The following is a 115343-nucleotide window of genomic DNA, read 5'->3' on the forward strand; positions in this document are numbered from 1 at the left end:
GCAGCAGGCCGCCCAGGCCATACACCAGCATGTTCCGGCGCAGCAGCGCGGCCGCGCCGATCGCGCGGTAGCGCACGCCGCGCAGCGCCAGCGGAATCAGGAACACGATGATCAGGGCATTGAAGATCACGGCCGACATGATCGCGGACGCCGGACTAGCCAGCCCCATGACGTTGAGCGCGTCCAGGCTCGGATAGGTGGCCACGAACATGGCCGGCACGATCGCGAAGTACTTGGCGATGTCGTTCGAGATCGAGAACGTGGTGAGCGCGCCGCGCGTCATCAGCATCTGCTTGCCGATCTCGACGATCTCGAGCAGTTTGGTCGGGTTCGAATCCAGGTCGACCATATTGCCGGCCTCCTTCGCCGCCTGGGTGCCCGAGTTCATCGCCACCGCCACGTCGGCCTGGGCCAGCGCCGGGGCGTCGTTGGTGCCGTCGCCGGTCATCGCCACCAGTTTTCCTTCCGCCTGGTAGCGGCGGATCAGGGCCAGTTTCTCTTCGGGCGTGGCCTCGGCGATGAAATCGTCGACGCCCGCCTCGGCCGCGATCGCCGCCGCCGTCAGCTTGTTGTCGCCGGTGACCATCACGGTCTTGACGCCCATGCGGCGCAGCTCGGCGAAGCGCTCGCGGATGCCGCCCTTGACCACGTCCTTGAGTTCGACCACGCCCATCACGCGCGCGCCGTCGGCCACCACCAGCGGCGTGCTGCCGCGGCGCGAGGCTTCGTCGACGCTGCGCTCGACGTCACCGGGCCAGGCGGCGCCGATGGACTCCATGTGCCGACGAATGGCCGAGGCGGCGCCTTTGCGGATATGGCGCTCCCCCAGGTCGACGCCGCTCATGCGGGTCTGCGCGGTGAACGGCACGAACACCGCGCCCATCGCTTCCATCGCGCGCTCGCGGATATTGAAGCGGTTCTTGGCCAGCACGACGATGCTGCGCCCTTCCGGCGTTTCGTCCGCCAGCGACGCCAGTTGCGCCACGTCGGCCAGTTCCTCCTCCGTCACGCCCGGCGCCGGCAGGAAGGCGGCGGCCTGGCGGTTGCCGAAGGTGATGGTGCCGGTCTTGTCGAGCAGGAGCACGTCGACGTCGCCCGCCGCTTCCACCGCACGGCCCGAGGTCGCGATCACGTTGGCCTGTAACATGCGGCTCATGCCGGCCACGCCGATGGCCGACAGCAGGCCGCCGATGGTGGTCGGGATCAGGCACACCAGCAGCGCCACCAGCGCGGTGATGGTCACCGCCTGGCCGCTGCCCTGGGCCTGCACGGCGAAGATCGAGAACGGCAGCAGGGTCACGGTCACCACCAAAAACACGATCGTCAGGGCTACCAGCAGGATCGTCAGGGCGATCTCGTTCGGCGTCTTCTTGCGCGCCGCGCCTTCGACCATGCCGATCATGCGGTCGAGGAAGGTCTCGCCCGGATTGGCCGACACGCGCACCACCAGCCAGTCGGACAGCACGCGGGTGCCGCCGGTGACGGCGCAGAAGTCGCCGCCCGATTCGCGGATCACGGGCGCCGATTCGCCGGTGATGGCGCTCTCGTCGACCGAGGCGACGCCGTCGACCACTTCGCCGTCCACGGGAATCACGTCGCCCGCCTCGACCAGGAAGAACATCCCCTTGCGCAGCTCGCTGGAGGCGCAGGCCTGCCACGGCGCGCCATGCTCGGGATTGGCCAGTTTTTTGGCGGTCACGGTCTGGCGCAGGCTGCGCAGCGAGGCGGCTTGGGCCTTGCTGCGGCCTTCGGCCAGCGCCTCGGCGAAGTTCGCGAACAGCACCGTGAACCACAGCCAGACGGCGGTGGCCAGGATGAAGCCCGCCTGTGCCTGCTCCTGTGCCTCGCCCTGCCCTGCCAGCGCCTGGAACCAGAGCAGGGTCGTGATGATGCTGCCGATGTAGACCACGAACATCACCGGGCTGCGCAGCTGGGTGCGTGGATGGAGCTTGCGCAGCGCATCGACCATCGCCGGCCAGACGAGTGTGGAATCGAACAGGCTCAGGGAGCCGCGTGGCGCCTGGACGGGATTGTGGGATATCTGTTCCATCTCATTCTCCAAACAGCTGAAGGTGTTCGACCACCGGTCCCAGCGCCAGCGCAGGGACATAGTTGAGGACACCGACCAGCACCACGACAGCGGCCAGCATGCCGACGAACATGGGGCCATGGGTAGGCAGGGTGCCCGGGGTGGCGGGCAGGCGCTGGCGGCCGGCCAGCGAGCCGGCGATCGCCAGCACCGGCACGATCACCGCGAAGCGGCCGAACCACATCGCCACGCCCAGCAGGGTGTTATAGAAAGGCGTGTTGGCGGACAGGCCGGCGAAGGCGCTGCCATTGTTGTTGGCGGCGGACGTGAGCGCGTACAGGATCTCGGAGAAGCCGTGCGCGCCCGGATTGGCCACGCCGGCGGTGCCCGATGCCGAGGTCACCGCCAGCGCGGTGCCCAGCAAGACCAGGCAGGGCGTGACCAGGATGACCAGCGCGGCCATCTTCATCTCGTAGGCCTGGATCTTCTTGCCCAGGTATTCCGGCGTGCGGCCGATCATCAGGCCGGCGATGAACACCGCCAGGATCGCGAACACCAGCATGCCATACAGGCCCGAGCCGACGCCGCCGAAGACCACTTCGCCGAACTGCATCAGCACCATCGGGACCATGCCGCCCAGCGGCATGAAGGAATCGTGCATGGCGTTGACCGCGCCGCACGATGCGGCCGTGGTCACCACCGCGAACAGGCTCGACGCGGCGATGCCGAAGCGCGTTTCCTTGCCTTCCATATTGCCGCCCGCCTGCAGGCTGCTCGCGACCTGGTCGACGCCCAGCGGGGTCAGGAGCGGATTGGCCTGCTGCTCGGCGGCGAAGGCGGCGACGGCGGCGATGAAGAACAGCAGCGTCATCGTCCCCAGCACCGCCCAGCCCTGGCGGATATCGCCCACCATGTGGCCGAAGGTGAAGCACAGCGCGGCCGGGATCAGGAAGATGGCGACCATCTGCGCGAAGTTGGTAAGCGCATTCGGGTTCTCGAACGGGTGCGCGGAATTGGCGTTGAAGTAACCGCCGCCATTCGTGCCCAGCATCTTGATCGCTTCCTGCGAAGCGACGGGGCCCATCGGGATGACCTGGGTGTCCGCACGCGTTTCTGTCGCATCGACCATGTAGGTCACCGGCTCGAGCAGGCGCGCCTCGGTGTGCGCCGACAGGCTCTGCACCACGCCCTGCCCGGCCAGGAACACCGCGAGCATCAGCGACAGCGGCAGCAGCACGTACAGGGTCGAGCGGGTCAGGTCGACCCAGAAGTTGCCGATCGCACCGCTCGATCGCGCGGCGAAGCCGCGGATCAGCGCGAACACGACGGCGATGCCGGTGGCGGCCGAGAAGAAGTTCTGGCCGGCCAGGCCCACCATCTGGGTCAGGATGCTCATGGTCTGCTCGCCGCTATAGCCCTGCCAGTTGGTGTTGGCGACGAAGCTGATGGCGGTATTGAAGCTCGAGTCCGGGCTGACGTTGGCCATGCCCTCGGGGTTGAGCGGCAGCCAGGCCTGGAGGCGCTGCAGCGCGTAGACGAACAGCGCGCCGACGGTGTTGAAAGCGACCAGCGCCAGCGCGTAGGCTTTCCAGTCCTGGGCGCCCGAGGCGGCCGGACCGGCAAGGCGGTACAGCGCGCCTTCGATGCCGGCGGCCCAGCCCAGGCCGGGCACCTTGCCGTCCGCGGCGACGCGGGCGATGAAGCGGCCCAGCGGCCAGGCGAGCAGGAGCAGCACCAGCAGGAAGGCCGCGAGGAGGACGATGAATTCGGTGGTCATCACAATTCCTCCGGCTTGAACAGGGCCACCAGCAGGTAGACCAGCAGCGCGGCAGCGGCCAGGCCGCCGATCACGTAGGACAGATTCATGGCTTGCCTCCCGCTTGTGCGCAACCGGCCACCAGCAGGCAGGTCAGGCGGACGAAGATCAGGAGCGCGCCGAGGTAGATGAGGTCCATGGGCGTTCTCTATCAGAAGGTGCGGCTGACGGTCAGTTGCAAGGCGTCGCGGCCGGTGAATTTTCCGTTGACCGGCGAGGTGTACGCCGACTTGCTGGCATTGGTGCCGAGGTAGGCGAGGCTCACCGTGGCAAGGGAGAACGAGCGGCTCACGCCGATCTTCCAGTCGGTGTAGTCGGATGCCGGGTTGTTCTTCACTTCCTGGCGGCCGGCGTGCAGTTGCAGGGTCAAGCCATGGCCGACGTCGAGGTTGGCGCCGATGTCGAGGTAGCCGCTGTTCTCGCTGTCGACGAAGCCGAACAGGTTGGTGGTGGCATGCGAGTATTTGACGTAGGCCGGGCCATAGCCCAGCTGCGCATAGACCTCGGTGGTGTGGGCATTGACCCAGCCCGGGAGCCGGCCCAGGCCGTTGTCGGGATAAACATAGCGCAGCACGCCGACGTCGTACGACAGGCCCTGCGACAATGCGCCGCGCTTGCCGCCATAGACGTCGATCTCGACTTCACCGTCGCCGCCGGCGTCTTCGACCCACTTGATGGTCGAGGCCCAGACGCCGGCATACCAGCCGTCGGTGTGGACGTAATCGACGCCGCCCTGCAGCGCGGGACGCAGGCGCGTCTGCGAGATGGCGCGGTAGCGGTAGTCGGAGGTGACGGCGACGTTCCAGGCGATGGAAGAAGATGCCGCCGGCGCGGTCTCCAGGGGTTCGGTGACCTGGGCGTGGGCGACGCCGGCGAACGCCAGGGTGGCGGCCAGCGCGTGAATCGATGCTTTCATGTGTTCCTGCTCGTGGTTGTGGTTGAAGCCATGCGGCGTCGCGAGGACGGCGCATGGAACACGAGCAGGTTAGCGATTCAGGCGTAAAAACCGGGTATAAAGGCCGGCGGACGGTGTAAACGCGGTGTAAAAATCAGCGCGCCGGCTGGGCGCGCAGCCAGTCCATGTACTTCGCCACGCCGGTCGCCACGTCGGTGAACGGTTCGTCGTAGCCGGCCGCGCGCAGCGCCGAGATGTCGGCCTGGGTGAAGCTCTGGTACTTGCCCTTCAGCTTGTCGGGGAACGGCAGGTACTCCAGCAGGCCGCCGTCGATGATCTGCTGCAGCGACAGCGCCGGCTTGCCCTCATTGGCCAGCGCGTTGACGGTGGCCACGGCCAGAACATTGAACGGCTGGGCGCGGCCGGTGCCGAGGTTGAAGATGCCGCGCTTGTCCGGGTGATCGAGGAAGAACAGGTTGACCTTGACCACGTCTTCCACGTAGATGAAGTCGCGCATCTGGGCGCCGGCCTCATAGCCTTCGTTGGCGCCGAACAGCCTGACCTTGCCGTCCTTGAGGAATTGCTGGTACTGGTGGAACGGCACCGAGGCCATCGTGCCCTTGTGCCCTTCGAGCGGACCGTAGACGTTGAAGTAGCGCAGGCCGACCACCTGGCTGCCGGCGTCCTGGCCCTTGGCCTGCCAGTAGCGGCGCAGGTACTGGTCGAACAGGAATTTCGAGTAGCCGTAGACGTTGAGCGGACGCTCGAGCGGGCGCTCCTCGCGGAACACCGTGCCGGCGCCGTAGACGGCGGCCGACGAGGCGTAGATGAAGGGAATGCCCTGGCGCTGGCAGAATTCGAACAGGGCGACCGTGTAGTCGTAGTTGTTCTTCATCATGTAGCGGCCGTCGGTCTCCATCGTGTTGGAGCAGGCCCCCTGGTGCAGCACGGCGGTGAACTTGTTGTCGAATTCGCCCGCCTTCAGGCGCACCAGGAAGTCTTCCTTGTCGGCATAGTCGGCGATCTCGGCGTCGACGATGTTGTGGAACTTCTCGGGACGCGACATATTGTCGACGGCGAAGACGCTGAACGGCTCGCGCTGAGACAGCGCGTGCACGAGGTTCGCGCCGATGAAGCCTGCTGCGCCGGTAACCAGAATCATGATAATAGTCCTCTTCAAATTAGCCCGCGCCCTCAGGCGCCGGCAAGCATGGGTTGCAAGGGCTGCCACACGTCGGCCGGAAGAATCTGCTTCATGCAGTTCTGGTGCCCCAGCGGGCATTCGCGCTGCTGGCAGGGCGAGCATTCGATGTGCAGCCACAAAATCTGCGCCAGCTGCGACAGCGGCGGCGTGTGGCGCGGGTCGGTGGGTCCATAGATCGCCACCACCGGCCGCCCCAGGGCGGCGCCGATGTGCATCAGGCCCGAATCGTTGGTCACCACGGCGGCGGCGCGCGAGATCAGCGCGATCGCTTCGCTGAGCGAGGTGGAGCCGGCCAGGTTGTGCGCCTGCGGCACGATGGCCGTGATCTCGTCGCACACCGCGCGGTCCTTGGGAGAGCCGAGCAGCAGGATCTGCGCATCCGGGCGATTGGCCAGGATGGTCCGGGCCAGCTCGGCGAAGTAGGTCGACGGCCAGCGCTTGGCCGGGCCGAATTCGGCGCCCGGCGCGAAGGCGACATACACGCCGGCCGGCAGCTGCAGGCGCGCGATCGCGGCCTCGGCTTCGCCCGCGGCGACCGTCATGACCGGCTCCGGCAAGCGTTCCGGGCGCGGCAGGTTTCGCACCGGCGCGTCGGCCAGCGCCTGGTAGAACTGGGCCATCGGGCGCGGCGCCGCCTTGTCGTCGTGGTGCATCACGTTGACCAGGCCGTAGCGCATCTCGCCCTTGTAGCCGACCCGCTTCGGGATTCCGGCCAGCCAGGGGATCAATGCGAATTTCAGGGTATTCGGCAGCACATAGGAGTCGGCATAGCCGCGCGCCCTGAGCATCTTCGCGAAGGCCTTGCGCTCCTTCCACTGCAGCGCGCCGTGCTTGAACGGCGACTCGATCACGGTGTCGACTTGCGCCATTGCGCGCCAGACCGGCGCCACCCAGGTCGGGGCCAGCACGTCGATCGGCCGCCCCGGCGCGAGCTCCTTGAGCCGGCGCAGCAAGGGCTGGGCCATCACGGCGTCGCCGATCCAGTTCGGGGAAATCACAAGGGTGCGCAACATGGTGTTCTTCGGGTGGTCTGCCAACCCACGATTATAGCAATCGCGGCCGATTCAGCATTCCTCCAGGCGCCAGCCGGTGTCCAGCGCGGCCAGGCGGTGGGTCAGCTTGACGCGCTCCAGGAACACGCGGTCGTGCGACACCACGACCAGCGCGCCCTGGTATCCGTTCAGCATCGTCTCCAGCGCCGCCAGCGACGCCAGGTCCAGGTGGTTGCTTGGTTCGTCCAGCAACAGCAGCGCCGGCGGCGTGTCGGCATACAGCACGCAGGCCAGGGCCGCCTTCAGGCGCTCGCCGCCGCTCAGCAGGCCGGCCGGCCGGGCGATCGCGCGCGCGTCAAGGCCCAGCTGGACCAGCCAGGTGCGCAGCATGTCCTGCCCGGCGCTGCGGTTCACGTCCAGCAGCTGGTCCAGGGTCGGGCGCCGCGGATCGAGGCTGGCCAGCTGCTGGTCCAGGTAGGCGACGTGCGCCGGCAGGCTGCATTCGCCCGCGACCGGATCGAGCCGTCCCGCCAGCACCTTGAGCAGGGTCGACTTGCCGCTGCCGTTCGGGCCGACCAGGCCCACCCGCTGGCGACCCGTCAGGCGCAGGCTGATGCGGTCCAGCGGTGCGGCCACCCAGGGCAGCACGACCTCTTCCAGCCGCGCCACGCGGCGCTGGCCCACGCCGTCAGCCGACACCGCGTGGATGCGCACGGCGGCGTCGGCGGCGACCCGATGAAAGGCGTCGCGCACGCGCCCGGCCTGATCCGCGCGCGCGGCCGCGTGCTGCTGGCGCAGGCGGCCGGCGCTGCCCTCGCTGCGCTCCTTGCCGCGGCCGAGCAGGATGGCGGCCTGGTTGGCTTCTTTCGCATCGCGGTGGCCACGCGCCTGGCGCCGGTCCTGGCGTTCGCGCTGGGCGAGGCGCGCGGCGTCGTCGCGTCGCAATTCCTGGCGCGCATGATCGAGCGCGCACTGCGCCGCTTCCTGCTCGTGGCAGCGCGCTTCTTCGTAGAACGCGTAGTTGCCGCCATAGCTGCGCAGGCCCTCGCTGGACAGCTCGACGATGCAGTCCATCGCGGCCAGCAGTTCGCGGTCGTGGCTGATCACCAGCAGGCCTTTGGACCAGGCCTGCAACTGGCGCTGCAGCGCCGCGCGGCCCGCTGCATCGAGGTGGTTGCTCGGCTCGTCGAGGATCAGGAAGTCGGGATCGAACAGGGTGGCGCCGATCAGCGCCACCCGCATTGCCTCGCCGCCGCTGAGCGCGGCCAGCGGCGTGTCGAGGTCGACGTGCGGCAGGCCATGCGCCTGGCAGGCCTGGCGCAGGCGGGCGGCGATGGCCCAGTGCTCGCCCACCGCATCGAAATCGTGCGGGTCGGCGCTGCCGGCCTCGATGCGCGCCAGGGCCGTCGTGATCGCGCCGATGCCGGCCAGTTCAGCCACCGACGCCGCCCGGCCGCCGCCCGCCTGCTGCGACAGATAGGCAATGCGGCCCGCACGCAGGCAGCGGCCGGCGCTGGGCGCCAGTTCGCCGGCCAGCAGGCGCGCGAGCATCGACTTGCCCACGCCGTTGCGTCCCACCAGGCCGGTGCGGCGCAGGTCGAACTGGTGATGCAGGTTTGAAAACAGGACGCTGCCGTCGGGCAGATGCAGGGACGCGCCGTCGAGCGCTAGAATGGGATGCGTCATATGTACGACTCCAGGGATGCCTGAACGCTTCCGCAGCCATGCTGGGAAGACCGGAAAAATGGCATCGATGAGGTATTACACGTGCGCGCTCCTTGGAAATGACGGTCTATGGTAGCAGGATCGGTCCTGCTGGACAAATTGCCCACCCGTGCGCGCCGCCGCGCCAGCAGGACTATAATTTTCACATGCACAGGCTCCGAACAACCCGAACGCTGTATGGCTGGACCGTCCTCCTGGCGTTCCTGTTCGGCCTGTTCGTGCCTGCAGTTTCCCATGCCGTGGCCCACGCCACCCAGCAGCCGGCAGCGGCCTGGATCACCGAGATCTGCAGCGCCAGCGGCACCCGCCATGTGACGGTGATCGACGATGCGGCGCAGACCGACACGCCGGCGGTGCCGGACATGTCGCACTGCGAGCTGTGCTGCTCGCACCACCACGCGCCACTGGCGCCGCCGGCGCCGATCCCGTCGGTGCTCGCGCTCGACAACGAGCGCGATCCCTACCCGCCCCTGTTCTACCGCTCGCCGCGTCCGCAGCACGCCTGGACGCCCTCGCAATCGCGCGGGCCGCCGTCTTCGCTTTCCTGATCCGCCCCTCACCACGATTCGGGTGACGCAGCCGATGCGTCACCCACCATGCGTGACGCCGCGAGACGCTGCGTCGCGCGCACAGGATTTGCAATGAAGACTCGCTATCGCCTCCGGCCGCGCAGGCTGGCGCTCGCCCTCGGCTGCGCCCTGGCCACCTTGAATGTCCAGGCCCAGACCACGACCATTCCCACCGTCGAGGTCACGGCCGAAGCGCCGCACGCCAACGGATTACTGAACCTCGACGCCCCGAGCGAAACCGCCAGCCGCCTGGGCCTGAGCCCGCGCGAGACGCCGGCCAGCGTCACCGTGGTCGACCACGCCCTGATCGAGGTGCGCGGCGCCCAGGACACGCAGGAAATCCTGCGCGCCATCCCCGGCGTCACCGCCCACGATGCTCCCGGCAATATCGGGGTCAGCTACCGCGGCTTCGGCAGCGGCTCGGTCAGCCAGCTGTTCAACGGCATCAACGTGCAGTATTCGATCGCCGCGCGACCGGTCGACAGCTGGATCGTCGACCGCGTCGAAGCCATTGGAGGGCCATCGAGCTTCCTGTTCGGTTCCGGCGCCGTCGGCGGCACGATCAACACCATCACCAAGCTGGCCGAGACGCGCGAGTTCGCCGAAGGCCGGCTGCGCCTGGGCGCCGACGCGCTGAAGGAAGCCTCGGTCGGCCTGAACCGCCGCGTCGGCGACGGTCACTACGCGCGCATCGACGTCAATCACCGCGACAGCGGCAGCTGGGTCGACGGCGTCGATCGCCGCGCGACCCAGCTGGCGGCGTCGCTGCGTTCCGACTTCGGACGCGGCTTCACGCATACGCTGGCCTATGAATTCCAGCAGGAAGACGTCGACCGGCCTTACTGGGGCACGCCGCTGCTGAATCCCGTCGCCGGCAAGCTGCGCATCGACGAGGCCACCCGCTTCAAGAACTACAACAGCGCCGATGGCGTCTACGACCAGCGCGTGCAGTGGCTGCGCTCGATCGGCGCCTGGAAGGTCAGCGACGCCCTGCAGCTGACCAACACCTTCTACGTCTACGACGCGCTGCGCGACTACCGCAACGTCGAGAATTACCGCTTCGATCCATCGAACACGCAAGTCATCCGCTCGGCCGCCCTGCTCCAGCGCCACGACCAGACCCTGGTGGGCGACCGCATCGACGGCGTCTACCGCGGCCGCATCGGCGAACGCCGCAGCGACTGGGCGTTCGGGCTGGACTTCGGCATCAACCGCCAGACCCGCTATCCGAACAGCCAATCGGCCACGGTGAGCAGCGTCGACCCGTACGACTTCGTCACCGAGCGCTTCTTCGACGTGCCGAACATGACGCCGCTCTACCGCCCCGACCGCGACAATGAGGTCAGGACCACGGCGCTGTATGTCGAGAACCGCACCGAGCTGGTCCCGAACCTCAATCTGGTCACCGCCCTGCGCCACGAGCGCATCGAACTCGACCTGGTCAACCGGCGCGAGATCACGCCGGCGGCGCCGGCCAGCTTCTCGCGCAACTACCAGCCGACCACCGGACGCCTGGGCCTGGTGTGGGACGTCACGCCCGGCATGAACGTCTACGCCCAGTACGCGACGGCCGCCGATCCGCCCTCGGGCGTGCTGTCCACCGCCTCGTTCGCCGACGTGCGGAACAACAGTGAACTGACCACCGGTCGCCAGGCGGAGGCCGGCGCCAAGCTGGATTTCTGGCAAGGCAAAGGCACGGCGACCGTGGCCGCCTATCACATCACGCGCAAGAATATCGCGACCCAGGATCCGGTCGACAGCAGCCTGACGATCCTGGTCGGCGAACAGTCCTCGCAGGGCGTCGAACTGGCGCTGGGACTGCAGCCGACCAGGCGCCTGTCCGTGCAGGGCAACTTCACCTATGCCGATGCCGAGTACGAAACTTACCGCCAGGGCGGCGTCTCGCTGGCCGGGAAGACGCCGACCAATACGCCGAAGACGGTGGCCAACCTGTGGCTGTCGTATGCCGTCACCCCGGCGCTGCAGGCCCACCTCGGCGCGCGCCGGGTCGGCAAGGTGTATGCCGATGCGGCCAACACCCTGTACTGGCCGTCGTATACCTTCGTCGACCTGGGCCTGAGCTGGCGCATCGACCGCAGGCTGTCGCTGGAAGCGCGCGTGCGCAACCTCACCGACCGGCTGTATGCGGCCAACGTCACCGGCACGATGGCCTATCTCGGCGCCCCGCGCACGGCCGACGTGGCGCTGCGCATGGCCTTCTGACGCGAGGGCACGATGGGCGCACGATTGAAACGCTGGCTGTTCCTGGTCCACCGCTGGCTCGGCATCGGCATCTGCCTGCTGTTCGCGATGTGGTTCGTCTCGGGCATGGTCATGATGTACGTCGGCTATCCCAAGCTGACCGAAGAAGAGCGCCTGCAGCGCCTGCCGCCGCTGCAAGCGGACGCGCGCCTGCTGGCCCCGGCGCGGGCGCTGGCGGCGGCCGGCGTGACCGGGCCGCTGGACGAGCTGCGCCTGGCCGCGTCCAGCGGCGGGCGTCCGGTCTACGTCGCGACGCCGGCCGGCCACAAGAGTCCGCCCAAGGGCAGCGGCGCGGTGGTGATCGACGCCGTGAGCGGACAGCGCCTGCGGGCGGTGGACGAGGCGCATGCCATGGCCAGCGCCACGGCCTTCGCCGGGCCGGGTATCGCACGCGACTACCTGGGCACGATCGACGAAGACGCGTTCACCCACTCGCGCGCGCTCGACCCCCACCGGCCGCTGCACAAGGTGCAGCTGGGCGACGCCGAACGCACCCTGCTCTACATCTCGAGCCGCAGCGGCGAAGTGGTGCGCGACGCGACCCGCAGCGAGCAGTTGTGGAACTATGCGGGCGCCTGGATCCACTGGCTGTATCCCTTGCGCGGCAATGCCTTCCAGCCTTACTGGACCGGCATCGTCAACTGGTTGTCCATCCTGGGCATCGCGATGGCGCTCAGCGGGACCGTGGTCGGCATCCTGCGCTGGCGCTTCCGCAAGCCCTACCGCAGCGGCGCGCGCACGCCCTATCCGCACGCCATGATGCGCTGGCACCACGTCACCGGCCTGCTGTTCGCGCTGGTGACGATCACCTGGATCTTCAGCGGCCTGATGTCGATGAACCCGTGGCGCATCTTCGACACCGGCGCGCCGCCGCTGCGCATGGAAGCGCTGCAGGGTTCGGCGCTGGCGCTGACCGACGCCGACGCCGCGCCGCAGGCGCTGCTGGCGGCAGGCGCGGGCGCCGTGCGCGAGCTGCGCTGGACCCGCGTGCTGGGCGAGAACCGGGTGCTGGCCCAGGCCGCCGGCGGCGCCCCCCGGGTGATCGGCAGCCATGACGGGCAGCCGGTCGTCCTCGATGCGGCCGCACTGCGCGCCGCCGCGGCCGGCCTGCTGCCGGCGCCGGTGGCGCGGGTCGAGCAATTGCGCGACTACGACCTCTATTACTATGCGCGCGATGCGCACACGATGATGGGCGGGGCCATGAAGCCGCTGCCGATCCTGCGCATCGTGTTCGACGATCCGCATGCCACCTGGGTCCATCTCGACCCGCACACCGGCGCCGTGCTCGGCCGCCTGGACCGCGGCAAGCGCACCAGCCGCTGGCTGTTCGCGATGCTGCATTCCTGGGATTGGCTGCCGTTGCTCGAGCGGCGTCCGCTGTGGGACCTGGTGCTGATCGCGCTGAGCCTGGGCGGGACCCTGCTCAGCGTGACGGGGGTGGTGATCGGCTGGCGGCGGCTGGGGCGGAAACTGCGCGAGGCGCGCCACGAAACGATCGTGGGCGCGCCTCGCGGGGAGCTGGCCGGCTAGGTCTGGATAAGGCTTACTGGCCGGCGGCGCCGGCCGCGTGGCGGCGCATGCGCGGCTGTCGGGGACCGTCGGCGCCGGCCGGCAGGCGGTCGACATGGTTGATCTTCGCCAGGCGCAGGAAGGCCAGCACGCGCAGCACCAGGTAGCCCGAGTCGAATTCCCACCACTTCATCGACAGCTTGGCCGAAGCCGGGTTGGCGTGGTGGTTGTTGTGCAGCTCGGCGCCGCCGAAGATGATCCCGATCGGGAAGAAGTTGCGCGAATCTTCCTTGGTCTCGAAATTGCGATAGCCCACCACGTGGAAGATGCCGTTGATGAAGCCCGACGCCCAGAACGGCAGGATCGACAGCTGGAACAGCCAGATCAGGAAGCCGTTCACGGGGCCGAACACCAGCAGTTCGACCGCCAGGAAGAACAGCGCGCCGCGGAAGCGGTGCCTGGTATACAGATGCTCGTCCATCCAGTCTTCCTTGATGCCGACGCCATAGGCTTTCACCAGGTCGGCGTCGCGCGCCGCCTTGCGGTACAGGAGGGTGCCCTTGCCCAGGATGGTCCACAGGCCGTGGATGCGCGGGCTGTGCGGATCTTCCTCGGTATCGCACTTGGCGTGATGCTTGCGGTGCACCGCGACCCAGGTCTTGGCGGTGACGCCGTAAGTCGTCAGCCAGATCCACATGCGAAACGCCTGGCACAGGATCGGATGGAAGGTCACGGCGCGGTGGCTGCGTGAACGGTGCAGATACAGCTCGCTGGCGAAGACGGTCATGATGTACGACCCCGCCATGGCCAGCGCGACGCCCATGGGACTGAGCTGGATGAATCCTTCGAACACGGCATTTCTCCCTGTTGTTGTGTTGATCAGGACGATGGGTGTCCTGATATTGCAGAGAGAATAACGTGCGCCGGACCGCTTCGAATCGATGATAAGAGCGGTGTTTACCCTTCAATTACTGCCACGATGACAAACGCGATCCATGGTCATATTCTCCATGAATGTGCCCGTCAGACGGCATCATTGACGATCGGTTATGCTGGAACCTGATCGAACGATGCCAGAACGGCACCCATGTCATGGCCTTCACCCGCTGCCCGAATCCGCGAGAACTCACCGTCGCCCTGCTCTACCAGGCCATGCCGCCGCCGGTCATCGACGGCATCCGCAAGGATCCCAAGCCCGGCGGCTATGCCGACAGCGGGGCCGATATCGCCCATGCGCTGCGCATGGCGGGCGTGAAAGTGGCGACGCCGCAGGCCAGCCCGGATCCGGCGCGCGACCTGGACTGGGTGTTTCCCGACACCCCGGAAGGCATCGCCGCCGCGCGCGCGGCCGGCGCCACCCTGCTGTGGGCAAACACGGTGCTGTTCGCCGGCCATCCGCTCGAAGCGGTCATGGAGCGCTGCTGGATCGTCGGCCAGTTGCCGGCGGCGATGCAGGAAGCGGACGACAAGTTCGCCACCAATGCCAGGCTGCGCGCGGCCGGGCTGCCGGTGGCGGCATCGATCCTGGCGGCGCCGCAGGCGCGGCCGGGCGTGCACGCGCTGGCGTCGCTCACGCCTGCGGCGCTGGCGGCGCTTGGATTGGATTTTCCGCTGGTGGTCAAGCCGGTGCGCGGACGCGGCAGCCAGGGCGTCACCCGGGTCGACGACCATGCGGCGTGCATGGCGACGGCGGCCGGGCTGGTCGCGTCCGGGCGCTTCGGCGACGAGCTGATCGTGGAGCAGTTCCTGGCAGGCGCCGAGATGACGGTGACGGTCATGCCGGGAGACGCGCCGTGGGCCCTGCCCCCGGTGCTACGCTTCAATCACGAGAACGGCGTCGCGCCCTACAACGGCGTCGTTGCCGTCAGCACCAACAGCCGCGCGCTGTCGCGCGAAGAACAGGCCGCTTGCGAAGTGAGCGCCATGCTGGAAGCCTGCGTGACGGCCGCCAGGCTGGTCGAGGCGCGCTCGCCGATCCGCATCGATTGCCGCGCCGGCGCCGACGGCGTGCTGCGATTGTTCGACCTGAACATGAAGCCGAACATGACCGGCGCCGGTCGCCCCGGACGCGACGACCAGGACAGCCTGAGCGCCATCGCGGCGCGCGCCGTCGGCTGGGATTACGGCGATCTGCTGCTGCGCATGCTCGACGGGGCCTGGCGCGCCTAGCGCATCTTCAAACGATCAGGCCGCGCTGGCGCGCCTGCCTCACCCACTGCGGGTATTCGTTCATCAGGAGGTCGTACAGCGCGCCGTCGGAATGCTCGTCGGGCGAGGCCACCGAGAAGAAGTCGGCGTTGTCGATCAGGCGGCCATCGAGTTCGTCCAGCTTTTCCAGGAACGGAAAGTCCGAGTCGGCGAAGTTGGCCAGTGCCTTGGCTTTCGACTTGCGGCCCTTGCCGATGCCCATGAACTGCCAGAAGATCGGTTCGCGGCTGGCCCAGCGCAGCTGGCGCTCGGTCAGCGGCTTGTCCGAGGTCGAGCCATCGGTCACGAACATCACGTACACCGGCACCTCGGCCTTGACCGGGGCCTTGCGCTCGCCGCCCCCGCCGTCCGGAAAGTAATGCCGGCGCACCGCCTCGATCGCGGCGCCGTAGCGGGTGTCGCCCTCGAGCGGATGCTCGTCGATGATGCGCTTGATGTAGTTCGACCAGTTCGAGAGGCCCATCGGCGCGCCCTGGTGCACGTTGCGGCCGAACAGGAAGACGTCGATCTCGCCGTCGTCGTCGAAGCGGCAGCCGAGCGCCAGGATGCGCTCGGCGAACTGCTGCACCAGGCCCTTGCGGTACAAGGTGCTCATCGAACCCGAGATGTCCAGCACCAGGCAGACCTTGGCCCGGTGCTGCGCCAGGCCGGCCTTTTCGAGCGACACCGCCGCCGACTTGACCAGGTTGACCAACTGCGGCGCGGCTTGCGCGACGCGCTTTTCCAGATCGACCGCCGCGGCGCGCGGTGAGGCCGGGGCCGGCGCGGGCGCCGGTGGCGCAGGCGGCGGCGTTTCATCGGCCACCGCGCCACCGAAATGCCGCACCAGGGCGTCCAGGCCGCCGTTGAAGCCCTGGCCGACCGCCATGAAGCGCCAGCCGCCGTCCTTGCGATACAGTTCGCCCAGCATGACCGCCTTCTCGCCGACGAAATCGCGGCCACTGAAGTCGAAGCGCGCGAATTCACCCTGCGGACCGGCGAGGCGCAGGCTACCTGCCTGCAACTGCGCCATGAGCGCGCCGCCGTCGGTGCTGGCTACGATGCTGAGCCGTTCGACCCAGGCCGGCAGGCTGGCGAGCCTGAAGCTGAAGCCTCGGCTATCGGCGCCGACGCTGGCTTGCGCCACGCCGCCGCAGGGCGTCGCCGGCTGGTTGAAGAAGGTCATGTAGCGCTCGTCGGCCAGCTTGCCGCCGGCGTCGAGCGCGAAGCAGGCAAAGTCCAGCGCCAGGCCCTGGGCCGAGAGGTCGGCCTGCAGCACACCGTCGGGAGCCGATTGCGCCAGAGGCAGGCGCTCGCCGCGTTCCAGCTGTTTCATAGCTCCCTCCAGTCAGGTTGAACGCGTGGACGGAACATCCGTCCACCCTACGATATTACCGTTCGCTCAGCCTTTGTCCAGCGGCTGGTCGTACCCGTCGTCGACACGGCTGACGATCACGGTCGCGATGCGGCGCTCCAGCACCTGCGCCACCTCGAACCGGAAACCTTCGATCTCGACCGCGTCGCCCACTTTCGGCAGGGTGCCGAAGCGTTCCAGCATCAGGCCCGCCAGCGAGGTGTAGTCGTCGGTGTCGCCCACCAGGGCGTCCACCTCGAGCACCTGCTCCAGGTAGTGCAGGTCGGCGGTGCCGTCGACGCGCCAGCGGCCCGGTCCGAGCTCCTGCACCACCGGCTGCTCGTCCTCGTCGGGGAATTCGCCGGCGATCGCTTCCAGGATGTCGATCGGCGTCACCAGGCCCTGCAGGGTGCCGTATTCGTCGGCGATGATCACCAACTGGCCATGCGAGCGCTTGAGGCGGTCCATCACCTTCAGCACGCCGCTGGCGTCGGGCATGATGATCGGCGCGCGGATATGGGCCTGGTCGATCGCGCCCGACTGGGTCAGGTCGGCGATCAGGTCCTTGGCGCGCGCCACGCCGATCACTTCGTCGAGCTGGCCGCGGCACACCGGGAAGAAGCCGTGCGGCGTGGCCAGCAACTGGGCGCGGATGGTGTCGGCGTCATCTTCGATATTGATCCACGAGATCTCCGAGCGGTTGGTCATGATCGAGCGCACCGAGCGCTGCGACAGGCTCAGCACGCCGCTGACCATGTTGCGCTCCTCGGCCTCGAACGCCGGTACCTCGGCGGCCTGCGCCTCGGCTTCCGGCTCGTCATGGTGGTCGGCGCCGCGCTTGCTGCCCAGCAGGCGCAGCACGGCGTCGGCGGTGCGGTCGCGCAGCGGGATGTGCGCCTCTTGCTTGATGAAGTTGCGGCGCGCCAGCTGGTTGAAGAACTCGATCACCACCGAGAAACCGATCGCGGCGTACAGGTAGCCCTTCGGGATGTGGAAGCCCAGGCCTTCGGCGATCAGGGAGAGGCCGATCATCAACAGGAAGGACAGGCACAGCACGACGACGGTCGGATGGGCGTTGACGAAGCGCGTCAGCGGCTTCGATGCGAACAGCATGACGCCCATCGAGATGATCACGGCGGCCATCATGACGCCGAGCTGTTCGACCATGCCGACCGCGGTGATCACGGCGTCGAGCGAGAACACGGCGTCGAGCACGATGATCTGCGCCACCACGGCGGCGAAGCTCGCGTATTCGCGCTTGCCGCTCTGGACATGCGATTTGCCTTCGACGCGCTCGTGCAGTTCGATGGTCGCCTTGGCGAGCAGGAAGATGCCGCCGATCAGCAGGATCAGGTCGCGCCCCGAGAACGACAGGGTGCCGACGGAGAACAAGGGTGCGGTGAGCGTGACCAGCCACGAGATCATCGTGAGGAGGCCAAGGCGCATGATCATGGCGAGGGACAGGCCGAGGAGTCGTGCCTTGTCGCGCTGGTGCGGGGGAAGTTTGTCCGCCAGGATGGCGATGAAGATCAGGTTGTCGATGCCCAGGACGATCTCGAGCACGACGAGGGTGAGCAAGCCGACCCATATATTCGGGTCAAGTAGCCATTCCATTGGAGAGTTTTGTAGTTAAGGAAGGGGCATTGTACGCGATCGTGTCGGCATCGGGGGAGAACTGCCGGCGCCAGGGCGCCCACCATCGCGCTCGACAGGTGCGGCGGGTGGAAGGCGAACAGTCTGGCGCAGCGCCGCGAACCGTCGCCTTGCCGACCGATTCGGTGTAGAGTCCGGCCTGGCCGCATGCACCCGGCGATAACAATAACGGAGAACCACCATGCAGCACCACGGCCGCGCCGACGGCGCCGTCAACGTCCAGGACTTCCTGAACGAACACCGCTTCTCGCCCTATCAATGGCTGATCTTCGGCCTGTGCTTCGTGATCGTGCTGCTCGATGGCTTCGACACCGCGGCGATCGGCTTCATCGCCCCTTCGCTGGTGCAGGACTGGGGCGTGACGCGCCCCGCCCTGGCGCCGGTGCTCAGCGCCGCGCTGTTCGGCCTGGCCGCCGGCGCCATGGCGGCCGGCCCGCTGTCGGACCGGGTCGGGCGCAAGCTGGTGCTGGCGCTGTCGGTGCTGCTGTTCGGCGCCGCCTGCGCCTGGTCGGCGTTCGCGAGCGGCGTCACCGAGCTGGCCATCCTGCGCTTCATCACCGGCCTGGGACTGGGCGCGGCGATGCCGAATGCGGTGACCCTGATGAGCGAATTCTGCCCCGACCGCAAGCGTGCCCTGCTCACCAATGCGATGTTCTGCGGCTTCCCGCTCGGCGCCGCGCTGGGCGGCTTTCTCGCGGCCTGGATGATTCCGCTGTGGGGCTGGCGCAGCGTGCTGCTGCTGGGCGGCCTGGCGCCGCTGCTGGCGGGCCTGTTGATCATCCTGCTGCTGCCGGAATCGGTGCGCTTCCTGGTCGCGCGCGGCGCCGGCCACGAACGCATCCGCGCCATCCTGCGCCACGTCTCGCCAAGCGCCGACGCTGCGCACGCCTTCGTGACGCGCGAAGCCGCCCCGGCGGACCAAGCCGGCGGCGGCATGCAGGTGATCCTGTCGCGGCCCTACGTGGTCGGCACCCTGATGCTGTGGCTGACCTATTTCATGGGGCTGGTGATCTTCTACGCGCTGATCAACTGGATGCCGCTGCTGCTGCGCGACGCCGGCCTGTCGGCCAAGGACGCGACCCTGGTCTCGGCCCTGTTCCCGCTGGGCGGCGTGGGCGCGGTGCTGGCCGGCTGGCTGATGGACCGCTACAACGCCAACGCCGTGATCGCGGCCTGCTTCGCGCTGACCGCCGCCACCATCTTCGCCATCGGCCAGAGCGCCCACGATCTTGCGCTGCTGATGGCGGTGGTGCTGGGGGCCGGGCTGGCGATGAACACCGCGCAGGCGTCGCTGCCGGCGCTGGCGGCAGCCTTCTATCCGACCCGCGGCCGCGCGACCGGCGTGGCCTGGATGATGGGCATCGGGCGGCTGGGCGGGATCGCGGGCTCGTTCCTGGTGGCGGAACTGGCGCGGCTGCGCTTCGGGATCGAGGGGATCTTCGGTGTCGTGGCGCTGGCGGGGATCGTGGCCACGCTGGCGCTGCTGGTCAAGCTGGCCGCGGAACGCGCCGGCAAGCAGCCGGCGTAGCGTTCAATCGGCGACCGGCGCCCCCTTGCGCGCCGGCAGCATCGGCTCGAGCAGCTGGCCGCCCAGCGTGGGCGGGCACGGCGTGTCGGCTCCGACCTCGGCCGGCCAACTCTTCGGCAGGTAGTGGCTGCCGAACACGCGGTCCAGGAACGGCAAGGTCGACGCGTAGTTACGGTTGATGTGGTCGTGGCGGCTGTGGTGCCAGTGGTGGAAGGCCGGCGTCGTCACCAGCCATTCCAGCGGCCCGAAACGCCAGCGCAGGTTGGCGTGGATGAAGAAACCCCACACGATGCCGAGCGCGATCAAGAGCGCCGGCGTGCCGCTGCCGGCCATGCCCGGGCTGGCCAGGCCGATGACGTACAAGGGCACCAGGCCGAACAGCCGGGTGATCACCATGTCGACCGGATGGCTGCGGGTATTGGCCAGGAAGTGCATGCGCTCGGTGCTGTGATGCAGCGCGTGGAAGCGCCATAGCCAGGGAATTTCGTGGCTGAGGCGGTGTCCCCAATAAAAGCCCGTTTCGGCGATCACGAAGGCCAGGCCAATGCGCAGCGCCTGCGGCAGGTCGGCCACGGCCGTCTTGAGCGCGGCCGGCACTAGGTAATGGGCAGCGGAGGCCAGCAGCGCCATCGGCACCGAGAGCACCACGACGGGCACCAGGCTGCTGATGAAGTAATAGGCCAGATTGTGGCGCAGCTCGGAATTCGGCTGCTCGTGGCGCACGCCGAACCAGCGCTCGAGCGGAACGAACAGCGCCGTCAGCAGCACGAGCCAGATGCACAGCCGCAGCGCGGTCATGGCGAATTCGGCGAAGGTGACGTTCATGGTGGAAGCGGTGTCGCGATGCGGAAGTTGCCGCCGGACCGGCGGCGCCCGGCTGCAGAGGACTGCAGCCGGTGGATCGGCGTATCAGGCCTGGCCGCCGCTACGGCTGCGGCGGCGGGCCGTGAAGCCAATCAGGCCGAGGCCGCCCAGCAGCATGCCCAGGGTTGCCGGTTCCGGCACTTCGGCATTCAGGGCGACGTTATCCAGCAGCATGAACGGCGGCGCGCCGGCGCCGCTGCCGTGCACCAGGAAGCTCAGCCATTCGCTGGCGCTGGTGGCGGTGAAGGTCATGGTGGCGGTCTTCCAGCCGCTGAAGCCGCTGTCGACGATGCTCAGCAGTTCGGACTGTTGCTTGACGCCGCCGAAATCGACTTCCCAGTAATTGTTGTTGTTCGGGCCCCTCTCGATGACCTGCTGGGCCAGCGCGAAATCGAAGGTCAGCGTATAGGTGTCGCCGACCGTGAGGCCGTTGACCTGCTGCTTGAGCGGGCCCGGGAAATACATCCAGTCCGAGGCGAAGAAATTGCCACCGGTTGGAGAAGCGCTGTAGCCATTGCTCAGGCCAGTCGTACGGTATTTGTCTTTCAACCAGATCGCGGACTTGTCGGTGTTGGCGATGTCGCCATTCAGGACGAAGTTGTAGCGGCCATCCTTGCCATAGCCGCTTTCCCAGTACGCCAAGGTAGTACGGTCGGTGCGCGTCGTGGACGTGCCGCCGGCGAGCTGCTTGTTGCCGCCGTTGGTGGTCTCTTCGAAGTTGCCGTTCTTGATGAGGTTCGCATGAGCGGCATTGGTGCTCAGTACCGAGGCGGCCAGCAGGGTCAGCAGGAATGGTTTGATGCGCATGGCGCGGACTCCAGAAAATGGTGGATGGCAGTGAGAAAGCGCCGGCGTTTTCTGGGCCGGTCTGAACGTGAGCGGGACAATATCTTCCACGCCATTTCGACGCGTGAATAATTGATAACTATCACGAATTATTGCACTGAGATTATTCTATCAGAATCATGATTGAGGAAATTCAATATTCTATAGATAACAATATTTTCTTATGGGGAATGTTTTTACAATTTCCATTGATGTGTCAGGCATGCGCTCCGCGGAGATTTCGCAGGAACACCCGGTAATCAAGGCTGTGACCGGAAAATCGATTCGTGAAGGACGGGGGCTAAAGGTGACATATGCAGCGCAAGAACGGAGATGGTGACCGGGCCCGCAGACGAATTGCACAGCTCGGCGGACTAATAGTAGGGCTACCAAAAAACAACAGTCGGTCGATGTCCCGCATCGATCGGCAATAATGACCAGCGATGAAGGATAGGGGCCAGCATGCCGACACGGGAAGACATCGTTCTACTAGCGTCCTATAACGCGTCCATGAATGCCAAGGTGTATTCCGCTGCGGCGACCTTGCCTGCGGACGCGCTGAATGCCCACCGAGGCGCCTTTTTTGGCTCGATCCTCGGCACGCTGAATCACATCGTCGCCGGAGACACCATCTGGCTGCAACGTTACCAGGGGCATCCGACAACGTTCTTCGCGCTGGCGCCGATGCGGGATATCGCAACGCCCACCGGACTGACGCATATCTACAGCGACGATCTCGAGGTGCTGCGCGAACATCGCGCGCGGCTCGATGCGATCATCGAGGCGCTGGCGGCGGAGTGTTCCGACGATGACCTGGCGCAGCCGGTCACGTATAAAAGTGCACGTGGTGCGTTCCGGAAAAAATTCGGGAGCCTGCTGCTGCATTTCTTCAACCATCAAACGCATCACCGCGGTCAGGTCAGCACGCTGTTGACGCAGTCGCGCGTGGATATCGGGATCACCGACCTGGTCGTATCGATTCCCGACGAGCCCTGACTACGGTCTGCCGCCCTGCTCCATCGTGTGGGCATAAAACGCCTGGCCGTTCTTTCCTTGCCCCTTGATGTGGTACATCGCGACGTCCGCATGGCGCATCAGTTCGTCGATCGTTTCACCATCATGCGGAAAGACCGCGATGCCGATCGATGCGGAGATCGTCACCGCCTTTCCGCCCAGGTCGAACGGCATATTCAGGCATTCCAGGAATTTGTCGGCGACCACGCGCGCGTCGTCACGGGTATGCAGGTCGGGAAGAACGACGGTGAATTCGTCACCACCCTGGCGCGCGAGCGTGTCGCCCTTGCGCAGGCAGCCTTTGAGACGCGCCGTCACTTGCAGCAGCAGTTCATCCCCCTTGTCGTGACCGAGCGTGTCGTTGACGACCTTGAACCGATCGAGATCGATGAACATGGTTGCCAACTCGGTCCGGTTGCGCCGGGACTGCAGGATCGCCTGGCCAAGCCGGTCCTTGAATAGCAGGCGGTTGGGCAGGTTGGTCAGGACGTCATGGTAGGCCTGGTGAAGGATGATGGCTTCCGCCTGCTTGCGCGCCGTGATATCGCGGGCGATCCCGTAGGTGCCGATGTATTTCGCCCCGCCCGGTTCCGCATGGTCCAGGTGCATGCCGACCGCATTGAGCGATACGGTGATCGATGCGTCGACGTTTTGCGCCGGGCTGGCATTGGACCGGCACGTCATGCGCAGCTCGACGTCACGCGACGCCCGGTCGCCGGAGCGCCGCTCGTTGAAGGCATAACGCGCCCTGGCGAAATCTTCCTCGTGCACCAGCACCGAATAATGCTGGCCAATCAGTTCGCGGCGATCGTAGCCCAGCATTTGACAGGCCCGGTCGTTCACGAAGGTAAACCGTCCATCCGGTTCGACCATGTAGATGAGATCCGGCGACGTATCGACAATGTAGCGGTAAGTGCGCTCGGACATTTCCAGTCGATGCGCCATGTCGCGGTTGGTTTGCCGAAGCCGGCGCAGGGTCAGGACGTGATCGATGGATTTGAACAAGTCCTGCTGGCTGAATGGCTTGCGCAGGAAATCGTGGGCGCCGCGCCGCATTGCCCCGATCGCGGCGTCGATCTGGACATTCCCACTGATGACGATGACCTCGGTTTCGATGCAGTGATGGTTGATGAAGTCCATGACATGGTGGCCATCCATGTCTTCCAGGCTGAGATCGAGCAGGACCAGGTCATACCGCGTGCTGGACAGGGATGCCAGCGCTTCGGCGCCGGAGCTTGCCGTGTCGACGTCGAAATGTCGCTGGCGGAGCAGCTCGTGCAGCGAGGAGAGCATGCGCGGCTCGTCGTCCACGAGCAGCAGCTTGATCGACTGGTTGGCGGCGGCGATCGGCAAATTTGGCGCAGAAAATGAATTATCACCGATCGTGAGTCGCGATTTTCTCGGGAATAGATTCATGTGTCTATGGGCGCGAACGGCTCACGCAGTGGAGCATCGTCAGGATGAAGTATGTTTAGGCGGATGGGCTTGTGCTTGCCACCTTACCATGGACGGGTCTGTTCAAATACAAATTGACAACTCTCAAAGTCAGTCGTTAACAATTATCTTTGAGCAATACCACTGACGTGTCGCCGAACAGCTTCCGTAGACAGCAAATCGATGTCATTTAGTGCAGGTCAACGTATGGGGCGACGTGACCATGACAATTGCGTCCTTCATCGGCAAGGAGGAGCACATGGCGACCGACGTTTATCTGCATCAAGGGCGAGTCTCAGGACTCCGCGCATCAGGGTCGGATTGAACTCACTTTGGGCAAAACCATCCCGAAGGCCAAGCTGGAGTTCATGCGTGCTGACGGGGATGGTCAGTGCGTCAAGTACTACGAGGTCGAGCTGGAGAATGGGATGATCGCCAACGTCGAGCAGATGATCCACGATGGCAGCATCCTGCATGACGAGATTGGCCTGCGCTTCTCCAAGGTCAATTGGAAGTACACCCAGCAGAAGATCGGCGGCGGCGCGAGCGGGAACACCTCCGGCGGATGGGACCTCGCTTGCAACAAGTGCGTGTGATGGGTACGGCCGTGAACGAGGACAACGATCCGCTCCGACCGCGCCCGCCGCAGGACTCGCGCGGCTTCTACGTGCTGCCTCAGGCGCCGATGGACTCGGGCCACTATGTCTACGGGAAGCTGTACGGCCAGCTCGCCAAATGGGCTTACCAGTATGCGCATCCGATCATGATGACGGCGATACCTCGCGTTGCGCTGAAGTGGCACGCCACCGACAGCCGCCGAATAGGCATTGGAGACATTAGCATGGCGGGCGGCCCAAAGTCGCCGGACCACAATACGCACAGGAGCGGGTTGGAGGTGGATGTTCGACCGTTGCGCAAGGACGGTCTCGAGCTCAGGGACAGCGACGCACACAGACGCACACGATGTGTGTGTGGCCACCAGCAGCATCATGATCGGTCATGACGGCGAAGTCGGACCATACAACTCAGGCCCAGTCGGACTGGCCATGATCGTTCAAGTGCGGGAGTGACCAACATCGTGATTCGCGATCAGCCACCTGCTCCTGGTCGTCCTGAAGGTTGCGCCATCGATAACGGGCGATTTTTCGATATTCTTCGAAGGAGATGAAATGCAAGATTTGACGTTGAGGGAGTCTGGAACAGTTACCCGTGGCCCGCGCATGAGCAACGACAACGCGCCGCAGCGCAGCACGTAGGGGTGAACGATGCCATCTAATCCCCAGAAGACCATGGTCCCGATGCCGCTGATGGCGGTCAGTATAGGGCTCGCCCTGGTCGTGATCCATGCGCTGATTGCACACGACGGCGACCGTATCACCGCGGCCGTCATCGCCGTGTGCTGCGTGCCGTTCGTGCTCTACTGGCTGCCCAGCAACCGCAGCGCCGACGGCCCGCATTTCGTGCTGGACAAGCATCCGGCCCCGTCGTTGACCTGCTGGGCACGGCGCGCCGTGATTTTCTGCATGGTGCTGGCGTTCCTGTTCGCGCAACCGGGGCAAGCGGAGGCGGTGCGCAGCACGGCCGGGTTGGTTGCAGGCGCGCTGCTGCTGGTGCTGTTGGCCACGCCGCGCTGGGGCAACCGCTTCGCCCCAATGGCGTGGGCCGCCGTCGCCGTCCAGTTCGTCATGCCCCCCCTGCATCCTTGGCTGTTCCTCGGCACCCTGCTTGTCGTGGCGGTGCTGGCGATATGGCGTCACCGGCGGCGACAGCTTTCCAATCAGCCGGGAAGACCGCAGGCGGGCGCATCTTCGGATGCGATTTTTTCAATTTTTCCCCGAACAACCGCCCACAGGAAATTGAACTGCACTTCAGTCGCTGCCGCGTTCCGGTCTCGTTCTAGGCCGATCACGCCGCAGATGGACTGCGCTGCCCAGTGATGATGGCCAGGCGCCCCGGTCTATGTACAAAGTGCGTCGCAACGTAGCTGGCCACAAGTAACGCGGCAAGTAACGCCAGCAGCGTTACTCTCGTGACACTCGTAGCGTCACTTCTAAAGGCTCGTCTACGTGATGCCTGCGTCACCTGTGGCGTGCTGGAATGATCCAGATTACCGCGCATCCGCGATCTTCATCAAGTGACTGGCCAACACGATCATCTCGATCGTCAAGCTGACCTTCGAGGACTTTGAAGCCGACCGAGGCCGATGTGCACCACGCAACGTTCTGATCAACCCTAGCGAAGACACACGGTGGATGGATAATCGTCCTACGTGTCGAGCTTGACGCACGTGTTCTGGAAAGCTGCTTATTGGATGTACGGGCATCTGCACGATTCATCCGAGTACGAGGAGGGGCCGTGCCGTGGACGCACTTTTGGTAGCGCGTCCACGTCGATATAATTGATAACGTACCGCTGACTTAGTTCGAGCCGCCGATCCCGGTTGCTGGCACCTCTGGACCCGTCGCAATGACGGCCCCGCCCGCATTCACCGTCACCTGCGCCAGCGCCGCCTTTTCTTCGTCGGCCATGCTCTTGCGAGCCTCGGTATGATCCTTCGCCAGTTTCGCTTTCATCCCGCTTAGCTCTTTGAGCGTGGACTCGTACTTTTTGGCGATCTCCGTTGCGCCCACCGAGCGCGCTTGGTTCAGCGAGGCGACAATGCCTGCCTCGTGCACCTCGATCTCGTCCGTCGCTTTTTTGATCGCGCTGTCCAGTTCGGTCGCCCGGCATGCAAATGCCCCCGAGATCATCTCGCTGCTAGCACTCTTGATCTCGTTGTTCATTGCCATTCCCAAAGCGTTTGCGTCCTTCTCGGCTTGGACGCCGAGCTTTTGCGCTTCGCGCTGGGTGTCGCGAAGTTCGCCCTGGACATCCTTGAGTACGATCTCAGGGACATTAAACTTCAGTGACTGCGTGGCCATCTTGACCTGCGGGACGCTCATCGACCAGTCGGTACGGGCCATCTTGACTTGTGGAACATTGAACCTGACGTCGCGGCGCTCGCTATAGGTCTTCGGCACGTGGGTGCAAACTTCCTTGCCAGGCTTGACCGTCGTACTAGGATTGCACTTGAACTTCGCGAAGCCCACTTGGCACATCTTCCATTCGACCACAACAACCGGCGGACCTGCGACACATTGCAACTCCATGCGCACGACCGGCACATTCATGGAGTAATCTTGCACTTTCGACTCCACCTGGGGCAGATCCATCGCCATCTTTTTGGTGACCATCGTCACCTGAGGCACGTCGAACGAGAATTCCCGAAGTTTTGAGCGGAATTCGATCGTTCCGTTGACGAGCACCTCCGTCGAACTTGGGTCGGGCGTATCCTGTTTGATCTGGTTGGCGCGCTGTTCCACGGCCTGCTGCTGCGCGGCGAACTTCTGGCCATATTCGGCTTGAACCGACTGCATACGAGCCTCGGCCGCCGCCGTTGCTGGGCAAGCCACAGGAGCCTCCTCCGCGGAGGCGCCAGCGGCTACGACGATTGCGGCTAGGACTGCGATTCTTGCGATCTTCATTCTTATCCCCTTCGTGTTTGCCTAATGGATGCGACCTGCACTCAGCCGGCCGCTAACCAGAAGTCTCCACCATCGCTTGTATATTTACAACAAAAATATTAGCTCTTTTACATTACCTGCGATGCATAGGGTTGACCGCTATGGCGCTAGGTTCTACCAGACACTCGGCAATGCCGCGATGCGGCCCAGATCGGGCCGGTACTGGGTGTCCCCGCTGTCGGGCAGCACCCATGCATTTACTTTGGGGGGGACGCTTTCGAGCCGGACAGTAGCTCGTCCCTGACGGCGACGGTGTGGAAGCTCGCGCATCACCATCACCGGTATCTCCGGCGAAAGGGTTTTCAGTTAGGCAGCGGCCTTCTCGTTGATTCCGAAGTTGGCATCAATGTGTTCGCCTGTCAGATGGTCAGCGGCTTTCAGCGGACAGCGTGTACGGTGAACAGAATGCCGACTTCAACCGCTCAGTGCGACCTGCAATGGCGCAACACCCTCGTATTCGCGCCAATTCGTTGCTGGTATTCTTCACGCCACTGATTCCAGCAGTTTTTCTAATGCTGGTTGAGTGATGCCGTCAGCATTTGCGAATGATGAGTGTGATACTGCAGGCACGAGGGTGAGTGCCTTGGTGAGGCGACTAGCGCGCGTTACGAAGTCTGGCTAACCCTGGCGAAGAGCGGAAGGTCTGCAGCCAGTCGACCAAGTCGTTGTAGTCTTTCAGCCCCATCTTTGGCCCCAATACTCGTTGGTACTCGACCGCGCCGGCCGTGAAGAACGAGGAGGTGATGACTATGCCTTGATGAGCTTTATTCGTTTCCGCCAGGCTGTGCAATCCACGCACGATCTCGACACCAACCTTTCGATCACGACTGTAGCGCTTGCACTCGTCACACACGTTCGGGGTCAGGTCTGACATTCAGACACGAACTCGACAGCGTTAGCGAGCCTATGCATACATCTTCGGATGATAGACATGGCCCTAGCCAGTCCTATCGCTCGCGTCGCTACAACTAGTTAACGCTGGGGCCGTGTCTGAATGTCAGACCTGCCCCCGACTACGCAAACCAACGCTGTTTAGCGGCGCTCTCAAAGGCAACTTGGGCGCGATCCAGTTGACGGTAGACCGCGCGCTCTTCAACGCAAAGTGCGTCCAGTGCGGAAAAGCACTCTTCCGTAGAAAGAATCCCATCCTCCCACTGGCGACCCAGGTCGATCTTGCGCGCAGAAATATGTATTAGAAGCGGGTGAGTGTGGTCTGTAAAAGCCATCAGGTCAGCTTCTTGCAGCCAGAAAGGCGGAAAACCCCCTTTGGCACTCTTGCAGAAGTACAGGAAGGACGGCCGGGTCGATCTTGATTTCGGTCTTAGTAGGACTCAACGTTGCTTTATTTGCTCCAAACTTGAGCCCTGTATCGGTCAGACGTTGAAATGTCTTGATTTCTCCTGAACCCGTAGATGACGGGTACTCGACCTCTTCAACATGGCCCGCCCAAGTCAGCATTTGCAAGACTGACTGAGCATGCAGCGGGATGTTGTTGTCCTTGAGTGCTGCTGTGATCGAAACCATTTTCACCGTTATCCCCCTATCTACGAAAAGATGCTCGATGCAATATGCTACTATAAGTTGCACAATAGAAAAACGGGGTAGACGAAGCCACCGGCAGAGGGCTTGGTACTCCTTTAGTCTTCCAAGTACTTGAAGACTCCCGGCAGCACTTCAATCTTCCTCGTGACTTTAGAGGGCGCAGATGCGGCTGGTAGGGGGCGTTCCGTTCGTTCGGCTTGGGGCTTTCGTCCCCCAACGGTGTCAATCCTAGTCCGTCGCTCAAGGGTTGCCTCAGCGCGGTATACGGCCTTGTCGATCAGTTCGATCTTGCGATGACCTGTCGGCCACTTGCCAGTGTCCTCAAACTCAGCTTTGAAAAGCAGGCGAATCTCCATTGTCGTATTGCTTCATCACCTCTGCACGTAGGTTGCGGCCCTTGGTAAGTGTTTGCAGCATGCTGTTGGTACTCGATGCCAATTCCTGCAGGCGAGGGTTGAGACGGTCGTTGTTCGGCTGGCGGACGGTGGAATCTTCCATCAGCGTGCGGCCTTCCATCAACTTGGGCAGCTTGGCGATCAGTGCCTGCCTGTGCTAGGGGCGTCATGTGTGCATCCAGGCGGACACGCTCCGTGAGCTGCTCCACGACTCGCCCGAGCCGACAGTCGACCCGTTCAGGATCTCCTGCTCGGTGAGGGCCACGCGGGTGGCACTGGTAGTGCTCGTCGACCACCAGCATATCCCGCATCCTCAGGGCGTACTCAAACGCATCGGGTTGCTGCGGTACTGTTTGAGATCGATCGGCTTCCCGTCCGCGAGATCCTGGGTAATCTTCGAAATTGATGAGTTACCTCATGTACGCTGGGGCATACCCTAATGGACAAGTGGCGTGATAATCGGGCGGCTCCGATATACAAGCACCTGATCATGACGTAGTCTTCCAGATTTCAGCAAACGAACTCATCATGGAACTGACTCTTACTGATGGAATAGCAGGACTTGCTCTGCTTGTGGCGATACTGTCTGCTGTCTCCTCTGGGAAATCCGCAGACAGCGCGGAAAGCTCCGCAGCTAGTGCCAGGAAGGCAAATGAGCTGGCACAACATAACGAGCGTCTAGCGATCTACAAGAGTCTTCAAAAATTCAGCTTTGAACTTCATGCTCGCGGGACTGAACTTCCAGATACTGCGCTTTGGGAGTTCTACGATGCCGCAAACATTAGCGAGTTCTACTATCCCCAAGTGGTAGCGAAGCAGCTTGTCGATATCGCGGATGCTGCCAACAAATACCTCGCAATGCGCGACCTTTGGAGGGGCTACCGGGAAGGGGGCGCATCCCAAACTGAAAGTGCGCGAAACGCATTGAAGTCTCTCCACGAGCGTGGCCCCGCACTACGTAAGCAGTGCAAAGAAGCGGACGAGGCGCTCCGAGCATACCTGCGGCTGGAGGCAAAGCCTGAGGAGTAACGGAGCGAGTGAGGTAGGCGGTTAGAGCTCGTGATGAAGGCCGGAGGGGGTACCGGGGGGGAATGGCCGGTTGTGCACCTTGTGTTGCCCTCTCAGATTTTTTTCGCGAAATATTTCGCCCTCGGAAGGTTGTTGATTCTGGGGCGACCTTGCACGAAACTCAGACGAAGGGAGCGGAGGAGCCTAGTTGCGCTCAACAGTTCCAGCTACGGAACAGTTGCAAACCTGCTCGACAGTCTTTCTTTCCAACAACACGCCTGCCTGCTAATCGTATTGCCTTTTCGATCTGACTAGGCGGATGCAATGACTGAGAGAAGCGCGCAGGAAAATGAGGGGGTAATGGATGGGCAGATCGGAAGGCCACTTGATGCCGAGGCCCTTGCGGTAATCGACGGGTACTTGCACGCGCTTCACCAGTATCAGTCCATACGGCGAACCATATCGGCGCAGGAAGTGATCTTCCTCCTTCACTTTGCCAAGGAAGAAGGCCAAACACTTGCCGAGTTGAGTCGAGCGTCGGACATACCAACCACCACACTCACTCGCTACCACCATTTGCTGTCGAGAAAATACGGGCGCAAGTCACATGGGCTTATTCACGGCTTTAGGTCTGTGCAGGACAGCCGCAGACTACAGGTGGTACTAACTCCAGACGGCCGTCAGTTCTTTCAGAGGTTGGAACGGCTGTGATGGGGTGGAGAAACAGGGTTTATCAGATGATAAGCCTATGCATAACACTGAGCAGAGCGCGTATCATTTCATTTCCTATCAACTACTCTGCCCTGCATGATCACAATCAATACTGATAAGGGACTGGTGAAAGTAGCCAGTTGGGATGACGTAACTGGCCGCGCAGGTTTCAGAGACAATCTAGACCCCAAAAAACACGAACTGGGGTCGATCATTGGGCGCTACCTCTTTGGCGATAAGGTTCGATGCGGACTTTCTGATTGTCATACTCCGCACACGCGAGGATACCTGGTGACCACCAAAGATGGCCTAGAGACCAACATCGGAAAGGACTGCGGTCGCAACTACTTTGGAGTCGAATTTGATGAGCAGGCGCGAAAGTTTGAGCGCGACATAGCGGAGAAGGACTATCGCGAAACGCTATGGACGCTGCGGTTTGCATTGGAGGAGATAGAGAATCGGATCGAATCGTTACGTGGTGGTGACTTCGGAGCGCGCTGGGTCCACAAGCACGTGACGTCGTTACGTAACCCAGGGCGCATACCTGTTGCAATCACTCGGACGCTGGACCAGATGGTCCGACAAAAGAGTGGGCGACTGACCTTGCCACGTGAGGCTACTGAAGCTGAGATCGAGCGCATAGCAGAGGCACAACGCAAGAAGGATTTACCTAGGCCCCACTACATCGACGAACCGGCAGGAGAGATTCGGGGGATCGAAGCGATGTACGCCGATCACGACTTACGTGAGCTGCTTACTGTGCAGCTTGAGGAGGAAATCAAAGTCTTCAAAGAAGTCGACATTGACGCACTACCGTTCAAGGATCTTGGCCGCTGGAACAAGTGGGAGCAGACAATCGAAAGGACGCTGGATACAGCCAAGGTGTCCGTTGCTTTTGGCCGCCAGCTCCTAACTCAACGCAACCTAGCACCCCTCGTCCGCAAAATAGCTCCACCTAATCCTCAGGAAGAAGAACGCTTCGCACAGTTTCTTGCCCAGCTTCCCAAGGGTTAGCTCGAAACAGAAAAAGCCCCTTTCGGGGCTTTATCAGTGTCAATCAACGGGTGGTTTTGGGGTGTAGTTAGACACACTCTAAAACCTCATAACCTGTTGATTCTAAACCTTTTTATGTCTGTGGCGGAGAGAGGGGGATTCGAACCCCCGATAGGCTATGAACCTATACACGCTTTCCAGGCGTGCGACTTAAACCACTCATCCATCTCTCCTGATGGGTCGACGTGGGAACACCACGAAGCCGCCTATTATAGCAAGTATTCCCAGCAGTACAAGGCCGACAACGGTGCTGGACACGTAGATCGCGAAGCCAAGCAGAGTCGACCGCGTGGACGGCGAAGCCGTCCATGCCACGTTCACGCGCCACGAGCACAAAAAAATGCCCGCCCCTCTCCCGAGTAAGCGGGCAAGCCTTGCGTCAGCCTTGTGGGCCGGCGCAGGCAGGTTGCTCAGTGATTGTAGCTCACGCCGATTCCTTCAACTGCTCCAGAATGGCCGGATTCTCGAGCGTCGACACGTCTTGCGTGATGTTCTCACCCTTGGCCAGCACGCGCAGCAGGCGGCGCATGATCTTGCCGGAGCGGGTCTTCGGCAGGTTGTCGCCAAAACGAATCTCCTTCGGCTTGGCGATCGGCCCGATCTCCTTGCCCACCCAGGCGCGCAGCTCGTTGGCCAGCTTTTTCGCTTCCTCGCCGGTCGGACGCGCCTGCTTGAGCACGACGAAGGCGCAGATCGACTCGCCCGTGGTCTCGTCCGGCTTGCCCACCACCGCCGCCTCGGCCACGATCGGGTTGGCCACCAGCGCCGATTCGATTTCCATCGTGCCCATGCGGTGGCCCGACACGTTCAGCACGTCGTCGATGCGACCGGTAATGGTGAAGTTGGCGGTGTCCTTGTTGCGGATCGCGCCGTCGCCGGCCAGGTAGTATTTACCGCCCAGTTCTTCTGGGAAGTAGCTGGTGCGGAAGCGGTCCGGGTTGTTCCAGATCGTGCGGATCATCGACGGCCATGGACGCTTGACGACCAGGATGCCGCCCTGCCCGTTCGGCACGTCGGCGCCGGCCTCGTCCACGATGGCGGCCATGATGCCCGGCAGCGGCAAGGTGCAGGAACCCGGCACCATCGGGGTCGCGCCCGGCAGCGGGGTGATCATGTGGCCGCCGGTCTCGGTCTGCCAGAAGGTGTCCACGATCGGGCAGCGCTCCTGGCCCACATTGCGGTAGTACCACATCCAGGCTTCAGGATTGATCGGCTCGCCGACCGAGCCGAGCAGGCGCAGGCTGGACAGGTCGAAGTTCTTCGGATGGACCTTCTCGTCCAGGTCCGAGGCCTTGATCAGCGAACGGATCGCGGTCGGCGCCGTGTAGAAGATGCTGACCTTGTGCTTCTCGACGGTCTGCCAGAAGCGGCCGGCGTTCGGGAAGGTCGGCACGCCCTCGAACACCACTTGCGTGCCGCCGACGGCCAGCGGGCCGTAGGCGATATAGGTGTGGCCGGTGATCCAGCCGATGTCGGCGGTGCACCAGTAGACGTCTTCGGGCTTGAGGTCGAAGGTCCACTTCATCGTCAGCGCGGCCCACAGCAGGTAGCCGCCGGTGGAGTGCTGCACGCCTTTCGGGGTGCCGGTCGAGCCGGACGTATAGAGGATGAACAGCGGGTGTTCCGCATCGACCCATTCAGGTGCGCAGTCGGCCGACTGGCCCTGCACCAGCTCGTGCAGCCAGATGTCGCGGCCTTCCTTGAAATTGATGTTGCCGCCGGTGCGCTTGTAGACGATCACGTCCTTGACGGTGTCGCAACCGCCCAGGCCCAGCGCTTCGTCGACGATGGCCTTGAGCGGCAGCGCCTTGCCGCCGCGCTGCTGTTCGTCGGCCGTGATGACGGCCACGGCGCCGGCGTCGATGATGCGCTCCTGCAGCGACTTGGCGGAGAAGCCGCCGAACACCACCGAGTGGGTCGCGCCGATGCGGGCGCAGGCCTGCATCGCGGTCACGCCTTCGATCGACATCGACATGTAGATGACGACGCGGTCGCCCTTCTTGATGCCGCGCGACTTGAGCGCGTTGGCGAATTTGCAGACGCGCTCGTGCAGTTCGCGGTAGGTGACCTTGGTCACCGCGCCGTCGTCGGCCTCGAAGATGATGGCGGTCTTGTCGGCGTTGCCATTCTCGAGGTTGCGATCGAGGCAGTTGTACGAGGCGTTCAGCTGGCCGTCGGCGAACCATTTATAGAATGGCGCATTCGATTCGTCGAGGGTGGAGGTGAACGGCTTGTGCCAGTCGAGGTGCTCGCGCGCCAGGCGGGCCCAGAAACCTTCGTAGTCGCTGGCGGCTTCGGCGCACAGTTTTTCGTAGGCGGCCATGCCATTGATGGTGGCCTTGTCGGCAAACTCTTTCGGCGGTTGGAACACGCGGTGTTCCTGCAGGCCCTGGGTTTGCTCTTGGGTTGTCTCGTTATCGGCCATACTAGTCTCCATATTAATGTAGTAGGTTATGCCAGATACCATAGGGGGGCTCGCTTACTGAGCCCTTACATGGAAACTCCCTGAGGCGGGTCGGTATTGACTGCGCTTGCCCGCTCTTGTCCCCACTTATTCTAACGCCAGCCGTTGCAATGCGTGCAAGTGACGTGAGCGCGCCGCTGCGCGCCCCACCTCATCGACAAGCTCCGGTGTAGAATGCTGAGCTGAATTTTCGCCTCCCTGGAGTTTTCTTCCGTGTCCGCCCTAGAACCAAGCAAGCAAGTCCGCAAGCTGTCCCCACTGAGTAACCTGATCTTCGCCAGCCGCTGGCTGCAGCTGCCGCTGTACCTCGGCCTCATCCTGGCGCAATGCGTCTACGTGTTCCACTTCTGGGTCGAACTCGTCGACCTGATCGGCGCCGCCATGGGCAACGTCGATTCGCTCAACCACATCATCGACGCCGTCGGCCTGTCCGGCAATCGTCCGCAACGCCTGACCGAAACCGTCATCATGCTGGTCGTGCTTGGCCTGATCGACGTGGTCATGATCTCGAACCTCCTGATCATGGTGATCGTCGGCGGCTACGAGACCTTCGTCTCGCGCATGCACCTGGAAGGCCACCCGGACCAGCCGGAATGGCTGTCGCACGTGAACGCCTCGGTCCTGAAGACCAAGCTGGCGATGGCGATCATCGGCATCTCGTCGATCCACCTGCTCAAGACCTTCATCAACGCCGCCAACTACGACGAGAAGACCCTGATGTGGCAGACCCTGATCCACGTCGCCTTCCTGGTGTCGGCGCTGGCGATCTCGTGGACCGACCGCATCACCACCATGACGCATCACGACAAGCACTGAAGCACCAGCAGTAACACAACGATAACGATACTCCGACACTCCATCACGAGAGATTTCCCACCATGGCAACCGTCATTACCCAGGAAGACCTGATCGAATCCGTCGCGGCCGCGCTGCAGTACATCAGCTACTACCATCCGGCCGACTATATCCAGCACCTGGCACGCGCCTACGAGACCGAGCAAAGCCCGGCCGCGAAGGACGCGATCGCCCAGATCCTGACCAATTCGCGCATGTGCGCCGAAGGCAAGCGTCCGATCTGCCAGGACACCGGCATCGTCAACGTGTTCCTGAAGGTGGGCATGGGCGTGCGCTTCGAAGGCTTCACCGGCTCGGTGACCGACGCCGTCAACGAAGGCGTGCGCCGCGCGTACAACTTCGCCGACAACAAGCTGCGCGCCTCGATCGTGGCCGACCCGCACTTCGAGCGCAAGAACACCAAGGACAACACCCCGGCCGTGGTCCACATGGAACTGGTCGAGGGCGACACCGTGGACGTCAAGCTGGCGGCCAAGGGCGGCGGCTCCGAAAACAAGACCAAGTTCGTCATGCTCAACCCGTCCGACTCGCTGGTCGACTGGGTGATCAAGACCGTGCCGCTGATGGGCGCCGGCTGGTGCCCGCCGGGCATGCTCGGCATCGGCATCGGCGGCACCGCCGAGAAGGCGATGCTGATGGCGAAAGAGTCGCTGATGGAAGACATCGACATGTACGAGCTGCGCCAGCGCGGCCCGCAAAACAAGCTCGAAGAGCTGCGCATCGAGCTGTGCGACAAGATCAACGCGCTGGGCATCGGCGCCCAGGGCCTGGGCGGCCTGACCACCGTGCTGGACGTGAAGATCAATATGTACCCGACCCACGCGGCCTCGAAGCCGGTGGCGATGATCCCGAACTGCGCCGCCACCCGCCACGCCCACTTCGTGCTGGACGGCTCGGGCCCGGCCTATATCGAACCGCCGGCGCTGTCGACCTGGCCTGAAGTGCACTGGACCCCGGACACCGAGAAATCGAAGCGCGTCGACCTGAACACCCTGACCAAGGAAGAAGTCGCATCGTGGAAGCCGGGCCAGACCCTGCTCCTGAACGGCAAGATGCTCACCGGCCGCGACGCCGCGCACAAGCGCATCCAGGACATGCTGGCCAAGGGCGAAAGCCTGCCGGTGGACTTCACCAACCGCGTGATCTACTACGTCGGCCCGGTCGATCCGGTCGGCAGCGAAGTGGTCGGCCCGGCTGGCCCGACGACCGCCACCCGCATGGACAAGTTCACCGACATGATGCTGGAGAAGACCGGCCTGATCTCGATGATCGGCAAGGCCGAGCGCGGCCCGGCGGCGATCGAATCGATCCAGAAGCACAAGTCGGCCTACCTGATGGCGGTCGGCGGTTCGGCCTACCTGGTCTCGAAAGCGATCAAGTCCGCGAAAGTCGTCGGTTTCGAAGACCTGGGCATGGAAGCGATCTACGAGTTCGACGTGACCGACATGCCGGTCACCGTCGCCGTCGATTCGACCGGCACCTCGGTCCACAATACCGGCCCGAAAGAATGGTCGGCCAAGATCGAATCGCTGAAAGGCGTGCCGGTCACCGTCGCTTGATTCGAACAGAATCATGACTCTCCCCGACGCTCCGGTTGGCATCTTCGACTCGGGCGTCGGCGGCCTGTCGGTGCTGCGCCACATCCAGGCGCAGCTGCCGCACGAACACCTGCTCTACCTGGCCGACACCGGCTTCGCCCCCTACGGCGACAAACCCGAACACATCGTCGTCGAACGCGTGCTGGCGATCGGCGATTTTCTATTGGCGCAAGGCGCGAAGGCGCTGGTCGTGGCCTGCAACACCGCCACCGTGGCCGCCGTGCGCGAACTGCGCGAACGCCACCCCGGCATGCCCATCGTCGGCGTCGAACCTGGCCTGAAGCCGGCGGCAAGCCTCACCCGCAGCGGCAAGGTGGGCGTGCTGGCCACCGAGCGCACCCTGCGCGGCGCCAAGTTCCTGCAGCTGCGCGACCAGATCCACCGCGATTCAGGCGCCGAGTTCCTGCTGCAGCCCTGCGTCGGCCTGGCCGACCAGATCGAGTTCGGCGAACTGGATTCGACCGCCACCAGCGCGATGCTGAAGCGCTTCATCATGCCGCTGCTCACTGAAGGAGCAGACACGCTGGTGCTGGGCTGCACCCACTACCCGCTGGTGCGCGCCTCGATCGAGCGCCTGCTGAAGGATGCCGGCCGGCCGGACGTGGCCCTGGTCGATACCGGCGACGCCGTGGCGCGCCAGCTCGCGCGCCTGCTGGCCGGCGCCGGCCAGCTACGCGCACAAGGCACCATTCCCGCCAGCCTGACCGGCTACACCAGCGCCAGCGCGACCGCCCTGACGGCGGCATTTCGCAGCCTGCTGGGCATCGATCCGCCGGTGCACGAGGTGGCGCTGCCCCTGCCGGCGGGCTGGCCGCCGGCCCCGGCATCCGGAGTGCACATTTAAATTTGCCAGTTTGAGATGAAGCCCTTATAATCTCGTTCTGTCTCGGCAATGCAGAGATAGAAAAGAAAGTCAGTGGTGGCTGTAGCTCAGTTGGTAGAGTCCAGGATTGTGATTCCTGTTGTCGTGGGTTCGAGTCCCATCAGCCACCCCACCGAATTCATGAAAAAGGTCACCTGCTCCGGCACGTGGCCTTTTTTGTTTTGCGAAGAACCAGCATGCAGATTGTCGAACAAACCCTCTCCCGCGCGGACGTCGAAGCGGCATTGCCGCACGCCCCGCTCGTCTTCCAGGAGTGCGACCTCGACGGCGCCGACCTGTCGCGCCTCGACCTGCGCAACTGCACTTTCATCAGCTGCAGCATCGCCGAGGCCTCGTTCTACGCCGCCAAGCTGGGCCAGACCACCTGGCAACGCTGCCGCGGCCGGCAAGCCGACTTCGAAGCGGCCGACCTGACCGACGCCCGCTTCCAGGGCTGCGACTTGAACAACAGCAGTTGGCGCCGCGCCCACCTGGCATCCCTTGCCTTCAAGGGCTGCAAGCTGACCGGCGCCAACTTCGAGGAAGCGGCCCACCTCGGCCTGGCGTTCGAGGATTGCCTGCTGGTCGGCGCCGACCTGCGTCGCATGTCGTTCCGCAAGGCGAAACTCATCGGGCTCGATTTCGGCGACGCCGATCTGGCCGCCTGTGACTTTCGCGACGCCGTGTTCGAAGGCGGCAGCCTGCGCGGCGCCAACCTGAAGCAGGCGCGCTTCGACAACGCCGACCTGCGCGAAGCCGACCTGAGCGGCATCACCCTGGCCGACATCAAGCTGTTCCAGGGCGCCTGGATCACGCCGCGCCAGGCCGCCGAACTGGTCAGCGAGCTGGGCTTGCGTGTGGCCTGAGCGTGCTTTACATTTGGCGTCAATACCGCGACACAGATGTAAAAAACGCCAACTTGACAGCTGGATAATGCTTGATGTGGGACAATCGGTGAGTTTTCCATAAGAAATTCGAGTCGCCGTTCTTGAATGACGGATTGCAGGCATCGCGCACGGCGGCTCCCCGATTTATGCCAGAAAAGCGTACCGCCCCCGAAATCTCCCGCCTGACCGCCGAAAAACGCCCTGCAGTGCGCAACGCCGTGCTGTTCGTGGCCGCGCTGTGCCTGTTGCTGCTGACCATACAGGTCTCGGACGGATGGCGCGCGCGCAAGGAGCGCCTGGCGGAGGTGGCCGTCGCCACCACGAATATGTCGCACGCGCTGGCGGCCCAGGCCGAGAGCGCGGTGCGGGTGGTCGACACCGTGCTGGCCGGCGTGGTCGAGCGGATCGAAAACGATGGCATGACGGGCGCAGGGCGCCCACGCCTGCAACTGCACCTGAAGAATATGGTGGCCCAGGTGGAGGAGTTGCATGGCTTGTTCGTGTTCGGCCCCGATGGCCATTGGCTGATGACCTCGCAGGACCGCATCCCGTTGTATACGGTCGACGACCGCGAGTATTTCCAGTACCACCTGAACAATCCCGACCGCTTCATCCACGTGGGCAAGCCGGTACGCAGCCGCTCCAACGACGAGTGGGTGCTGCCCGTGTCGCGCCGCCTCAATAATCCGGACGGCACCTTCGGCGGCGTCGCGCTCGGCACGATCCGCATCGCCTACTTCTCCACTCTCTACAAGACCTTCGACGTGGGCAGCAATGGCGTGATCATGTTGACCCTGGACGACGGCACCATGGTGTATCGCCTCCCACACAACGACATGCTGATCGGCACCGATACCAGCAGTGGCCCGGTGCACCGGCTGTTCGAGAGCTCCGGCCCGGCCGGCACCGCGATGCTGCGATCGAAGATCGACGGCATCGAAAGGCTGTACAGCTACCGCCACCTGGAAACGTATCCGCTGATCGTCGCCACCGCGCAGAGCAAGCACGACATCCTGGAAAAATGGCTGAAGTCGATGCTCGGCCAGGCCGTCATCACCCTGGTCGCCATTGGATTCCTGCTTTATTTCGGCCGCCGCCTGGTGCGCCAGATTGTCATCCGCGACCACCTCGAGCACGAACTGGTGCAGGCGCGCGAACTGCTGCAGGAGCATAACCGCGCGCTGACGGTCCTGGCCGATCACGACGGCCTGACCGGCATCGCCAACCGGCGCCGCTTCGAGGAAGCCCTGGACGTGGAGTTCGCGCGCGCGGCCCGAAGCGGCGCACCGCTGTCGCTGTTGATGCTCGACGTCGATTACTTCAAGCGCTACAACGACACCTATGGCCACGTGGCGGGCGATGCCTGCCTGCGCCAGGTGGCGCAAGCACTGGAAGGTTGCCTGGTGCGGCCGGCCGACCTTGTCGCGCGCTACGGCGGGGAAGAATTCGTGGCGCTACTGCCGGATACCGATCCGACCGGCGCCAGGATGGTGGCCGAACGGATCCGCCAGGCAGTGATGGCGCTCGGGATTGCGCATGTCGGCAATGGCCCTGGTGTGGTGACCATCAGCGCGGGCGTGTACACCAGCGGCGCCGGTGGCGGCATGGCGACCGACAGCGCCACCGCGCTGTTGGAGCGGGCCGACGCCCTGCTCTATCGGGCCAAGCAGTCAGGCCGCAACCAGGTGTGCGGCGGCGATCTCGCCGCACCCTGAGCGCCTGTCATCAATAGCGGTTAGGATTGTTCGGGCGGGCGTCGTGGCGGTTGGGGACGCCGTCGCGATCGCGGTCACGGTCACGGTCACGGTGGACCGCTACCTGGCGCGACTGGTGCCAGCCGCCGCGCTCGAGATGCCAGCCATTACGGTCCTGGCGCCATTGCGCGCGCTGGTAGGCATAGCCCGGACGTACTTTCTCCCAGTGGCCGGCGACCCATTCGTGACGGCGGCCGTTCCAGTCCCAGTAACCCGACACCCATTCGAAGCCGCGGCGCGCGGCCGGCACGGTTTCGCGGCGGGGCGCCGGCGGCGCTTTCTTGATGACGATGACTTCGGCCCGCGGATGAGCGGCCTGGGCCTGCACTGGCGCGAATGCTGCGCTGCCGATCAGGATGGCGGCGGCGGTGGCAAGAATGGTTTTCATGGTGCTCTCCGTTTCGGTTGGTGTGAGACTACTATAGCGAGACGGGACGCCAAAAAGATGAACTGAAGGAAGTCTTTACAGTCGATACATGCCGCTACAAATTTGTAACAGCGAAACGAAAATGGCGGGAGAGCGAGAAAGCGGTGGTGCGCAAAAACAGGCGCCGCAAAAACACAGCCGGCTATGGAAGCCGGCTGTGTAAAGGGGAAGGATTTAGTCGAGCTTGAAGGCGTAGTCGACCTTGGTCCAGGTCTGGGCCGGTGCGCCATCCTTGGTGCCCGGCTTGAACTTGCACGAGGTCAGGCCCTTGACCAGTGCGCGGTCCAGGTTCTTGAAGCCGCTCGACTTGTCGATCTTCGATTCCGCCACGGTACCGTCCGCATTGACCAGGAACGATGCCGAGGTCGTGCCCTGCTCTTCGTTCATCAGCGACGACTTCGGATATTCGATGGCGCACTTCTTCGGATCGAACGATGCCGGGGTTTCGGCGGCGAAGCTGGCGCTGGCGGCGCCGGTCAGGGTCAGTGCAACGAACAGCTTGGCGGACAGGTTTTTCATGATTTCCCCAAATAAGGTTTTTAAGAGTTAAATGTCGTGATGCGTGCTGCGCGCCGCCCGACTGGCCGGCGCAGGATTGCTCGATACTGCGTGCTTAGAATTCTTCCCACTCGTCGTTGCCGACGGTGGCAGCTGCCTTTTTCGGCTTCGGCGCGACTTCCGCCTCGTCCGGATTCACCGCGGCGCTGGCGGCGACCGGCTTTTTCGGCGCCGGCGGTACGGGACGCTTGGCGGCCGGACGGACCACCACCGCGGTGGTGGTCGCGACTGGCGCCTGCGCCTCGAATTGGAACTGTTCACCCTCTTCCAGCTTGAAGATGCTGACCACGCGGGCCAGTTCGCCGGCCTGGTCTTGCAGGCTCTGGGCGGCCGCGGCGGCTTCTTCCACCAGCGCGGCATTTTGCTGGGTCATGCCATCCATCTCGATGATCGAGGTGTTGACCTGGGCGATGCCGGCGCTCTGTTCGGCGCTGGCGTTGGCGATCTCGCTCATGATGTCGGTCACGCGCTTGACGCTCGACACCACTTCATCCATCGTCACGCCGGCCTGGCCGACCAGCTTGCTGCCGCGCTCGACCTTGGCGACCGAGTCGTCGATCAGGGTCTTGATCTCTTTTGCCGCCGCAGCCGAACGCTGGGCCAGGTTACGCACTTCGGAAGCGACGACCGCGAAGCCACGGCCCTGTTCGCCGGCGCGGGCCGCTTCGACCGCGGCGTTCAGCGCCAGGATGTTGGTCTGGAAGGCGATGCCGTCGATCACGCCGATGATGTCGGCGATCTTGCTGGCCGAGCCATTGATCTCACCCATGGTGCCGACCACTTGCGACACCACGTCGCCGCCCTTGCGGGCCACGTCCGACGCGGCGGCAGCCAAGGCATTGGCTTCACGGGCGTTGTCGGCGTTCTGCTTGACGGTCGAGGTCAGCTGTTCCATGGCCGATGCGGTCTTTTCCAGCGAGCTGGCCTGCAGTTCGGTACGCGAGGACAGGTCGATGTTGCCGGCGGCGATTTCACGCGAGGCGGTGCCGATGGTTTCGGTGCCGCGGCGCACCTGAGCCACGATGTCCACCAGGCTGTTGCGCATTTCTTTCATTTCGACCAGCAGGCTGCCGCGGTCCGATTCCTTGGTGTCGATGGCGATCGACAGGTCGCCGTGGGCGATGCTGCCGGCGATCTTGGCGGTGTAGCCAGGCTCGCCACCGAGCTGCTTGAGCAGGCTGCGGGTGATCACGACGGCGGCCGCCACGCCCAGCACCACGGCCAGGGCCAGCAGGACCAGCATGAAGTTACGGGCATTGTCGAACGCCGCTTCGGCATCGGCCTTGGTCTGGGCGTTCTGTTTTTCTTCCTGGGCGGCCAGCGCGTTCAGGGCGTCGGTCCACTTGCGCTGCACCGGACGCACTTCGCGCACCATGACGCGGGTGGCGTCCATGGCGTTAGCGGCCAGATAGAGTTCGGTGGCGCGGGCGATCGCCGGCATGGCGGCGGTTTCATGTTCCTTGATCTGGGCCAGCAGCGCCTTTTCGTGGTCGTTGCCGTTCGATGCGAACAGGGCAGTCAGCTTGCGCTGGGTTTCGTTGTACTGCGCGGTCTGTTCCTTGAACTTGGCGATCTCCGGTTCCATGTCGGCCGGGTCGGCCATCAGGGTCAGGACGCGCAGCGACTGCAGGCGGTCATTGACGTTGTTGCGCATCTCGATCACGAGGCCGGTCGACACATTGCTCACGCTGACCACATGGTCAAGGCGATCCTGGATCTGCGCCATGCGCAAGATACCCACTACAGCAACAGCCACCAGCAGCACCAGGATCAGTGCGAAACCGAGGGCCAGACGGGTACCGACCTTCATGTTGTTCAAATTCATTCGTGTTTTCCCTGTAACTTATTGATCGAAACTCGCTCGGAGAGACAAGCGCCGTGCGAAGCGCGTCTGAAATCATTGTTTCTTCACGATTTCAGGTGTTTCCGACAGGATAAATCAAGATTTCATGTCGCTAGTCAGAAAATCTCTTGCTCGACCGAATTGTTTCGGCACAACAACAGGATTGATACAGTGCAACATTGGAACAGGTCTGCATTATGGAACGGCTATTTCCACACAGCAAGCAATTTTGAAACTTGCGTGGTCGTTTCGACAACCAAATGTATCGATTTGTCGACAGGAAATAAAAAAAGGCGTGCCTCAGCATGCCTTTTTGTTACTTTTGGATAGATTATTTCAGGCCGCAGCCGGCATCCTGGCGGCAGCTTCAAGGAGCAGGCGCGGATCGCCCAGCGCCAGCTTCTTCGAGTCGGACAGGGTCTGGCGGAAAGCACGGGCGCCCGGCAAGCCCTGCATCAGGCCCAGCATGTGGCGCGTGATGCTGTTGAGCTTCAGGCCCAGCGGGCCGTACAGGCGCAACTGCTCCTCGATATACGGAATCATCGCTTCCAGCACCTCGACCCGCGAACGAGGGCGACCGGCACCGGCGTCGCCATAGAAGCGGCGGTCCCAGTCGGCCATGGTCCAGGGATTGTGATATGCCTCGCGGCCCAGCATCACGCCATCGACGTGTTCCAGGTGCAGCGCGATTTCGTCGTCGCTCTTGATGCCGCCGTTGATCAGGATCTCGAGGTCCGGGAATTCGCGCTTGAGCTGATAGGCGACCGCGTAGCGCAGCGGCGGGATCTCGCGGTTTTCCTTCGGCGACAGCCCTTTCAGGACGGCATTGCGGGCATGCACGATGAAGGTCTTGCAGCCGGCGTCGGCGATGGTGCCGACGAAATCGCGCACGAAGCCGTATTCCTCGTCGTAGTCGATGCCGATGCGGTGTTTTACCGTCACATCGATCGAGACCGCGTCGCGCATCGCCTTCACGCAATCGGCCACCAGCTGCGGCTCGTTCATCAGGCAGGCGCCGAACGCGCCCTTCTGCACTCGCTCGGACGGGCAACCGCAGTTGAGGTTGATCTCGTCATAGCCCCATTGCTCGCCCAGCTTCGAGCTCTTGGCCAGATCAAGCGGATCGCTGCCGCCCAGCTGCAGGGCGACCGGGTGCTCGACGTCGTCATAGCGCAGGTGGCGCTCGACGTCGCCATAGACCAGCGCGCCGGTGGTGACCATCTCGGTGTACAGCCAGGTGTGGCGGGTGATCTGGCGGTGGAAGACGCGGCAGTGGCGGTCGGTCCAGTCCATCATGGGGGCGACCGATAAACGGCGCGATGGCTGGACGGAGGTTGGGGCGATGCCTGGAATGGTCGAGGTGATGCTCATGCTGAGAGGGGTGGTCGCCAGTAAAAAGACGACAGATACTGTCGGGAACCCGCAATGATAAGCCAAAGCCGCCCGGACCGCACACTTGGTGTGGAACAGTTTTGTAAACACGCCTCTCTTTACTAGCGGACGGTCGGCTCGCGTATAGCCGGTGGCATACCGCGAACGCTCCAGGATCGTAGGCAAGGTGTCGTAATGGGCCGGGCCACTAATAGCGCGATTCAAGCGAACGCGAACAAACCCAAGCCGTCTGCCTATATTGGCGAAGTGATGCACAACTGCTTCGTCCAGCCGTCGATTTTCAGTCACACCTGTGTTGTCGCCGTGTCCTGCGATAGCATCAACTTCTGCGGCCATGCTCTGCTACACATCGGCGGCACCGGCTGGTACTTCTACGTGGCCGGATTCAACGAAGTTCCGCGCTTCATGAACGAGGCCGGATACAAGCGCTACCTCAAGGAAGGGGGTAAGTATGAAATCCGCCGCTGGGCCGTACCCATCCGTAATGCTCTCGGGGCGCATCGAAAGCTCGAAGAACTGCTGTCCAAACGGTGGCAATGGCTACTCTTACCCAGCAACTGCGTGTCGTTCGTGGAAGAGATTGTGTTTGCTGGAGGCTCGAATGCCCACTTGCATTACAACTGCCCACGCTGGAAGCCTTCAAATGAAAATCACACTCATCTCCCTTGCCGCCGCATTCGTGACGGCTGTGCTTGTGTATATCGCCATGCTCATGTTTGCGACGGGCGTTTACGTCGAGACAGTCGGGACATCATCGTTTTTCATCCATAGGTGCGGGGATCGCTACAGCACTGGTTCTGAAACTGCGTTCAAGCAAGCATAGGGTATGACGGAACGTGCACACAGCAAGCTCGACAACTGCATACCAAGTGCACACGGCTTCAGATAAAGCCTATTTCTAGAAGATTAAGTCTACAAGCCGCTGCAGGGGCCGAGCGAGCTGGGAATCCAGGGCCTGCTCGCGGATCGGGGCCGCGTCGATGACTTGAACAAGATGGAAGTGCCCACGACGCCGCCGACTGCTACTTCGATGGCCTGCTGAAGTTCCTGTGCGGCGCGCCCGCACGCGCGCCACTCAAGCCGCGCTCATTGCGCAGCTACTGAATGGCGCACCCGCGGGCGATCGCATCAACGGTTGCGCGTCACCCGCCACACGGTATTGGCCAGGTCGTCCGCGACGATCAGAGCGCCGCGCGGATCGACGGTGACGCCCACCGGCCGGCCGCGCGTCTTGCCTTCCTCGGTACGGAAGCCGGTGACGAAGTCGATCGGTTCGCCGGCCGGACGGCCGTTGGCGAACGGTATGAAGATCACCTTGTAGCCCACCGGCGGATTGCGGTTCCAGCTGCCATGCTCGCCGACGAAGGCGCCGTTGGCGAATTTCTCGCCCATCACCGGCGACGAGAAATGCAGGCCGAGCGCGGCCACGTGCGAGCCGAGGCTGTAGTCCGGCTTGATGGTGGCCTTGACCTTTTCCGGGTCGCCCGGCTTGACGCGCGGATCGGCGTTCTGGCCCCAGTAGGCGTAGGGCCAGCCATAGAAGCCGCCTTCGCGCACCGAGGTCAGGTAATCCGGCACCAGGTCCGGTCCCAGTTCGTCGCGCTCGTTGACGACCGACCACAGCTGCCCGGTTTCCGGGTTGATTGCCAGCGCCGTCGGATTGCGCAGGCCCGTCGCATAGGGTTTATAGGTGCCGGCAGTGGCGTCGATCTGCCACACCATGGCGCGGTCGACTTCGGCTTCCATGCCGCGCTCGGTGATATTGCTGTTCGAGCCGATGCCGACATAGAGATAACGCCCGTCGGGGCTGACGGTCATCGCCTTCGTCCAGTGGTGGTTGATCGCGGATGGCAGCTTGGTGATCGTGGTCGGCGCACCACCGGCCTCCGTCTGGCCTTCCTGGTAGTCGAAGCTCACCAGTTCGTCCTGGTTGGCCACGTAGATCTTGTTGTTGGCAAACGCCAGGCCATACGGGGCGTTCAGCTTGTCGGCGAACACGGTCTTCAGTTCGTACTGGCCGTCGCCGTCGGCATCGCGCAGCAGGGTCAGGCGGTTGCCGCTCTTGACCTGGGTATTGCCCTTGGCCTTGATATAGCCGGCGATCACGTCCTTCGGCTTGAGCTTGGCCGCATTGCCGCCGCGGCCTTCGGCTACCAGGATGTCGCCATTCGGCAAGACCAGCGTCTGGCGCGGGATTTGCAGATCGGTCGCGATGGCCGTGACGCTGAAGCCTTCCGGCACGGTCGGCTTCTGGTCGCCCCAGGGCGACGGTTCGGCGATCTTCATGCTCGGCAAGATGCCGCGTTGCGGCTCCGGCAGCGTCGGATCGGCGCCGCGCGACAGCGTCTTGGCGCCCTCGCCTTCGGTGCAGGCGGCCAGCAGCAGGCTCACGCCCAGCATCACCAGTGTGCTCGATCGCTTCATGGCGCACCTCCCACGCGTGGATTGAGGCCGACCCAGGCCGCCAGGCAGGCCAGGACGAAGACGATGGCGGACAGCACCAGGCCGGCCGGCATGACGGCCCAGGCATCCTTGGCGTGCTGGAAGGCGTTGAACAGCCCCAGCGCCCAGGTGGCCAGGAGCAGCAGGAAATAAGTCAGCACATGGCCCTTCTTGTGCGGCGCCCGGATCAGGTTGACCAGCGCAAACACCAGGGCCAGTCCGCTGAACAGCTCGGCGCCCGCGATCAGCCAGGACGCAAAATTGCTCCACTGGATCTGGTAGGTGTTGTAGTAGGCGAGATCGCTCAGCAATGCGCCCAGGAAGAGCGAGACGCTGCCCGCAAGCAGGATGGTATGAAGCGTGCCCGGCGCGCTGCGGTATGCCGGGTTCGCTGTAACGACAGTCGACATCGGATTGTCCTTGATAGTGATTGTGTTATTCAAATCATATCGAGTCGATCGATGTCCTGGCGCATGGTTGAGCCAGCGTTCAATTTCCATGAAAACTTGCGCGACGGTGAGGATGAAGCCGATGCCGGGTATCAGCCCGCTCTTGGTGCGCAGCCAGCACCAGTCCAGGATGCGGGCCGATCGACGCTTTTCTTTTCGCTCAGTCGAACACCGGCGTCTCCACACCCAGCAATTTGTGGATCTTCGGCGACGTCGTCGTATACAACATGTGCGTCTTTTTGTCGGGGAAGACATAGGCCGCCGCGCCGAAGGCCGCCAGCGCCGCCTCGTGAAAGCCCGACAGGATCAGTTTCTTCTTGCCGGGATAGGTATTGATGTCGCCGACGGCATAGATGCCCGGCTCGCTGGTCTCGAACGTCGCGGTATCGCGCACCCGCAACTGGCGCATCTCCATGTCCAGCCCCCAGTCCACGATCGGTCCCAGCATCGGCAGCAGTCCGAAGAACACCATCAGGACGTCGGCCGGCACGCGCCGGGTGACGCCGTCGCCGCCGGCCACCTTCACTTCGGACAGCCGGCCGCCCTGCACGTCGAAGCCCGTGACCTGGCCGGAGATGAACTGCATCTCCTGCGCCTCGCACAGCTGCTTCATCTTCGCGATCGAGGCCGGGGCGGCGCGGAAACCGTCGCGTCGGTGCACCAGCACCACCGATGCGGCCTTGCCCGCGAATTCCAGCGCCCAGTCCAGCGCCGTATCCCCGCCCCCGCAGATCACCAGTTGCCGGCCGTGGAAGCGCTCGGGGTGCTTGACCCGGTAGAACAGCTGGCTGCCCTCGAAACGGTCGATGCCGGCCACTTTCAGCTTGCGCGGCTGGAAGGCGCCGACGCCGGCCGCGATGATGACCGTCCTGGCGATGAAGCGCGTGCCGAGCGAGGTCTCGAGGTCGAAGCGGCGGTCGGCGCGCCGCTGCAGCAGCGTGACTTCCTGCCCCAGGTGGAAGGTCGGCGCGAACGGCGCGATCTGCCGCAGCAGGTTGTCGGTCAGTTCGCGCCCGGTGAGCACAGGCGCCGCCGGGATGTCGTAGATCGGCTTGTCCGGGTACAGCTCCATGCACTGCCCGCCCACCGCGCCCAGCGAATCGATCACGTGGGCGCGGATATCCAGCAAGCCCAGTTCGAAAACCTGGAACAGGCCGACGGGGCCGGCGCCGACGATCACGGCGTCGGCTTCGATGGCGCCGCCCGACGCCTGGAATGGGGGCCTGGAAAGATGGGTCGTTTCAACTGGCTTGTTTATGTTTGCTCCTTCTGCCGGCTTGGCTGCATGGTGTCGTCGATGCGCGTAAAACGCGATGGCGCCGCCGGCGCCGGGCGCTTGCCGGGCAGGCGGACTTCGACTTTATAAATCCTCAAGCTCACTTGAGGTCAAGGAAAAGCCGCCGTCCCGCCCCGCTTGCCACTGTTGCGCCTGGCCGGCAATCTCGTCCTTTATGCCAATAAACAGACGACAAGGAGGAATCGAGCAATTACAATCGTCGTTATTTCCCACGGGCAAGCAAACAGCTGCTGTAGCGCTGACGACATCCCATGATCACACCGACACCAACCACCTCCGCGCCGCCGCGGGCCCGGTTCCCCGGGAGCGCGGCATGAACCAGATGACGCCCCCTGGCGCCAATCCCGAGATCGAGCAGCACCGGCGCGCCGTGCGCAAGAAGCCGCGCGATGCGAATGCCCACGCCCTGCTGGGTCTGTCCCTGCTGCGCCAGCGCCAGCTCGACGAGGGCGTGCGCGCGCTGCAGCGCGCGTTCGAGCTCAAGGTCAGGCAGCCGGAACTGCATGCGGTGCTGGCCGCCGCCCTGTTCGAACTGGAGCGCTACGAAGAAGCGGCCGCCAGCTACCGCCAGGCGCTGCGCTTCCAGGACGCCGCCGACCTGCAGCGGGGCCTGGCCGACTCCCTGTCCAGGCTCGGCCGCCATCAGCAGGCCGAGGACAGCGCCCGGCGCGCGGTCGCGCTGAAGCCGGACGACGTCGGTTCGCACCTGCTCCTGGCGGGCGCCTTGTACAAGCAACAACGCCTGGAAGATGCCGCCGACGTCCTGCAGCGCGTCCTTGAACTCGAGCCGCAGCGCACGGACGCCCGTTACGACCTCGGCTACGTCCTGTACTCGCTGCACCGGCACCAGGAGGCGCTGGCCTGCATGGAGCGGGTCGTCGCCGAGCAGCCGGCCCACCTGAATGCGCTGCGCCATATCGGCCTGTGCCGGCGCGCGCTGGGCAAGGTCGACGACGCGGTCGTCATCCTCGAAGAAGCCGTGGCGCGCGAACCGGACAACGGGCAGTTGGTCGCGGAACTGGCCGGCACGCTCCACATGCTCGGCCGCCTGCCGGAAGCGGTGGCCATGTCCCGGCGCGCGCAGGAGCTCGATCCGGCCAATATCATGGCGCTGCGCACCGGAATCCATACCCGTTTCGCCCTCGGCGAATGGCAGGAAGCGCTGCGCCTGGCGCGCGAACTCCTGGCGCACGCCCCGAGTCCGGAACACCACAGCATGCTGCTGTTCATCCTGAGCCATTGCTGCCAGGATGGAGATGAGCTCACGCGCGAGCATTTCGCCTATGGCGAGCGGTGGGAAACGCCGCTGCGCGCGCTGCGCCAGCCGCACGCCAACGTGCGCGACCCGCAGCGCAAGCTGCGCATCGGGCTGGTGTCGGGCGACCTGTACCGGCACGCGGTGGCGCGCTTCATCGCGCCGGTCCTGCGCACCCTCAAGAACAGCACGCAGGTCGAATTCTACGTCTACCACAACCAGGTCAAGGAAGACGAGATGACGCACACGATGCGCGCCGACGTGGCGGCATGGCGGTCGATCATGCATCTCGACGACGCGGCCGCCGAGCGCCTGATCCGCGCGGATGCGATCGACATCCTGATCGACCTGTCCGGCCACTCGGCCTTGAACCGCCTGCCCCTGTTTGCGCGCAAGCCGGCGCCGGTCCAGGCGACCTGGATCGGCTACGCGGGCACGACCGGCCTGGAAGCGGTGGACTACATCCTGGGCGACCGTTTCTGGCTGCCCGGCACGCGCTACGACCGGCAGTTCACCGAAAACATCGTGCGGCTGCCGATGTTCGTGCTGTTCTTGCCGGAGCCGACCGCGCCGCCGGTCAATCCCCTGCCCGCCCTGGAGAACGGCTATATCACCTTCGGCAGCTTCCACCGCGCCAGCAAGCTGGGACAGGACGTGATCAGGCAATGGTCGCTGCTGCTGCACGCCATCCCGACCGCGAAAATGCTGCTGGGCGGCATGCAGGAAGGGATCGACGACGTGCTGGTCGACTGGTTCGCCCAGGAAGGCATTCCGCGCGAGCGGCTGCTGTTGCGCGAGCGCGCCGGCATGTACCATTACCTGAAGCAGCATTACGAGGTCGACATCTGCCTCAGTCCCTTCCCCTACAGCGGCGGGACCACGATCGGCCATGCCCTGTGGATGGGCGTGCCGACCCTGGCCACGGTCGGAGCAACCAATCCCAGCCACGCGGCGGCGGCATTCATGATGCATCTCGGCCTGGGCGCCTTCGTCACCGAGAACGAAGAGACCTACGTCAAGCTCGGCGCCCTCCTGTCCGAGAACGTGTCGGCGCTGGCAACCATGCGCCAGACCATGCGCCAGCGCTTCCTGGAGTCGCCCCTCGGCTATCCGGCCATCCTCGGCGCGTCGTTCGAGATCGCGATGCGGCGCATGTGGACCCGCTGGTGCGATGGGCAGGAGGCGGCGCCGTTCCCGGTCAGCCTGGCCGATGTGGAGGCCTATGGACGGCAGCCGGCCGCGCCGGACTGATTCTGCCGGAGGGGGCGGCTGCCCCCTTTCTCCCATCTGCAAAAAATTTCTCAAAAGAATTTAATGCCGTAGCGAAACTGGTCGCCTTGTACAGTGGAGAGCGAGTGACGCGCTCGAATTTCCAGATAATGCTGTACCAACAGGAGCTACCATGCTGAGCCTTCACACCAACAACGCCGCTCTGTCCGCGCAGAATTCGATCGCGAAAACCCAGAGCTCGCTGTCGACTTCGATGACCCGCCTGTCGACCGGCTACCGTATCAATTCGGCCATGGACGACGCCGCCGGCCTGCAGATCGCTTCGCGCCTGAAAGCCCAGACCTCGGGCATGACCGTGGCGATGCGCAACACCCAGAACTCGACCTCGATGCTGCAGACCGCCGAAGGCGCGCTGGACGAAGTGTCGAACATGCTGATCCGCATGAAGGACCTGGCAACCCAGGCCGCCGACCAGTCGTCGACCGACGACGACAAGACCGCCATGCAGGCCGAATACGACGCCCTGGGCCTGGAACTGGCCAACGTCCTGGACAACACCAAGTTCGGTGGCGAAGCCCTGCTGGTCGGCGGCACGCTCGCCAACGCGATGACCTTCCAGATCGGCGCCTCGTCGGACGAGACCATGGAAATCAACCTGTCGACCGACCTGGCGTCGGTCGTCACCGACGTGACCTCGGCCACCGCCAACTATGCCGGCACCGCCGGCGGCACCGAGCTGACCGACAATGCGAACGCCACCATCGGCACCCTGGAAGACGCGCTGGCGTCGGTCAACAAGGTGCGTTCGGGCCTGGGCGCCGCCGCCAACCGCCTGGAACACGTGTACAACAACCTGTCCAACATCAGCACCAACACCAAGGCCGCGACCGGCACCATCATGGACGTCGACTTCGCCAGCGAAAGCGCGAACATGACCTCCAACCAGATGCTGCTGCAAGCCTCGACCGCCATGCTGAAGCAGTCGAACAGCATGTCCTCGATGGTCATGTCGCTGCTGCAGTAATCACCGCAAGACCGGGCTTGCGGCCGGGTTCCGAGCGGACCCGGCCCGGCAACACGCGAAAGGCCAGCCCCTGCGGTTGGCCTTTTTTACATTCCTGAACGGGGTCCATCATGGCCAGCGTCTCTTCCCTTCCCGCCCTGCCTCCACTCGTCACGCCGCCTTCCACGCCGGCGCTGCCGGTCGGCGCCGTCGCCGCGGCCGCCCCGGTCGCCCTGCTCGCGGGGGGCGCCGACGGGCCGCCGCTGCCGTTCTCGCAAGCGCTGTCCACGGGCGCCGGCACGCCGGCCCAGGCGCCGGAATCCGGCGCCGAGGGGACGGCCATGCGTCCCGACCAGGCGATCATGGCGCGCCAGCTGGCCTACCAGCAGATGGACGCCGCCGGCCTGGCGCGCGCCTGGCGCACCCAGGTGCGCAACCACGGCAGCCAGCTGGCCAGCCGCGCCCTGGCCAGCAGCGCCGGCCAGCTGTCGCCGGCCCTGCTGGCGGCGGCGCAACAGGGCCAGGTGGTGGGCCAGGCGATGCGCCAGCCCGAGCTGCTGGCGGCCCATCCGGACGCCTGGCGCTTCACGGTGCATGGCGCCGGCCAAGCGCCCCAGCACCTGGAAGTCCTGTCGCGCGACCCCGACCAGCCGCCGGGACGCCGCCGGCGCCTGCGCGCCGCCCTGCGGCTGGAGCTGCAACTGGCCGACGGCAGCGCCGTCGTGGTCGAGGTCGAGCCGCTGCCCGGCGGCGTCGCGCTGACGCTGTGCGGGGCCGACGCACGCACGCTGACGCGCCTGCGCTGGCTGCAGCCGGAGCTGGAGAGCGCGCTCGGCCGCGCCGGATTGAAGGTGTTGCGCTGGCAGTTTCGCGACCGCCTGCCGACCGAGCACAGCCACGCCCTGCGCACCAATGCCGAAGCGGTGGCCCAGGCCCTGAGCCCGGCGGTGTTCCGCGCGGTGGCCGAGCTGGCGCTGCTGCTCCCGGCGGTCGAGCAACCCGCACGGGAAGCCTGAGTCCGCCGCTATCCAGGTATGAAATATTTTCGAGAAAATTTCTCAAAAGAATTTAATGCCGTAGCGAAACTGGTCGCCTTGTACAGTGGAGAGCGAGTGACGCACTCGAATTTCCAGATAATGTAGTACCAACAGGAGTTACCATGCTGAGCCTTCACACCAACAACGCCGCACTGTCCGCACAGAATTCGATCGCGCGCACCCAGAGCTCGCTGTCGACCTCGATGACCCGCCTGTCGACCGGCTACCGCATCAATTCGGCCATGGACGACGCCGCCGGCCTGCAGATCGCTTCGCGCCTGAAAGCCCAGACCTCGGGCATGACCGTGGCGATGCGCAACACCCAGAACTCGACCTCGATGCTGCAGACCGCCGAAGGCGCGCTGGACGAAGTGTCGAACATGCTGGTCCGCATGAAGGACCTGGCAACCCAGGCCGCCGACCAATCGTCGACCGACGACGACAAGGATGCCATGCAGGCTGAATACGACGCACTGGGCCTGGAACTGGCCAACGTCCTGAAGAACACCAAGTTCGGCGGCGAAACCCTGCTGGTCGACGGCACCGTCGACGCCGCCATGACCTTCCAGATCGGCGCCTCGTCGGACGAGACCATGGAAATCGACCTGTCGGACGACATGAGCGCGCTGGCCGATGCCGCCTCGGCCGTCTCGACCAACTACACCTCCGCTTCCACCGGCACCGAACTGACCGGCACCAACGCAAACGGCACCATCGACGACCTGGAAACCGCGCTGGACGCGGTCAGCAAGGTCCGTTCGGGCCTGGGCGCCGCCGCCAACCGCCTGGAACACGTGTACAACAACCTGTCCAACATCAGCACCAACACCAAGGCCGCGACCGGCACCATCATGGACGTCGACTTCGCCAGCGAAAGCGCGAACATGACTTCCAACCAGATGCTGCTGCAAGCCTCGACCGCCATGCTGAAGCAATCGAACAGCATGTCGTCGATGGTCATGTCGCTGCTGCAGTAATCGTCATCGGCCAGGCCCGGGCTTCCCGGGTCCGCCAATGCAAAAAGGCCAACCTCGCGGTTGGCCTTTTTCGTTGGCGCAGCCGGATCGTCTCATCCGTGCGCGACGATGTCGATGATCCGGTCGACGTCGGCATCGGCCAGGGCCGGATAGATCGGCAGGCACAGCACCCTGGCGGCGGCGGCCGTCGCCACCGGCAGGTTGTCGCGGCGCGCCGACGCCAGCCCCCGGTACATCGGGAAGTCCGTGATCAGCGGATAGAAGTAGCGGCGCGGGTGGATGTCATGGCGCTTCAGGCGGTGATACAGCTCGTCGCGGCTGGCGCCGTACTCCGGCTCGACCAGGATCGGGAAATACGAGTGGTTCGCGACCTTCTCGCCCGCGCGGTCCACGCAGCGGATCCCGGCCACCGGCGCCAGCGCCGCGCGGTAACGCGCATCGATCTGGCGCCGCCGTTCGATCGCCGCGTCCACGCTCTTGAGCTGGAGCATGCCGAACGCCGCATTGATCTCGCTCATCTTGCCGTTGATGCCGGGCGCGACGACCGTGACCTCGTCGACGAAGCCGAAGTTCTTCAGGTGATCGATGCGCTGCTTGGTGCGACGGTCCGGGCAGACGATGGCGCCGCCCTCGAAGGTGTTGAAGACCTTGGTGGCATGGAAGCTGAGCACCGACAGGTCGCCATGGCGCAGGATGCTGCCGCCGGCGTCCTCGACCCCGAAGGCATGGGCGGCGTCGTAGATCACCTTCAGGTTGTAATTGTCCGCGATCTTTTCGATCGCCGCGACGTCGCAGGGATGGCCGTAGCAATGCACCGGCAGGATGGCGGTGGTGTGCGGCGTGATCGCCGCCTCGATCCGCGCCGGGTCGAGGTTCAGGCTGCCCGGCTCGACGTCGGCGAACACCGGGGTGATGCCGTTCCAGAGCAGCGAATGGGCGGTGGCCACGAACGAGTATGGCGTCGTGATGACTTCGCCGGTGATGCGCGCGGCCTGCAGGGCGGTCACCAGCGCCAGCGTGCCGTTCGAGAACAGGGCCAGGTGCTCCACGCCCAGGTAGTCGCACAAGGCCTGCTCGAGCTGCTGGTGGAACGGTCCGCCATTGGTCAGGATCCGCTTGTCCCAGATCTCCTGCAGGTAGGGATAGAACTCTTCCAGCGGCGGCAGATGCGGCTGGGTCACGTAGATCGGTTTCGCGTCACTCATGCTTTGCTCCTCCAGGGGACACGGCGCCGCGCCCCCGCCTGCGTCAGCCCACCGTCCCGACGATCGACACGTCGCGGTTCTCGGGAATCTCGTTATACGACAGCACGTGCAGCCCCGGCGCGAACAGGCGCGCATAGCGCGCCAGCAACGGGCGCACCTGCGGCAGCACCAGCAGCAGCGGCGGCGTGTGCTGCTGCTTCATCTGCTCGCGCGCCACCGGCATATTGATCTGCAGCTGGGACAGCAGCTGCGGATCGATCGGGTAATTATCCAGCACTACCTTGCCGCCGCCGTTCTGGCGCGCCTGGTTCAGGGAACCGAGCAGCATGTTTTCCAGTTCGGCCGACAGGTTAAATGCCGGCATCTCCTTCTTCTTGCCGAACAAGGTCGAGACGATCTGGCGCCGCAGCGCGCAGCGCACCTCGGCCGCCAGCAGGATCGGATCCTTGGTCGTCTCCGAGCTGTCGAGCAGGGTGGTGGCGATCACCACGATGTCCTTCAGCGACACGCCCTCGGCCAGCAGCACGCGGAACACGCGCAGCAGCTGGGTGTGGGTGAGCGCCTTTTCCAGCGCCGCGGCCAGCTTGGGCGACAAGGCGGTGAGGCGTTCCAGGATCGCCGGCACGTCTTCGTGGCGGAACAGCTCGTGCAGGTATTCGCGCACCACCTTCGAGACGTGGGTCGCGATCGCGCTCGGCACCTCGACCACCTGGTAGCCCAGGCCCAGCGCGTGCGCCTTCTGGCCCGGTTCGATCCAGGTGATGGCCATGCCGTAGGCCGGTTCGATACCGGGGATGCCGTCCAGTTCACCGTACACGTTCGGCGACGGGATCGCCAGCAGGTGCTCGGGCATCACCTCGGCTTCGGCCACCACGGTGCCGGACAGGCTGATCGAGTACTGGGTCGGGCGCAGCGCCAGGTCGTCGCGCACCGCGATCGCCGGCAGCAGCATGCCCATCTGTTCCGACAGGCTCTGGCGCACGCCCTTGATGCGCTTGACCAGCGGCTCGCCCTGGGCGCGGTCGAGCATGCCGACCAGCTTGTAGCCCACCGCCACCGTGACCGGCTGCACCACCGGCAAGGCCTGCCAGTCGAGGTCGGGCGCGCGCTCGTCGCGCAGCGCGGCCTCGATCTTCGCCACGCCGGCGACGTCGGGCGCTTTCACTCTCTTCGACATGTTCCAGCCGACATAAGCCAGCACGGCGGCCGCCGCCGTGAAGAACCACCACGGCATGCCCGGCACCATGGCCATGATGAACATCACGCCGGCCGCCGAGAACAGCACCGTCGGCTGGGCCAGCAGCTGGTCGCTCACCTGCTTCTCGAGGTCGCCCGATTCGCCGATACGGGTCACCAGGATCGCCGCCGCCGCCGACAGCAGCAGCGCCGGGATCTGGCCCACCAGGCCGTCACCGATGGTGAGCAGCGCATAGACGCGGAACGCCTCGCCCATCGGCAGATCGTGCATCAGGGCGCCGATCGCGACGCCGCCCACCAGGTTGATGATCAGGATCAGGATCGAGGCGATGGCGTCGCCGCGCACGAACTTCGAGGCGCCGTCCATGGCGCCGTAGAAGTCGGCCTCGGACGCCACGTCCTTGCGCCGGATGGTGGCCTGTTCCTGGTTGATCAGGCCCGCGTTCAGGTCGGCGTCGATCGCCATCTGCTTGCCCGGCAGCGCGTCCAGGGTAAAGCGCGCCGACACTTCCGAGATGCGCTCGGCGCCCTTGGTGACGACGATGAAGTTGATGATCATGAGGATCACGAACACCACCAGGCCGACCACGAAGTTGCCCCCGATGACGACGTTGCCGAAGGCTTCGATCACCTGGCCGGCGGCATGCGTGCCTTCGTGACCGTGCAGCAGCACCACGCGCGTCGAAGCGACATTCAGCGCCAGGCGCATCAGTGTCGTGCCCAGGATCACGGTCGGGAACACGGCGAAGTCGAGCGGGCGCTTGGCCGTCACCGACACCAGGATCACGATCAGCGCCAGCACGATGTTAAAGGTGAACAGCACGTCCAGCAGGATCGGCGGCAGCGGCAGGATGATCATGCCCAGCAGCGCGATCAGGAAGACCGGGGCCGCGTACTTCTGGCGCCGCAGCTCCTGGATGACGCTGTTGATCGTGTTCATGAAGTTCATTCTTTCTTCTCGCTCAGGTGGGATGGCACGTCCATCTCGTTGGGGAACCGCGGGGGCGCCTGGCGCCGGCCGGCACGGAACGCATTCAGTTGTAAAACGTAGTTCAGCACCTGCGACACCGCCTGGTACAGCTGGGCCGGGATCTGCTGCTGCACCTGGCTGGTGTTGTAGATGGCGCGCGCCAGCGGCGGCAGGGTCAGGGTCTCGACGTTGTTCTCTTTCGCCACCTGGCGGATGTACAGCGCCATCTCGTCCACGCCCTTGGCCACCACGAACGGCGCCTCGGCGCGCGCGGTGTCGTACTTGAGCGCCACCGCATAGTGTTCCGGATTGACGATCACGACGTCGGCGGTCGGCACCGTGCTGCGCACGCTGCGCCGGGCCAGCTGCTGCTGCAGCTGGCGGATGCGCTGCTTGACCTCGGGCCGGCCCTCGTTGCTCTTGTGTTCTTCCTTGATCTCCTGCTTGCTCATGCGCTGGTTGCGCATGAACAGCCAGTGCTGCACCGGCACGTCGATCAGGGCGAACACCACGAACACCGCCACCATCGCCATCAGGGCGTCGAAGGCCAGGCCGCTGCCGGCGGCGATGGCGTCCGTCAGCGGCATGCGCTGCAGCTCGACGTAGGCCTTCATGCCGGCGCGCGACACCATCCACAGCACCACGCCCAGCATGACAGCCTTGCCGAACGAGGTGAGAAAACCCACCCAGTGCTTTTGCGAGAACAGGTTGCCCAGGTTGGTGATGGGGCTGAAGCGGCTGAATTTGGGCTGCAGGTTCTTGCCGCTGGCGATGAAGCCGCCCGGCACCACGCCGGCCACGACGATCGCCAGCGGCACCGCCAGCAGCGGCAGCACCATCTGCACCAGCAGCATCACGCCGGCGCCGAACACGGTCGACAGCGCGTTCTCGATGTCGCCGGCCGCGCCCATGGGCACGAACACCAGGCGGAACAGGTGGCGCATGTCTTCCAGGTAGCCGGGCGCCATCAAGGAGAACAGCTTCAGGCTGATCAGGATGCCGACCGCGGTCGCCAGGTCGCGCGAGCGCACCACCTGGCCCTCCTGGCGCGCTTTCTTGAGTTTTTGCGCCGAGGGCTTTTCGGTCTTGTCGCCGCCGCTGTTGTTATCCGCCACGGGCCATCCTCATCTGTTCGGTCAGCATCTCGAGCACCTGGTTGGTCATCGACACGTAGTGCTCGGGAATGAAGCGCACCAGTTGGATCAACATCAACAGGCCGAAGATCGTGACCAGCGCGAAGCCCAGCGAAAACAGGTTCAGGCTGGGCGCGACCCGGTTCAGGAAACCAAAGCCCATCTGCACCACGATGGTCGAGAACACGATCGGCAATGCCAGCAGCACGGCGGCGGCGAACACCCAGCCGACATTCAGCGCCACCGCCTCCAGCAGCATCGGCGGCACGCCCGAGCCGACCGGCCACGCATGGAAGCTCTGGCCCAGCACCGCGACCAGCACCAGGTGGCCGTCGATGGCGAAGAACACCAGCATCGCCACCAGCGACATCAGGCCCGAGATCACGTCCGACACCTGGCCGTTGACCGGGTCGTTCATCTGCGCCATCGAAAAGCCGATCTGGCTCGAGGCCAGGAAGCCCAGCATGGTGACGGCCGCCATCGCGAACTGCAGGGCCAGGCCCAGCACGCCGCCGATCACGGCCTGCTCGAACATGGCGACCACGCCGGACAGCGAGAACGGATCCGGAGCCGCCATGCCGGCGCGCGTGGTCAGCGGCAGCATCAGGAACGACAGCACGATCGCCAGCAGCGCGCGCACCGGCACCGGGATGGCGCCGTCGCCCATCACCGGCGCGGTGACCATCATGGCCATGATGCGGCAGAACGGCCACCACAGGGCGCCGATCAGCGGCATCAGGAAGCCGAACAGCTCGATGCCCATTCAACCCACCAGGGTCGCCGCGCGCTGGAACACCGAGACGCAGTAATCCATCAGCCGGGTCGTCATCCAGTGGCCGGCCAGGATCACCGCCAGCAGGGTCACCAGCAGGCGCGGCAGGAAGCTCAGGGTCTGTTCGTTGATCTGGGTCGCGGCCTGGAACAGCGCCACCACCAGGCCCATGACCAGGCCCGGGATGACCAGCACCATCACCAGCAGCATCACGATCTGCAGGGCCTCGACCACCAGGTCGACGGCGATATCGGGACTCATGTTCGTCGCTCTCTCGTACAGGAATGGCCGGCTAGTAGCCGTGGATGCTGCCCACCAGGGTGCTCACCGTCAGCGTCCAGCCGTCGACCAGCACGAACAGCAGCAGCTTGAACGGCAGCGAGATCACCAGCGGCGACAGCATCATCATGCCCATCGCCATCAGCACCGACGCCACCACCAGGTCGATGATCAGAAAGGGAATGAACAGCATGGCGCCGATCTGGAACGCGGTCTTCAGTTCGGACAGCACGAAGGCGGCCAGCTTGACCGGGAAGCTGTGCTGCTGCGGTTGCGCATAGTCGGGTTCGCCGGCCAGGCGCGCGACCTGCGCGAGCGAGGCCTTGCTGGTCTGGGCCAGCATGAAGCGCGACACTGGCACTTCGGCGATCCGCAGCGCCTGCTCCAGGCCGATCTTGTCCTGGTCGTAGGGCAGGAACGCCTCTTTCCATACCTGCTCGCCGATCGGACGCATCACCAGGATGGTCAGGATCAGGGCGATGCCGGTGATGATCCGGGTGGGCAGGCCCTGCTGCAGGCCGAGGGCCTGGCGCAGCAGCGACAGCACGATCACGAAGCGGGTGAAGCAGGTCATCATCATGATCATCACGGGCAGCAGCCCGAGCAGGGTCATGATGACCAGGATCTGCGACTTGACGCTCATGCCGGAGCTGGTCGCATCGGCGCCCGGGATGACGCCGGCCAGCAGGTCCTGGTTCTGGGCCAGCGCCGGGGACGACAGCAGCAGGCCGCCGAGCAGCGCGCCGAGCAGCAGCGCGCCCGGCGGCGCGCTGCGGGTGACACGCATCATGGCGCGAGCATGTCCAGGTTCAGGCCGTCCAGGTCGATCACCTTCAGGCCATACTGCTCGCCCGCGACCACCACCTCGGCACGCCCGATCGGGGTGCCGTTGACCTTGATCACCAGCGGCTCGCCGGCCAGCGAATCGAGCGGCAGCACCGACGATGGCTGGATATCCATCAGTTCCTGCAGCGAGACGCGGGCCGACCCGACCTCGAGGGTCAGGGTCACCGGGATGCGCCGCATCATCTGCGGCAGGTGGCGTCCGGCCTGGCGGCCGGCCGTGGCGGTCGCACCGTCGACGGCGTCCAGATCATCGATGATCACGTCGCCAGCCAGTTGCTCGTTGAGATTCATGTCCATTATTCGGCGTCTTCAAATGAGGTTAAACACAGCTTGCCCTTGTGCTCGGCCACTGCGGCCGTGAACAGGCGGGAATCGTCGAGCAACACGTCCGCGCGGCCCACCGAGACCGGGATCACGTCGCCGACCTTCAGGCCGAACAGCGTGGCGAGGGTCACTTCCTTGCTCACCAGGCGGCCTTCGAGCTTCACCCTGAGGTGCGATGCCAGCGGCTCGCGCGCCATGCGCGCCGCGCCGCGCATGCCGTTGCGGTCGGCCATCAGGCCCTGCAGCACGTGGGCCATCAGGCCGTGGTCGAGGCTGATCCACAAGCGGCCTTCCGGCGCCGCCAGGCTGGGGTCGTCGGTGTCGCGCCGGCCGTACTGGGCGCGCAGCACGGCGCGGACCACCCAGCCGGACTTGCCCGGCGCGCCGGCCGGCACGATCGAGGCGCCGCCCTTGGCCAGCTGCGGCGCCAGCGCCGGCGCGGAAGTCCCGGCCGCGGCCAGTCCTTGCCCCACCTGCTCGTCGAGCAGCCGCGTCACCTGTTGGGCCAGGGTCGCGGCCAGGCGCTCCTCGGTGGCGGTCACGCGCTCGAGGCCGGGATCGCGCTGCGGTGCAATATTCGGTCCCTGCAGCGGCCCCTGCGTGCGGCGCGCATAGCGGCCTTCGAGCAGGTCCAGCAGCAGGCTGCGTTCGAAAGCGACGGCGGCCAGTCCGTAGGGACCGTTCACGCCCAGCCAGCGCAGCGCGCGGTCGTCGGGGGCGCGCTCGAAGGCGAGGCTTTCGAGACGGAAAGCGCCCCAGTAGCGGCGCCCACCGGGAGAAGCCATCGCGGTGCCGAGCGCCTCGGCCAGGCGCGCCGCGAAGGCCGGCAGCAGATGCACCGGCCGCCCCAGCAGGCAGGGGTCGAGCACCTGGAAATCGCGCGCACGATCTGGTTGATTTATCGACATGTTTGTTGACTAAAGATTACGTTTCGATAACAGCTTTTCATTCTCCACGGCAACAATTATACAGGGAAGTTTTATACAGAAGCTTTGACATTCTTCTTTGATTTCCAACTTGCCGTACGGTAATATCGTGCTGTCGCATCGCAACAACTCACCCCACTTTCCCGGTTTCCCAGAGGAGAGACGAAGGGAAAGGACAGAAGACAAACGAAAAAAACAAACGTTCGTTCGTTGACCGATGCTTAAGAATTTCACGACTGACCGGGCCAGCAAAAGCCGAAAATCCGCAACTTTTTGTCGCTCGCAAACAACAACGTTTTTACATGGGAACCACGATGGCAACTGAACTTGCCGGCCTGATCCGGGCCGACCTGGCGCAACTGACCAACGACGCGAATCGCCTGGCGATCGCCCCCGCCACTTCCTTCGCCAACCCCGGCGCGGAATCCAGCAATGTCTTTTCCTTCACCCAGGTGATGAAGCAGGCCATCGCCAATGTGGATGCCCAGGACCAGGCCGCCGGCGCGCGCGTGGCCGCAGTCGAGTCCGGCAAGAGCGACGACCTGGTCGGCGCGATGCTGGCCAGCCAGCAAGCCAGCCTGTCGTTCTCGATGCTGATGCAAGTACGCAACAAGGTCATGACGGCCGTCGACGAGCTGATCAAGCTCCCGGTCTAACCATACAGCGAAACTTCCCGTGATCTCCTCCCTCAAGTCCGCCGTCGGCGGCAAGCTGGCCCTGCCCTCGCTGCCGCCCCTGCTGCGCAACAACCTGCCGCTGATGCTCGGCCTGGCCGTGGCGCTCACCGCCGCCATCATGATGTACATGTGGCAGGACCAGTCCAGCTACAAGCCGGTGTTCGGCGCGCGCGAAAAAGTCGCCGCCGCCGACATGATGACCGTGCTCGAAGCCGAACAGATTCCCTATCGTGTACACCCCGAGAGCGGCCAGGTGATGGTGCCGGCCGCCGCGCTGGGCAAGGTGCGCATGCTGCTGGCCGCCAAGGGCGTGACCGCCCAGCTGCCGGCCGGCCTGGAACTGATGGACCGCAACGATCCGCTGGGCGTGTCGCAGTTCGTGCAGGACGTGCGCTTCAGGCGCGGCCTGGAAGGCGAGCTGGCGCAGAGCATCCTGACCATGGACGCGATCGCGTCGGCGCGGGTTCACCTGGCGATCGCCAAGACCAGCTCCTTCGTTACCGCGACTACCGACGGCAACTCGGCCTCGGTGGTGGTCTCGGTGAAACCCGGCCGCGCCCTGTCGAACGAGCAGGTGGCGGCGATCGTCAACCTGGTCTCGGGCAGCGTGCCCGGCCTCAAGCCGCAGCGCGTGTCGCTGGTCGACCAGGCCGGCAACTTCCTGTCGTCGCGGGTCGACCTGGAGGATGGCTTCGAAGGCGCGACGCAGGGCGACGCGGCCTCGAAGCGCTACACCGACGAGGTGCGCGCCAACGTCAACGACCTGCTGGCGCCGATCCTGGGCGTCAACAACTACAAGCTCAGCGTGACCGCCGCGGTCGACAACGACCGCATCGAAGAGACCCAGGAAAAATACGGCGAAGCCCCGAAGGTCACCAGCGAGGCGATGCGCGAGGAGATGGAAAAGAACCGCATGGCGCTGGGCGTGCCCGGCACCCTGTCGAACCGCCCGCCGGCGCCGGCCAATCCGGATGCGCTCGATACCGAGGCGCCGGGCGGAAACGGCGAGGACGGCAGCGCGCGCAAGAACGCCACCACCCGCCAGTACGCCTATGACCGTGCGATCACCCAGATCAAGCGCGAACGCGGCCGCCTCAAGAAGCTGTCGGTGGCGGTGGTGCTGAACAATGCCAGCGCCGCCAACGGCCAGGCCTGGACGCCGGCCGAGCTGGCCAACATCAAGACCATCCTGGCCGGCGGCCTGGGCATCGACGCCGCGCGCGGCGACGTGCTGGCCGTCTCGAGCCTGAACTTCCCGGCCGCGCCCGTGGCCCAGGAATGGTGGCAGGAGCGCGACAACGTGGTCGACATGACCAGCTACGCCCTGTGGGCGCTGGGCGCGATCCTCGCTTACTTCCTGCTGGCCCGCCCGCTGCTGCGCGCCGTCACCACGCGCCTGGCGCCGCAACAGCCGCCGCTGGCGCCGGCCACCCCTGCCCTGCCGGGCGCACCGGGCGCCGCAGCCGCCGCGCCCGGCGCGGCCGCGGCCGGGTCATTGCCTGCCGGCGTGGCCGCCCTCGGCGCGCCGGACGCCGCCACCGCGACCAGCCCCGGCGCCGTGGTCCCGCTGCTCGAGAACTACGACCTGCCACCGAGCGGTTCGGCGGTGGACGTCATGGTCGACCACCTGAAGATCCTGGCCGGCAAGGAGCCCGAGCGCGTTGCCGAAGTCGTCAAACAATGGGTACAGAAAAAACATGGCCGACCAGAATAATTTTGAGGACGACGCCGTCGTCCTGACGCCGGTCGAACAGGCCGCGATCGTGTTGCTGTCGATCGGCGAGGAGCAGGCGGCCGCCGTGCTGCGCTGCCTCGAGCGCGACGAATTGATGGAACTGACCCAGGTCATGTCGCGCATGAGCGGCATCAAGGTCGACGCCGTCAAGTCGGCGCTCCAATCGTTCTTCGACGACTACCGCCAGCAAAGTGGCCTGCATGGTGCCTCGCGCAGCTACCTCAAGCGCTCGCTCGACCTGGCGCTGGGCAGCGACATCGCGAATAGCGTGCTCAACACGATCTATGGCGATGCGATCCGCCCGATGATGGCGCGCCTGCAGTACGCCTCGCCGCGCTGGCTGGCCGAATTCGTCTCGAGCGAGCACGTGCAGATGCAGGCCGTGTTCCTGGCCTTCCTGCCGCCGGCGCTGGCTTCCCAGATCCTGGAGGCGCTGCCGGTCGAGGGCCGCGAGCTGGTCTTGCTGAACATGGCGCGCCTGGACGAGATCGACCGCGACGTGCTGCACGAGCTCGAAGAGCTGGTCGGCCGCTGCCTGGCCGCGCTGGATACGCAAAGCGCCAGCGTGGAAGGCGTGCGCCAGGTCGCCGACATCCTCAACCGCCTGCAGGACAACCGCGCCGGCATGGTCGAACTGCTGCGCGCCCACGATCCCGAGGTGGTGTCGCAGATCGAGATGTCGATGTACGACTTCTTCATCCTGTCGCGCCAGACCGAACAGGTCATCACCCGCCTGCTCGACGACGTGCCGCTGGAACAGTGGGCGATCGCGCTCAAGGGCGCCGAGGCGCCGCTGCGCGAAGCCATCCTGGCCGCGATGCCGCGCCGCCAGGCCCAGAGCTTCGAAGACCTGATGCGCCGTTCGGGCCCGATCCCGATGTCGCGCATCGAACAGACCCGCCGCGAGATCATGGCCACCGTCAAGGAACTGGCCGACGCCGGCGAGATCGACATCCAGCTGTTTGCCGAGGCGACCGCGGAATGAAGCAGTTCAGGTCCTATCACTTCCCGCCGCTGCACCAGTTCAGCGCGGCGCGCCCGGCCGGCCCGAACGGCGCGGGCTCGCAGGAGGAATGGCAGAGCGCCCTGGCCGACGGCTACCGCCAGGGCCAGCGCGAAGGCTATGAGGCCGGTCTCGACCAGGGCCGCGCCGAAGGCTATCCGCGCGGCGAGGCCGAGGGCCGCGAGCGCGGGATGGAAGAAGGCCGCGCCGCCGCGCTGGCGCGCTTCGACGAACTGGCGCGCCCGGTCGAGGCCATGCTCGAGGGCCTGTCCCAGCTCAAGGCCGACCTGCGCGCGGCGCAGCGCAACGAAGTCGTCGAACTGGTCGGCAAGATCGCGCGCCAGGTGATCCGCGCCGAACTGGCGCTGCAGCCGGTGCAGCTGCTGGCCCTGGTGGAAGAAGCGCTGGCCGTGATGCCGCCGTCGCGCGACGAGGTCGAGGTCTTCCTCAATCCCGAGGAACTGCGCCGGGTGCAGGAACTCGATCCCAAGCGCGCGCGCACCTGGACCCTGCTGCCCGACCCTGCGCTGGAGCCGGGCGAGTGCCGCGTGCGTGCCGGCGACAATGAAGTCGACGCCGGCTGCCAGGGTCGCCTGGCGGCGGTGATGGAGCAGGTCCACGACCAGCTCATGACGGAGGAGCCGACGGCATGATGGCCCTGGCCGACAGCCTGCGTGCGGTCGACATCGGCGCGGTGCCGGTGGCGACGCCGACCGGACGCCTGGTGGGCGCCCAGGGACTCCTGCTGGAGTCCGTCGGCTGCCGCCTGCACACCGGCCAGCGCTGCCGCATCGAGACCGTCGACGGCGAGTGGCTCGACGCCCAGGTGGTGGGCTTTCGCGACAAGGTCTCGTACCTGATGCCGTTCAAGAAGGCGGCGGGCCTGGCCACCGGCGCGCGCGTGCTGCCCACGCCCGACAAGAGCGACCTCATGATCGGGCCGTCGTGGCTGGGCCGCATGGTCAACGGCCTGGGCGAGCCGATCGACGGCCTTGGCCGCCTCGGCGGCGACCAGCCGCTGTCGACCACCCCGCCGCGCGTCAATCCCCTCAGGAAGGCGCCGGTCGAGGAACCGCTCGACGTTGGCGTGCGTGCCATCAATGCCATGCTCACCATCGGCAAGGGCCAGCGCGTCGGCCTGATGGCCGGCTCCGGGGTCGGCAAGTCGGTGCTGCTGGGCCTGATCACGCGCCAGACCGTGGCCGACGTGATCGTGGTCGGCCTGATCGGCGAACGTAACCGCGAGGTGCGCGAGTTCGTCGAGCGCTCGCTCGGCCCGGAAGGCCTGAAACGCGCCGTATTGGTGGTGGCCCCGGCCGACGAAAGCCCCCTGATGCGCGTGATGGCGACCGAGATGTGCCATTCGATCGCCGCCCACTTCCGCGACCGCGGGCTGAACGTGCTGCTGCTGTGCGATTCGCTGACCCGCTACGCGATGGCGCTGCGCGAAGTCGCGCTGTCGCTGGGCGAGCCGCCGGCCACGCGCGGCTACCCGCCGTCGGTGTTCTCGAACCTGCCGCAACTGGTCGAATCGGCCGGCAATGGCGAACATCCGCAAGGCAGCATGAGCGCCATCTACACGGTGCTGGCCGAGGGCGACGACCAGCAGGATCCGGTGGTCGACTCGGCGCGCGCGATCCTCGACGGCCACATCGTGCTGACCCGCGAGCTGGCCGAGCGCGGCCACTATCCGGCGATCGACGTCGCCCAGTCGATCTCGCGCTGCATGGCCCAGGTGGTGCCGCAGGAGCACGCGCTGGCCGCGCGCAAATTGAAAGCCGCGATGGCGCGCCATGCGCGCGTGCGCGACCTGATCCCGCTCGGCGCCTACGTCCCGGGCGCCGATCCGGAAACCGACCGCGCAGTGCAGCTGCAGCCGCAGATCGAAGCCTTCCTGTGCCAGGGCACGCGCGAGGCGGCGCCGATGGCCGGCTGCGTCGCGGCCTTGAGCGCGATGATGGCGTGAGGACCGGACCGTGAAACGAGAAAACACCATCCGCAGCCTCGACACCCTGGTGCAGCTGCGCTCGACCCAGGTCGACCGCCTGCAGGCCGACCTGGCCAGCCAGGAAGCGACCCGGGTGCGCTACCAGGTCAACCTGGAGCGCCTGGCCCAGCTGGCCGAAGGCAGCGGCGCGTCCGGCGCCACGCTGGCGCTCAATCCGGCGCTGGCCCTGAACTGCGGCGCCTACAAGCAGGGCGTGCTGGCGCTGGCCGACAGCCACCGCACTGACCTGGCGCTGCACGAAGCGAACATGGCGGTGGCGCAGGGACGCCTGAAGGACGCCTGGGTGCGGCGCGAGCTGCTGGGCAAGGTGCTGGTGCGCGAGCAGGATGCGCTGGCAGTCGAACAGGAGCGCGCCACCAGAAAGCGCGAAGACGATATCGCCACCCAATCGTGGATGGCCGGAAAACCGGGCGGCCTGGCCGCGGCATGAACGACGCACACGAATAGACCAAGGAGCACGCATGGCAACTGCAATCACCGCACCAACCTACGATCCGATCCCGACCGCGAACGACCTGGCCGACAAGTACATCGCTTCGCGCCAGGCGATCCTGAACGCCCAGACGACGGCCGCCAACGCCACCGAAAAAGGCTTGTCCGACCTGAGCTCGGCGCTGTCGGCATTCCAGACCAGCCTGTCTTCGCTCACCGGCCTGAACAAGACCATGTACGCGCAGTCGGCGGTGTTCGGCGACGCCGCCATCGGCAGCGCCACCGCCACCAGCACCGCGGCGGCCGGCACCTATTCCTTCTTCGTCAAGCAGCTGGCCGCGGCCAGCCAGGTGTCGTACGCGGGCCTGGGCAACGCGACCGGCGTCAGCGGCAAGCTGGACATCCAGATGGGCGGCGTCGACGGCACGTCGTTCGAGGTGGACCTGGGCGCCACCGCGCGCGACCTGACCCCGCGCGAACTGGCGGCCGCGATCAATGCCGCCGAAGGCAACGCCGGCAAGGTCGTGGCCTCGGTGGTCAACACCGGCAACGGCACCTCGGAACTGGTGCTCACCGCCAAGGACACCGGCGCGGCCTCGAAGATCACGATCGACGCCAGCGGCCTGCAAGGCGACCTCGACGGTAACCCGCTCGCCGCCAAGCTCGGCGCCGGCAACCTGCGCACGCTGGTCGACGGGGTCGACGCCGAAATCCACGTCGGCGGCGAAGGCGGCACCGCGATCACCCAGGCCAGCAATACCTTCACCGCGATCGACGGCGTCAAGATGACCTTCACCAAGGCCCAGGCATCGGGCGCCGCGCCGGTCTCGCTGACCGTGGGCCCCGACAACACGTCGACCCTCGCCAACGTGCAGGCCTTCGTCGACGCCTTCAACAAGCTCAAGACCACGCTGACCAAGCTCACCGCCGGCAACGATCCGTCCACCTCGGCCGACGACGGCGCCTTCGCCCGCGACGGCGGCGTGCGCGCGCTGGCGGACCGCCTGGCCGCCCTGCTGCGTCCGGGCACCGGCGAATCGCTCGCCACCTACGGCATCATCGCCACCCGCAGCGGCACGCTCGAGGTGAATTCGGACCGCCTGCTGGCCCAGCTGGCGCGCAACCCGACCGGCCTCGATACGGTGATTGGCGCCGCCTCCGCCTCGAATCCGACCGGCGTCGCCGGCGAACTCGACAAATACCTGAAATCCTGGAGCAACGGCATCGACGGCCAGATCAAGCAGCGCCGCGACCAGAACGGCACCTTGCAGACGCGGCTGGCGGATCGCCAGGCCACGCTCGACCTGCAGCACAAAGCCGCCTACGACCGCTACCTGCGCCAGTTCACGCAACTGCAGTCGATGCAGGGCGTGATGAACCATAACGTGTCGCTGTTCGACGCCCTGTTCGGCAACGACCAAGACTAAGAGAGCCCCACCATCATGTCCTATCAGGAAGCCTACGGCGGCTACCACGCCGTCAACCTGGATGCGCAGACGTCGCGCGCCTCGCCGGTCGAGCTGGTCCTCCTGCTCACCGACGGCCTGCTCGACGAGCTGGCGCGCGCCCGCGCCCACATCGTCGCGCGCCGCTACGAGGCCAAGGCCAGGAGCATCGACAAATGCGTCGAGATCATCAATGGCCTGTCGAGTTCGCTCGACTTCGACAGCGGCGGCGAGACCGTGGCCAACCTGGCGCGCATCTACGACTTCTGCGCCCACCGCCTGAACGGCGCCGGCATCAAGCTCGACCCCACCATGGTCGACGAGGTGATCCAGGTGCTGACCACCATCCGCCAGGGCTGGAAAGGCGTGCAGGAACGCAATGGATAGGAGCGCCGCCATCGAGCGCCTGGCAACGCAGCTGCGCGACGCGAGCGCAGGCGCCGACTGGGACCTGCTGGAACGCGCGGTGCGCGCGCTCGGGCCGCAGTTGCAGGCGCTGGCCGGACGCGGAGACTGGAGCGCGCGCGAACGCGCCGCCCTGGCCCGGCTGCGCGCGGCCCACGATGGCGCCGCCCACGCCAGCGCCGATGCGGCGTCGCACCTGCAAGCCCAGCTGGGCGAGATGCGCGACAACAAGGAAGGCTGGATGGCCTATGCCCTCGCGGGCGAACTCGAATCAGGTAGCACCCCATGATGAACTTTTCCATGAACAGCGCGATGAATGCCATGAATGCCGTCGGCGCCAGCGCCGGCAAGGTCGCCGCGAACGGCGCCACGCTCGACGCGGCCGCGGCGCCTGATGGCGCCCAGCCGGGCATGCCGGCGGACGCGGCGGCGCCGCAGCCGGCAGCCCAGGTGCTGCCATTCCAGCAGTGGATCGCCCTGGGCGACGTGGCGCCCGGGACCGACGCGGCGCTGCCGGTCGACGGCGCCGTGCCCGAGGCCGCAACGCAAGCCCCGGGCGCCGACCAGCCGGACGACACGAGCGCACAGGATACGGTGGCGATCGATGCCGCACTGGCCGCACTGTCCGTGATCACGCCGCAAGCGGCGCCGGCCGCGCTGCCGGCCATGATGATGGCGATGCCGGGCGCCAAGCCCGGCGCCGCCAACGATGGCGCCAACGTGGGCGCCAACGCCGCCGCCGTGACTTCCGCCGCACCCGCCACCGATGCCCTGCTGGCGCTCGACGCCGAGCCTCAGGCCGCGGCCCGCGGCGCAGCGGACGCCGCGGCCCTGCCGCTGCCAGCCGCGGCGCCGGCCGCGCCGCGCACCGACGCCGCCGTGGCCCAGGCGCTGCCTGCCGCCGCGCCCCGGCCACGGCGGGCGCCGCCCCGGCGCACGCCGCCCCGGCGCTGGACGCCGCCCCGGCCGACGGCGCCGAGCCCACGCCTACGAGCGCCACCGGCGTCGCCGGCGCCGCCAGCCAGCCGGCCGCGACGCGCGGCGCCGACAGCGTCACGCTCGCCGGTCCGCCGACCGCCTGGCGCCAGACCCTGCAGGAAGCGCTGGGCGACCGCCTCCAGCTGCAGCTCGGCCGCGGCATGGAGCAGGCCACGATCCGCCTCGAGCCGCCGATGCTGGGCCGGATCGAGATCTCGGTACGCCACAGCGGCGGCAACCTGGAAGTGTCTATCGCCGCCTCCAACAGCGAAGTGCTGCGCCAGCTGAACACGGTCAGCGACAGCCTGCGCAACGACCTGGCCGGCCGCCAGTACAGCAACGTCTCGGTCAACGTGAGCGAGACCCCGCGCGCCCAATCCACCGCCCAGGCCGGCAACCAGCCGTCCGGCCAGCCCGGCGCCGATGCCGGGGGCCGCGGCCGCCAGCAGAGCGAGGAAGAACAGCGCCAGCGCACGCCCGGCCTGGCCCTGAACGACGCCGGCGACGCCGGTTCCCTGTTTTCGATGAATAACCGCGACTAAAGACCATGAAAGCAAAACTGATCATCGCCTTTGCCGGGGTCGCCGTGGCGGCCGCCGCCGCCGCTGGCGGCGCCATGTGGTACATGAACCCGGCGCCCGCCGCGGGCGCCGTGGCCAAGCCGGCCCCCGAAAAGAAGCCGACCAAGTACGTCACGCTGGACAAGGTGATCGTCATGCTGCGCCGCGCGCCGAACGAGCAGGCCGCGCACTACCTGTCGGTCGACCTGGTGCTGGCCACCACGCCGGCCGAGGAGAAGGAAGCCAAGGAACAGCTGCCGCTGCTGCGCTCGATCGCCGTCTCGGCGCTGTCGGCGCGCACCATGGCCGAAGCGTCGAGCATGACGGTCGACCAGTACGCGGCCGAGCTGAACAAGGTATTCAACGCCAACTATGAAAAGGAAAACCACATCAAGCCGTTTTCCGAAGTCATGGTCGGCAAGCTGATCATCGAGTGACACCATCGCGGGTGACCACGTGGCCTATATGACCGATTACCTCGACGTTGCCGCCGGCGCCTGCGCCGACTATGGCGAGGCGCAAGCCGCCGGCATGAGCGCCCAGGACGAGGGGCGCCACCTGCTGGCCTACGCGCCGCTGGTCAAGCGCATCGCGCGCCAGCTCGGCAGCCAGGTGTCGGGCGCGTTCGGGCGCGAGGACATGGAACAGATCGGCCTGATGGGACTGCTCGAAGCGCTGCGCCGCTACGGCCAGCCCGATGCCGGCTTTTCGAGCTATGCGGCGCTGCGCGTGCGCGGCGCCATCCTCGACGAGCTGCGGCGCCAGGACTGGCGTCCGCGCGCCGTGCGCCAGGACAGCCACCGCCAGCGCGACGCCTTGCGCGCGCTGACCCGCAGCCTGGGCCGCGAGCCGAGCGAGAAAGAGGCGGCGCAGGCCCTGGGCCTGTCCGCTGATGAGTATCAACAGTATCTGCTCGACGACAGCGCCGAGGAAATGCTGAGCTTTGACGAAGTCTTGCAGGAAGCGGTCGCCGACGCCCACCATACGCCCGGCCCGGAAGAACAGTTCATGGTGCGGCGCAGCCTGGAACAGGTGCTGACCACCCTCAACGAAAAGGAGCAGCGCGTGATCCAGATGATCTACGAGTTCGAACTGAGCTACAAGGAAATCGCCGCCGTGCTCGACCTGTCCGACGCCCGCGTCTGCCAGCTCAACAAGAGTGCGCTGGCCAAGATGAAGGCCGCGCTCGGGCGCGACTGAACCGAATCACAGAATAAGCCAGAAAGGCCCTAAGTCATGCAGCAACTACTCGGCATCGCCATCGTGCTCGGCGCCATCTTCGGTGGATTCACCATGATGGGCGGCACCTTCGCCTCGATCTTCCACCCGGTCGAGATCCTGATCATCGGCGGCGCCGCCTTCGGGGCGCTCGTGCTCGGCAATCCGCGCCACGTGCTGTCCGAGATGGGCCACCAGCTCAAGAAGGTCGCGGCGCGCAAGAAGCACGACTCGGAATTCCAGCGCCAGCTGCTGCTCCTGATGTACGAACTGCTGCAGACCGCCGCCGGCGGCCTGAAGGCGCTGGACGCCCACGTCGAGGCGCCCGCCGAAAGCCCGCTGTTCCAGCGCTATCCGGCGATCCTGGCCGAGCCGAAGCTGCTGGCCTTCATCGTCGACAACTTCCGCCTGATGGCCATGGGCAAGATCAACGCCCACGAGCTGGAAGGCGTGCTGGAGCAGGAACTGGAAGCCATCCACGAAGAGCTGACCCAGCCGTCGAAATCGCTGCAGAAGATCGCCGAGGCGATGCCGGGCTTCGGCATCCTGGCCGCGGTGCTGGGCATCGTGATGGCGATGTACTCGGTCTCGGGCGGCGCCGATTCGGGCGAGATCGCCGAGAAGGTCGGCGCGGCCATGGTCGGCACCTTCATCGGCATCTTCTTCTGCTACGGCGTGCTCGAACCGCTGGCCAACCTGATGAAGCAGACCGTCAATTCGGACGCCTCGACCATGGAGACCGTCAAGGTGGTGCTGTGCACCCACGTGGCCGGCAAGCCGGCGCTGCTGGCGATCGACGCCGGACGCCGCCTGATCCAGCTGAACACCAAGCCCAGCTTCGCCCAGCTCGAACAGTGGATCAACGCCATGGGCGGCGAAGACGAATCGCAGAACAAGCGGCGCCGCGGCAGCGACCGCATGGCGGGGTAACACGTGTCGAAAACGAACGACAAGCACGAATCGACCATCGTCAAGCGCGGCGGCGGCAAGCACCAGCACGACGAACACGGCGGCGCCTGGAAAGTGGCGTTCGCCGACTTCTGCCTGGCCCTGATGGCGCTGTTCCTGGTGCTGTGGCTGATCGCCGCACGCGAGCAGCAGAACCTGAAGGCGATCGTGCGCGACGCCACCAGCGCCGGCATGCTCGAGGGGCAAGGCCAGAAGCCGGCCATCGCCACCGAGCCGAGCGGCAGCCTGATCGAACGCTTCGAAGTCCCGCGCACCGGCAATGCCGGCACCAGCCAGCCGGGCAGCCCGAGCGCCCCGAAGGTCGGCTATGAGACGCCAGCCGACCTGGCCGCATTGTCCAGGGCCCTGACCGAGCTGTCGGTGAACGCCGGCCTGGCCTCGAACCTGGCCACCGTCGTCACGCCCTACGGCTTGCGCGTGATGCTGCACGACACCGACAAGCAGGGCATGTTCATGCGCGGCAGCGCGCTGCCCACCGGCCGCTTCGCGCGCCTGCTGCAGAAGATGGGGCCGCTGTTCGCCCAGATGCGCAACCAGATGCTGATCATCGGCCATACCGATTCGAGCCGCTACGCCGGCATCGACAAGGGCGGCTACTCGAACTGGGCCCTGTCGACCGACCGCGCGCTGGCCGCGCGCGCCCAGCTGCTCACCGGCGGCATGCAGACCTCCACCATCCTGCAGGTGGTCGGCATGGCCGACCGCGGTCCGCTGCATCCGGAAGACCCGCTGGACGGCATGAACCGCCGCATCGAACTCCTGATCCTGACCAGCGCCCAGTCGCGCGCGGTGGCGAACATGTTCGGCGCCCCCGGCAGCAATGGAACGGCGCTGGGCAACGGCGCCACCGTCACGCTGCCCGACGCGACGGCGCTCGAAGAATTGCGCGGCCAATTGCCGAAAACGCCATGACGATCCAACCGAAATCCCGAGGTAACCGCATGAAAATCACCGGCTCATCCAACGCCGCCGTCGCCAGCGTCACTGTCGGCGCCCAGACCGTGGCCGCGCCGGTCCAGGCCGAGATGCCGGCGGGCGCCGGCGCCGCCCTGCAATCCGAGGTGCTGAAACCGGCGTCCGAAGCCCTGCGCGCCATGCCCGACTTCGACGCCGCCCGCGTGGCCGAGCTGCGCGATGCGCTGGCGCGCGGCGAGCTGCCGTTCGACCCGGGCCGCCTGGCAGGCCTGATCCAGAAATTCCACGGAGGACGCTGATGGCCACCCTCACCCGTACCCAAGCCAATGCGCTGCTGCTCGACGGCGTCCAGCGCGACCTGCACGAAGCCGCCGCCATCCACGCCCTGCTGGAACGGCAGTTCGAGGCCGCCGTGCGCCACCGCAGCGTTGAACTGACCGCGCTGGCCGCGGACCTGGCGCCGCTGCTCGAGGCCATGGAAGGCCGGCGCCAGCAGCGCCTGCAACTGGTGCGCGCCCTGCTCGGCGCGCAAGCCACGATGGAACAGTACATCGCCAGCCTGACACCGGCCGCGCGCGCCACTTTTGACGCCGCCTGGGCCGAGCTGGAAACCATCGTGCGCGCCTGCAAGGAAGCGACCATCCGCAACGGCCAACTGCTGGCCGAGCAATACTCCGTGATGCAGCGCGTGCTGCACGGCGAGGACGCCATCTATGCGCCACGCTGATTTCTCCATCGCGCCGACCGCCGCCACGGCGGCCACGTCGGCCACCGCCGCGACCCGTCCGACCGCGGCCATCGGCGACGGCGGCGGCGCCGGCTTCGGCCGCCTGTTCAGCGAGCTGCAGGGCGAAGTGAACGCCTACATCCAGCACGGCGACGTCGACGGCGGCGCCGCCAGCAGCCTGAGCGCCGAAGGCGCCCTGCTGCGGCTGCGCGCGCAAGGCTTGATCATGGGCGAGGACGAGCGCGTCGACCCTGCCACCGCCAGCGGCGGCGCTGCGGCCAGCACGCCGGAGCAGCAAGCTTTCCTGGACAGCATCGCCCCTTGGGCGCGCCAGGCCGCGCAACGACTCGGCGTGGCGCCGGAACTGGTGCAGGCCCACGCCGCGCTCGAATCGGGCTGGGGCCAGCGTCCGCTGCGCACCGCCGACGGCGCGAGCAGCCACAACCTGTTCGGGATCAAGGCCGGCGCCGGCTGGGAAGGCGCCGCCGGCGAGTCCACCACCACCGAATACGTGAACGGCGCCGCGCTCAAGACGCGCGAGCGCTTCCGCGCCTATCCGGACGCGGCCAGCGCCTTCCAGGACTATGCGCGCGTGCTCACCGATAATCCGCGCTACCGCGCCGCCCTGAACACCGGCAACGACGCCCAGGCCTTCGCCCAGGGACTGGCGCGCGGCGGCTATGCGACCGATCCGGGCTACGCCGCCAAGCTGGCCCGCATCGCGGCCGGCCTGCAAGGGAACCAGGAATGACGGTCTATTCGCCCAACGGCATGTCGATCGGCTGCACCGCGCCGGCGCCGAGCACGCGCATGCGCACCACCTGGCCGCTGGCGCTGTTCTTGACCCGCACCACGGCGCCGCGCGCGCCGGCGTCGAGCGCCTCGCCCGCCATGCTGACCTCGATGCCGTCCTCGCGCGCCGTCATGACCACGGCGTCGCCGCGTTTCACGACGATCGGCGCCACCAGCTGGCTGGCGCGCAGGACCTCGCCCGCGCGCAGGCTGCGCCGGCTCGACTGGCCGACCGCTTCCTCGGGCAGGCCGATCGGATCGCGCAGGTTGGTGACGTCGCGCCGCTCGAGCGTGACGTCGGATTCGCCCAGCGTCTGGTTGGCGCCCACCGGCGCCGCCGTCACCGCCACCAGCGCCGACATGCGCGCGCGCACCACGAAGTCGTGGCGCCAGCCCTGTCCGTCCGGGCAGCGCGCCACGAAACGCATGCGCGCCGGCTGGCGCGTGTCGAGCGCTTCGACGCTTACCGGCCCCTTGCAGGCGGGCGCCGGACGGCTGCTGACCACGCTCAGGTCGAACTCCGGATCGCCCAGAGCGCTGGCCGCGGCGACCTTCTCGAGTTGCTCGCGCGCGGCTTGTTCTATTTGTACGGAAAGAGTTTGCGCCGACCACGCTGTGGTGCACAACAGACAGGTTACAATACTTATTGTTGCCGTACGGAAAGCAATCATTGGACAATACGGGTCAGGCGGAAAGGCCCATTCTAACCAAGTTCACTGCAGTTCACTGGAGAATCGCCATGTCGATTAATTTCAAGGAAGCCCTCGGCGTCAGCGCCGACGCGCTCCAGCTGCGCGCCGAACGCACCCGCGTGCTGGCCGCCAACATCGCCAACGAAAGCACGCCCGGCTACACGGCGCGCGACATCGACTTCGCCAGCGTAATGCAGGACCGGATGGATGCCGACGACGGCCTGCCGACGCTCTCCGAGGACGGCGCGCTGTTTCGCGTGCCCTACCACCCGAGCGCCGACGGCAATACCGTCGAGATCGGCGTCGAGCAGGCGGCGTTCTCGCAGAACGCTTCCGATTTCCAGACCAGCCTGACCTTCATCAATATGAAGCTGCGCGGCCTGAACAAAGCCATCACCGGCCAATAAGGAGCGCTGAATGGGTTTCAAAGACATTTCCCTGATCGCCGGCTCGGCCATGGCGGCCCAGACCGTGCGCATGAACACGATCGCCAGCAACCTGGCCAACGCAAATGCCGTGGCCACCACCGAGGCCGAGGCCTACCGCGCCCGCAAGCCCGTGTTTTCCGCCGTGCTCGACGGCGAGGGCGTGGCCAAGGTGCAGGTGCTGGACGTGGTGCAGTCGAGCGAACCGCTGCGCCGCGTGCATGAGCCGGACAATCCGCTGGCCGACGCCGACGGCATGGTCTTTTACGCCAACGTCAATGAAGTGGCCGAGATGGCCGACATGATGGCCGCCTCGCGCGCCTTCGAAACGAACGTCGAGGTCATGGGCCGCATCAAGTCGATGCAGCAGTCCCTGATCCGCATGGGAGAAAGCTGATCATGGTCACCACCACCAATAACTTCGGTTTCAGCAGCAATTACAGCAATACCAGCACTGCCCCGGCCGGCGTGCCGATGAGCGAGAACAAGGACATGTTCACCAAGCTGCTGGTGGCGCAGATCCGCAACCAGGACCCGCTGGCCCCGTCCGATCCGGCCACCTTCGTCAACCAGCTGTCGCAGCTGTCGCAGACCGAGGCGCTGGAAAACATGACCCAGACCACGGCCGCCAGCGCCACCATGCTGCAGAGCCTGCAGGTGCTGGCGATGGGCGGCCAGGTCGGCAGCCAGGTCTCGGTCGAGACCAGCCGCGTGGAACTGGGCGACACCGCGATCACCGGCAGCGTGCGCCTGGAAGGGGCCAGCACCCTCACCCATGTGATCCTGACCGACGTCGCCGGCAAGCAGACCAGGATCGAACTGCCGCCGCACGGCGCCGGCGGCCAGGCATTCACGCTCGACCCGGCGCAGCTCGGCCTGCCGGCCGGCAAGTACAGCATCGCCGCCGAGTCGTCGGACGGCACCAAGCCGGCGATCGAGATCGACGGCCGCCTGAACAGCGTGCGCCTCGATTCGACCGGCGGCATCCTGATGCAGGTGGCCGGCGTCGGCGAAGTCGAGCCGGGCTGGATCACGGGTTTCAACGGTAAAAACACGTCCGCCGACCTGGCGCTGACCAACTAAACAAAGGATTCCCCATGAGCTTCAATATCGCCCTGTCGGGCATCCAGGCCATCAACGAGCAGCTGAATACCCTGTCGAACAATATCGCCAACGCCGGCACCTACGGCTTCAAGAGCAGCCGCGCCAACTTCTCGTCGGTGTACGCGGGCGACATGGCCAACGGCGTGCAGGTCGGCTCGCTGACCCAGGACATCGGCAAGAACGGCAGCCTGCAGACCACCGGCCGCGGCCTCGACGCCGCCATCCTCGGCCGCGGCTTCTTCACCAGCCGCGACGACCAGGGCGTGGTCTCGTACTCGCGCGTCGGCATCTTCAACACCAATGCCGACGGCTACCTGGTCGACGCCACCGGCAAGCGCGTGCAGGGCTATGGCCCGACCGTCAACGGCGTGATGGGCACCATGGGCGACATCGAAGTCCCGACCGGCCAGATCCCGGCCGTGGCCAGCACCCGCGTGGCCTATTCCGGCAATATGTCGAACGAGTGGGTCGAGCCGACCGCGGCCTTCGACATGAACAACCCGAATACCTACAATATGGTCAAGCAGTCGGTGGTCTACGATTCGCTGGGCACCCAGCACACCGTCTCGCAATACTTCGTCAAGACCGACGACGACGTCGTGACCGTGCACTACAGCCTGAACGGCGCCGCGCCGACCGGCGCCGGCTTCGCCATGAACTTCGACACCAATGGCCGGATCGAAGCGGCCTCGGTCAACGGTCCGGACCTGGAACTCACCCCGCCGGGCGCCGAACCCCTGGAGTTCAACTTCGACTACAGCGGCACCACCAAGCTGGCCGGCGCCGCGACCCAGAACATCAACCGTCCGAACGGCTATGCCTCGGGCACCTTCGTCGGCGTGGAACTGGCCGAGGACGGCTCGATCGTCGCCAAGTACAGCAACGAACAGCAGCAGGTCGTGGGCACCGTGGCGCTGGCCACCTTCCCGGACGAGGGCAGCCTGGTCCCGACCAGCGACACGACCTGGGTCGCCAACGCCAACTCGGGCGCGCCGCTGTACACCACCCCGGGCGTCGGCCTGGCCGGCAAGCTGTCCAAGGGTTCGCTGGAAGGCTCGAACGTGGACATCACCTCGGAACTGGTCGGCCTGATGACCTCGCAGCGCAACTACCAGGCCAACTCGAAGGTGATCACCGCCGAGAACCAGATGATGCAGTCGCTGATGCAGGCGCTGTAAGCCCAGGCCATGGACAAGTTCATCTTCACCGCCGTCAGCGCCGCCCAGCGCACCCTGCAGGCGCAGCAGGTGCGCGCCAACAACCTGGCCAATGCCGACACCCCGGGCTTTCGCGCCAATATCGAACTGGCCTCGAGCCAGGCGCTGGCCGGCTACGGCTATGACGACGTGCACCTGGCGCGCGGCATGGCCGATGCCGTCTCGACCCGCAACGGCACGGTGCGCGACACCGGCCGCGCGCTGGACGTCGCCGTCAACGGCAACGGCTACCTGGCGGTGGAATTCGACAACGGCGAAGCCTATACCCGCGCCGGCGCGATCGACATCGACGCCAACGGCGCGCTGTCGGTGGGTGGCCGCCCGCTGCTGGGCGAGGGCGGGCCGATCGTGCTGCCGCCGCACACCGCGGTCGATATCGCCAACGACGGCACCATCTCGGTGATGCCCGAAGGCGGCACCCTTACCCAGATCATCGACCGCCTGCGGCTGGTCAGCGCCGACGGCGCCCAGCTGGCCAAGAACGAGGCCGGCCTGATCGTCACGCGCGACGGCGAGCAGCTCGCAGCGGACCCGAACGTCACCGTGCGCGGCCGCGCCCTCGAAGGCAGCAACGTCTCGGCGGTCGAGGAGATGGTGGCCGTGATGAGCCTGAACCGCAGCTTCGAACTGCAGATGAAGATGTTCAAGGCCAGCGACAGCATGAACGAGTCGGGCAACCGGCTCATCGGCGCCTGAATCGCGAAGTAAGGCCACACTTAATTAGGGAGCAACCATGAATCCAGCAATGTGGATCAGCAAGACCGGCGTGCAGGCACAGGATGCCAAGCTGCAGGCCATCGCCAACAACCTGGCCAACGTCAACACCGTCGGCTTCAAGCGCGACCGCGTCGTGTTCGAAGACCTGTTCTACCAGGTCGACGCCCAGCCGGGCGCCCAGAACGCCGACAACACCGTCAACGGCGGCGTCCAGCTCGGCAACGGCGTGCGCGTGGTCGGCACCCAGAAGGCTTTCACCAACGGCAGCCTGCAGACCACCAGCCAGCCGCTCGACGTCGCCATCTCGGGAAACGGCTTCCTGCAGGTGCTGCGCCCGAACGGCGAACCGGCCTACACCCGCGCCGGCCAGCTGAAGGTCGATCCGAACGGCACCCTGACCAATGCCCAGGGCCTGGCCATCGTCCCGCAGATCACGATCCCGCAGAATGCCAGCGGCGTGACCATCGGCGAGAACGGCGTGGTCTCGGTGACCTTCCCGAACCAGCCGGCGCCGCAGGAAATCGGCCAGATCAACCTGACCGCCTTCATCAACCCGACCGGCCTGCTGGCCCTGGGCGACAACCTGTTCCAGGAAACCGCCGCCAGCGGCGCGCCGAACGAAGGCCGTCCGGGCGACGCCGCCTTCGGCACCCTGAAGCAGGGCGCGCTGGAAGGCTCGAACGTGCAGGTGGTCGAAGAGATGGTCGACATGATCGCCGCCCAGCGCACCTACGAGATGAACACCAAGGTGCTGTCGGCGGCCGACAATATGCTGCAATACCTGTCGCAGGCGGCGCGCTGATGAAAGCCCTGGCTGCCGTTCTCGGCATCGTCATGCTGGCCGGCTGCGCCACGCCGGCGCAGGTCGCCATGCGCGACGACGATGACGACCACATGCCGCTGCAGCGCATGGCGCGCGGCGGCGTCTCGGGCGGCGTGTTCACCGCCGACACCGTCTCGCTGACCTCGGACAGCCGCGCCTACCGCGTGGGCGACGCCGTCACCGTGATCCTGCAAGAGACGACCCAGGCCAGCAAGCGCGCCGGCACCAGCATCTCGAAGGGGTCTTCGATCGGCATTTCTCCCCTCGCCGCGCTGGGCAAGGTCTACGACAAGGCGGCGGTCGACATCACCGCCGACCGCGATTTCCAGGGCGACGCCACCAGCACCCAGCAGAATGCGCTGTCCGGCTCGCTGACCGTGATCGTGCAGGAAGTGCTGCCCAACGGCCTGTTGCGCGTGGCCGGCGAAAAGAACCTGATGCTGAACCAGGGCGAGGAATTCGTGCGCCTGAAGGGCTTCGTGCGCGCCGCCGACGTCGACGCCGACAACCGCGTGTCCTCGCTGCGCGTGGCCAATGCCCGCATCGCCTATTCGGCGCGCGGCGCGCTGGCCGAGGCCAACCAGCCGGGCTGGCTGACGCGCTTCTTCAACAGCCCATGGCTGCCGTTCTGAGGACGACATGAACCTGCGCCGCTTTGTTCCTTTCCTGCTCGCCGCCGTCCTGGCCGGCGCCGTCCTGCCGGTCCAGGCCGCGCAAGCCCTGCGCAACCTGGTCAGCGTCGAAGGCGTGCGCGAAAACCCGCTGGTCGGCTACGGCCTGGTGGTCGGCCTGAACGGCTCGGGCGACTCGACCCAGGTCAAGTTCGCCAGCCAGTCGGTCATCAATATGCTCAAGCAGTTCGGCGTGCGCCTGCCGGAAGGCGAGGACGCCAAGAACAAGAACGTGGCCGCCGTCATGGTCTCGGCCACCTTCCCGCCCGGCTACCGCCGCGGCCAGAGCATCGACGTCACCGTCTCCTCGCTGGGCGACGCCAAGAGCCTGCGCGGCGGCACCCTGCTGCTCACGCAACTGCGCGCGGCCGACAACGAGATCTATGCCCTGGCCCAGGGCAATGTGGTGGTCGGCGGCCTGAACGCCACCGGCCGCAGCGGTTCCTCGGTCACCGTCAACACCCCCACCGCCGGCCGGGTGCCGAACGGCGCCATGATCGAGCGCGAGATCGCGACCGACTTCGCGACCCGCCCGCAAGTGATGCTGCGCCTGCGCCAGCCGCACTTCGAGACCGCCACCAACGTGGTCAACGCGATCAACAAGCGCTACGGTCCGATCGCCACCACCCTGGACGGCACCAGCGTCGAAGTCATCGCCCCCGAGAATCCGACCGAGCGCGTCGCTTTCGTGGCCGCCCTGAACGCCCTGAGCGTCGAAGCCGGCATCGAAGTGCCGAAAGTCGTGTTCAACTCGCGCACCGGCACCGTCGTCATCGCCGACGGCCTGCGCGTGAAGGCGGCCGCCGTGACCCACGGCTCGCTCAAGGTGATCATCTCGGAAAGCTCGCGCGTCAGCCAGCCGGGCCCGTTCGCGCGCGGCCAGACCGCGGTGACGCCGGAATCGAAGCTGTCGGTCGACCAGGGCTCGGGCCAGATGTTCCGCTGGCCGCCGGGCGCGCGCCTGCAGACCATCATCGACACCGTGAACAGCCTGGGCGCCTCGCCCGACGACATCATGGCGATCCTGCAGGCCCTCGACCAGGCCGGCGCGATCGAAGGCGAACTGGTGGTGATCTGATGCGCATCGACGATCTTCGCAACGGCAGCCTGACCCCGAACACCGACGCGCCGGTCGCGCCCGCCGCCGACCAGCCCGACCCGGCCTACGTGGCGAAAGCCACCCAGGCCGCGGTCGAATTCGAGCGCTTTTTCGTGAGCCACATGCTGCGCACGATGCGTTCCTCGACCCGCGCGATGGCGGCCGAGGACAGCGTGTTCAACAACCGCGTCAACCAGGACATGCAGGACATGGCCGACGACCTGCTGGCCGGGAATATGGCCGGCCAGCGCGCTTTCGGCATCGCCGACGCCATCCTGCGCCAGCTGGTGCCGGGCGCCACCACCGGCAAGCGCTGAGCGGTCGACCCGATTTACATGTAATACTTAATAAACGGCAATAATCGGTCGCCCTGTTAGGTTAACGCAGGTTAAGCCTGTATCGAGGACGAATTCGCACCATGACGATCATCAATAATGCCCTGTCGGGCGCCCTCGCCGCCCAGCTCGCACTGTCGGCCAGCAGCCACAACATCGCCAACCTGCAGACCAAGGGCTATACCCGCCAGTCGGCGCTGTTGATGGCGGTCGGTCCGGATGCCAGCGGCCGCTCGGCCGGCAATGGCGTGCAGGTGACCTCGCTGCTGCGCTTCTCGGACAACTACAAGACCCAGGCCATGTGGCGCGCCAATTCCGAGCAGGGCATGTACTCGCAGTCGCAGCCCTACCTGACCCAGCTCGAGAGCGTGATGGGCGACGCCTCGGCCAGCCTGTCGGCCGGCATCGACGACTTCTTCAAGGCGATCAACGCGGTGGCCGGCGACCCCGGTTCGACCCCGCTGCGCCAGCAGGTGCTGACCGCGGCCGGCCTGATGGGCGAGCGCTTCAATGGCCTGAACAACGTCTTCAACACCCAGCTGACCTCGGTGCGCCAGCAGCGCAGCGCCCTGGTCGACTCGGCCAACGTCGACATCGCCACCATCGCCCGCCTGAACAAGCAGATCATCGAGACCCAGGCCAGCGGCGTGTCGGCCTCGAGCCTGATCGATGCGCGCGACCAGGCCATCGACGACCTGTCGAGCAAGATGGCGCTCGAAGTGTCGGACAATCCGGACGGCAGCCGCGACGTCTCGCTCAAGAGCGGCCAGGCGCTGGTGATCGGCAGCATGCACGGCACCCTCAAGGCGGCCCCGAGCGCCGATTCGCCGCAGGCGTTCTCGATCACCTTCGCCAACTCGACTTTCGCGCTCGACGCCAGCAAGATGGGCGGCCAGCTCGGCGGCCTGACCCAGTTCGAGATCAATACCCTGCTGCCGCTGCAGGAAGACGTCGACTCGCTGGCCGAGCAGATCGCCACCCTCGTCAACGAGCAGTTGGCGGACGGTTTCACCGCTCCCGGCGTGGCCGGCACCCCGCTGTTCGTCTACACCCCCGGCAATGGCGCCAACATGCTCAAGACGGTCGAGGGCTTCAAGGCCCAGGACCTGGCGTTTTCGAGCGACGGCACGCCGGGCGACACCGGCAACCTGCAGATACTGGCCGCGCTCAAGGGCCGGTCGATCGAGCTGCCGAACATCGGCAACGTGCTGCTCAGCGACGCCGACACCCAGATGCTGGGCAAGCTGGCCGTGGACAGCAAGATCAACAAGGCGGCGCTGAAAACCGCCGAGACCGTGCGCGTCCAGTCGATCAACGACTGGCAGTCGACCAGCGGCGTCAACGAAGACGAGGAAGCGGTCAAGCTGGTGGAGTTCCAGCGCATGTACCAGGCGAACATGCAGGTGATCTCGATCGCCAATTCGCTGTTCGACGCCACCCTCGCCATGATGCAATAAGGAGAGCAGCATGCGTATCGCCACTGCCCAATACCAATCGACGATGAACCAGTCGCTCCAGAACAACCAGGAGCGGCTCAGCTACATCATGCGCCAGCTAGACACCCAGAAGCGCATCCTGCTGCCGTCGGACGACCCGGTCGACAGCGTGCGCCTGTCGCGCCTGGCGCGCGAGGAATCCACGGTCGGCCAGTACCGCAGCAATATCTCCTCGCTCCAGCTGCGCCTGACCAAGTCGGAAGGCTACCTGAGCAATATGGTCACCGAGATGATCCCGGGCCGCGACCAGCTGGTCTGGGCCCTCGACGGCGCCAACACGCCGGACGACCTGAAGGCGATGATCGCGCCGCTGCAATCGCTGCGCGACAGCCTGTTCTACACCGCCAACACGATCGACGAGGAAGGCAACTACCTGTTCGCCGGCACCGCGACCAAGACCGCGCCGCTGGCGCTCGACGCGGACGCGGACGCCGGCGCGCGCTACAGCTTCGCCGCCAATACCAATGCCCAGCTGGTCGTGGTCGGCAATGGCCTGACCCAGCCCGCCAACGAGAACCTGGCCGGCCTCGAGAAGCTGCTGAACCAGATCGACGCCACCATCGAGGTGATGTCGCAACCGGGCGCCACGCCCAACGACCCGGCCGTGCGCGCCGTGCTCGAGGCCAACCTGAACGGTTTCGACGATGCGCAGGTGCTGATTTCGAGCAAGGTCGCCGACCTGGGCGGACGCCAGAACATCATCAAGACCCTGGACGACAACCACGCCAACATCAGCCTGTCGAACAAGATGGCGATCACCGACATCGGCGCGCTCGACGTCGGCGTCGCCGCCACTGAACTCAACGGTTACTCGACCGCCCTGCAGGCGACCTACAAGGCCTATGCCAAGATCGGCAACCTGAGCCTGTTCAATGCGATCTGATGGCCATGGAAGCACTGCTCAGACCATCCAGCACGACGACCGCCAGCGGCGCCAACCCTAACGGCGGCGCCGTCAGCGGCAACACCGGCGCCCAGAGCACGTCGGCCACCGGACGCGCGCATGCCGTGCCCCCGGCAAGCTCCGCCGACCGCGCCGTCAGCCGCAGCGCGCCGACGGCGAGCCCATTGCGGCGCGGCGTCGGCATGCAGCAGAACCAGGGCGAAGTGGCGCGCGCCCAGCAGGCGCTCGACTACCTCGAACGCATGGCCAGCCAGCTCGAAGCGCTCAAGGCCGACCTCAGCGCGCGCCTGTCGGGCCGCGGCGCCGCCTCGCGCGAACTCGAAGCGCGCGTGCGCCAGCTCACCGCCGCCCTCGAGGCGCGCCGCCAGCAGGCCGGCGACGGCCTCGACGCCCAGCTCGACTTCGACGCGGTGCAGGGCGCCCAGCAGCGCTTCCGCATCCGGGGCCTCGACATCGCCTCGCTCAAGGCCGGCGGCACGCAGACCCTGGGCTTTTCGGTCGGCAGCGCCGGCGGTCCGCAACTGGCCACCACGATCGAACCGGGCATGACGCCGGAAGAGATCGCCCGGCGCCTGGACCGCACCCTGGCCCCGGTCAAGGTGCGCGCCGGTCTCGACCAGGACCGCGAACTGGTGTTCCGCACCAGCGAATCGACCTTCGCCGGCGTCAAGGATGCGATCGCGGTGACCGGCCGCGGCCGGGTCGACACGGTCGCCGTGCCATCCTCGCTCGAGCCGAAAGAATGGGAACTGGGCAACCCCGACGCCCTGCGCCAGAGCCTGCGCGAAGTGGTGCAGGCGCTGGCCCGGGTGCGCCGCTCGCAGGACGCCGCCTCGCTGGCGCTGAGCACCGCCATGGCGCGCAGCGCCCAGCCCGAGATCCCGAGCGCCGAACTGGCCATGATCGCGGGCGACTTCGCTTCCACCGCCGCCAGCCACGACTACGAGTCGCTGCTGGCCATCACCTCGGCCCTGGTCGGCGTCAGCCGCGAACGGGTGCACGCCCTGCTCGGCCTGCGCTGAGCTGCACCAGGATGGCCGGGACTTGACCGTTCCGGCCACCGATACAATCGATGACTGGTCACGGTCGCATTTTCATGCGATAAAGCAATGGCAGCAACCTTCGGTTGCACGACATTCCCGACCAGGATTATCGAGCCATGCTGACCACTTCCACCACCGGACTCGCGTCCCAGCCCGCCGCCAGCCAATACGGCGACATCCGCACCAACCTCACGCAATCGCTGCTGGCCCAGAATCCCGGGCTGAAGATCATCGATGCCCAGGTCAAGCGCGACGACGCGCGCCTGTCGTCCATCGGCAAGATGGCGCTGGCGCTGGACGGCTTCCGCGCGTTCGCGGCCGGCCTCACCGGCGGCAAGCTCGACATGCTGGCGAGCGCCAGCGGCAGTGCCCTGTCCGCCAAGCTGAGCGCCGCTTCCGCCAACCCTGGCAAGTATGCGATTGACGTCCAGCAACTGGCCCAGGGCCAGAAGCTGGAGACCAGGGCGGTGGCGGACAAGGACGCGGCATTGGGAACCGGCGGCGCCAGCGTGATCACGGTCGAGACCGGAACCGGCGCCACTGCCAAGAAGACCACGGTGCGCATCGATCCGGGCAACAGCAGCCTCGAAGGCATTGCCAAGGCCATGCGCGAAGCCGGCCTGGATGCCGGGGTCGCCAAGGACAAGGACGGGGACGGCTATTCGCTGAGCCTGACCGGCGCAACGGGCGCAGCCAACGGCATGCGCGTCAGCGTCGCCGGCGATCCGGTATTGGGGGGACTGCTCGCTTACCGGCCGGGCATGGAAGGCGGCATGCAGCAGGTGGCCGCGGCCCGGGATGCGCGCCTGGTGGTCGACGGCAAGACCGTCACGTCCGCCACCAACGCGGTCACCGAGGCCATCCCCGGCCTGGACCTGACCCTGAAAGAGACCGGCAAGAGCGAGGTCGAGGTGCGCAGCGATCCGGCCGCGATCGCGGGCAACGTCAAGGATTTCGTCAAGGCCTTCAATGACCTGAACACCCAGCTGGGCAAGCTGGAAACGGGTGACGACCGCTCCGACACCACGCTGCTGCGCATGCGGGCCCAGATCGGCAACATCGTCAACGGCAGCAGTGTCCGCGACCTGGCCGGCTTCGGCATCACCCAGAAGGATGGCGCGCTGGTGCTGGACGAGGACAAGCTCAAGGCGGCCATCGCCGCCGATCCGGCGCGCGCCAACAAGGTGTTCAGCGACAAGGGCGGCCTGGCCGACCGCCTGGTCGACCAGGTCAACAAGCAGATCGGCGCCAGCGGCAGCCTGGGGGTGGAGGCGGCCAGCGTGATGCGCGAGCGCGACCGCCTGCTCGATCAGCGCGACAAGGTGATCGACACCGTGACCCGCCAGGCCACGCTCATGGCCCAGCAATACCAGCTGGCCGGCAGTGGCAATGGGCTGCTGTTCGGCGGCGGCGCGGGGCGGCCGATGTCGCTGTTCGATTACATGGCATAAGACAGTAATAGACAAAACCAGACAAAAAAAATCCCGCTGCATGCAGCGGGATTTTTTTCGTCCAGGGACGGCGAACCGCCCCGGCGTGATTGCTTACGCGCCTTCGCGGCTGGCCTTCTTGCGCTCGTGCTCTTTCAGGAAGCGCTTGCGCAGGCGGATCGATTTCGGGGTGATCTCGACCAGTTCGTCGTCCTCGATGAACTCGACGGCGTATTCCAGCGACATCTGGATCGGCGGCACCAGGCGCACCGCTTCGTCGGTGCCCGACGAACGCACGTTGGTCAGCTGCTTGCCCTTGATCGGGTTGACGACCAGGTCGTTGTCGCGCGAGTGGATGCCGATGATCATGCCTTCGTACACCGGGGTGTTGTGCTCGACGAACATGCGGCCGCGGTCTTGCAGTTTCCAGATCGCGTAGGCGACGGCGGCGCCGTCATCCTGCGAGATCAGCACGCCGTTGCGACGGCCGGCCAGGTCGCCCTTGCTGTTGTCGACCGCTGCGTATTCGTGGAACACGTGGCTCATCAGGCCGGTGCCGCGGGTCAGGGTCATGAATTCGCCCTGGAAGCCGATCAGGCCACGCGCCGGGATCAGGTATTCCAGACGCACGCGACCTTTGCCATCCGATTCCATGTTCTGCAGGTCGCCACGGCGGCGGCCCAGTTCTTCCATCACGCCGCCCTGGTTGGCTTCCTCGACGTCGACGGTCAGGTTTTCGTATGGCTCCTGGCGCACGCCGTCGACCATCTTGTAGACGACGCGTGGACGCGACACTGCCAGCTCGAAGCCTTCGCGACGCATGTTTTCCAGCAGGATGGTCAGGTGCAGCTCGCCGCGGCCCGACACTTCGAAGGTGGTGTCGTCGTCGGTCGGCGCCACGCGCAGCGCGACGTTGGCCTTCAGTTCGCGCTCGAGGCGCTCGCGCAGCTGGCGGCTGGTGACGAACTTGCCTTCGCGGCCGGCCAGCGGCGAGTTGTTGACCATGAAGTTCATGGTCAGGGTCGGCTCGTCGACGGTCAGCATCGGCAGCGCTTCTGGCGTATCCACGGCGCACACGGTCGAGCCGATGCCGATTTCTTCGATACCGTTGATCAGGCAGATGTCGCCGGCAACAGCCGAGTCGACCAGCACGCGCTCCAGGCCCTTGAAGTTCAGCACCTGGTTGATGCGGCCCTTGATCGGGGTCGAATCAGGACCGTTCAGGATGAGCACATCCTGGCCGGTCTTGACGGTGCCGCGATTGACGCGGCCGATGCCGATCTTGCCGACGTAGGACGAGTAGTCCAGCGAGGTGATCTGCATCTGCAGCGGGCCGTCCGGATTGTCGTCACGCACCGGCACGTATTTCAGGATGGCGTCGAACAGCGGCTTCATGTCGCCGCCGCGCACGCTTTCGTCCATGCCGGCGTAGCCGTTCAGGCCCGAGGCGTAGACGATCGGGAAGTCCAGCTGCTCGTCGGTCGCGCCCAGCTTGTCGAACAGTTCGAAGGTCTGGTTGATCGCCCAGTCGGCGCGCGCGCCTGGACGGTCGATCTTGTTGACGACGACGATCGGCTTCAGGCCCAGCGCCAGCGCCTTGCGGGTCACGAAGCGGGTCTGCGGCATCGGGCCTTCCTGCGCATCGACCAGCAGCAGCACCGAGTCGACCATCGACAGCACGCGTTCCACTTCGCCGCCGAAGTCGGCGTGGCCCGGGGTGTCGACGATGTTGATGTGCGTGCCTTCGTATTCGACGGCGCAGTTCTTCGACAGAATGGTAATGCCGCGCTCTTTCTCGAGATCATTCGAGTCCATGACGCGGGTGTCCACGGCCTGGTTTTCACGGAAGGTGCCGGACTGGCGCAGCAGCTGGTCGACGAGCGTGGTCTTGCCGTGGTCAACGTGGGCAATGATTGCGATATTACGAATCGCGCGTTTGGTGTTTGACATGATTTTTGAGAAGTAGCGTGGTGTACGAAATGTACTGGAACTGCGTGTACTGGAACTGCAAGTCCGATACTGCTGATTTCGGAAACCGACTAGTATAGCATGGTAAGCCGCCCAGTCTGAATCTCGCGGCCGAAAGGCACGAATTTTCAACGGAATTTCAACAGCTTGTCACGGTGGCAGCGTGGTGGAAGATTAGCCGCCATCCGTGACAGCCGCGTGACATGCCCGATGGAAAAGCGTTCAGGCTGCCGGCGCGGTCGAGATCAGGCGCTCCGGCGCCAGGATGGCGTACTCGCCCAGCTGGCCGGTGCCGAGCAGGCGGCCGTCGTGGTAGATGCGCACCCTGCCCTGTTCCGGCACGGCGACATCTTCCTTGCCCAGCGCCAGGCGCTGACCTTGCAGGAAACGTCTTGCCAGCTCGGCATCCAGCTCGATCGACGGGAAGGTCGACAACAGCGCATCGACCGGCCGCAGCAGCGAGCGCGGGTCCGGGTGCGCCAGCAGCTCATCCAGCGTGATCATGCCCGTGACGTCCAGCGCGCCGACCTCGATCCGGCGCAGCGCATTCAGGTGCGCCCCACAGCCGAGCGCGGCGCCAATGTCCTCGCCCAGCACGCGCACATACGTGCCCTTGCTGCAGGTGACACGGATCTTCAGGAACGGCGCCTGGTAGTCGATCAGCGACAGCGCGTGGATCGTCACCGGCCGCGCCTCACGCTCGAGCGTGATGCCCTCGCGCGCGTATTCATACAGCGCCTTGCCGTCGCGCTTGAGCGCCGAATACATCGGCGGCACCTGCTGGATCGGACCGCGGAAGCGCGCCAGCGCCGCCTCGATCTGCTCCACGGTGACGTCCACCGGCAGGGTCTCGATGGCCTCGCCCTCGGTGTCGCCGGTATTCGTCATGATGCCCAGGTGGACCGTGGCTTCATAGGTCTTGTCGGCCTCGAGCAGGTCTTGCGAGAACTTGGTCGCTTCGCCGAAGCACAGCGGCAGCAAGCCGGTGGCGAACGGGTCGAGCGTGCCGGTGTGGCCGGCCTTCTTCGCGTTCAGCACGCGCTTGGCGCGGATCAAGGCGTCGTTCGAGGACAGGCCGACCGGCTTGTCGAGCAGCAGCACGCCGTCGACCAGGTCGCGCGGCTTTCGTGCGGGACGTCCGTTCACTCTTTCTCCGCCGGGTCGGCTGCCTGCATGTCGGGATTCGACTCCGGATCGTCCTTGGCGCGGGTGGCGTTGGCCTGGTCGATCAGGGCCGACATCGCCATGCCGCGCACGGTCGAGGTGTCGTGCACGAAGTGCAGCGACGGCAAGGTGTGGATGTGCAGGCGCTTGCCCAGCATATTGCGCAGGTAGCCGGACGCCTTGGACAGGCCTTCGAGCGTCTGGCGCACTTCTTCCGCGCTGTCCTTCAGCAGGGTGAAATAGATCTTGGCGTGGGCGTAGTCGGGGGTCAGCTGGACTTCGCTGATGGTGACCATGCCGACGCGCGGGTCCTTCAGTTCGAAGGCGATGAGTTCCGACAGGTCCTTCTGGATCTGGTCGGCCACGCGCAGGCCGCGCTGTGGAATGCTTTTGCTGTGTTTAGCCATGATGTGCTGCTTGTTCTTTTGTGAGCTTCAATTACGCGCTCAGGCTGGAGGCCTGAAGGAAAAAAGGGCCAGGCCCTCCGCGGCATTGCCGCGAAGCGTCCTGGCCCCCATGGTACGCCAACGGCGTGGCTTACAGCGTACGCGCCACTTCGGTGACTTCGAACACTTCCAGGACGTCGCCGACCTGGATTTCGTTGTTGCCCTTCAGCGACAGACCGCACTCGAGACCGGCGCGCACTTCCTTCGCGTCGTCCTTGAAGCGTTTCAGCGAATCGATCTCGCCGGTCCAGATCACGATGTTGTTGCGCAGCAGGCGGACCGACGAGGTACGCTTGACCACGCCATCGGTGACCAGGCAGCCCGCGATCGCGCCGACCTTCGACACCAGGATGACCTGGCGAATCTCGACCTGGCCGGTGACGGTCTCGCGCTTCTCCGGCGCCAGCATGCCCGACAGTGCGGTCTTGATCTCGTCGATCGCATCGTAAATGATGCTGTAGTAACGGATGTCGACGCCGTTCGCCTCGGCCAGCTTGCGCGCCTGGGCGTCCGCACGGGCGTTGAAGCCGATGATGACTGCCTTCGAGGCGGTCGCCAGGTTGACGTCCGACTCGGTGATGCCGCCGACCGCCGCATGGACGATCTGCACGCGCACTTCCGAGGTCGACAGCTTCTGCAGCGAGCCCACCAGCGCTTCCTGCGAACCCTGCACGTCGGTCTTGACGATCAGCGGCAGGTTCTTCACCTCGCCTTCGGCCATCTGCTCGAACATGTTTTCCAGCTTCGCGGCTTGCTGCTTGGCCAGCTTCACGTCACGGAACTTGCCTTGACGGAACAAGGCGATTTCACGCGCCTTGCGCTCGTCGGCCATGACCATGACTTCTTCGCCGGCGCTCGGCACTTCGGTCAGGCCCTGGATCTCCACCGGAATCGACGGGCCGGCCGAGGCGATCGTCTTGCCGTTCTCGTCCAGCATGGCGCGGACGCGGCCGAACGAGGAACCCGCCAGCACGACGTCGCCGCGCTTCAGGGTGCCCGACTGCACCAGGATCGTCGCGACCGGGCCGCGGCCCTTGTCCAGACGGGCTTCGACCACCAGGCCACGGGCCAGCGACTCGGTCGGCGCCTTCAGCTCCAGCACTTCGGCCTGCAGCAGCACGTTCTCGAGCAGGTCGTCGATGCCGGTGCCGACTTTCGCCGACACTGGCACGAATGGCGACTCGCCACCGTACTCTTCAGGCACCACGCCTTCGGCGACCAGTTCCTGGGTCACGCGATCCGGGTTGGCGCCCTGCTTGTCGATCTTGTTGATCGCGACGACCAGCGGCACGCCGGCGGCTTTCGCGTGAGCGATCGCCTCTTTCGTCTGCGGCATCACGCCGTCGTCCGCCGCCACCACCAGGATGACGATGTCGGTCGCTTTCGCGCCGCGGGCACGCATCGCGGTGAACGCTTCGTGGCCCGGGGTGTCCAGGAAGGTGATCATGCCGCGCGGGGTGTCCACGTGGTATGCACCGATGTGCTGGGTAATGCCGCCGGCTTCGCCCGACGCGACCTTGGCGCGGCGGATGTAGTCCAGCAGCGAGGTCTTGCCGTGGTCGACGTGACCCATGACGGTGACCACCGGTGCGCGCGAAGTCGATTCGAACTCGGAGTGCTCGCCCTGGTCGGCCAGCAGTGCCTCGGGATCGTCCTCGGCGGCGGCGAAGGCCTTGTGGCCCATCTCTTCCACCAGGATCATCGCGGTTTCCTGATCCAGCACCTGGTTGATGGTGCACATCTGGCCCAGCTTCATCAGCTGCTTGATGACCTCGGATGCCTTGACCGACATCTTGTGCGCCAGTTCGGCCACGGTGATGGTTTCTGGAACGTGGACGTCCTTCACGATCGCCTCGGTCGGCGCTTGGAAGTTCGATTCACGGTCGTCGCCATGACCGCGACGGCCGCCACGGCCACCGCTGCGCCAGCCGTCACGGCCGCCGGCACCGGCGCCGGCGCCGCCGCGCGTCTTCACGCTCGGGCCGCCACGCTTCTTGGCGTCGTCCGACCAGGTCGACGACACATTGGCCGACTTGATCGACTTCTTGTCGCCCGGCTTCTTGGCGTCGTCCTTCTTGACTTCGCCCGGCTTTTTATCGGCAGGCTTGTGCAGCGTGCCGGCGGCAGCCGCAGGAGCGGCTGGCTTCGGCGCCGGTTCCGGCGCCTTGATCACGCGGCGTGGCTGGCTCATCATGAGCTTGATCTGCGCCACTTCGTCGGCCACGGCCTTGCGTGCGCGCTCGGTGGCGGCAGCGCGTTCGGCGGCTTCCTTGGCGGCGGTTTCCTTGGCAGCCTGGGCTTCCTCGGCGGCTTTCTTGGCCGCTTCGTCGGCGCCGGCGGCTTGCTTGCCCGCCGCGGCTTCCTTGGCGGCCTTGTCGGCGGCAGCCTTGTCGGCGGCGTCGCGCTTGGCCTGTTCTTCGGCTTCGCGCTTGGCCTGCTCTTCAGCCGCCTTGGCTTGCGCCTTTTCTTCGGCTTCCAGCTTGGCCAGGCGTTCCTGCTTCTCGCGCAGGTCGGCCTCTTGACGGGCGATCAGCTCGGCCTGGCGGCGCGATTCTTCCTCGCGGCGCGCCTGTTCGGCGGCGTCGATCACCGGCTCCTCGGGGGCCTTGGTCGTGACCAGGTCGTCGCGCTGCACGAAGGTGCGCTTCTTGCGGACTTCGACCTGGATGGTGCGCGATTTACCCGACGAATCAGCTTGCTTGATTTCGCTGGTTTCCTTGCGCGTCACCGTGATCTTCTTCTTCTCGCCGGTATCGGCGGCGCCGTGGGTACGGCGCAGATGGTTCAGCAGCTTGTCCTTATCATCTTTCGACAAGGGATCTGACGTCGAGCTTTTCTCGACGCCGGCCGAACGCAGCTGGGTCAGCAGCAGGTCTGCAGGCATCTTCAGCTCGGTGGCAAATTGGGCTACGTTGTTACTCGCCATTCAGTCCTCTTTTCTACGTGTCGCGACAGATGATAAAGAAATGCTCAAGCCTTGGCCGTTTCAGCCAGGCTCCAGGCTTTCGCCTGCAGTGCTTTCGCCCGGTCGTCGTACTTGCTGTCGACCAGTTTCATCTCGTCGTCGGTCACATCATTAAATTCACTCTTGATCAGGTCGCGGGCGCGGTCCGACGACAACGCCAGGATGGCGCCGAATTCGTCATAGGCCAGTGCCGCGAATGCTTCGACCGTCTTGATGCCAGCCAGGCCAAGCTTGCCGGCAACGGTGCGGTCCATGCCTTCCAGATTGACCAGAGCTTCTTCCATGCCTTCGAGACCTTCCTCGGAAGCGATCGCCTCAGTCACCAGCGCGTCACGGGCGCGGGTGCGCAGTTCGTTGACGGTGTCTTCGTCGAACGATTCAATTTCCAGCATCTCGGAAATTGGCACGTATGCGATTTCTTCCAGGCTCGAGAAGCCTTCTTCAACCAGGATATCGGCCACTTCCTGGTCGACGTCCAGTTTTTCCATGAACAGCGCGCGGATCGCGGCCGTTTCTTGCGCCACCTTGTTCGCCGATTCCTCGGCGGTCATGATGTTGATCTTCCAGCCGGTCAGCTCGGACGCCAGGCGCACGTTCTGGCCCGAACGGCCGATCGCGATGGCCAGGTTTTCTTCGTCCACGACCACGTCCATGGCGTGCTTTTCTTCATCGACCATGATCGACGAAACATTCGCCGGGGCCAGGGCGCCGATCACGAACTGGGCCGGATCGTCCGACCACAGCACGATGTCCACGCGCTCGCCGCCCAGCTCGCCGGTCACGGCCTGCACGCGCGAACCGCGCATGCCGACGCAGGTGCCGATCGGATCGATGCGCTTGTCGGCCGTGAACACGGCGATCTTGGCGCGCACGCCGGCGTCACGGGCCGCCGATTTGATCTGCAGCAGGCCCTGTTCGATCTCTGGCACTTCCAGTTCGAACAGCTTCATGATGAACTCTGGCGCGGTGCGCGACAGGATCACCTGCGGGCCACGCATATTGCGGTCCACACGCAGGATGAAAGCGCGCACGCGGTCGCCGATGCGCAGGTTTTCTTTCGGGATCATCTGGTCGCGCGGCAGGCGCGCCTCGATCTTGCCCGACTCGACGATCGCATCGCCGCGTTCCATGCGCTTGATGGTGCCGGTCACCAGCGAATCGCCGCGCTCCAGGAAGTCTTGCAGGATCTGCTCGCGCTCGGCATCGCGCACGCGCTGCAGCACGACTTGCTTGGTGTCCTGGGCAAAACGACGGCCGAACTCGACCGACTCGATCGGCTCTTCGATGTATTCGTCGACTTCGATATCAGGAATTTGTTCCTTGGCTTCGAAGTGCAGGATTTCCTGGTCAGGCAGCTGCAGGCCCGCTTCATCAGGCACCACGTGCCAGCGGCGGAAAGTCTCGAACTCGCCGGTGTCGCGATCGATTGACACGCGAATGTCGACTTCGCCTTCATAGCGCTTCTTCGTGGCCTGTGCCAGCGCGAACTCGAGCGCACCGAAAACGACTTCCTTGTCGACGTTCTTTTCGCGCGCAAGCGCATCCACCAGCAATAAAATTTCGCGACTCATGCTTTGCGACTCCTAAAATCCACCTGTGGCACCAAACGTGCCTTGTCCAATTCGGCCAGCGTAAATTCCATCAACGCCGGGCCATCTTTACTGTCAAATTCCAAACCGACCTTGTCGTTCTCGACGCCGCGCAGGATACCGGTATAGGTTTTCCGGTTCGCGCTGCCCGGCACCGCGACGCGCAGCTTGACCGTGCACTCATGGCCGGCGAAGCGGGCGAAATCGGCGAGGGTTCGTACCGGGCGATCGAGGCCCGGCGACGAAATTTCCAATCGTTCGTAATCGACGTTTTCCACGGTCAGCACGTGCGACAGCTGGTGGCTCACCTTGGCGCAGTCCTCGACCGTGATCGGGCCCTTTTCGTCCGCGTCGGCAGCCGGGAAATCGATGTATACACGCAGGATCCCGCGCTCGCCCCGCTCCACATCGACGAGGTCATAGCCGAGTCCACTGACTGTCGTGGCGATTAAGTCAAACTGCTGCACGGCACTTCTCCAGGGCTTTAAAACGATTTACCAAAAAAAAAATGGGCATCTGCCCATCTTTTTGTACTTACAACCCAACCAGATGAAAGCACTTGCACCAATTTCACGCGCATCACGACTCGCGGATACAACGTTCGGGAAGGACTTCGATTAGGCTGCAAATTATACTGCTTTTCCGCTTCTCTCGCAATCGCCTTACCATAAATGAGATTTTAAACAACAGTTGGCAGTGTGCTATGGGCTGCCAAACATTTTACGCCGATCTGGCGACGCATGCGCGGCCTGCGCACGCTTGCGCAGGCCGGTCATGAACGGTGCTCAGCCGCGGCGTCCACGGCGCGGCAAGCCGTGTTCCGAGCCACGCGGCCCCTGGCCGCCGCGACGGCCGCCGCCGGTGCCGGCGAAGCCGAAGGTGGTCTGCAGCGGATCCGGCTGGCGCGGACGGCCGCTGCCGGCGCCACCCTTGCCGCCACCCGCGTTGGCGCCACGGCCCTTGCCGCCGCCCTGGCCGCCGAAACCGCCCTGGCGACCGCCGACTGGCTTGCCACTCGGCACTGGGCCGTTCAGGATGCCCTGCCCACGGGTGGCGCCGACCCGCGCCACCGGCGGGCCGAAGGGATCGACGTTGCGATTGGCGTCGGCACGGTCGATGCGATTGCCGTCGCTGCGATCGTTGTTGCGCTCGGCGCCACGGTTGCCGTCGGCGCGCATGCCTTCCGGACGCGGGCCCTTGCCCTTGTGGCCGCCCTTGACATGCTTCTCGGGAGCAGCGCCCTTCTTCTCGACGCCGAAGGCCGCCATCAGGGCGCGCACGTCGTTTTCTTCCAGTTCTTCCCAGCGACCGCGCTTGAGGCCGGTCGGCAGGGTCATGGCGCCGTAGCGGGTGCGGATCAGGCGCGAGACGGTCAGGCCGACCGCCTCGAACATGCGGCGCACCTCGCGGTTGCGGCCTTCGCCGATCACCACGCGGTACCAGCGGTTGATGCCTTCGCCGCCGCCGTTCTGGATCTTCGAGAACGCGGCCTTGCCGTCGTCGAGCTCGACGCCGGACAGCAGCTTCTGGCGCATGCCTTCCTCGAGCTCGCCCAGGGTGCGCACCGCGTATTCGCGGTCGATGTTGTAGCGCGGGTGCATCAAGCGGTTGGCCAGGTCGCCCGAGGTCGTAAACAGCAGCAGGCCCTCGGTATTGAAGTCGAGGCGGCCCACGGCCAGCCATTTGCCGGCCTTCATGGTCGGCAGGCGGTCGAACACCGATGGACGGCCTTCCGGATCGTCATGGCTGACGATCTCTCCGGCCGGCTTGTGGTAGACCAGCACGCGCGGCGGCTTGCTGCTCACGCGGCGCTGGATCAGCTTGCCGTTGATGCGGACCGCGTCGGTCGGCAGGATGCGCTGGCCGATATGGGCCGGCTCGCCGTTGACCGAGACGCGGCCGGCGACGATCAGCTCTTCCATGTCGCGGCGCGAACCCAGGCCGGCCTCGGCCAGCACCTTGTGCAGCTTCGGCGCATCGTCGTCGGCGGTCAGGTCGCGCCGCGCCGGCTTGGACGAAGCGTTGCCGCGCGCGCCGTCGTTGGCGTCGAAGTCGCTCGACGTGACGAAGGAGAACACATTGTCGGCCTCGTTGCCCGGCTGCTGCTTGCCGCCCTTGCCCTGCGGCTGCTGCTTGCCGCCACGGCCGATCTGCTTGGCCGGACGTCCGCCTTCGGTGGGACGAGCGCTCTGCTGGCCCGGACGGCCGCTTTGCTGGCCGCGCTTGCCCTGCTTGTGCTGGCCGCGGCCGCGTGCTTCTTGCTTACCCTCTTGCTTACCGTCCTGCCCGCCTTCCGGCGCGGCATCGAAGCCAGCCTCGGGCGCCGCAGCGGCCTGCTCGGCGACAACCGGCGCGGCGGCCTGCTGCAGCGCTTCGCGTTCGGCGCGCTTTTCGCGCATCTGGCGCGGGCCGCGCGGCTTGCGCGCTTCCTGGGCCGGGGCGACCTCAGCAGCGGCCGGCGCTTCAGCCACTGCCGGCGCGGCGGCGGACTCTTCTTTCGCGGCCTTGGTGGCGCGCGGCTTGCGGGCCTTCGGCGCCGGCGCTTCGGCGGCTGGCGCAGGTTCGGCGGCGACCGGCTCGGCGGCGACGGCCGCCTTGCGGGTGCGCTTCGGCTTGGCCGGCGCGTCGGCCGCTACGGCCTCGCCCGGCGCAGTGTCGGCCACGGCAGCCGCCTTGCGCGTACGCTTCGGCTTGGCTGCAGCTGGCTCGCCTGCATCCACAGGCTTGGTCTCGTTTTGTTCAGTTGGGTTCATCGTTCGTGTCTTTATTGTGCTGACCCGCCTCGGCAATCCCGTCATCAAGCGTGTCGCGGATCGGAACTTCAACGGGTGAAGTAGCTAAATCGTCGGCGGCCGCGCTGGCGTCCGCCCTGTCAAAATTGTCGTTCAATGCCGCCTCGAGGGCTTCCAGGCTGCGGCTGTCGGGGCCTTCGGCCAGCGGCTGCAGCGGCGGCAGCTGCGAGAGCGACGCCAGGCCCAGGTCGTCCAGGAACTGGCGCGTGGTGCCCAGCAGCGCCGGCCGCCCCACCACTTCGCGGTGGCCGACGACGTCGATCCAGCCGCGGTCTTCCAGCATCTTGATGGTCTGCGAATTGACCGCGACGCCGCGGATCTCTTCGATGTCGCCGCGCGTGACCGGCTGGCGGTAGGCGATGATCGCCAGCGTTTCCAGGGTCGCCCGCGAATACTTGGGCGGCTTTTCGGGCGACAGGCGGTCGAGATAGGGCTTCATCTCGGGACGGCTCTGGAACCGCCAGCCCGACGCCAGGCTGACGATCTCGATGCCGCGTCCATCCCAATCCTGGCGCAGTTCTTCCAGCAAGATTTTGATCGTATCGGCGCCGACGCCGGCGCCAACCTGCCGTCCTTGCGCGTCGACCTCGGCGAAGAGTTTCTTCATGCCATGGATCGACATCGGCTCGCGGGCGCATAGCAAGGCGGTTTCGAGGACTCTCTTGGCCTCGTCAGTATTCATATCGCGATGTCGTCAATCAAACAATTCGGCCAATCGGGGTCGGGACAGGATCAATGCGCGTGGCGCGCATGCCTGCACGCCATGCGCCTGTCGCCCTGCGATCTGCTGCCTGAAACCGGAATCCGTGGGCCCGGCGCGCTGAGCGCCGGAGCTGTTACATGGCGGGCAAGGAACCCGCCAGGGGCAACCCGCCTGCGCGACGGGCCGCTGGTGTTGATCTCATTGCGAAACGTGGAACTCGGCGGAACTCTATCTCTTAGGCACGCCCGCGATCGGGGCGCTGCCGGGGAGCGGCCTGTGCGGCACGCGAGTGGACGACGTCGTTTCTTCCAACTGGCGGCCATTGTAACCGATAAAACCCCGCAGCGGACAAGGGGGCGGCGCTGCGATGTGCGCCTATTTGCGTCAGTCGGACAGTTTTTCCGACAAAATCGCCGATACGCCAAGGAATGCGGGGTACTCGGCCGTGATCACATAGGTCGGCACGTCGGCCAGGTAGCCGGCGAAGCGTCCCTTCTGCTCGAAGCGGCGGCGGAACGAGGAACGGTCGAAGCGCTCCCCGAGGCGCGGCACGATGCCGCCGCCGATATACACGCCGCCCTGGGCGCCGAGGGTGACGGCCAGGTTGCCGGCCACGGTGCCGAGCATGCCGCAGAACGCTTCCAGCACCTCGTCGCACAGCGCGCATTCGCCGCTGAGTGCGCGGCGCGAGATGTCGGCCGCGCCGAGGCGCTCGCCGGGGCGGCCGGCGCGGTCGGCCAGCGCACGGTAGATGAGCTCGACGCCGGCGCCGGACAGGAAGCGCTCGAACGAGACATGCTCGAACTCGCGCCAGGCATATTGCAGGATCGCGATTTCCTGCTCGTTGACGGGAGCGAAGCTGACGTGGCCGCCTTCGCTGCGCAGCGCGGTCCAGCTGTCGCCGCACGGCACCAGGCCGGAAACGCCGAGGCCGGTGCCGGCGCCCAGCAAGCCCAGCGCCGCGTCCGGCTGTGGCGCGCCACCGCCCACCTGGCGCTTTTGCTCGCCCAGGTGCGGCAGCGAACGCGCCAGGGCCGAGAAATCATTGACCACCAGCAGGATCTCGAAACCACATTCCTGCCGCAAGGCTTCAGTGGAAAATTCCCAGTGGTGATTGGTCATGCGCACATAGTCGCCGTTCACCGGGTTGGCGATGGCGATCGCGGCGTGGCGGATCGGCGCGGCGCTGATCGCCTTGACCGCCGCGCTGCCCAGGTAGGCGCGCATGGCATCGCCCAGGGTGGCATGGTCGGCGCAAGGCAGCACCTCGACCGCCTCGAGCCGGCCCGGCCCCAGCTCCAGCACGAAGCGGCAATTGGTGCCGCCGATATCGGCAAGCAGGCGGGCGCCGCCGCGATGGGGGCGGTCGGTCGATGGGCTGAACGGGGAGGCAGTCATGGTGGTACGCATGTAAAAGACGCCCAAGCTTACTAAATTTTTTGCCCTGACGACAAGTGTTTTCTGTAGTTTAGGTACATACTCCGCAACAAGGCGGATTATAAAGACCCGCCGCCCACTCGCGCCGACGTAGTAGAACTACTTTTTTGATGAGACTGAGCGCATCGCGCCGCCTGCCGGGCGGCGCGCCGGTCAGCAGGTTGCCGGATCGAGCTCGGGATCGTTGCCGCGCTGGGCGTTCCAGGCGTCGAGCCCGCCCTTGAGCGGACGGGCACGGTGGAAGCCGTTGGCCATGAACTGGCGCGCCACTTCGGCGGCGGTGACGTCGTCCGGGCAGCTGCAATAGACGACGATGTGGCGGTCGCGGTCGAGCGAAGCCATCAGGTGTTCGGGCTGGCAGGCCTTGAAGATCACGGCGCCGGGAATCGCGGCTTCCATCTGCTGCGCGCTCAGGCTGCGCGCATCGATGATCACCGGATCGTGGCCGGCCTCGATCAGGGCCAGCACCTCGTCGATCCCGATGCGCTCGATCGCGCTGCGCGAACGGTGGCGGCGCCGCTCGGCATACTTGAAGGCGATGAACAGGGCCAGCAGGCCGGCCACGATCGTCAGCGCCGTGCTGCCCATGGTCGAGAGCGTATCGAGGACGCCGTCGACGCTGTTGTGGAACCAGACGCCGAGCAGGATGCCGGTGCCGCTCCAGAGCGCCGCGCCGGTGACCGCATACAGCAGGAACAGGCGCGGGTTGACGCCCATGGCGCCCGACAGCGGCGCCGCGATGGTGTTAAAGCCAGGAACGAACTTGGACACCAGCAGCGACTTGACGCCGAACTTGCGGAAGCGGTCTTCGGTCTGGTTGACGCAGGAATCGGGGGACAGCGAAATCTTGCACAGCAGCCGCAGGATGCGCTTGCCGTAGAAGCGGCCGGCGCGGAACCAGAAGGCGTCGCAGATCAGGCAGGCCAGGATGGCGGCCACCCATACCAGGTGCCAGCTCACGTCGGCGGTGACCGAGAGCGCGCCGGCCACGATCAGGACCGGGTAGGCGGGTATGGGCAGGCCGAACTGTTCGACGAGGACGATGCCGAACACGATCAGCACGCCATAGACTTGGAGGAGTTCGGCTAGCTGGGGCATTTCTGTATATTAGCGCAATTGGGCTGGAGGCACAGGAACGCCCCCTATTCCTTTTGGCGTAAGCGCAACGCCGGTGACGGATGAGCCGTTTTTATTAAGAGCCTATCCCGGCAGGTGGGAGGAAGTTCATGCCGATGCATGGCGGGCGTGAGCAAGGCGCGAGGAGGCCGCATGGCGGGCCATGCAACGACGAGCAACGCAGCGCACGCTTGCCAAGCGCGGCAGGAACGACTCTCACTTGCCGGGATAGGTTCTTAAACGCCACGCGGAATCGCCGCCAGCAGCGAGCGCGTGTACGGATGCTGCGGGTCGCGGTACAGCGCGTCAGCATCCGCCATCTCGACCACGCTGCCATGGTGCATCACCATCACCTGGTCCGAGATGTACTTGACCACCGACAGGTCGTGCGAGATGAAGATATAGCTCATGCCGTATTCGTCCTGCAGGTCTTGCAGCAGGTTCAGCACCTGGGCTTGCACCGAGACATCGAGCGCCGACACCGATTCGTCGCACACCAGGATCTCGGGCCGCATGGTCAGGCAGCGCGCGATCGCGATGCGCTGGCGCTGGCCGCCCGAGAACTCGTGCGGATAGCGGCCATAGGCGGCGTCCGGCAAGCCCACCCGCCCCAGCAAGCCGCGCGCCAGTTGCGCACGCTCCATCTCATTGGCGCCGATGCCGTGGATGCGCATCGGTTCCAGCAAGATCTGACCAACCGTGAAACGCGGATTGAGCGAGGCATAGGGATTCTGGAAGATGATCTGGATCCGCCGTTTATACGCCTGGAATTCGCGGTCTGACATGGCCAGCAGGTCGCGCCCCTCGAACAGCGCCGAGCCGCCGCTCGCGCGGTGCAGGCGCAGCAGGGTCAACCCAACCGTGGTTTTTCCCGACCCCGACTCGCCCACCACGCCCAGGGTCTTGCCGCGGCCCAGGGTGAACGAGACGTCCTTGACCGCCTTGAACTCGCGCTTGCCGAACAGGCCTTCGCGCAGCCAGAAACTTTTCGCCAGGTTGTTGACCACCAGCACCGGCTGGTCGTCCGGCGCCGTGCCGCGCACGCGCTGCGCCGGCGCCCGGTCGGACGCCCAATCGGGCGCTTGATCGGGCAGGATGCGGCCGCTCAGATAGTCGTCGATCACCGGCAGGCGCAGCGGCCGCGCATCGAGCGGCGGCCGGCAATGCAGCAGGGCCCGGGTATACGCGTCGACCGGGGCGCCGAACACCTGGCCGGCCGCGCCCTCCTCGCGCACCTCGCCGTGGCGCATCACGATCACGCGGTCGGCGATCTCGCCCACCAGCCCCAGGTCGTGGGTGATGAACAGCACCGCCATGCGGCGCTCGCGCTGCAGGCGCGCGATCAGCTCCATGATCTGCTTCTGGATCGTCACGTCCAGCGCGGTGGTCGGCTCGTCGGCGATCAGGAGGCGCGGCTCGCAGGCGATCGCCATCGCGATCATCACCCGCTGCTGCTGGCCGCCCGACATCTGGCTCGGGTAGGCGTCGATCTTGCGCCCGGGTTCGGGAATGCCGACCTCGTGCAGCAGCGCCAGGGTGCGCGCCCGCGCCGCGCGCCTGCTCATTCCCAGGTGCAGGCGCAGGACCTCGCCGATCTGGTAGCCGACCGTGAATACCGGGTTGAGCGAGGACATCGGCTCCTGGAAGATCATCGCGATGTCCTTGCCGCACAGCGCGCGCCGCTCGCGCGCAGGCAGGCCGAGCAGCTCGCGGCCGGCGAAGCGGATGCTGGAAGCGGGATCGATGACGGTGGTCTGCTCCGGCAGCAGGCCCATCACGGCCAGCGAGCTGACCGACTTGCCGCTGCCGGACTCGCCCACCAGCGCCACCGTGCTGTTGTCGGGGACGTCGAACGAGATGCCCTTCAAGGCTTCGAAGGTGTGCCGCTTGTCGGTGCGAAAGGCGATGCGCAGGTCGCGCACTTGCAACAATGGTTCCTGGGTCATATCGGCCGTCATTTGATCTTGGGATCGAGCGCATCGCGCAGCGCATCCGCGAACAGCGAGAAGCTCGTCACCAGCAGCGCCATCGCGCCCGCCGCCGCCGCCAACTGCCACCACTTGCCGAGGATCAGTTCATTCTGCGCCTCGTTGAGCATGCTGCCCCAGGACACGGTGCCGACCGGCACGCCGAAGCCCAGGAACGACAGGATCACCTCGGCCTTGATGAAGCCCACCACCAGGATCGACATCTGCACCAGCGCCACGTGCGAGACATTGGGCAGGATGTGGCCGAACATGCGGGACCAGCTCGACGCGCCGATGGCATCCGCCGCCATCACGTATTCGCGCGCGCCGTGCTTGATGTATTCGGCGCGCATCAGGCGGTAGGGGCCGGTCCAGCCGGTCAGGCCGAGGATCAGCACGATGGTGGCCACGCCTTTTTGCTGGAGCACGGCGGCCACGGTCAGGATCATGAGGATCGCCGGAATCGCCGTGAAGATGCTGTAGAACCAGTTGAACAGGTCGTCGACCCAGCCGCCATAAAAGCCCGAGACGGCGCCGAACAGGGTGCCGAGCGCCACCGCCAGCAGGGCAGCCACCAGGCCCACCACGATCGAGGTCTCGCCGCCCTTGATGGTCTTCTTGACGATGTCGTGCCCCCACTTGTCGGCGCCGAACGGCAGGGTCGTGCGCTTTTCGACCGGCGGATGGGTCTGCGCCACCTGCGCCTCGAGCTCGGCCAGATCGATCGCCAGCGGGTCGAAGGCGTTCGGCGGCGTGGCGCGCGGCAACTGGGCGCGGGCCAGGGCGCGCGCCGTGGCGTCGGCGCCGACGAAGCTGGGCGGCGCGTAGTTGACCGCCACCTCTTGCTCCCAGTCGCTGGCCAGCATGCCCGTGGCGGACAACAGCACCAGCAGCAGGAAAGCGGCGACGACGGCCAGCGCCACCATCCCGACGCGGTCGGCGCGCAGGCGCCGCCAGGCGAGCGCCCACAGTCCGGGAGAGCGCATGTGCACGGTGGTCGTCATCGTCATTTGAGCTGCACGCGCGGATCGACCGCCTGGTACAGCAGGTCGGCCAGCAGGTTGAACACCATGGTCGCGGCGGCCACATAGACCGTGATCGCCTTGATCACCGGGAAATCGCTGCGCTCGACCGCCAGGATCACTTCGCGGCCGATGCCGGGAATGCCGAAGAAGCGCTCGAGCAGGAAGGCGCCGATCAGCAGCGCCGGCAGGTTGGCCATGACGTGGGTGATGATCGGGATCGCGGCATTGCGCAGCACGTGGACCCAGACGATGCGGCCCTCCTTCAGGCCCTTGGCGCGCGCGGTGCGCACATAGTCCTGCCCTGCTTCGTCGAGCACGAAGCTGCGGTACAGGCGCAGGGTCGGCGCGATCGAAACCGCCAGGCCGATGATGATCGGCAGCAGCGCATACCTGAGCAAATTCTCTCCCAGACTATTGCCCCAGCCCTGGACCGGAAACAGGCCCATCTGGTAGGCGAACATGTACTGGAACACGATGATGTAGACCAGGATCGAGATCGACATCCCGACCGTGCAGGCGACCATCACGGCGCGGTCGGTCAGCGAGCCGCGCACGAAGGCGATCGCCAGCGCCAGCGCGATGCCCAGCACGGTCTCGAGCACGGTCAGCGGAATCAGGACCGTGAGCGACGGCCCCAGGCGGCTCGCGATGATGTGCGACACCGGCTCGCCCGTGCTCCAGGCGTTGCCGAAGTCGAAGGTCAGGATCTGCTTGACGAAGATCCATAGCTGCACAGCATAGGGCTGGTCGGTGCCGAGCTGGCGCCGGATGTTCTCGATCGCGCCGGCGTCGGCCATCTTGCCGGCCAGCAGGTAGGCCGGGTCGCCGCCGACCCAGTTGAACAAGAAAAACACCAGCAGCACCACGCCGCCCATCGTCGGCAGCATCTGCCACAGCCGGCGCAGGACATAAGCAAACATCGCACTCCCGAATTTGCGGATTGGGCGAACGGGCCGCCCTCAGGTTTGCCACCAAGCCAAATTCACGGTGGCAAAAAACGACACGATAGCGCATATCCGCACGCACCGACAGCCGCGCAATCTTATGCCCCGATAGTCACAGGTTATTACAATGTAATGACACTGGTATCAGGAATTCATATAAGAAGCTTGCCGACGACCCGATATATGCACATCGCCGGATTCGCAATATCATGTCCCAAAAATATAGTTTGAACGAATCAAATTCTATATCTAACTATATTTTTCGCATGATATATCGCATTTCGAGTTTTGTGACTTTTGCATGACTAGCATCAAAATTGCAGATTGTAAAGACAAGTCATCAGATAGTTGTATTTTGCTGCATACAGACGTTACCAATTGACACTATCTATTCGTCAATGTTTTTATTGTTAAGTAGTAAAAACATGCCGGGCCCATTCGCCACGGCGATTCACTTGACTTTACTGGCGACGCGACCCGCCGCCAGGTCTTAGGGGAAGACTGACTATGATGGTTGAAACTGTGTTATCTCGATCGATACGCCTGATGTGCGCCGGCGGCCTTGTCGTCGCCGTGACCGGCGCCCACGCGCAGGAAGCGCCGCCTGCCGTCGAATCGGCCCAGCGCGTGGAAGTGACCGGTTCGCGCATCGCGACCGCCAACCTGGAAAGCGTCAGCCCGGTTACCGTGGTCGGCGCCAAGGACATCGCGCTGGAGGGCGTGAAATCGGTCGAGAGCCTGCTGAACAACCTGCCCCAGGTGTTCGCCGACCAGGGCGGCTCGATCTCGAACGGCTCGTCCGGCACGGCCACCGTCAACCTGCGTAACTTCGGCGCCGACCGCACCCTGGTGCTGGTCAACGGCCGCCGCCTGCCGGCCGGCAGCCCGCGCAATACCGCGGCCGACCTGAACCAGATTCCCGCCGCGCTGATCAAGCGCGTCGAGGTGCTGACCGGCGGCGCCGGCGCCATCTACGGTTCGGACGCCGTGGCCGGTGTCGTCAACTTCATCATGAACGACACCTTCCAGGGTGTGCAGATCGACGCCAACTACCAGTTCTACAACCACGACCAGAACGGCGGCCTGGCGGCCCAGGCGGCCCAGCGCCGCAACTACCCGCTGCCGGACGACGTCGGCGCCGACGCCAAGATCAAGGACATCAGCCTGCTGCTGGGCGGCAACTTCGCCGACGGCAAGGGCAATGCCACGCTGTACTTCGGCTACAAGAAGGAAGATCCGGTGCTGCAGTCGCAGCGCGACTTCTCGTCCTGCTCGCTGGACGGCTTCAGCTCGGGCAACCAGTTCAACTGCGGCGGCTCCGGCACCAGCTACCCGGGCCGCTTCATCACCGCCAACGGCGACCGCACCGTGGCTGACGCCAACGGCAACGTGCGCCCCTACGTGGCCGCCACCGACCAGTACAACTTCGGCCCGCTGAACTACTACCGCCGTCCGACCGAACGCTACACCTTCAGCGCCTTCAGCCACTACGACATCAACGAGAAGGCGCGCCTGTACACCGAAGCCAGCTTCCACGACGACAGCACGGTGGCGCAGATCGCCCCATCCGGCCTGTTCGGCCTGGATGCCTCGGGCGCCAACGCGATCCGCTGGGAAAACCCGCTGCTCACCGATGCATGGCGCAGCGCGCTCGGCATGACCGGCCCGGGCGACACCGCCGATGTCCTGATCTTCCGCCGCAACGTCGAAGGCGGCGGCCGCCAGGACGACCAGCGCCACACGTCGTACCGCGGCGTGATCGGCATCAAGGGCGACATCGGCAACTGGCGCTATGACGCCTTCGCCCAGGTCGGCAAGGTGCTGTACTCGGAAACCTACTACAACGACTTCTCGGTCGCCCGCAGCGCACGCGCGCTGGACGTCATCGCCGACGCCAACGGCAACCCGGTGTGCCGCAGCTTCGCCAACGGCACCGACTCGAACTGCGTCCCATACAACATCTGGCGCCTTGGCGGCGTGAGCCAGGACGCGCTGAGCTACCTGCAGACGCCGGGCTTCCAGCGCGGCAGCACCTCGCAGACCGTGCAGGGCATCAACCTGTCGTCCGACCTGGGCGAATACGGCCTGACCATCCCGGGCAGCAATGAAGGCATCGGCGTCGCCTTCGGCTGGGAGCACCGCACCGAAAAACTGGACCTGAACGCCGACGCGGCCTTCTCGACCGGCGACCTGGCCGGCCAGGGCGGCCCGACCCAGAGCGTGGCCGGCCAGTTCAGCGTGCGCGACTACTTCGCCGAGACCCGCATCCCGATCCTGCAGAACGTGCCGCTCGCCGACCAGCTGACCGTGACCGCCAGCTACCGCAAGTCTGACTATTCGACCGGCCACAAGACCAATTCCTACGGTGCCGGCATCGAGTGGGCGCCGGTGGAAGAAGCGAAGTTCCGCTTCAGCTACCAGCGCGCGGCGCGCGCGGCCAACGTCGTCGAGCTGTTCAGCCCGTTCGGCCTGAGCCTGTTCGGCATGTCGAACGACCCTTGCGCCGGCGCCAACCCGAGCGCCACCCTGGCGCAGTGCCAGCTGACCGGCGTCACCGCGGCCCAGTACGGCAACATCCAGGACAGCCCTGCCCTGCAGTACAACCAGATCAGCGGCGGCAACCCGAACCTGGAGCCGGAAACCTCCGACTCGTACACCCTGGGCCTGGTGCTGACCCCGTCCCGCAACAGCTCGATCACCATCGACGCCTTCGACATGAAGGTCGAGGGCACGATCGGCGGCTTGCCGGCCTCGACCACGCTGACCCAGTGCCTGAACACCGGCGATCCGACCTTCTGCTCGCTGATCACGCGTGACCGCCTGGGCACCCTGTGGGCGCTGCCGGCCGCACAGGTCGTCGCGACCAACCAGAACCTGGGCCAGATGTCGACCAAGGGCGTCGACCTGGGCGCCAACTACCGCATGAAGATGGGCGCATGGGGCGGCCTCGACCTGTCGCTGATGGGCACCTACCTGAAGGAATTCATCCAGGAAGACTTCCCGGGTTCGGGCGAGTACGACTGCGCCGGCTTCCACGGCACCTCGTGCGGCACCCCGATGCCGAAATGGCGCCACAAGCTGCGCGCGGTGTGGGCAACCCCATGGCGCGGCCTGGAACTGGGCGCGACCTGGCGCTACGTCCGTGGCACCAAGCTCGACCAGTCCAGCAGCAATCCGATCCTGGCGGGCGACTTCGAGCCAGCCGACGAACGCATGGGCGCACGCAGCTACCTGGACCTGGTGGGCAACTACCGCATCAACGACAACTTCACCTTCCGCGCCGGCATGAACAATGCGCTGGACAAGGATCCACCGGTGTCGGGCGTCGTCGCGGCCGTGTTCGGCAACGGCAATACCTATCCGCAGGTGTATGACACCCTGGGCCGTCACATCTTCCTGAACGTGACCGCCAAGTTCTAAGCCGCCGACAGGCGAAAAAAACGGCGCACTCCGGTGCGCCGTTTTTCATTGGCGCTGTACCCGTTAGATATGGATGAGCATTGAACTGCTGAGCTGACTCGCGGTCCAATCCCGGTCGCCATCGATCGGGGAACACGCCATGCAAGCGCCGAAGTTTGAGAAGCTGTTTGCCCAGCTGGCGCTGCTGAACCAGCCGCAACGCCAACAGGTACTGGCGGCACTGCATCCTGCAGCCGGGCTCGACAGGGTGGTCGCCCTCATCGGCGACATCCGCTCGCGCGCGCGGCGCTGTCCTCGTTGCGCCTGCGAGCGTTGCCACCGGCATGGCCAGGCCAACGACCTGCAACGCTTTCGCTGTCGTGCATGCGGCCGCACCTTCAACGACCTGACCGGCACGCCGCTGGCGCGGCTCAGGCACAAGGGCAAGTGGCTCGATTATCTGGATACGATGCTCGATTCGCGCACGGTCCGCGCTGCGGCCAAGCGTGTCGGCGTGCATCCCAACACGGCCTTCCGCTGGCGTCACCGCTTCCTCGACCGGGTCAAGGACGACCGGCCGGAGCGCCTGGCCGGCATCGTCGAGGCCGATGAAATGTTCCTGCTCGAATCGCAGAAAGGTTCGCGCAAGCTCGACCGCCAGCCGCGCAAGCGCGGCGGCAGGGCCGCCCTGCGCGGCATTTCGCATCATCTCGACTGCATCCTGGTGGCGCGCGACCGCAGCGGCCAGACCATCGACGCCGTCACCGGACGCGGCGCCCTGAAGGCGGCCCAGCTGGTGAAACACCTGCTGCCGACACTCGATCGGCAAGCGCTGCTGGTCACCGACGCCAACGCCGCCTACTCCGCCTTCGCCCTTGCCCATGGCATCGCGCACCAGGCGGTCAATCTCAGCGCCGGCGAACGGGTCCGCAACGGCATCGAGGGCGCCATCCATGTGCAGAACGTGAACGCCTACCACCAGCGCTTCAAGGGATGGCTGGCGCGCTTCCATGGGGTGGCGTCGCGCCGCTTGCCCAACTACCTGGGCTGGCGGTGGGCGCTCGATGGCGGGCGAGTCACTTCTGTCGAGCAATTGCTACGTATTGCATTCGGGGTCATCAACAGATAACGATGACAGCGCCTTTTCATTGGTGGCCGGAGCGGATCAGTCCTGGCGCAACCTGCGCTGGCGCACCGCTTGCGCCAATCCTTCCAGCACTCCCACGCTGGTATCCCAGTCGATGCAGCCATCGGTCACCGACTGGCCATAGGTCAGCTCCTTGCCCGGCACCAGGTCCTGGCGTCCGGCCACCAGGTGCGACTCGATCATCACGCCGACGATGCGGTCGTCGCCGCCCGCGATCTGGGCCGCGATGTCGGCGCACACCGGCACCTGGTTCTCCGGCTTCTTGGAACTGTTCGCATGCGAGGCGTCGATCATCAGGCGGCTGGCCAGGCCGAGCGCGGCGATCTGGCGGCACGCCTCCTCGACGCTGGCGGCATCGTAGTTCGGCGTCTTGCCGCCGCGCAGGATGATGTGGCAATCCTCGTTGCCCGAGGTCGACACGATGGCCGAGTGGCCGCCCTTGGTCACCGACAGGAAATGGTGTGGCTGCGACGCGGCCTTGATCGCCTCGGTCGCGATCTTGATATTGCCGTCGGTGCCGTTCTTGAAGCCGACCGGGCACGACAGCCCTGACGCCAGCTCGCGGTGCACCTGCGACTCGGTGGTGCGGGCGCCGATCGCGCCCCAGCTGACCAGGTCGGCGATGTACTGCGGGCTGATCACGTCGAGGAACTCGGTGCCGGCCGGCAGGCCCATCTCGTTGATGTCGCGCAGCAGCTCGCGCGCCATGCGCAGGCCGTCGTTGATGCGGAAGCTGTTGTCCATGTACGGGTCGTTGATCAGGCCCTTCCAGCCGACCGTGGTGCGCGGCTTCTCGAAATAGACGCGCATCACGACTTCCAGCTCGCCGGCGAAGCGGTGGCGCTGCTCGACCAGCCTGCGCGCATACTCGAGCGCCGCCTTCGGGTCGTGGATCGAGCACGGTCCGATCACCACCATCAGGCGGTCGTCCTGGCCGTGCAGGATGCGGTGCAGGTCGACGCGCGCGCTGCTTGCTGTCTGCTCGGCCTGCGGGGTCACCGGGAACTCGCGGATCAGGTGCGAGGGCGGCGTCAGTTCCTTCATTTCACGGATGCGTAAATCGTCGGTGCGGGGCATGCTGGGACTCCCTTTCGTGCTGTTCTTTGCTGTATTGGTTCAGGACTGGAAATAAAAAAACCGCCATCGCTGGCGGTTTGTCTGGATGTTGCCGGGACGTTTTACTGCGCGTACCCGCCGCTACTCCACCGCCAGGGGCTGGAATGGCTAAAGTAAAAAAAGCGGGTAAAGAAAGCGTGGCGCATGGTGTCGTCCGGGTTTGGTCGAATTGACTATAACAACAAGGCATGAAAGTTGGCAAGCCTTTTGTCGCCCGTTCCACGCTTGTACAGACAACAATCGGTTGCAGCAAACTGACATGCCCATCTGAACTCGGGCACCTACGCCCCTTATCTTGCGCGCATCTTGCGTTAGCTCAGTCCCGCCATGGCTGCCGATGCAACAGTCGATTCAAGCCCGGCGGGCGCGCGTGTTGATTGTAGACACAAATAGGTGCTAAGAGGTGCCAGGGAAATTGATCTGCAATAAGGATCAAGCCCTCCACCCGCGCCATCCGGATCCTTCCATCCACTGGAGTGTCGGACCATGACTGAAACCCTGCTTTCCCGTTCCGTGCGCCGCCTGTTCGCGGGAGGCGGCGCCGCCGGCCTGGCGCTCGCCGGCCCCGTGCTGCTGGCCCTTCCCCACCCTGCCGTCGCGCAAGAAGCCGCTCCCGTGGCCCGCGTCGAGATCACCGGCTCGAACATCCGCCGCGCCCAGGCCGAGACCGCGTCGAGCGTGCTCACTGTCAACCGCAACGACATCGAGCGCTCGGGCAAGACCACGGTGGCCGAGCTGCTGCAGACCCTGGCGGTCGACAACCAGGGCTCGGTGCCGATGAGCTTTGGCAGCGGCTTCGCGGCCGGCGCCTCGGGCATCTCGCTGCGCGGCCTGGGCACGGCCTCGACCCTGGTGCTGCTCAACGGCCGCCGCATGGCGCCCTACGGCCTGGCCGACGACGGCCAGAAGGTGTTCGCCGACCTCAACGTGATCCCGACCGACGCGGTCGAGCGCATCGAGATCCTCAAGGACGGCGCCTCGGCCATCTACGGTTCGGACGCGATCGCCGGCGTGGTCAACATCATCCTGCGCCGCAACTTCCAGGGCACCAGCGCGCGCGCGCTGTACGGCAGCGGCGAGGCCGGCGACGGCCAGCAGCACAACCTGGCCCTGGCCTGGGGCTTCGGCGACCTCGAGACCGACCGCTACAACGTGCTGGTCAACGTCGAGTACAAGCACACGCAAGAAATCTGGTACCGCGACCGCGGCAACCGCGACTACATCGGCAAGATCGACCTGCGGCCCTATGGCTATTCGGCCCAGGAAGGCTTCGGCGGCACCGGCGCCATCACCGGCAACAACCAGTCCGGCAACGCCATCAACGGCAATGTGCGCAACCCCGACACGCTGGAGTACTACAACCGCGGCAACCTGGCCGGGCCCGGCTTCACGCGCACCTTCCCGGGCGCCGCCTGCAGCAATTTCACCAATCACCCGCAGGGCGATCCGCTCGGCGGCTGCCTGGTCGATTCGGCCTTCCTGTACAACCAGATCCAGCCCGACAGCGAATACCTGTCGCTGTACAGCCGCGGCACGCTCAAGCTGCAGGGCGATACCGAGGCCTATGCCGAGCTCAATCTGTACAACAGCCTGGCCCAGTCCAGCTCCACGCCGAATCCGATCGCGGCCAGCGTCGGCTATCCCGGCGGTCCGGTCAGCAACGCCGGCGTCCAGCTCGGCGCCGAGCACCCCGACAACCCGTACTTCGGCCGTGCGGCGCGGCTGCGCTACCTGCCGTTCGACGTCGGCCCGCGCGAGTCCGACATTTCCTCGACCTTCATCCGCGCGCTGTTCGGCGCGCGCGGCACCCACGGCGCCTGGGACTGGGATACCTCGCTGCTGTATTCGACCAGCCGGGTCGACAACGACCGCCGCGGCTACCTGCAGCGCGACGCCACCTTCGCCCTGCTCGACCCGTCGGCCGCGAACGTGGCGGCGGCCCAGGCCAATCCAGGCTACCGCGCGCTGCCGGCGGGCACCTTCTGGCGCATCGCCGAGAACGCGGGCCTGAATTCACCGGACCTGTACGCCGCCTTGTCGCCGACCATCTCGAACGACGCCGAGACCGAGATCGCCCAGGTCGACTTCAAGGCCACGCGCGAGATCGGCAAGCTGGCCGGCGGCGCGGTGGGCGTGGCGCTGGGCGCCGAGTTCCGCCACGAGTCGGCGCGGCTGGAGCCGACCGCCGGCACCGAGCGCGGCAACATCATCGGCCTCGGCTACTCGGCCTATGACGGCCAGCGCAACGTGACCGGCATTTATGGCGAGGTGCTGGCGCCGGTGCTGCCCGGACTCGAACTGACCGGCGCCATGCGCTACGACCACTTCACCGACGTGGGCGACGCCTGGACCCCGAAGGTCGGCGTCAAGTGGAACCCGCGCCGCGAGCTGGCGCTGCGCGCCACCTGGGCCAAGGGCTTCCGCGCGCCGAGTCCGGCCGAAAACGGCGTCGGCGGCCTGGCCGCCTTCGCCAACGCCACCGATCCGGCCCGCTGCGCGCTGGGCGTGCAGACCGCCTGCAGCCCGGCCTCGGTGTCGGTCATCACCTCGCCCAACCAGGACCTGAGCCCGGAACGCTCGAAGAGCTGGAATATCGGCGCGATCTGGGATCCGCTGCCACGCACCAGTTTCTCGCTCGACTTCTGGAACATCAAGCGCAAGAACGAGATCAACCAGCAGCAGATCGACGCCGCGATCGCCGCCGGGGACGTGGCGCGCGATCCGAGCACGGCGGTGCCGACGATCCCGGGCGACCCGGGCGCGATCACGGCGGTGCTGGCCGAATACGTGAACTCGGCCGAAACCGAGGTGCGCGGCATCGACCTCGATGCGCGCCAGGGCTTCGGGCTCCCGAACAACTGGGGCACCCTGACCTTCGACGTCAAGTACACCTACCTCGACAAATGGGAGCGCACCGAACAGGACGGCACCACGCGCGACTACGCCGGCACCCACGGCAATTGCGACGTCAGCAACTGCATGGGCACGCCGGACCACAAGGCCAACCTGCGCGCGACCTGGGAGCGCGCCAACTGGCGCGTGTCGGCCAACCTCAACTACCGGGGGCCGATCGACAACACCTTCTTCAAGGACGATCCGGAAGGCTGCGCCAGCCACTTCGCCAACGGCATTGACGCGCCGAGCGATTGCGAACTGGCCTCGTTCACCACGGTCGATCTGGTATTCCGCTGGAAGCCGCAAGCGCGCTGGGAAATCTACGGCTCGATCCAGAACCTGTTCGACAAGCAGGCGCCGCTCGATCCGCTGACCTATGGCGCGGTGTCGTACAACCCGCTCGACTACTACGGCGCGATCGGCCGCTTCTTCACGCTGGGAGCGAGATACGCCTTCTGAGCTGGCGCTGGCCGGATGCGCGGCACGGAGTCATTCGTGCCACGCATCCGGCGCACGCCACCAGCCGTTCAACCGCCGAAGTGATAGTTCAACTCGACCCACCCGGTCCGTCCCGCCGGGCTGTAGCTGCCCACCGCATAATTGGGCCAGCCGCCGGTGGTGTCGTGCTTGATGCGGTCGAACACATTGTTGACGATCGCCGACAGGGTCAGGCGGTCATTCACGCGGTACACGAGGCTCGCGTTGACCAGCGTGGTCGGCGTCAGGTAGTCGGTCT

General features: G+C 65.6%; 104 protein-coding genes, 2 tRNA genes and 1 pseudogene (2 of these 107 cut by a window edge). 56 read left to right on the forward strand and 51 right to left on the reverse strand.

Translation table 11 applies throughout. From position 1 onward, the window contains the following. The 7 genes from kdpB to LO55_RS01040 all read right to left on the reverse strand — a co-directional run. Positions 1-2050 carry the 5' portion of a potassium-transporting ATPase subunit KdpB gene (gene kdpB / locus LO55_RS01010; protein ID WP_071360099.1) on the reverse strand. Its footprint begins 59 nt before the window's first position, so only the first 2050 of its 2109 coding nucleotides appear in the window; its start codon is at positions 2048-2050; the stop codon falls past the left edge of the window. 1 nt (position 2051) lies between these two features. Further along, positions 2052-3806 (reverse strand): potassium-transporting ATPase subunit KdpA, encoded by a 1755-nt coding sequence (gene kdpA, locus LO55_RS01015; protein WP_071360100.1) that lies wholly within the window; start codon positions 3804-3806, stop codon positions 2052-2054. Further along, on the reverse strand, positions 3806-3895 hold the full coding sequence (gene kdpF / locus LO55_RS01020) for a K(+)-transporting ATPase subunit F (protein WP_005668695.1): 90 nt from the start codon (positions 3893-3895) through the stop codon (positions 3806-3808). The genes kdpA and kdpF overlap by 1 nt, the downstream gene beginning before the upstream one ends. A 101-nt stretch (positions 3896-3996) precedes the next feature. Next, complete coding sequence (locus LO55_RS01025; protein WP_071360101.1) at positions 3997-4761, reverse strand: TorF family putative porin; 765 nt, start codon at positions 4759-4761, stop codon at positions 3997-3999. A 133-nt stretch (positions 4762-4894) separates the two neighbouring features. Continuing rightward, positions 4895-5905 carry an ADP-glyceromanno-heptose 6-epimerase gene (rfaD, locus tag LO55_RS01030; RefSeq protein ID WP_071363649.1) on the reverse strand — a complete coding sequence of 337 codons (1011 nt, stop codon included), beginning with the start codon at positions 5903-5905 and terminating at the stop codon, positions 4895-4897. 29 nt (positions 5906-5934) lie between these two features. Beyond that, on the reverse strand, positions 5935-6957 hold the full coding sequence (waaF, locus tag LO55_RS01035; RefSeq protein WP_005668688.1) for a lipopolysaccharide heptosyltransferase II: 1023 nt from the start codon (positions 6955-6957) through the stop codon (positions 5935-5937). A gap of 51 nt (positions 6958-7008) precedes the next feature. Next, on the reverse strand, positions 7009-8622 hold the full coding sequence (locus LO55_RS01040; RefSeq protein WP_071360102.1) for an ABC-F family ATP-binding cassette domain-containing protein: 1614 nt from the start codon (positions 8620-8622) through the stop codon (positions 7009-7011). Positions 8623-8807: 185 nt separating this feature from the next. Between LO55_RS01040 and LO55_RS01045 the strand changes: the two genes are divergently transcribed. The 3 genes from LO55_RS01045 to LO55_RS01055 all read left to right on the forward strand — a co-directional run bounded on the left by LO55_RS01045 (position 8808) and on the right by LO55_RS01055 (position 13022). Then, positions 8808-9209: a DUF2946 domain-containing protein gene (locus LO55_RS01045; RefSeq protein ID WP_218145965.1), complete on the forward strand. Its 402-nt coding sequence runs from the start codon at positions 8808-8810 to the stop codon at positions 9207-9209. A 93-nt stretch (positions 9210-9302) separates the two neighbouring features. Continuing rightward, the gene (locus LO55_RS01050; RefSeq protein ID WP_071360104.1) at positions 9303-11453 is read left to right on the forward strand and encodes a TonB-dependent receptor; all 2151 of its coding nucleotides are present in this window, start codon (positions 9303-9305) and stop codon (positions 11451-11453) included. Positions 11454-11465: 12 nt separating this feature from the next. Next, the gene (locus LO55_RS01055) at positions 11466-13022 is read left to right on the forward strand and encodes a PepSY domain-containing protein (RefSeq protein WP_071360105.1); all 1557 of its coding nucleotides are present in this window, start codon (positions 11466-11468) and stop codon (positions 13020-13022) included. A 13-nt stretch (positions 13023-13035) separates the two neighbouring features. Here the strand turns inward: LO55_RS01055 and LO55_RS01060 are convergent, their stop codons facing one another. Continuing rightward, positions 13036-13854 (reverse strand): fatty acid desaturase, encoded by an 819-nt coding sequence (locus LO55_RS01060; protein ID WP_005668681.1) that lies wholly within the window; start codon positions 13852-13854, stop codon positions 13036-13038. A 239-nt stretch (positions 13855-14093) separates the two neighbouring features. On the opposite strand from LO55_RS01060, the gene LO55_RS01065 reads away from it, so the two are divergent. Further along, positions 14094-15170 (forward strand): D-alanine--D-alanine ligase family protein, encoded by a 1077-nt coding sequence (locus LO55_RS01065; RefSeq protein WP_071360106.1) that lies wholly within the window; start codon positions 14094-14096, stop codon positions 15168-15170. Positions 15171-15177: 7 nt separating this feature from the next. On the opposite strand, the gene LO55_RS01070 is transcribed toward LO55_RS01065, so the two are convergent. Beyond that, entirely contained in the window at positions 15178-16524 is a 1347-nt protein-coding gene (locus LO55_RS01070; RefSeq protein WP_071360107.1) for a VWA domain-containing protein, read from the reverse strand. Between the two features lie 66 nt (positions 16525-16590). Next, entirely contained in the window at positions 16591-18156 is a 1566-nt protein-coding gene (locus LO55_RS01075; protein ID WP_071360108.1) for a TerC family protein, read from the reverse strand. A 220-nt stretch (positions 18157-18376) separates the two neighbouring features. Between LO55_RS01075 and LO55_RS01080 the strand changes: the two genes are divergently transcribed. After that, positions 18377-19723 carry an MFS transporter gene (locus LO55_RS01080; protein ID WP_071360109.1) on the forward strand — a complete coding sequence of 449 codons (1347 nt, stop codon included), beginning with the start codon at positions 18377-18379 and terminating at the stop codon, positions 19721-19723. 3 nt (positions 19724-19726) lie between these two features. Here the strand turns inward: LO55_RS01080 and LO55_RS01085 are convergent, their stop codons facing one another. Next, positions 19727-20548, reverse strand: coding sequence for a sterol desaturase family protein (locus tag LO55_RS01085; RefSeq protein ID WP_071360110.1), 822 nt, complete (start codon positions 20546-20548; stop codon positions 19727-19729). 84 nt (positions 20549-20632) lie between these two features. After that, positions 20633-21394, reverse strand: coding sequence for an FxDxF family PEP-CTERM protein (locus tag LO55_RS01090; RefSeq protein WP_071360111.1), 762 nt, complete (start codon positions 21392-21394; stop codon positions 20633-20635). A gap of 480 nt (positions 21395-21874) precedes the next feature. Between LO55_RS01090 and LO55_RS01095 the strand changes: the two genes are divergently transcribed. Then, positions 21875-22408, forward strand: a complete 534-nt coding sequence (locus LO55_RS01095; RefSeq protein ID WP_071360112.1) for a DinB family protein — start codon at positions 21875-21877, stop codon at positions 22406-22408. Here LO55_RS01095 and LO55_RS01100 read toward each other — a convergent pair whose 3' ends face one another. Further along, positions 22409-23842 (reverse strand): GGDEF domain-containing response regulator, encoded by a 1434-nt coding sequence (locus LO55_RS01100; RefSeq protein ID WP_083415077.1) that lies wholly within the window; start codon positions 23840-23842, stop codon positions 22409-22411. Positions 23843-24195: 353 nt separating this feature from the next. Between LO55_RS01100 and LO55_RS01105 the strand changes: the two are divergent. From LO55_RS01105 to LO55_RS01115, 3 genes and pseudogenes are all read left to right on the forward strand, one after another. Next, positions 24196-24456 (forward strand): annotated as a pseudogene (locus tag LO55_RS01105) (type VI secretion system tube protein Hcp); the annotation flags it as partial. Between the two features lie 89 nt (positions 24457-24545). Beyond that, entirely contained in the window at positions 24546-24863 is a 318-nt protein-coding gene (locus LO55_RS27320) for a penicillin-insensitive murein endopeptidase (protein ID WP_370659616.1), read from the forward strand. A gap of 286 nt (positions 24864-25149) precedes the next feature. Beyond that, entirely contained in the window at positions 25150-25797 is a 648-nt protein-coding gene (locus tag LO55_RS01115; RefSeq protein WP_071360115.1) for a hypothetical protein, read from the forward strand. Positions 25798-26277: 480 nt separating this feature from the next. Here the strand turns inward: LO55_RS01115 and LO55_RS01120 are convergent, their stop codons facing one another. The 5 genes from LO55_RS01120 to LO55_RS26615 all read right to left on the reverse strand — a co-directional run bounded on the left by LO55_RS01120 (position 26278) and on the right by LO55_RS26615 (position 29463). Further along, entirely contained in the window at positions 26278-27384 is a 1107-nt protein-coding gene (locus LO55_RS01120; RefSeq protein WP_071360116.1) for a hypothetical protein, read from the reverse strand. A 634-nt stretch (positions 27385-28018) separates the two neighbouring features. Then, complete coding sequence (locus tag LO55_RS01125; RefSeq protein WP_071360117.1) at positions 28019-28297, reverse strand: restriction endonuclease; 279 nt, start codon at positions 28295-28297, stop codon at positions 28019-28021. A gap of 139 nt (positions 28298-28436) precedes the next feature. Further along, positions 28437-28649, reverse strand: coding sequence for a hypothetical protein (locus tag LO55_RS26150; protein WP_143054429.1), 213 nt, complete (start codon positions 28647-28649; stop codon positions 28437-28439). 4 nt (positions 28650-28653) lie between these two features. Then, entirely contained in the window at positions 28654-28953 is a 300-nt protein-coding gene (locus LO55_RS26155) for a hypothetical protein (protein ID WP_143054430.1), read from the reverse strand. A 339-nt stretch (positions 28954-29292) separates the two neighbouring features. Then, positions 29293-29463, reverse strand: a complete 171-nt coding sequence (locus LO55_RS26615) for a hypothetical protein (protein WP_177185491.1) — start codon at positions 29461-29463, stop codon at positions 29293-29295. Positions 29464-29888: 425 nt separating this feature from the next. Between LO55_RS26615 and LO55_RS01140 the strand changes: the two genes are divergently transcribed. Together LO55_RS01140 and LO55_RS01150 are read left to right on the forward strand one after the other, a co-directional pair. Beyond that, complete coding sequence (locus LO55_RS01140) at positions 29889-30389, forward strand: hypothetical protein (RefSeq protein ID WP_071360120.1); 501 nt, start codon at positions 29889-29891, stop codon at positions 30387-30389. Positions 30390-31370: 981 nt separating this feature from the next. Then, the gene (locus LO55_RS01150; RefSeq protein WP_083415080.1) at positions 31371-32093 is read left to right on the forward strand and encodes a hypothetical protein; all 723 of its coding nucleotides are present in this window, start codon (positions 31371-31373) and stop codon (positions 32091-32093) included. A 121-nt stretch (positions 32094-32214) separates the two neighbouring features. Here LO55_RS01150 and LO55_RS01155 read toward each other — a convergent pair. Then, positions 32215-32305, reverse strand: a tRNA-Ser gene (locus tag LO55_RS01155). 251 nt (positions 32306-32556) lie between these two features. Next, complete coding sequence (acs, locus tag LO55_RS01160) at positions 32557-34557, reverse strand: acetate--CoA ligase (protein ID WP_071360123.1); 2001 nt, start codon at positions 34555-34557, stop codon at positions 32557-32559. A gap of 252 nt (positions 34558-34809) precedes the next feature. On the opposite strand from acs, the gene LO55_RS01165 reads away from it, so the two are divergent. The 6 genes from LO55_RS01165 to LO55_RS01190 all read left to right on the forward strand — a co-directional run bounded on the left by LO55_RS01165 (position 34810) and on the right by LO55_RS01190 (position 40513). Beyond that, entirely contained in the window at positions 34810-35412 is a 603-nt protein-coding gene (locus LO55_RS01165; RefSeq protein ID WP_005668665.1) for a TIGR00645 family protein, read from the forward strand. Between the two features lie 62 nt (positions 35413-35474). Beyond that, positions 35475-37010: a fumarate hydratase gene (locus LO55_RS01170; protein ID WP_005668663.1), complete on the forward strand. Its 1536-nt coding sequence runs from the start codon at positions 35475-35477 to the stop codon at positions 37008-37010. A gap of 13 nt (positions 37011-37023) precedes the next feature. Further along, the gene (gene murI, locus LO55_RS01175) at positions 37024-37893 is read left to right on the forward strand and encodes a glutamate racemase (protein WP_071360124.1); all 870 of its coding nucleotides are present in this window, start codon (positions 37024-37026) and stop codon (positions 37891-37893) included. A gap of 75 nt (positions 37894-37968) precedes the next feature. Then, positions 37969-38044 (forward strand) — tRNA-His (locus tag LO55_RS01180). A 64-nt stretch (positions 38045-38108) separates the two neighbouring features. Further along, on the forward strand, positions 38109-38777 hold the full coding sequence (locus tag LO55_RS01185) for a pentapeptide repeat-containing protein (protein WP_071360125.1): 669 nt from the start codon (positions 38109-38111) through the stop codon (positions 38775-38777). Between the two features lie 167 nt (positions 38778-38944). Next, complete coding sequence (locus tag LO55_RS01190) at positions 38945-40513, forward strand: sensor domain-containing diguanylate cyclase (protein WP_071360126.1); 1569 nt, start codon at positions 38945-38947, stop codon at positions 40511-40513. A 10-nt stretch (positions 40514-40523) separates the two neighbouring features. Here LO55_RS01190 and LO55_RS01195 read toward each other — a convergent pair whose 3' ends face one another. The 4 genes from LO55_RS01195 to dusA all read right to left on the reverse strand — a co-directional run bounded on the left by LO55_RS01195 (position 40524) and on the right by dusA (position 44751). After that, on the reverse strand, positions 40524-40940 hold the full coding sequence (locus tag LO55_RS01195) for a YXWGXW repeat-containing protein (RefSeq protein WP_071360127.1): 417 nt from the start codon (positions 40938-40940) through the stop codon (positions 40524-40526). A gap of 213 nt (positions 40941-41153) precedes the next feature. After that, positions 41154-41498 carry an energy transducer TonB gene (locus tag LO55_RS01200; protein ID WP_071360128.1) on the reverse strand — a complete coding sequence of 115 codons (345 nt, stop codon included), beginning with the start codon at positions 41496-41498 and terminating at the stop codon, positions 41154-41156. A gap of 94 nt (positions 41499-41592) precedes the next feature. After that, entirely contained in the window at positions 41593-43362 is a 1770-nt protein-coding gene (locus LO55_RS01205; protein ID WP_083415082.1) for a methyl-accepting chemotaxis protein, read from the reverse strand. 354 nt (positions 43363-43716) lie between these two features. Continuing rightward, entirely contained in the window at positions 43717-44751 is a 1035-nt protein-coding gene (gene dusA, locus LO55_RS01210; RefSeq protein WP_071360130.1) for a tRNA dihydrouridine(20/20a) synthase DusA, read from the reverse strand. A gap of 195 nt (positions 44752-44946) precedes the next feature. Between dusA and LO55_RS25620 the strand changes: the two genes are divergently transcribed. After that, the gene (locus tag LO55_RS25620) at positions 44947-45543 is read left to right on the forward strand and encodes a hypothetical protein (protein ID WP_177185492.1); all 597 of its coding nucleotides are present in this window, start codon (positions 44947-44949) and stop codon (positions 45541-45543) included. A gap of 357 nt (positions 45544-45900) precedes the next feature. Here LO55_RS25620 and LO55_RS01220 read toward each other — a convergent pair whose 3' ends face one another. The 3 genes from LO55_RS01220 to LO55_RS01230 all read right to left on the reverse strand — a co-directional run bounded on the left by LO55_RS01220 (position 45901) and on the right by LO55_RS01230 (position 48921). After that, entirely contained in the window at positions 45901-47196 is a 1296-nt protein-coding gene (locus LO55_RS01220; protein ID WP_005668645.1) for a PQQ-dependent sugar dehydrogenase, read from the reverse strand. Continuing rightward, complete coding sequence (locus tag LO55_RS01225) at positions 47193-47624, reverse strand: DUF2231 domain-containing protein (RefSeq protein WP_005668643.1); 432 nt, start codon at positions 47622-47624, stop codon at positions 47193-47195. The genes LO55_RS01220 and LO55_RS01225 overlap by 4 nt, the downstream gene beginning before the upstream one ends. Before the next feature lie 199 nt (positions 47625-47823). Beyond that, positions 47824-48921 (reverse strand): NAD(P)/FAD-dependent oxidoreductase, encoded by a 1098-nt coding sequence (locus tag LO55_RS01230; RefSeq protein WP_083415084.1) that lies wholly within the window; start codon positions 48919-48921, stop codon positions 47824-47826. A 352-nt stretch (positions 48922-49273) separates the two neighbouring features. Between LO55_RS01230 and LO55_RS01235 the strand changes: the two genes are divergently transcribed. The 4 genes from LO55_RS01235 to LO55_RS01250 all read left to right on the forward strand — a co-directional run bounded on the left by LO55_RS01235 (position 49274) and on the right by LO55_RS01250 (position 54462). Further along, positions 49274-51466 (forward strand): O-linked N-acetylglucosamine transferase, SPINDLY family protein, encoded by a 2193-nt coding sequence (locus LO55_RS01235; protein WP_071360133.1) that lies wholly within the window; start codon positions 49274-49276, stop codon positions 51464-51466. Between the two features lie 151 nt (positions 51467-51617). Continuing rightward, a complete protein-coding gene (locus LO55_RS01240) occupies positions 51618-52469 on the forward strand; it encodes a flagellin N-terminal helical domain-containing protein (protein ID WP_071360134.1) in 852 nt (283 codons plus the stop codon). Positions 52470-52579: 110 nt separating this feature from the next. Then, on the forward strand, positions 52580-53464 hold the full coding sequence (locus LO55_RS01245; protein WP_071360135.1) for a hypothetical protein: 885 nt from the start codon (positions 52580-52582) through the stop codon (positions 53462-53464). 143 nt (positions 53465-53607) lie between these two features. Further along, on the forward strand, positions 53608-54462 hold the full coding sequence (locus LO55_RS01250; protein ID WP_071360136.1) for a flagellin N-terminal helical domain-containing protein: 855 nt from the start codon (positions 53608-53610) through the stop codon (positions 54460-54462). 92 nt (positions 54463-54554) lie between these two features. Here the strand turns inward: LO55_RS01250 and LO55_RS01255 are convergent, their stop codons facing one another. The 8 genes from LO55_RS01255 to LO55_RS01290 are packed head-to-tail and all read right to left on the reverse strand — an operon-like array spanning position 54555 to position 62096. Then, positions 54555-55667 carry a DegT/DnrJ/EryC1/StrS family aminotransferase gene (locus tag LO55_RS01255; protein ID WP_071360137.1) on the reverse strand — a complete coding sequence of 371 codons (1113 nt, stop codon included), beginning with the start codon at positions 55665-55667 and terminating at the stop codon, positions 54555-54557. Between the two features lie 43 nt (positions 55668-55710). Beyond that, positions 55711-57804 carry a flagellar biosynthesis protein FlhA gene (locus LO55_RS01260; RefSeq protein WP_071363650.1) on the reverse strand — a complete coding sequence of 698 codons (2094 nt, stop codon included), beginning with the start codon at positions 57802-57804 and terminating at the stop codon, positions 55711-55713. A 5-nt stretch (positions 57805-57809) separates the two neighbouring features. Next, the gene (locus tag LO55_RS01265; protein WP_071360138.1) at positions 57810-58949 is read right to left on the reverse strand and encodes an EscU/YscU/HrcU family type III secretion system export apparatus switch protein; all 1140 of its coding nucleotides are present in this window, start codon (positions 58947-58949) and stop codon (positions 57810-57812) included. Continuing rightward, the gene (fliR, locus tag LO55_RS01270; RefSeq protein ID WP_083415086.1) at positions 58939-59730 is read right to left on the reverse strand and encodes a flagellar biosynthetic protein FliR; all 792 of its coding nucleotides are present in this window, start codon (positions 59728-59730) and stop codon (positions 58939-58941) included. The genes LO55_RS01265 and fliR overlap by 11 nt, the downstream gene beginning before the upstream one ends. Beyond that, complete coding sequence (gene fliQ / locus LO55_RS01275) at positions 59731-60000, reverse strand: flagellar biosynthesis protein FliQ (protein WP_005668624.1); 270 nt, start codon at positions 59998-60000, stop codon at positions 59731-59733. 31 nt (positions 60001-60031) lie between these two features. After that, positions 60032-60808, reverse strand: coding sequence for a flagellar type III secretion system pore protein FliP (fliP, locus tag LO55_RS01280; protein WP_083415088.1), 777 nt, complete (start codon positions 60806-60808; stop codon positions 60032-60034). Continuing rightward, entirely contained in the window at positions 60805-61161 is a 357-nt protein-coding gene (locus LO55_RS01285; RefSeq protein WP_143054432.1) for a FliM/FliN family flagellar motor switch protein, read from the reverse strand. Before LO55_RS01285 ends, fliP begins: the two co-directional genes overlap by 4 nt. Then, entirely contained in the window at positions 61161-62096 is a 936-nt protein-coding gene (locus LO55_RS01290; RefSeq protein WP_071360140.1) for a FliM/FliN family flagellar motor switch protein, read from the reverse strand. Before LO55_RS01290 ends, LO55_RS01285 begins: the two co-directional genes overlap by 1 nt. Before the next feature lie 332 nt (positions 62097-62428). Here LO55_RS01290 and fliE point away from each other — a divergent pair, with 332 nt between their 5' ends. The 18 genes from fliE to flgJ are packed head-to-tail and all read left to right on the forward strand — an operon-like array spanning position 62429 to position 75937. After that, positions 62429-62770, forward strand: a complete 342-nt coding sequence (gene fliE / locus LO55_RS01295) for a flagellar hook-basal body complex protein FliE (protein ID WP_071360141.1) — start codon at positions 62429-62431, stop codon at positions 62768-62770. Positions 62771-62789: 19 nt separating this feature from the next. Beyond that, a complete protein-coding gene (gene fliF, locus LO55_RS01300) occupies positions 62790-64505 on the forward strand; it encodes a flagellar basal-body MS-ring/collar protein FliF (protein ID WP_071360142.1) in 1716 nt (571 codons plus the stop codon). Next, positions 64489-65511: a FliG C-terminal domain-containing protein gene (locus LO55_RS01305; protein WP_005668614.1), complete on the forward strand. Its 1023-nt coding sequence runs from the start codon at positions 64489-64491 to the stop codon at positions 65509-65511. The genes fliF and LO55_RS01305 overlap by 17 nt, the downstream gene beginning before the upstream one ends. After that, complete coding sequence (gene fliH, locus LO55_RS01310) at positions 65508-66182, forward strand: flagellar assembly protein FliH (RefSeq protein ID WP_005668613.1); 675 nt, start codon at positions 65508-65510, stop codon at positions 66180-66182. Before LO55_RS01305 ends, fliH begins: the two co-directional genes overlap by 4 nt. Beyond that, positions 66179-67495, forward strand: coding sequence for a flagellar protein export ATPase FliI (fliI, locus tag LO55_RS01315; RefSeq protein WP_005668612.1), 1317 nt, complete (start codon positions 66179-66181; stop codon positions 67493-67495). The genes fliH and fliI overlap by 4 nt, the downstream gene beginning before the upstream one ends. Positions 67496-67505: 10 nt before the next feature. After that, positions 67506-67967, forward strand: a complete 462-nt coding sequence (locus LO55_RS01320) for a flagellar FliJ family protein (protein WP_071360143.1) — start codon at positions 67506-67508, stop codon at positions 67965-67967. 31 nt (positions 67968-67998) lie between these two features. Then, positions 67999-69396: a flagellar filament capping protein FliD gene (gene fliD, locus LO55_RS01325; RefSeq protein WP_071360144.1), complete on the forward strand. Its 1398-nt coding sequence runs from the start codon at positions 67999-68001 to the stop codon at positions 69394-69396. A 15-nt stretch (positions 69397-69411) separates the two neighbouring features. Beyond that, a complete protein-coding gene (fliS, locus tag LO55_RS01330) occupies positions 69412-69801 on the forward strand; it encodes a flagellar export chaperone FliS (RefSeq protein ID WP_071360145.1) in 390 nt (129 codons plus the stop codon). Further along, a complete protein-coding gene (locus tag LO55_RS01335; protein WP_071360146.1) occupies positions 69794-70108 on the forward strand; it encodes a hypothetical protein in 315 nt (104 codons plus the stop codon). Before fliS ends, LO55_RS01335 begins: the two co-directional genes overlap by 8 nt. Further along, positions 70105-71085, forward strand: coding sequence for a hypothetical protein (locus tag LO55_RS27150; RefSeq protein ID WP_071360147.1), 981 nt, complete (start codon positions 70105-70107; stop codon positions 71083-71085). The genes LO55_RS01335 and LO55_RS27150 overlap by 4 nt, the downstream gene beginning before the upstream one ends. Next, the gene (gene fliK, locus LO55_RS01345; RefSeq protein ID WP_441293282.1) at positions 70974-71339 is read left to right on the forward strand and encodes a flagellar hook-length control protein FliK; all 366 of its coding nucleotides are present in this window, start codon (positions 70974-70976) and stop codon (positions 71337-71339) included. Before LO55_RS27150 ends, fliK begins: the two co-directional genes overlap by 112 nt. Positions 71340-71344: 5 nt before the next feature. Continuing rightward, on the forward strand, positions 71345-71794 hold the full coding sequence (locus tag LO55_RS01350) for a flagellar basal body-associated FliL family protein (RefSeq protein ID WP_005668605.1): 450 nt from the start codon (positions 71345-71347) through the stop codon (positions 71792-71794). Positions 71795-71822: 28 nt separating this feature from the next. Continuing rightward, on the forward strand, positions 71823-72557 hold the full coding sequence (locus tag LO55_RS01355; RefSeq protein ID WP_071360149.1) for a FliA/WhiG family RNA polymerase sigma factor: 735 nt from the start codon (positions 71823-71825) through the stop codon (positions 72555-72557). Between the two features lie 36 nt (positions 72558-72593). Further along, positions 72594-73505, forward strand: a complete 912-nt coding sequence (gene motA / locus LO55_RS01360) for a flagellar motor stator protein MotA (protein WP_005668603.1) — start codon at positions 72594-72596, stop codon at positions 73503-73505. 3 nt (positions 73506-73508) lie between these two features. Then, the gene (locus LO55_RS01365; RefSeq protein ID WP_005668602.1) at positions 73509-74456 is read left to right on the forward strand and encodes a flagellar motor protein MotB; all 948 of its coding nucleotides are present in this window, start codon (positions 73509-73511) and stop codon (positions 74454-74456) included. A 29-nt stretch (positions 74457-74485) separates the two neighbouring features. Next, positions 74486-74758 (forward strand): flagellar biosynthesis anti-sigma factor FlgM, encoded by a 273-nt coding sequence (gene flgM / locus LO55_RS01370; protein ID WP_071360150.1) that lies wholly within the window; start codon positions 74486-74488, stop codon positions 74756-74758. Further along, on the forward strand, positions 74758-75186 hold the full coding sequence (gene flgN / locus LO55_RS01375; protein WP_071360151.1) for a flagellar export chaperone FlgN: 429 nt from the start codon (positions 74758-74760) through the stop codon (positions 75184-75186). Before flgM ends, flgN begins: the two co-directional genes overlap by 1 nt. Beyond that, the gene (flgJ, locus tag LO55_RS01380; RefSeq protein ID WP_071360152.1) at positions 75173-75937 is read left to right on the forward strand and encodes a flagellar assembly peptidoglycan hydrolase FlgJ; all 765 of its coding nucleotides are present in this window, start codon (positions 75173-75175) and stop codon (positions 75935-75937) included. The genes flgN and flgJ overlap by 14 nt, the downstream gene beginning before the upstream one ends. 4 nt (positions 75938-75941) lie before the next feature. On the opposite strand, the gene flgA is transcribed toward flgJ, so the two are convergent. Further along, the gene (gene flgA / locus LO55_RS01385; protein ID WP_229410015.1) at positions 75942-76604 is read right to left on the reverse strand and encodes a flagellar basal body P-ring formation chaperone FlgA; all 663 of its coding nucleotides are present in this window, start codon (positions 76602-76604) and stop codon (positions 75942-75944) included. Positions 76605-76717: 113 nt separating this feature from the next. Between flgA and flgB the strand changes: the two genes are divergently transcribed. From flgB to fliD (LO55_RS01450), 13 genes are all read left to right on the forward strand, one after another. Next, on the forward strand, positions 76718-77077 hold the full coding sequence (gene flgB / locus LO55_RS01390; RefSeq protein WP_071360153.1) for a flagellar basal body rod protein FlgB: 360 nt from the start codon (positions 76718-76720) through the stop codon (positions 77075-77077). Between the two features lie 10 nt (positions 77078-77087). Then, complete coding sequence (gene flgC, locus LO55_RS01395; RefSeq protein WP_005668593.1) at positions 77088-77492, forward strand: flagellar basal body rod protein FlgC; 405 nt, start codon at positions 77088-77090, stop codon at positions 77490-77492. Positions 77493-77494: 2 nt separating this feature from the next. Continuing rightward, positions 77495-78178: a flagellar hook capping FlgD N-terminal domain-containing protein gene (locus tag LO55_RS01400; RefSeq protein ID WP_071360154.1), complete on the forward strand. Its 684-nt coding sequence runs from the start codon at positions 77495-77497 to the stop codon at positions 78176-78178. Between the two features lie 14 nt (positions 78179-78192). Next, positions 78193-79377 (forward strand): flagellar hook protein FlgE, encoded by a 1185-nt coding sequence (locus LO55_RS01405; RefSeq protein ID WP_071360155.1) that lies wholly within the window; start codon positions 78193-78195, stop codon positions 79375-79377. A 9-nt stretch (positions 79378-79386) separates the two neighbouring features. Beyond that, on the forward strand, positions 79387-80112 hold the full coding sequence (locus LO55_RS01410) for a flagellar basal body rod protein FlgF (protein ID WP_071360156.1): 726 nt from the start codon (positions 79387-79389) through the stop codon (positions 80110-80112). A gap of 37 nt (positions 80113-80149) precedes the next feature. Then, the gene (gene flgG / locus LO55_RS01415; protein WP_005668586.1) at positions 80150-80935 is read left to right on the forward strand and encodes a flagellar basal-body rod protein FlgG; all 786 of its coding nucleotides are present in this window, start codon (positions 80150-80152) and stop codon (positions 80933-80935) included. Beyond that, complete coding sequence (gene flgH, locus LO55_RS01420; protein ID WP_071360157.1) at positions 80935-81588, forward strand: flagellar basal body L-ring protein FlgH; 654 nt, start codon at positions 80935-80937, stop codon at positions 81586-81588. The genes flgG and flgH overlap by 1 nt, the downstream gene beginning before the upstream one ends. A gap of 7 nt (positions 81589-81595) precedes the next feature. After that, the gene (locus LO55_RS01425; protein WP_071360158.1) at positions 81596-82705 is read left to right on the forward strand and encodes a flagellar basal body P-ring protein FlgI; all 1110 of its coding nucleotides are present in this window, start codon (positions 81596-81598) and stop codon (positions 82703-82705) included. Next, complete coding sequence (locus LO55_RS01430; RefSeq protein WP_005668581.1) at positions 82705-83043, forward strand: rod-binding protein; 339 nt, start codon at positions 82705-82707, stop codon at positions 83041-83043. Before LO55_RS01425 ends, LO55_RS01430 begins: the two co-directional genes overlap by 1 nt. A 101-nt stretch (positions 83044-83144) precedes the next feature. Then, a complete protein-coding gene (gene flgK, locus LO55_RS01435) occupies positions 83145-84518 on the forward strand; it encodes a flagellar hook-associated protein FlgK (RefSeq protein WP_071360159.1) in 1374 nt (457 codons plus the stop codon). Between the two features lie 10 nt (positions 84519-84528). Continuing rightward, positions 84529-85440 carry a flagellar hook-associated protein FlgL gene (gene flgL / locus LO55_RS01440; protein WP_071360160.1) on the forward strand — a complete coding sequence of 304 codons (912 nt, stop codon included), beginning with the start codon at positions 84529-84531 and terminating at the stop codon, positions 85438-85440. Further along, positions 85440-86483 (forward strand): hypothetical protein, encoded by a 1044-nt coding sequence (locus tag LO55_RS01445; RefSeq protein ID WP_071360161.1) that lies wholly within the window; start codon positions 85440-85442, stop codon positions 86481-86483. Before flgL ends, LO55_RS01445 begins: the two co-directional genes overlap by 1 nt. A 137-nt stretch (positions 86484-86620) precedes the next feature. Continuing rightward, positions 86621-87955, forward strand: a complete 1335-nt coding sequence (fliD, locus tag LO55_RS01450; RefSeq protein ID WP_071360162.1) for a flagellar filament capping protein FliD — start codon at positions 86621-86623, stop codon at positions 87953-87955. A gap of 93 nt (positions 87956-88048) precedes the next feature. Here the strand turns inward: fliD (LO55_RS01450) and typA are convergent, their stop codons facing one another. From typA to LO55_RS01515, 13 genes are all read right to left on the reverse strand, one after another. Beyond that, positions 88049-89884, reverse strand: a complete 1836-nt coding sequence (gene typA / locus LO55_RS01455) for a translational GTPase TypA (protein WP_071360163.1) — start codon at positions 89882-89884, stop codon at positions 88049-88051. 240 nt (positions 89885-90124) lie between these two features. Next, positions 90125-91048 carry a tRNA pseudouridine(55) synthase TruB gene (gene truB, locus LO55_RS01460; protein ID WP_071360164.1) on the reverse strand — a complete coding sequence of 308 codons (924 nt, stop codon included), beginning with the start codon at positions 91046-91048 and terminating at the stop codon, positions 90125-90127. Beyond that, on the reverse strand, positions 91045-91473 hold the full coding sequence (gene rbfA / locus LO55_RS01465) for a 30S ribosome-binding factor RbfA (RefSeq protein WP_071360165.1): 429 nt from the start codon (positions 91471-91473) through the stop codon (positions 91045-91047). Before rbfA ends, truB begins: the two co-directional genes overlap by 4 nt. Before the next feature lie 130 nt (positions 91474-91603). Beyond that, positions 91604-94438 carry a translation initiation factor IF-2 gene (infB, locus tag LO55_RS01470; RefSeq protein WP_071360166.1) on the reverse strand — a complete coding sequence of 945 codons (2835 nt, stop codon included), beginning with the start codon at positions 94436-94438 and terminating at the stop codon, positions 91604-91606. Between the two features lie 44 nt (positions 94439-94482). Further along, entirely contained in the window at positions 94483-96048 is a 1566-nt protein-coding gene (nusA, locus tag LO55_RS01475) for a transcription termination factor NusA (protein ID WP_005668556.1), read from the reverse strand. Beyond that, positions 96045-96533: a ribosome maturation factor RimP gene (gene rimP / locus LO55_RS01480; protein WP_005668553.1), complete on the reverse strand. Its 489-nt coding sequence runs from the start codon at positions 96531-96533 to the stop codon at positions 96045-96047. Before rimP ends, nusA begins: the two co-directional genes overlap by 4 nt. A 318-nt stretch (positions 96534-96851) precedes the next feature. Beyond that, complete coding sequence (gene rluB / locus LO55_RS01485) at positions 96852-98819, reverse strand: 23S rRNA pseudouridine(2605) synthase RluB (protein WP_071360167.1); 1968 nt, start codon at positions 98817-98819, stop codon at positions 96852-96854. Next, positions 98806-99540, reverse strand: coding sequence for an SMC-Scp complex subunit ScpB (scpB, locus tag LO55_RS01490; protein WP_071360168.1), 735 nt, complete (start codon positions 99538-99540; stop codon positions 98806-98808). Before scpB ends, rluB begins: the two co-directional genes overlap by 14 nt. Positions 99541-99945: 405 nt before the next feature. Further along, positions 99946-100959 carry a glucokinase gene (locus LO55_RS01495; protein ID WP_229410016.1) on the reverse strand — a complete coding sequence of 338 codons (1014 nt, stop codon included), beginning with the start codon at positions 100957-100959 and terminating at the stop codon, positions 99946-99948. A 192-nt stretch (positions 100960-101151) separates the two neighbouring features. Continuing rightward, positions 101152-102096: a VTT domain-containing protein gene (locus tag LO55_RS01500; protein ID WP_005668545.1), complete on the reverse strand. Its 945-nt coding sequence runs from the start codon at positions 102094-102096 to the stop codon at positions 101152-101154. A 254-nt stretch (positions 102097-102350) separates the two neighbouring features. Then, positions 102351-104060, reverse strand: coding sequence for an ABC transporter ATP-binding protein (locus LO55_RS01505; RefSeq protein ID WP_143054433.1), 1710 nt, complete (start codon positions 104058-104060; stop codon positions 102351-102353). Between the two features lie 8 nt (positions 104061-104068). Then, positions 104069-105091, reverse strand: coding sequence for an ABC transporter permease (locus LO55_RS01510; RefSeq protein WP_083415096.1), 1023 nt, complete (start codon positions 105089-105091; stop codon positions 104069-104071). Next, the gene (locus LO55_RS01515; protein ID WP_071360171.1) at positions 105088-106026 is read right to left on the reverse strand and encodes an ABC transporter permease; all 939 of its coding nucleotides are present in this window, start codon (positions 106024-106026) and stop codon (positions 105088-105090) included. The genes LO55_RS01510 and LO55_RS01515 overlap by 4 nt, the downstream gene beginning before the upstream one ends. 570 nt (positions 106027-106596) lie before the next feature. Between LO55_RS01515 and LO55_RS01520 the strand changes: the two genes are divergently transcribed. Both LO55_RS01520 and LO55_RS01525 read left to right on the forward strand, forming a co-directional pair. Continuing rightward, positions 106597-109470 carry a TonB-dependent receptor domain-containing protein gene (locus LO55_RS01520; RefSeq protein ID WP_071360172.1) on the forward strand — a complete coding sequence of 958 codons (2874 nt, stop codon included), beginning with the start codon at positions 106597-106599 and terminating at the stop codon, positions 109468-109470. A 139-nt stretch (positions 109471-109609) separates the two neighbouring features. Next, the gene (locus LO55_RS01525; protein ID WP_071360173.1) at positions 109610-110578 is read left to right on the forward strand and encodes an IS1595 family transposase; all 969 of its coding nucleotides are present in this window, start codon (positions 109610-109612) and stop codon (positions 110576-110578) included. 36 nt (positions 110579-110614) lie between these two features. On the opposite strand, the gene aroG is transcribed toward LO55_RS01525, so the two are convergent. Then, positions 110615-111673, reverse strand: coding sequence for a 3-deoxy-7-phosphoheptulonate synthase AroG (gene aroG, locus LO55_RS01530; protein ID WP_071360174.1), 1059 nt, complete (start codon positions 111671-111673; stop codon positions 110615-110617). A gap of 525 nt (positions 111674-112198) precedes the next feature. Here aroG and LO55_RS01535 point away from each other — a divergent pair. Next, positions 112199-115066 carry a TonB-dependent receptor gene (locus LO55_RS01535; protein ID WP_071360175.1) on the forward strand — a complete coding sequence of 956 codons (2868 nt, stop codon included), beginning with the start codon at positions 112199-112201 and terminating at the stop codon, positions 115064-115066. A gap of 68 nt (positions 115067-115134) precedes the next feature. On the opposite strand, the gene LO55_RS01540 is transcribed toward LO55_RS01535, so the two are convergent. Then, on the reverse strand, positions 115135-115343 hold the end of the coding sequence (locus LO55_RS01540) for a TonB-dependent receptor (RefSeq protein ID WP_071360176.1). Its footprint extends 2491 nt past the window's final position; 209 of the gene's 2700 nt are visible here — the last part of the coding sequence; its start codon lies off the right edge, out of view; its stop codon occupies positions 115135-115137.

This window comes from Massilia timonae (assembly GCF_001866515.1).
In the GTDB taxonomy this organism is placed as follows: domain Bacteria; phylum Pseudomonadota; class Gammaproteobacteria; order Burkholderiales; family Burkholderiaceae_D; genus Telluria; species Telluria timonae.

Bases quoted from the DNA above. Each gene is read 5' to 3' on its own strand.
- kdpA (WP_071360100.1), bottom strand. From the start codon at position 3,806: ATGACCACCGAATTCATCGTCCTCCTCGCGGCCTTCCTGCTGGTGCTG.
- kdpF (WP_005668695.1), bottom strand. From the start codon at position 3,895: ATGAATCTGTCCTACGTGATCGGCGGCCTGGCCGCTGCCGCGCTGCTG.
- LO55_RS01025 (WP_071360101.1), bottom strand. From the start codon at position 4,761: ATGAAAGCATCGATTCACGCGCTGGCCGCCACCCTGGCGTTCGCCGGC.
- waaF (WP_005668688.1), bottom strand. From the start codon at position 6,957: ATGTTGCGCACCCTTGTGATTTCCCCGAACTGGATCGGCGACGCCGTG.
- LO55_RS01040 (WP_071360102.1), bottom strand. From the start codon at position 8,622: ATGACGCATCCCATTCTAGCGCTCGACGGCGCGTCCCTGCATCTGCCC.
- LO55_RS01045 (WP_218145965.1), top strand. From the start codon at position 8,808: ATGCACAGGCTCCGAACAACCCGAACGCTGTATGGCTGGACCGTCCTC.
- LO55_RS01050 (WP_071360104.1), top strand. From the start codon at position 9,303: ATGAAGACTCGCTATCGCCTCCGGCCGCGCAGGCTGGCGCTCGCCCTC.
- LO55_RS01055 (WP_071360105.1), top strand. From the start codon at position 11,466: ATGGGCGCACGATTGAAACGCTGGCTGTTCCTGGTCCACCGCTGGCTC.
- LO55_RS01065 (WP_071360106.1), top strand. From the start codon at position 14,094: ATGGCCTTCACCCGCTGCCCGAATCCGCGAGAACTCACCGTCGCCCTG.
- LO55_RS01070 (WP_071360107.1), bottom strand. From the start codon at position 16,524: ATGAAACAGCTGGAACGCGGCGAGCGCCTGCCTCTGGCGCAATCGGCT.
- LO55_RS01075 (WP_071360108.1), bottom strand. From the start codon at position 18,156: ATGGAATGGCTACTTGACCCGAATATATGGGTCGGCTTGCTCACCCTC.
- LO55_RS01080 (WP_071360109.1), top strand. From the start codon at position 18,377: ATGCAGCACCACGGCCGCGCCGACGGCGCCGTCAACGTCCAGGACTTC.
- LO55_RS01085 (WP_071360110.1), bottom strand. From the start codon at position 20,548: ATGAACGTCACCTTCGCCGAATTCGCCATGACCGCGCTGCGGCTGTGC.
- LO55_RS01090 (WP_071360111.1), bottom strand. From the start codon at position 21,394: ATGCGCATCAAACCATTCCTGCTGACCCTGCTGGCCGCCTCGGTACTG.
- LO55_RS01095 (WP_071360112.1), top strand. From the start codon at position 21,875: ATGCCGACACGGGAAGACATCGTTCTACTAGCGTCCTATAACGCGTCC.
- LO55_RS01100 (WP_083415077.1), bottom strand. From the start codon at position 23,842: ATGAATCTATTCCCGAGAAAATCGCGACTCACGATCGGTGATAATTCA.
- LO55_RS27320 (WP_370659616.1), top strand. From the start codon at position 24,546: ATGGACTCGGGCCACTATGTCTACGGGAAGCTGTACGGCCAGCTCGCC.
- LO55_RS01115 (WP_071360115.1), top strand. From the start codon at position 25,150: ATGGTCCCGATGCCGCTGATGGCGGTCAGTATAGGGCTCGCCCTGGTC.
- LO55_RS01120 (WP_071360116.1), bottom strand. From the start codon at position 27,384: ATGAAGATCGCAAGAATCGCAGTCCTAGCCGCAATCGTCGTAGCCGCT.
- LO55_RS01125 (WP_071360117.1), bottom strand. From the start codon at position 28,297: ATGTCAGACCTGACCCCGAACGTGTGTGACGAGTGCAAGCGCTACAGT.
- LO55_RS26150 (WP_143054429.1), bottom strand. From the start codon at position 28,649: ATGGCTTTTACAGACCACACTCACCCGCTTCTAATACATATTTCTGCG.
- LO55_RS26615 (WP_177185491.1), bottom strand. From the start codon at position 29,463: ATGGAAGATTCCACCGTCCGCCAGCCGAACAACGACCGTCTCAACCCT.
- LO55_RS01140 (WP_071360120.1), top strand. From the start codon at position 29,889: ATGGAACTGACTCTTACTGATGGAATAGCAGGACTTGCTCTGCTTGTG.
- acs (WP_071360123.1), bottom strand. From the start codon at position 34,557: ATGGCCGATAACGAGACAACCCAAGAGCAAACCCAGGGCCTGCAGGAA.
- LO55_RS01170 (WP_005668663.1), top strand. From the start codon at position 35,475: ATGGCAACCGTCATTACCCAGGAAGACCTGATCGAATCCGTCGCGGCC.
- murI (WP_071360124.1), top strand. From the start codon at position 37,024: ATGACTCTCCCCGACGCTCCGGTTGGCATCTTCGACTCGGGCGTCGGC.
- LO55_RS01185 (WP_071360125.1), top strand. From the start codon at position 38,109: ATGCAGATTGTCGAACAAACCCTCTCCCGCGCGGACGTCGAAGCGGCA.
- LO55_RS01190 (WP_071360126.1), top strand. From the start codon at position 38,945: ATGCCAGAAAAGCGTACCGCCCCCGAAATCTCCCGCCTGACCGCCGAA.
- LO55_RS01195 (WP_071360127.1), bottom strand. From the start codon at position 40,940: ATGAAAACCATTCTTGCCACCGCCGCCGCCATCCTGATCGGCAGCGCA.
- LO55_RS01200 (WP_071360128.1), bottom strand. From the start codon at position 41,498: ATGAAAAACCTGTCCGCCAAGCTGTTCGTTGCACTGACCCTGACCGGC.
- LO55_RS01205 (WP_083415082.1), bottom strand. From the start codon at position 43,362: ATGAATTTGAACAACATGAAGGTCGGTACCCGTCTGGCCCTCGGTTTC.
- dusA (WP_071360130.1), bottom strand. From the start codon at position 44,751: ATGAGCATCACCTCGACCATTCCAGGCATCGCCCCAACCTCCGTCCAG.
- LO55_RS25620 (WP_177185492.1), top strand. From the start codon at position 44,947: ATGGGCCGGGCCACTAATAGCGCGATTCAAGCGAACGCGAACAAACCC.
- LO55_RS01220 (WP_005668645.1), bottom strand. From the start codon at position 47,196: ATGAAGCGATCGAGCACACTGGTGATGCTGGGCGTGAGCCTGCTGCTG.
- LO55_RS01225 (WP_005668643.1), bottom strand. From the start codon at position 47,624: ATGTCGACTGTCGTTACAGCGAACCCGGCATACCGCAGCGCGCCGGGC.
- LO55_RS01235 (WP_071360133.1), top strand. From the start codon at position 49,274: ATGAACCAGATGACGCCCCCTGGCGCCAATCCCGAGATCGAGCAGCAC.
- LO55_RS01240 (WP_071360134.1), top strand. From the start codon at position 51,618: ATGCTGAGCCTTCACACCAACAACGCCGCTCTGTCCGCGCAGAATTCG.
- LO55_RS01245 (WP_071360135.1), top strand. From the start codon at position 52,580: ATGGCCAGCGTCTCTTCCCTTCCCGCCCTGCCTCCACTCGTCACGCCG.
- LO55_RS01250 (WP_071360136.1), top strand. From the start codon at position 53,608: ATGCTGAGCCTTCACACCAACAACGCCGCACTGTCCGCACAGAATTCG.
- LO55_RS01255 (WP_071360137.1), bottom strand. From the start codon at position 55,667: ATGAGTGACGCGAAACCGATCTACGTGACCCAGCCGCATCTGCCGCCG.
- LO55_RS01260 (WP_071363650.1), bottom strand. From the start codon at position 57,804: ATGAACACGATCAACAGCGTCATCCAGGAGCTGCGGCGCCAGAAGTAC.
- fliR (WP_083415086.1), bottom strand. From the start codon at position 59,730: ATGGGCATCGAGCTGTTCGGCTTCCTGATGCCGCTGATCGGCGCCCTG.
- fliQ (WP_005668624.1), bottom strand. From the start codon at position 60,000: ATGAGTCCCGATATCGCCGTCGACCTGGTGGTCGAGGCCCTGCAGATC.
- fliP (WP_083415088.1), bottom strand. From the start codon at position 60,808: ATGATGCGTGTCACCCGCAGCGCGCCGCCGGGCGCGCTGCTGCTCGGC.
- LO55_RS01285 (WP_143054432.1), bottom strand. From the start codon at position 61,161: ATGGACATGAATCTCAACGAGCAACTGGCTGGCGACGTGATCATCGAT.
- LO55_RS01290 (WP_071360140.1), bottom strand. From the start codon at position 62,096: ATGTCGATAAATCAACCAGATCGTGCGCGCGATTTCCAGGTGCTCGAC.
- fliE (WP_071360141.1), top strand. From the start codon at position 62,429: ATGGCAACTGAACTTGCCGGCCTGATCCGGGCCGACCTGGCGCAACTG.
- LO55_RS01305 (WP_005668614.1), top strand. From the start codon at position 64,489: ATGGCCGACCAGAATAATTTTGAGGACGACGCCGTCGTCCTGACGCCG.
- fliH (WP_005668613.1), top strand. From the start codon at position 65,508: ATGAAGCAGTTCAGGTCCTATCACTTCCCGCCGCTGCACCAGTTCAGC.
- fliI (WP_005668612.1), top strand. From the start codon at position 66,179: ATGATGGCCCTGGCCGACAGCCTGCGTGCGGTCGACATCGGCGCGGTG.
- fliD (WP_071360144.1), top strand. From the start codon at position 67,999: ATGGCAACTGCAATCACCGCACCAACCTACGATCCGATCCCGACCGCG.
- fliS (WP_071360145.1), top strand. From the start codon at position 69,412: ATGTCCTATCAGGAAGCCTACGGCGGCTACCACGCCGTCAACCTGGAT.
- LO55_RS01335 (WP_071360146.1), top strand. From the start codon at position 69,794: ATGGATAGGAGCGCCGCCATCGAGCGCCTGGCAACGCAGCTGCGCGAC.
- LO55_RS27150 (WP_071360147.1), top strand. From the start codon at position 70,105: ATGATGAACTTTTCCATGAACAGCGCGATGAATGCCATGAATGCCGTC.
- LO55_RS01350 (WP_005668605.1), top strand. From the start codon at position 71,345: ATGAAAGCAAAACTGATCATCGCCTTTGCCGGGGTCGCCGTGGCGGCC.
- LO55_RS01355 (WP_071360149.1), top strand. From the start codon at position 71,823: ATGACCGATTACCTCGACGTTGCCGCCGGCGCCTGCGCCGACTATGGC.
- motA (WP_005668603.1), top strand. From the start codon at position 72,594: ATGCAGCAACTACTCGGCATCGCCATCGTGCTCGGCGCCATCTTCGGT.
- flgM (WP_071360150.1), top strand. From the start codon at position 74,486: ATGAAAATCACCGGCTCATCCAACGCCGCCGTCGCCAGCGTCACTGTC.
- flgN (WP_071360151.1), top strand. From the start codon at position 74,758: ATGGCCACCCTCACCCGTACCCAAGCCAATGCGCTGCTGCTCGACGGC.
- flgJ (WP_071360152.1), top strand. From the start codon at position 75,173: ATGCGCCACGCTGATTTCTCCATCGCGCCGACCGCCGCCACGGCGGCC.
- flgB (WP_071360153.1), top strand. From the start codon at position 76,718: ATGTCGATTAATTTCAAGGAAGCCCTCGGCGTCAGCGCCGACGCGCTC.
- flgC (WP_005668593.1), top strand. From the start codon at position 77,088: ATGGGTTTCAAAGACATTTCCCTGATCGCCGGCTCGGCCATGGCGGCC.
- LO55_RS01400 (WP_071360154.1), top strand. From the start codon at position 77,495: ATGGTCACCACCACCAATAACTTCGGTTTCAGCAGCAATTACAGCAAT.
- LO55_RS01405 (WP_071360155.1), top strand. From the start codon at position 78,193: ATGAGCTTCAATATCGCCCTGTCGGGCATCCAGGCCATCAACGAGCAG.
- LO55_RS01410 (WP_071360156.1), top strand. From the start codon at position 79,387: ATGGACAAGTTCATCTTCACCGCCGTCAGCGCCGCCCAGCGCACCCTG.
- flgG (WP_005668586.1), top strand. From the start codon at position 80,150: ATGAATCCAGCAATGTGGATCAGCAAGACCGGCGTGCAGGCACAGGAT.
- flgH (WP_071360157.1), top strand. From the start codon at position 80,935: ATGAAAGCCCTGGCTGCCGTTCTCGGCATCGTCATGCTGGCCGGCTGC.
- LO55_RS01425 (WP_071360158.1), top strand. From the start codon at position 81,596: ATGAACCTGCGCCGCTTTGTTCCTTTCCTGCTCGCCGCCGTCCTGGCC.
- LO55_RS01430 (WP_005668581.1), top strand. From the start codon at position 82,705: ATGCGCATCGACGATCTTCGCAACGGCAGCCTGACCCCGAACACCGAC.
- flgK (WP_071360159.1), top strand. From the start codon at position 83,145: ATGACGATCATCAATAATGCCCTGTCGGGCGCCCTCGCCGCCCAGCTC.
- flgL (WP_071360160.1), top strand. From the start codon at position 84,529: ATGCGTATCGCCACTGCCCAATACCAATCGACGATGAACCAGTCGCTC.
- LO55_RS01445 (WP_071360161.1), top strand. From the start codon at position 85,440: ATGGCCATGGAAGCACTGCTCAGACCATCCAGCACGACGACCGCCAGC.
- fliD (WP_071360162.1), top strand. From the start codon at position 86,621: ATGCTGACCACTTCCACCACCGGACTCGCGTCCCAGCCCGCCGCCAGC.
- typA (WP_071360163.1), bottom strand. From the start codon at position 89,884: ATGTCAAACACCAAACGCGCGATTCGTAATATCGCAATCATTGCCCAC.
- rbfA (WP_071360165.1), bottom strand. From the start codon at position 91,473: ATGGCTAAACACAGCAAAAGCATTCCACAGCGCGGCCTGCGCGTGGCC.
- infB (WP_071360166.1), bottom strand. From the start codon at position 94,438: ATGGCGAGTAACAACGTAGCCCAATTTGCCACCGAGCTGAAGATGCCT.
- nusA (WP_005668556.1), bottom strand. From the start codon at position 96,048: ATGAGTCGCGAAATTTTATTGCTGGTGGATGCGCTTGCGCGCGAAAAG.
- rluB (WP_071360167.1), bottom strand. From the start codon at position 98,819: ATGAACCCAACTGAACAAAACGAGACCAAGCCTGTGGATGCAGGCGAG.
- scpB (WP_071360168.1), bottom strand. From the start codon at position 99,540: ATGAATACTGACGAGGCCAAGAGAGTCCTCGAAACCGCCTTGCTATGC.
- LO55_RS01495 (WP_229410016.1), bottom strand. From the start codon at position 100,959: ATGACTGCCTCCCCGTTCAGCCCATCGACCGACCGCCCCCATCGCGGC.
- LO55_RS01500 (WP_005668545.1), bottom strand. From the start codon at position 102,096: ATGCCCCAGCTAGCCGAACTCCTCCAAGTCTATGGCGTGCTGATCGTG.
- LO55_RS01505 (WP_143054433.1), bottom strand. From the start codon at position 104,060: ATGACCCAGGAACCATTGTTGCAAGTGCGCGACCTGCGCATCGCCTTT.
- LO55_RS01510 (WP_083415096.1), bottom strand. From the start codon at position 105,091: ATGACGATGACGACCACCGTGCACATGCGCTCTCCCGGACTGTGGGCG.
- LO55_RS01515 (WP_071360171.1), bottom strand. From the start codon at position 106,026: ATGTTTGCTTATGTCCTGCGCCGGCTGTGGCAGATGCTGCCGACGATG.
- LO55_RS01520 (WP_071360172.1), top strand. From the start codon at position 106,597: ATGTGCGCCGGCGGCCTTGTCGTCGCCGTGACCGGCGCCCACGCGCAG.
- LO55_RS01525 (WP_071360173.1), top strand. From the start codon at position 109,610: ATGCAAGCGCCGAAGTTTGAGAAGCTGTTTGCCCAGCTGGCGCTGCTG.
- aroG (WP_071360174.1), bottom strand. From the start codon at position 111,673: ATGCCCCGCACCGACGATTTACGCATCCGTGAAATGAAGGAACTGACG.
- LO55_RS01535 (WP_071360175.1), top strand. From the start codon at position 112,199: ATGACTGAAACCCTGCTTTCCCGTTCCGTGCGCCGCCTGTTCGCGGGA.